The sequence below is a fragment of the Larkinella insperata genome (genome assembly GCF_026248825.1).
In the GTDB taxonomy this organism is placed as follows: Bacteria; Bacteroidota; Bacteroidia; order Cytophagales; family Spirosomataceae; genus Larkinella; species Larkinella insperata.
Map to the genome: position 1 here is coordinate 1,902,815 of NZ_CP110973.1, position 115,343 is coordinate 2,018,157.

At 52.1% G+C, this 115,343-nt stretch carries 84 protein-coding genes and 1 tRNA gene (1 of these 85 cut by a window edge); 35 read left to right on the forward strand and 50 right to left on the reverse strand.

Annotated elements, in window-relative coordinates; genetic code table 11:
• Positions 1–240 precede the first annotated feature (240 nt).
• Together OQ371_RS07785 and OQ371_RS07790 are read left to right on the forward strand one after the other, a co-directional pair.
• Positions 241–828 carry a hypothetical protein gene (locus OQ371_RS07785; protein ID WP_265993224.1) on the forward strand — a complete coding sequence of 196 codons (588 nt, stop codon included), beginning with the start codon at positions 241–243 and terminating at the stop codon, positions 826–828.
• A 364-nt stretch (positions 829–1,192) separates the two neighbouring features.
• Positions 1,193–2,830 carry a CehA/McbA family metallohydrolase gene (locus OQ371_RS07790; protein WP_265993225.1) on the forward strand — a complete coding sequence of 546 codons (1,638 nt, stop codon included), beginning with the start codon at positions 1,193–1,195 and terminating at the stop codon, positions 2,828–2,830.
• Positions 2,831–2,902: 72 nt separating this feature from the next.
• Here the strand turns inward: OQ371_RS07790 and OQ371_RS07795 are convergent, their stop codons facing one another.
• The 6 genes from OQ371_RS07795 to lipB all read right to left on the reverse strand — a co-directional run bounded on the left by OQ371_RS07795 (position 2,903) and on the right by lipB (position 8,458).
• Positions 2,903–3,472: an NADPH-dependent FMN reductase gene (locus tag OQ371_RS07795; RefSeq protein WP_265993226.1), complete on the reverse strand. Its 570-nt coding sequence runs from the start codon at positions 3,470–3,472 to the stop codon at positions 2,903–2,905.
• A 31-nt stretch (positions 3,473–3,503) separates the two neighbouring features.
• Positions 3,504–3,941, reverse strand: a complete 438-nt coding sequence (locus tag OQ371_RS07800) for a nucleoside deaminase (protein ID WP_265993227.1) — start codon at positions 3,939–3,941, stop codon at positions 3,504–3,506.
• 61 nt (positions 3,942–4,002) lie between these two features.
• Entirely contained in the window at positions 4,003–6,363 is a 2,361-nt protein-coding gene (gene rnr, locus OQ371_RS07805) for a ribonuclease R (RefSeq protein WP_265993228.1), read from the reverse strand.
• 103 nt (positions 6,364–6,466) lie between these two features.
• On the reverse strand, positions 6,467–7,198 hold the full coding sequence (locus OQ371_RS07810) for a ribonuclease H-like domain-containing protein (protein ID WP_265993229.1): 732 nt from the start codon (positions 7,196–7,198) through the stop codon (positions 6,467–6,469).
• Positions 7,199–7,214: 16 nt separating this feature from the next.
• A complete protein-coding gene (locus OQ371_RS07815; RefSeq protein ID WP_265993230.1) occupies positions 7,215–7,628 on the reverse strand; it encodes a hypothetical protein in 414 nt (137 codons plus the stop codon).
• A 68-nt stretch (positions 7,629–7,696) separates the two neighbouring features.
• On the reverse strand, positions 7,697–8,458 hold the full coding sequence (lipB, locus tag OQ371_RS07820; RefSeq protein ID WP_265993231.1) for a lipoyl(octanoyl) transferase LipB: 762 nt from the start codon (positions 8,456–8,458) through the stop codon (positions 7,697–7,699).
• Between the two features lie 92 nt (positions 8,459–8,550).
• Between lipB and OQ371_RS07825 the strand changes: the two genes are divergently transcribed.
• Positions 8,551–8,904 carry a YraN family protein gene (locus OQ371_RS07825; RefSeq protein WP_265993232.1) on the forward strand — a complete coding sequence of 118 codons (354 nt, stop codon included), beginning with the start codon at positions 8,551–8,553 and terminating at the stop codon, positions 8,902–8,904.
• Between the two features lie 68 nt (positions 8,905–8,972).
• Positions 8,973–10,499: a S41 family peptidase gene (locus OQ371_RS07830; protein ID WP_265993233.1), complete on the forward strand. Its 1,527-nt coding sequence runs from the start codon at positions 8,973–8,975 to the stop codon at positions 10,497–10,499.
• A 74-nt stretch (positions 10,500–10,573) separates the two neighbouring features.
• Here the strand turns inward: OQ371_RS07830 and gcvP are convergent, their stop codons facing one another.
• On the reverse strand, positions 10,574–13,471 hold the full coding sequence (gene gcvP / locus OQ371_RS07835) for an aminomethyl-transferring glycine dehydrogenase (protein WP_265993234.1): 2,898 nt from the start codon (positions 13,469–13,471) through the stop codon (positions 10,574–10,576).
• Positions 13,472–13,662: 191 nt separating this feature from the next.
• On the opposite strand from gcvP, the gene OQ371_RS07840 reads away from it, so the two are divergent.
• From OQ371_RS07840 to OQ371_RS07850, 3 genes are read left to right on the forward strand one after another with little or no spacing between them, the layout of a single operon-like run.
• Positions 13,663–14,490 carry a glycosyltransferase family 2 protein gene (locus OQ371_RS07840; RefSeq protein ID WP_265993235.1) on the forward strand — a complete coding sequence of 276 codons (828 nt, stop codon included), beginning with the start codon at positions 13,663–13,665 and terminating at the stop codon, positions 14,488–14,490.
• 21 nt (positions 14,491–14,511) lie between these two features.
• The gene (locus tag OQ371_RS07845) at positions 14,512–15,267 is read left to right on the forward strand and encodes a methyltransferase domain-containing protein (RefSeq protein WP_265993236.1); all 756 of its coding nucleotides are present in this window, start codon (positions 14,512–14,514) and stop codon (positions 15,265–15,267) included.
• Complete coding sequence (locus OQ371_RS07850; RefSeq protein WP_265993237.1) at positions 15,264–15,968, forward strand: class I SAM-dependent methyltransferase; 705 nt, start codon at positions 15,264–15,266, stop codon at positions 15,966–15,968. The genes OQ371_RS07845 and OQ371_RS07850 overlap by 4 nt, the downstream gene beginning before the upstream one ends.
• Before the next feature lie 4 nt (positions 15,969–15,972).
• On the opposite strand, the gene OQ371_RS07855 is transcribed toward OQ371_RS07850, so the two are convergent.
• The 4 genes from OQ371_RS07855 to OQ371_RS07870 are packed head-to-tail and all read right to left on the reverse strand — an operon-like array spanning position 15,973 to position 20,289.
• Positions 15,973–17,031, reverse strand: coding sequence for a glycosyltransferase family 2 protein (locus tag OQ371_RS07855; RefSeq protein ID WP_265993238.1), 1,059 nt, complete (start codon positions 17,029–17,031; stop codon positions 15,973–15,975).
• Positions 17,024–19,102, reverse strand: coding sequence for a DUF7657 domain-containing protein (locus tag OQ371_RS07860; protein WP_265993239.1), 2,079 nt, complete (start codon positions 19,100–19,102; stop codon positions 17,024–17,026). The genes OQ371_RS07855 and OQ371_RS07860 overlap by 8 nt, the downstream gene beginning before the upstream one ends.
• A 54-nt stretch (positions 19,103–19,156) precedes the next feature.
• Entirely contained in the window at positions 19,157–19,561 is a 405-nt protein-coding gene (locus tag OQ371_RS07865) for a DUF2304 domain-containing protein (RefSeq protein WP_265993240.1), read from the reverse strand.
• Between the two features lie 2 nt (positions 19,562–19,563).
• Entirely contained in the window at positions 19,564–20,289 is a 726-nt protein-coding gene (locus tag OQ371_RS07870) for a glycosyltransferase family 2 protein (protein ID WP_265993241.1), read from the reverse strand.
• A gap of 132 nt (positions 20,290–20,421) precedes the next feature.
• Here OQ371_RS07870 and OQ371_RS07875 point away from each other — a divergent pair, with 132 nt between their 5' ends.
• Together OQ371_RS07875 and OQ371_RS07880 are read left to right on the forward strand one after the other, a co-directional pair.
• Positions 20,422–21,402, forward strand: coding sequence for a lysylphosphatidylglycerol synthase transmembrane domain-containing protein (locus OQ371_RS07875; RefSeq protein WP_265993242.1), 981 nt, complete (start codon positions 20,422–20,424; stop codon positions 21,400–21,402).
• A gap of 138 nt (positions 21,403–21,540) precedes the next feature.
• A complete protein-coding gene (locus OQ371_RS07880) occupies positions 21,541–23,136 on the forward strand; it encodes a M28 family peptidase (protein ID WP_265993243.1) in 1,596 nt (531 codons plus the stop codon).
• Between the two features lie 90 nt (positions 23,137–23,226).
• Here OQ371_RS07880 and OQ371_RS07885 read toward each other — a convergent pair whose 3' ends face one another.
• Complete coding sequence (locus OQ371_RS07885) at positions 23,227–24,852, reverse strand: amidohydrolase family protein (protein WP_265993244.1); 1,626 nt, start codon at positions 24,850–24,852, stop codon at positions 23,227–23,229.
• A 257-nt stretch (positions 24,853–25,109) separates the two neighbouring features.
• Here OQ371_RS07885 and OQ371_RS07890 point away from each other — a divergent pair, with 257 nt between their 5' ends.
• Positions 25,110–25,886 (forward strand): hypothetical protein, encoded by a 777-nt coding sequence (locus OQ371_RS07890; protein ID WP_265993245.1) that lies wholly within the window; start codon positions 25,110–25,112, stop codon positions 25,884–25,886.
• An 11-nt stretch (positions 25,887–25,897) separates the two neighbouring features.
• On the opposite strand, the gene OQ371_RS07895 is transcribed toward OQ371_RS07890, so the two are convergent.
• From OQ371_RS07895 to OQ371_RS07920, 6 genes are all read right to left on the reverse strand, one after another.
• Entirely contained in the window at positions 25,898–26,467 is a 570-nt protein-coding gene (locus OQ371_RS07895) for a chemotaxis protein CheB (RefSeq protein ID WP_310586623.1), read from the reverse strand.
• Positions 26,468–26,469: 2 nt separating this feature from the next.
• On the reverse strand, positions 26,470–27,279 hold the full coding sequence (locus OQ371_RS07900) for a CheR family methyltransferase (RefSeq protein ID WP_265994281.1): 810 nt from the start codon (positions 27,277–27,279) through the stop codon (positions 26,470–26,472).
• 9 nt (positions 27,280–27,288) lie between these two features.
• Positions 27,289–27,654, reverse strand: coding sequence for a response regulator (locus OQ371_RS07905; RefSeq protein ID WP_265993247.1), 366 nt, complete (start codon positions 27,652–27,654; stop codon positions 27,289–27,291).
• Between the two features lie 48 nt (positions 27,655–27,702).
• Entirely contained in the window at positions 27,703–31,308 is a 3,606-nt protein-coding gene (locus OQ371_RS07910) for a response regulator (RefSeq protein WP_265993248.1), read from the reverse strand.
• A 33-nt stretch (positions 31,309–31,341) separates the two neighbouring features.
• On the reverse strand, positions 31,342–32,919 hold the full coding sequence (locus OQ371_RS07915) for a hybrid sensor histidine kinase/response regulator (RefSeq protein ID WP_265993249.1): 1,578 nt from the start codon (positions 32,917–32,919) through the stop codon (positions 31,342–31,344).
• Positions 32,920–33,124: 205 nt separating this feature from the next.
• Positions 33,125–33,197 (reverse strand) — tRNA-Met (locus OQ371_RS07920).
• Positions 33,198–33,326: 129 nt separating this feature from the next.
• On the opposite strand from OQ371_RS07920, the gene era reads away from it, so the two are divergent.
• From era to OQ371_RS07940, 4 genes are all read left to right on the forward strand, one after another.
• Positions 33,327–34,244, forward strand: coding sequence for a GTPase Era (gene era, locus OQ371_RS07925; protein WP_265993250.1), 918 nt, complete (start codon positions 33,327–33,329; stop codon positions 34,242–34,244).
• A gap of 116 nt (positions 34,245–34,360) precedes the next feature.
• The gene (gene der, locus OQ371_RS07930; RefSeq protein ID WP_265993251.1) at positions 34,361–35,668 is read left to right on the forward strand and encodes a ribosome biogenesis GTPase Der; all 1,308 of its coding nucleotides are present in this window, start codon (positions 34,361–34,363) and stop codon (positions 35,666–35,668) included.
• Positions 35,668–36,594 carry a DMT family transporter gene (locus OQ371_RS07935; RefSeq protein ID WP_265993252.1) on the forward strand — a complete coding sequence of 309 codons (927 nt, stop codon included), beginning with the start codon at positions 35,668–35,670 and terminating at the stop codon, positions 36,592–36,594. The genes der and OQ371_RS07935 overlap by 1 nt, the downstream gene beginning before the upstream one ends.
• A gap of 173 nt (positions 36,595–36,767) precedes the next feature.
• Complete coding sequence (locus OQ371_RS07940; protein ID WP_265993253.1) at positions 36,768–37,076, forward strand: ArsR/SmtB family transcription factor; 309 nt, start codon at positions 36,768–36,770, stop codon at positions 37,074–37,076.
• 38 nt (positions 37,077–37,114) lie between these two features.
• Here the strand turns inward: OQ371_RS07940 and ruvB are convergent, their stop codons facing one another.
• The gene (ruvB, locus tag OQ371_RS07945; RefSeq protein WP_265993254.1) at positions 37,115–38,143 is read right to left on the reverse strand and encodes a Holliday junction branch migration DNA helicase RuvB; all 1,029 of its coding nucleotides are present in this window, start codon (positions 38,141–38,143) and stop codon (positions 37,115–37,117) included.
• A 112-nt stretch (positions 38,144–38,255) separates the two neighbouring features.
• Positions 38,256–42,353, reverse strand: a complete 4,098-nt coding sequence (locus OQ371_RS07950; protein WP_265993255.1) for a T9SS type B sorting domain-containing protein — start codon at positions 42,351–42,353, stop codon at positions 38,256–38,258.
• Between the two features lie 245 nt (positions 42,354–42,598).
• Here OQ371_RS07950 and OQ371_RS07955 point away from each other — a divergent pair, with 245 nt between their 5' ends.
• Positions 42,599–43,633 carry a PorP/SprF family type IX secretion system membrane protein gene (locus OQ371_RS07955; RefSeq protein WP_265993256.1) on the forward strand — a complete coding sequence of 345 codons (1,035 nt, stop codon included), beginning with the start codon at positions 42,599–42,601 and terminating at the stop codon, positions 43,631–43,633.
• A 24-nt stretch (positions 43,634–43,657) separates the two neighbouring features.
• Here the strand turns inward: OQ371_RS07955 and OQ371_RS07960 are convergent, their stop codons facing one another.
• From OQ371_RS07960 to OQ371_RS08010, 11 genes are all read right to left on the reverse strand, one after another.
• Positions 43,658–44,938 (reverse strand): aspartate kinase, encoded by a 1,281-nt coding sequence (locus tag OQ371_RS07960; protein WP_265993257.1) that lies wholly within the window; start codon positions 44,936–44,938, stop codon positions 43,658–43,660.
• Between the two features lie 79 nt (positions 44,939–45,017).
• Positions 45,018–46,952 (reverse strand): 1-deoxy-D-xylulose-5-phosphate synthase, encoded by a 1,935-nt coding sequence (gene dxs, locus OQ371_RS07965; protein ID WP_265993258.1) that lies wholly within the window; start codon positions 46,950–46,952, stop codon positions 45,018–45,020.
• Positions 46,953–47,235: 283 nt separating this feature from the next.
• Positions 47,236–48,153, reverse strand: a complete 918-nt coding sequence (locus OQ371_RS07970) for a rhomboid family intramembrane serine protease (protein ID WP_265993259.1) — start codon at positions 48,151–48,153, stop codon at positions 47,236–47,238.
• Between the two features lie 3 nt (positions 48,154–48,156).
• A complete protein-coding gene (locus OQ371_RS07975) occupies positions 48,157–48,930 on the reverse strand; it encodes a rhomboid family intramembrane serine protease (protein ID WP_265994282.1) in 774 nt (257 codons plus the stop codon).
• 36 nt (positions 48,931–48,966) lie between these two features.
• Positions 48,967–50,910 (reverse strand): DNA mismatch repair endonuclease MutL, encoded by a 1,944-nt coding sequence (gene mutL, locus OQ371_RS07980; RefSeq protein WP_265993260.1) that lies wholly within the window; start codon positions 50,908–50,910, stop codon positions 48,967–48,969.
• A 534-nt stretch (positions 50,911–51,444) separates the two neighbouring features.
• Complete coding sequence (locus OQ371_RS07985) at positions 51,445–52,170, reverse strand: RluA family pseudouridine synthase (RefSeq protein ID WP_265993261.1); 726 nt, start codon at positions 52,168–52,170, stop codon at positions 51,445–51,447.
• A gap of 59 nt (positions 52,171–52,229) precedes the next feature.
• On the reverse strand, positions 52,230–53,048 hold the full coding sequence (gene panB, locus OQ371_RS07990) for a 3-methyl-2-oxobutanoate hydroxymethyltransferase (protein WP_265993262.1): 819 nt from the start codon (positions 53,046–53,048) through the stop codon (positions 52,230–52,232).
• A gap of 126 nt (positions 53,049–53,174) precedes the next feature.
• On the reverse strand, positions 53,175–54,590 hold the full coding sequence (locus tag OQ371_RS07995; RefSeq protein ID WP_310586624.1) for a murein hydrolase activator EnvC family protein: 1,416 nt from the start codon (positions 54,588–54,590) through the stop codon (positions 53,175–53,177).
• Positions 54,591–54,614: 24 nt separating this feature from the next.
• Positions 54,615–55,460, reverse strand: coding sequence for a lipoprotein insertase outer membrane protein LolB1 (gene lolB1 / locus OQ371_RS08000; RefSeq protein ID WP_265993264.1), 846 nt, complete (start codon positions 55,458–55,460; stop codon positions 54,615–54,617).
• Complete coding sequence (locus tag OQ371_RS08005; protein ID WP_265993265.1) at positions 55,453–57,204, reverse strand: tetratricopeptide repeat protein; 1,752 nt, start codon at positions 57,202–57,204, stop codon at positions 55,453–55,455. Before OQ371_RS08005 ends, lolB1 begins: the two co-directional genes overlap by 8 nt.
• A gap of 259 nt (positions 57,205–57,463) precedes the next feature.
• Positions 57,464–58,108, reverse strand: coding sequence for an AlbA family DNA-binding domain-containing protein (locus tag OQ371_RS08010; protein WP_265993266.1), 645 nt, complete (start codon positions 58,106–58,108; stop codon positions 57,464–57,466).
• Between the two features lie 205 nt (positions 58,109–58,313).
• Here OQ371_RS08010 and OQ371_RS08015 point away from each other — a divergent pair, with 205 nt between their 5' ends.
• Positions 58,314–58,754: a sterol desaturase family protein gene (locus OQ371_RS08015; RefSeq protein WP_265993267.1), complete on the forward strand. Its 441-nt coding sequence runs from the start codon at positions 58,314–58,316 to the stop codon at positions 58,752–58,754.
• Positions 58,755–58,843: 89 nt separating this feature from the next.
• On the opposite strand, the gene OQ371_RS08020 is transcribed toward OQ371_RS08015, so the two are convergent.
• The gene (locus OQ371_RS08020; protein WP_009284883.1) at positions 58,844–59,065 is read right to left on the reverse strand and encodes a DUF2795 domain-containing protein; all 222 of its coding nucleotides are present in this window, start codon (positions 59,063–59,065) and stop codon (positions 58,844–58,846) included.
• A gap of 200 nt (positions 59,066–59,265) precedes the next feature.
• Here OQ371_RS08020 and OQ371_RS08025 point away from each other — a divergent pair, with 200 nt between their 5' ends.
• Positions 59,266–59,994, forward strand: a complete 729-nt coding sequence (locus OQ371_RS08025; RefSeq protein WP_265993268.1) for a copper homeostasis protein CutC — start codon at positions 59,266–59,268, stop codon at positions 59,992–59,994.
• 78 nt (positions 59,995–60,072) lie between these two features.
• Here OQ371_RS08025 and OQ371_RS08030 read toward each other — a convergent pair whose 3' ends face one another.
• The 4 genes from OQ371_RS08030 to purU all read right to left on the reverse strand — a co-directional run bounded on the left by OQ371_RS08030 (position 60,073) and on the right by purU (position 66,716).
• A complete protein-coding gene (locus OQ371_RS08030; protein ID WP_265993269.1) occupies positions 60,073–61,737 on the reverse strand; it encodes a sodium/sugar symporter in 1,665 nt (554 codons plus the stop codon).
• 146 nt (positions 61,738–61,883) lie between these two features.
• A complete protein-coding gene (locus OQ371_RS08035) occupies positions 61,884–62,969 on the reverse strand; it encodes a DUF4421 domain-containing protein (RefSeq protein ID WP_265993270.1) in 1,086 nt (361 codons plus the stop codon).
• Positions 62,966–65,800: an AsmA-like C-terminal region-containing protein gene (locus tag OQ371_RS08040; protein ID WP_265993271.1), complete on the reverse strand. Its 2,835-nt coding sequence runs from the start codon at positions 65,798–65,800 to the stop codon at positions 62,966–62,968. Before OQ371_RS08040 ends, OQ371_RS08035 begins: the two co-directional genes overlap by 4 nt.
• A gap of 76 nt (positions 65,801–65,876) precedes the next feature.
• Positions 65,877–66,716: a formyltetrahydrofolate deformylase gene (gene purU / locus OQ371_RS08045; protein WP_265993272.1), complete on the reverse strand. Its 840-nt coding sequence runs from the start codon at positions 66,714–66,716 to the stop codon at positions 65,877–65,879.
• 184 nt (positions 66,717–66,900) lie between these two features.
• Here purU and OQ371_RS08050 point away from each other — a divergent pair, with 184 nt between their 5' ends.
• Positions 66,901–68,715 carry a glycosyltransferase gene (locus OQ371_RS08050; RefSeq protein WP_265993273.1) on the forward strand — a complete coding sequence of 605 codons (1,815 nt, stop codon included), beginning with the start codon at positions 66,901–66,903 and terminating at the stop codon, positions 68,713–68,715.
• A 93-nt stretch (positions 68,716–68,808) separates the two neighbouring features.
• Here the strand turns inward: OQ371_RS08050 and OQ371_RS08055 are convergent, their stop codons facing one another.
• Positions 68,809–70,179, reverse strand: coding sequence for a DUF349 domain-containing protein (locus tag OQ371_RS08055; RefSeq protein WP_265993274.1), 1,371 nt, complete (start codon positions 70,177–70,179; stop codon positions 68,809–68,811).
• Between the two features lie 71 nt (positions 70,180–70,250).
• Here OQ371_RS08055 and ettA point away from each other — a divergent pair, with 71 nt between their 5' ends.
• The 3 genes from ettA (at position 70,251) to OQ371_RS08070 (ending at position 74,630) form a co-directional block, all read left to right on the forward strand.
• Positions 70,251–71,918 (forward strand): energy-dependent translational throttle protein EttA, encoded by a 1,668-nt coding sequence (gene ettA, locus OQ371_RS08060; protein ID WP_265993275.1) that lies wholly within the window; start codon positions 70,251–70,253, stop codon positions 71,916–71,918.
• A 112-nt stretch (positions 71,919–72,030) separates the two neighbouring features.
• Positions 72,031–72,849: an aminotransferase class IV gene (locus tag OQ371_RS08065; protein WP_265993276.1), complete on the forward strand. Its 819-nt coding sequence runs from the start codon at positions 72,031–72,033 to the stop codon at positions 72,847–72,849.
• 62 nt (positions 72,850–72,911) lie between these two features.
• Positions 72,912–74,630, forward strand: coding sequence for a GMC oxidoreductase (locus OQ371_RS08070; RefSeq protein ID WP_265993277.1), 1,719 nt, complete (start codon positions 72,912–72,914; stop codon positions 74,628–74,630).
• A gap of 64 nt (positions 74,631–74,694) precedes the next feature.
• On the opposite strand, the gene OQ371_RS08075 is transcribed toward OQ371_RS08070, so the two are convergent.
• The gene (locus tag OQ371_RS08075) at positions 74,695–75,441 is read right to left on the reverse strand and encodes a GLPGLI family protein (RefSeq protein ID WP_265993278.1); all 747 of its coding nucleotides are present in this window, start codon (positions 75,439–75,441) and stop codon (positions 74,695–74,697) included.
• A 20-nt stretch (positions 75,442–75,461) separates the two neighbouring features.
• A complete protein-coding gene (locus OQ371_RS08080) occupies positions 75,462–78,272 on the reverse strand; it encodes an outer membrane beta-barrel protein (RefSeq protein ID WP_265993279.1) in 2,811 nt (936 codons plus the stop codon).
• A gap of 441 nt (positions 78,273–78,713) precedes the next feature.
• On the opposite strand from OQ371_RS08080, the gene OQ371_RS08085 reads away from it, so the two are divergent.
• Together OQ371_RS08085 and OQ371_RS08090 are read left to right on the forward strand one after the other, a co-directional pair.
• Positions 78,714–79,010: a hypothetical protein gene (locus OQ371_RS08085; RefSeq protein WP_265993280.1), complete on the forward strand. Its 297-nt coding sequence runs from the start codon at positions 78,714–78,716 to the stop codon at positions 79,008–79,010.
• A 443-nt stretch (positions 79,011–79,453) separates the two neighbouring features.
• Entirely contained in the window at positions 79,454–81,193 is a 1,740-nt protein-coding gene (locus OQ371_RS08090) for a sensor histidine kinase (RefSeq protein WP_265993281.1), read from the forward strand.
• Positions 81,194–81,238: 45 nt separating this feature from the next.
• Here the strand turns inward: OQ371_RS08090 and OQ371_RS08095 are convergent, their stop codons facing one another.
• From OQ371_RS08095 to OQ371_RS08105, 3 genes are all read right to left on the reverse strand, one after another.
• The gene (locus tag OQ371_RS08095; protein ID WP_265993282.1) at positions 81,239–83,176 is read right to left on the reverse strand and encodes a glycoside hydrolase family 9 protein; all 1,938 of its coding nucleotides are present in this window, start codon (positions 83,174–83,176) and stop codon (positions 81,239–81,241) included.
• A 137-nt stretch (positions 83,177–83,313) separates the two neighbouring features.
• Positions 83,314–83,514, reverse strand: a complete 201-nt coding sequence (locus OQ371_RS08100; RefSeq protein ID WP_265993283.1) for a hypothetical protein — start codon at positions 83,512–83,514, stop codon at positions 83,314–83,316.
• A 212-nt stretch (positions 83,515–83,726) separates the two neighbouring features.
• On the reverse strand, positions 83,727–89,186 hold the full coding sequence (locus OQ371_RS08105) for an alpha-2-macroglobulin family protein (protein WP_265993284.1): 5,460 nt from the start codon (positions 89,184–89,186) through the stop codon (positions 83,727–83,729).
• Between the two features lie 204 nt (positions 89,187–89,390).
• On the opposite strand from OQ371_RS08105, the gene OQ371_RS08110 reads away from it, so the two are divergent.
• Positions 89,391–89,915 (forward strand): pyridoxamine 5'-phosphate oxidase family protein, encoded by a 525-nt coding sequence (locus OQ371_RS08110; RefSeq protein ID WP_265993285.1) that lies wholly within the window; start codon positions 89,391–89,393, stop codon positions 89,913–89,915.
• Between the two features lie 113 nt (positions 89,916–90,028).
• On the opposite strand, the gene OQ371_RS08115 is transcribed toward OQ371_RS08110, so the two are convergent.
• Positions 90,029–91,852, reverse strand: coding sequence for an acyl-CoA dehydrogenase FadE (locus OQ371_RS08115; protein ID WP_265993286.1), 1,824 nt, complete (start codon positions 91,850–91,852; stop codon positions 90,029–90,031).
• Positions 91,853–92,147: 295 nt separating this feature from the next.
• On the opposite strand from OQ371_RS08115, the gene OQ371_RS08120 reads away from it, so the two are divergent.
• Complete coding sequence (locus tag OQ371_RS08120) at positions 92,148–94,253, forward strand: LysM peptidoglycan-binding domain-containing protein (RefSeq protein WP_265993287.1); 2,106 nt, start codon at positions 92,148–92,150, stop codon at positions 94,251–94,253.
• Positions 94,254–94,282: 29 nt separating this feature from the next.
• Here the strand turns inward: OQ371_RS08120 and OQ371_RS08125 are convergent, their stop codons facing one another.
• The 6 genes from OQ371_RS08125 to OQ371_RS08150 form a co-directional block, all read right to left on the reverse strand.
• Complete coding sequence (locus tag OQ371_RS08125; protein WP_265993288.1) at positions 94,283–95,458, reverse strand: acetyl-CoA C-acyltransferase; 1,176 nt, start codon at positions 95,456–95,458, stop codon at positions 94,283–94,285.
• Between the two features lie 34 nt (positions 95,459–95,492).
• Positions 95,493–95,888: a type II toxin-antitoxin system VapC family toxin gene (locus OQ371_RS08130; protein WP_265993289.1), complete on the reverse strand. Its 396-nt coding sequence runs from the start codon at positions 95,886–95,888 to the stop codon at positions 95,493–95,495.
• 6 nt (positions 95,889–95,894) lie between these two features.
• Complete coding sequence (locus tag OQ371_RS08135; RefSeq protein ID WP_265993290.1) at positions 95,895–96,074, reverse strand: hypothetical protein; 180 nt, start codon at positions 96,072–96,074, stop codon at positions 95,895–95,897.
• A 117-nt stretch (positions 96,075–96,191) separates the two neighbouring features.
• A complete protein-coding gene (locus tag OQ371_RS08140; RefSeq protein WP_265993291.1) occupies positions 96,192–98,645 on the reverse strand; it encodes a 3-hydroxyacyl-CoA dehydrogenase/enoyl-CoA hydratase family protein in 2,454 nt (817 codons plus the stop codon).
• Between the two features lie 151 nt (positions 98,646–98,796).
• Positions 98,797–99,267, reverse strand: a complete 471-nt coding sequence (locus OQ371_RS08145) for a MarR family winged helix-turn-helix transcriptional regulator (RefSeq protein WP_265993292.1) — start codon at positions 99,265–99,267, stop codon at positions 98,797–98,799.
• 146 nt (positions 99,268–99,413) lie between these two features.
• On the reverse strand, positions 99,414–100,445 hold the full coding sequence (locus OQ371_RS08150; protein WP_265993293.1) for a WD40/YVTN/BNR-like repeat-containing protein: 1,032 nt from the start codon (positions 100,443–100,445) through the stop codon (positions 99,414–99,416).
• 172 nt (positions 100,446–100,617) lie between these two features.
• Between OQ371_RS08150 and OQ371_RS08155 the strand changes: the two genes are divergently transcribed.
• From OQ371_RS08155 to OQ371_RS08170, 4 genes are all read left to right on the forward strand, one after another.
• Positions 100,618–101,286 carry a hypothetical protein gene (locus tag OQ371_RS08155; RefSeq protein WP_265993294.1) on the forward strand — a complete coding sequence of 223 codons (669 nt, stop codon included), beginning with the start codon at positions 100,618–100,620 and terminating at the stop codon, positions 101,284–101,286.
• Between the two features lie 211 nt (positions 101,287–101,497).
• Positions 101,498–102,787, forward strand: coding sequence for a Gfo/Idh/MocA family protein (locus OQ371_RS08160; RefSeq protein ID WP_265993295.1), 1,290 nt, complete (start codon positions 101,498–101,500; stop codon positions 102,785–102,787).
• A 5-nt stretch (positions 102,788–102,792) separates the two neighbouring features.
• Positions 102,793–103,719: a sugar phosphate isomerase/epimerase family protein gene (locus tag OQ371_RS08165; protein ID WP_265993296.1), complete on the forward strand. Its 927-nt coding sequence runs from the start codon at positions 102,793–102,795 to the stop codon at positions 103,717–103,719.
• Between the two features lie 132 nt (positions 103,720–103,851).
• Entirely contained in the window at positions 103,852–105,282 is a 1,431-nt protein-coding gene (locus OQ371_RS08170; RefSeq protein ID WP_265993297.1) for a S41 family peptidase, read from the forward strand.
• Positions 105,283–105,345: 63 nt separating this feature from the next.
• Here the strand turns inward: OQ371_RS08170 and OQ371_RS08175 are convergent, their stop codons facing one another.
• Entirely contained in the window at positions 105,346–105,735 is a 390-nt protein-coding gene (locus tag OQ371_RS08175; RefSeq protein ID WP_265993298.1) for a gamma-glutamylcyclotransferase family protein, read from the reverse strand.
• Positions 105,736–105,820: 85 nt separating this feature from the next.
• Between OQ371_RS08175 and OQ371_RS08180 the strand changes: the two genes are divergently transcribed.
• The 6 genes from OQ371_RS08180 to OQ371_RS08205 all read left to right on the forward strand — a co-directional run.
• Entirely contained in the window at positions 105,821–107,290 is a 1,470-nt protein-coding gene (locus tag OQ371_RS08180) for a TonB-dependent receptor (RefSeq protein WP_265993299.1), read from the forward strand.
• Between the two features lie 256 nt (positions 107,291–107,546).
• A complete protein-coding gene (locus OQ371_RS08185; protein ID WP_265993300.1) occupies positions 107,547–109,184 on the forward strand; it encodes a sodium/sugar symporter in 1,638 nt (545 codons plus the stop codon).
• Between the two features lie 138 nt (positions 109,185–109,322).
• A complete protein-coding gene (locus tag OQ371_RS08190) occupies positions 109,323–109,931 on the forward strand; it encodes a hypothetical protein (protein ID WP_265993301.1) in 609 nt (202 codons plus the stop codon).
• A gap of 111 nt (positions 109,932–110,042) precedes the next feature.
• A complete protein-coding gene (locus OQ371_RS08195; RefSeq protein ID WP_265993302.1) occupies positions 110,043–111,035 on the forward strand; it encodes an aspartate-semialdehyde dehydrogenase in 993 nt (330 codons plus the stop codon).
• A 236-nt stretch (positions 111,036–111,271) separates the two neighbouring features.
• Positions 111,272–113,968: a TonB-dependent receptor gene (locus tag OQ371_RS08200; RefSeq protein WP_265993303.1), complete on the forward strand. Its 2,697-nt coding sequence runs from the start codon at positions 111,272–111,274 to the stop codon at positions 113,966–113,968.
• 102 nt (positions 113,969–114,070) lie between these two features.
• On the forward strand, positions 114,071–115,343 hold the 5' portion of the coding sequence (locus tag OQ371_RS08205) for a M28 family metallopeptidase (RefSeq protein WP_265993304.1). 359 nt of this gene lie beyond the right edge of the window; the window shows 1,273 of its 1,632 coding nt (coding positions 1–1,273); it begins with the start codon at positions 114,071–114,073; its stop codon lies beyond the right edge, outside the window.

Sequence of the window (115,343 nt, forward strand, 5' to 3'; positions counted from 1 at the left end):
TTACGGCCAACAACAGTCTGCACCAGTGATCTGGAGAGCGGCATCGGCGGGACCGTTTTAACCGGATCAAACCCGCTAGTAGGTTTGAAAAAGAACTGGGGGTGTTTAACGCATCGGGCGGGTTAGGCGCGCCCAAACTCCAACTACTAACTTTTCATATGTCACCGGTTCTACGTACGAAAAGAGATGCAACGGAATTCGTAACATTGTGGAGTCTTAAAAAGTACCTGCCGAAAATTCATGAAGCTTTTTACTTTACCGGATTGTTTCACGCTCCGCTTTTTCAAATCTCTTCTAACCAGTCTGCCCCTGCTTCTCTTTCTGATTTCCTGTTCGAAGGACAATGGAGCGCCAGGCGATGACGATTTGAAACCAATCATCGATGTTACCACAATTTGGGCAACCAGTCCATTTGGAGTTCCTATGAACGATTATGTCGGCAAGCAGTGGGAAAGCAAACCATTTTCTATTGAAGAAATGCAGCTATTTGCCAGTTTGGATACGACCAATCTTTCTGGTACAATCAAACCTACCGAGGTGACAAAGCCCCGTGTTGTTTACCCAAATCCGTTTAGCAACACCTTTTCTTTTCCGTTTTCCTTCAATAAGGATTTTTCGGGTAATGTTATCCTCAGGCTGGTTATCGTCGATCAATCATTAAAGCCTGTTCTCAAAAATGCAGTCCGCTTGTCCGTCGACTCCGGTTACGCAGCGATTGCTTTACGGCCTGACCTTGCGCCCGGGAACTACCGGCTGTATTACACCTTGAGCGCTCAGTCAAGCCCGCATTTTTTTAAGAGCTGGGGAAATATTCAGTATACACCGTAGTCCACAATTATCTGAAGAAGTCAGGCGAATTCGCTGATGTTCTTCCGCTCCGACCAGTCGATTTTTTCGGAACCGGTATTTTCCAGCAGGTGGTTGATGAAAGTGGTAATCCGGTTGGGAGCCTAACCAGTCGCCGTGTTGGCGATGAGCGAACTTTTTCGCTTCCAAACCGTCCAACGGGGGATTTTCCAGCCCGTTTAAACAGGAAGTTGGTTTTGGTGATGCTGTTGTTGAAGAAATACGGTTGTTGCCGGTGATGCACTTGATCAGGTACTTGCGCAAAAGAAATCGGGAATGAAGCGTATTATCAAAAAATTAATGAGCTTTAAGTCCTAAAGAATTTTCAGATCACCGCAGTTACAAAATGGGCATCTTACCGGTACTGAACCGAAACCGTGGGCGCTGGCGACTTTTCCTGACGGTTTGGGCCGTTTTGTCCGGCTACGGGCTGACGCTGGCCCAGAGCCGTTTGAACGGCCACCTGGAGGTGGAAGTAACAACCGCGGGTTCCTCCCGGCCGACGCCCGTGCGGGTGCGGCTGACGCGGGCGGGCCAGACGGTGAAGCAACTGCCGCAACAGGCCATCGGCGTCATGTACGGGTTGTGGGACCATGCCGACGGGTTTGGCTTTCAGCCAGACAGTTCTTTTTACATCAACGGTCGGTTTCGGATCGCTCTACCGCCCGGTACCTATCAGCTTTCCCTTTCCAAAGGCCCGGAATTTCTCGATCAGCAGCATGCAATCGTGGTGCAGGCCGGAAAAACACAGAAAAAAACGTACCGCCTGACGCGCTGGATCGACATGGCGGCCCGGGGCTGGTACTCGACCGACGGCCATATTCACATTCGGCGCTCCCCGCGCGAAGACCCGCTGTTGATGAGCTGGTTGCAGGCCGAGGACGTTCGGGTCGGCGTGCTGCTGCGTATGGGCGATTTCTGGGAAACGTATTATCAGCAATATGCTTTCGGTGAACAGGGCGTTTACCGCCGGGATAATTACCTGCTCGTTTCGGGCCAGGAAGACCCCCGAACGCCCGAACTCGGCCACGCCCTGGGCTACGGAGCCGCCGACAAGGTGCGGTATTCAAACGAATACTACCACTACGACAAAGTTTTCGACAAGCTCCACGAACTGGGCGGTATGACGGGGTACGCTCACCACGCCGAGACGTTCCACGGCTACCGGGGCCTGACGCTCGACGGGTTACGCGGGAAAGTGGACGTATTGGAAATTTTGCAGTATTGCGTGGATGAGACGCCCCTGCGCACCGACCATTATTACCATCTGCTGGATCTGGGCTTTCCGGTGACGGCCACGGCGGGGTCCGATTTTCCGTGGTGCGGACAGGATCACGGCCACGGTCCGCCGGAACGGTCGGCCCGGATTGGCAACGCCCGGTTTTACGTTTACACCGATGGCCCGCTGACCAATCAATCGTGGAAAGCTGGACTCAAAGCCGGGCATACCGTTGCCACCAGCGGCCCCATGCTGGATTTTCGCGTGAACAACGCCCGGCCCGGTGATCGGCTAGACCTGAAAAAAGGCGACCAACTAACGGTTTCCGTTCAGGCTTTCGGCCACGCCAGTCAGGTGCCGCTGGATAAGGTTGAACTCATCGGCCACGGGAAAGTGCTCGCCAGTGTTTCGAAAACCGATGCGGGGCAATCGGCCCGCCAACTGACCCTGAAGCTGGAGCTGGATACGCTGACGCGGGGTATCTGGCTGGCGGCCCGGTGTTTCGCCGGTCCTAAACAAGTGGCTCATACCACGCCCATTTACGTGACCGTCGATGGGGGCGGTTTTCACAACCCCGAAACTGCCGAACAATACCTGCAACGGAGCGAAAGTTACCTGCGGGAAATTGAGCAGGAACTGGAAAAAGAAAGACACAACCCCGAATTGCGGCTGTGGCATTACAAAAAAGGCTTGAAAACCCGCATCGCCGAAACGCGGGAGGTGATAGCAGGATTACGGCAAAAGTGGAAGATAGCCAAGAGGTGATACACAGAAGAATAAAGATCAACTAGGTGGTGGTCAACCCTTTGTCCTCCTGCCTAACCTCTTGTTTCTTCCTTATTTATTTTCCCGAATTACCACCATTCCCCTGGTCCAGCGCACCAGTTCGTTCAGCATGAGCTGGGCGGCCCGCTGGCTCGATTCGTTGGGCACAAACTCAGCTTCCTCGTTGATAAACTGATCGAAGAACGGAATATTGACGGCTTCGAATAATGGGACGATTTTCAGGGCAATCAGGTCGGCTTTCAGGCTGCTGGTGGCCCGGGTTCCGGCCGAAATACCGCCGTAACTGACAATACCGGCGGCTTTGTAGCCCCACTCCTGCACCAGGTATTCCAGCGCGTTCTTCAGCGGGGCCGGGTAACTATGGTCGTATTCAGCCGTAACAAAAATAAACGCATCGGCTTCGTCAATTTTGGCGCTCCACTGTTTGGTGTGCTCGTGTTCGTACTGCTTCAGGCGCGGGTGGGCGGGTTCGTTCATCAGCGGCAGGTTGATTTCCGCCAAATCCAGCACTTCTACGTTGAATTCACCGTGCTGGTGGGCCACTTCTGCAATCCACTCGGTAATGATTGGTCCTTTCCGGCTGGGCCGTACTGTCGAATTGATAATTTTCAGGTTGTACATTATTCGTTCAATTGATTAACTCGCTGGAGGACTACAGCTCTCCAATATCTTCATTCCAGACCTCTGGTTTCTGCGCGATAAACTGGTTCATCATATCAACGCATTCGGGCAGGTCCAGATCGATCACTTCCACCCCGTGTTGTTCCATGAACTCCCGTGCCCCGGCAAACGTTCGCGACTCACCGACGATCACTTTCGGAATTTTGAACTGCACGATAGTTCCGGCGCACATGTAACACGGCATGAGCGTGGAGTAAATGACGGTATTGCGGAAAGAACCCACCCGGCCGGCGTTGTTGAGGCAATCCATTTCGCCGTGCAGAATCGGGTTGTCTTCCTGCACCCGCTTGTTATGCCCCGACGCCACCAGCTGGCCGTCTTTTACCAGCGCCGAGCCAATGGGAATGCCGCCTTCCGATAAGCTCTTGCGAGCTTGCCGAATGGCTTCCTGCATGAATTCATCGTTCATAGAAGAAACTGAATCTTAGATTGGGTGGCCCACGGCGGTAACCGCGGGCCAGTAAGTTACATCAACGCCGTTTCCGATCACTCTTGGCTTTTACGGGTTTTTCCCGTTTACTGCCTCCTGTTCCACCGGAACGGCTTTTCGAGCGGCCTTCACCGGCTTTGCTCTCCCGGCGGGTCAGACGGCTTTTGAGCGAACCGCTGGGGGTGCTTTTGCCATCCACCAGCCACAAATCCAGGCTTCGACGGGCCAGGTTGGCTTCTTTTACGCGTACCTTCACCGTATCGCCAAACGCAAAAATCCGCTTGGTCCGCTTGCCGATCAGCCGGTAATTATCCTTGTCAAATTCGTAGAAATCATCTTCCAGATCCGTCATCCGGACCAGTCCTTCGGCGCTGGTTTCGGTAATTTCGACAAACATCCCGAAATCCGTTACGCCCGTAATCACGCCCGCAAACTCCTGGTCGCGGTCCATCCGGCTCATAAATTCCACCTGCTTGTACTTGATGGATGCTCGTTCGGCATCGACGGCCACGCGCTCACGGTCGGACGATTGTTTACAACGGGCTTCGTACTCTTCCCGATCCACCGATTTGCCGCCGTCCAGGTAATGCTGCAACAGCCGGTGCGCCATCATATCCGGGTAGCGACGAATGGGCGAGGTGAAGTGCGAATACCGCCGGAAAGCCAGCCCGAAGTGCCCGATGTCCTCGGTGCTGTAGCGAGCCTTGGCCATCGTCCGGATGGCGAGTTGTTGCAGTGCGTTCTGCTCCGGCTGGCCTTCCAGATCATCCATCATCGTGTTGAACGATTTGGACAGTTCTTTTTCGTTATCAACTTTAAGCTTGTAGCCAAACCGTCCGGCGAAGGTGGCAAACGTCCGCAGTTTCTCGAAATCCGGCGAATCGTGCACCCGGTACACCATCACGTTCGGGTGTTCTCCGCGCGACAGGTTGTGCACAAACTCGGCCACCCGCTTGTTGGCGAGCAGCATAAATTCCTCGATCAGCTTGTGCGCGTCTTTCCGGACTTTCGGGTAGACCGACAGCGGCACCCCGTTCTCATCGAGTTTGAACCGAACTTCAACCGTTTCAAAATTGATGGCACCGTGACGAAACCGTTCGTCACGTAGTTTAAACGCTATCTCATTCAGCAGCCGCAGCTCTTCCAGGTAATCACCCTGCCCCGTGTCCACCACGTTCTGGGCTTCTTCGTAGGCAAACCGGCGGTCGGAATGAATCACCGTGCGGCCAAACCATTCTTTCTTGACTTTGGCATCGGGTGTCATTTCAAAAACCGCCGAGAAGGTCAGTTTATCCTCGTTCGGTCGCAGCGAACACAGGTTGTTCGACAGTTTTTCGGGCAGCATCGGCACCACACGGTCCACCAGGTAAACGGACGTTCCGCGTTTAAAGGCTTCATCTTCCAGCGCCGTTCCCATCCGGATGTAGTGCGTCACATCGGCGATGTGCACGCCGATCTCGTAGTTACCGTTTTCCAGCATCAGAACCGACAGCGCATCGTCAAAGTCTTTGGCGTCTTCGGGGTCAATGGTAAACGTGGTTACCCCGCGCATATCCCGCCGTTTGGCAATTTCCTCTTCCGGAATTTGCTCCGAGATTCGTTCCGATTCCTGTTCGACGGCATCCGGAAAATGAACCGGCAACCCGAATTCGGCCAGGATGGCGTGCATTTCGGTGTTGTGCTCACCCGCTTGCCCCAGGACAGAAATGACCTCTCCCTCGGGCCGGTGCCGACCGTCGGGAAAGCGCGTCATCCGGATAATGACCTTATCGCCGTCTTTGGCTTCGCCCAGCTTGTCTTTCGGAATGTAGATTTCCTCGTAAATCTTCTTGCTGTCGGGGATCACCTGCCCGTAGTTGGGCCAGGTTTCAATCCGACCGACCAGCTCCGAGCGTCCGCGTTCTACAACCTCTGTCACCCGGCCTTCAACCCGGCGGCTCCGGCCCTGCGAACGGCTTCCGTACGAGGAACCACTCAATCGCTTCACTTTTACGGTATCACCGTCAATGGCGCCGTTCAGGTCTTCGGTACTGACGTAAATGTCGTCGTCGCGGTCGCCCGAACCGGTACCAACGAAGGCAAACCGGGGGTTGACGTGATCGACAACGCCCTCAACGGTCTGGTCGCTTTCGTTGAACTGGTAGGTTCCGTCGGGGTGGCGGGTCAATAGCCCCTCGTCGGTCAACTCGCCAATCAGACCATTGGTCAGGAGCTTCATTTTCCGTTCGTTGACATCGAAGTTTTCGAGCACAGCGGCCTGCGAAAACGATTCTCCACTATTTATTTCAAAAAAAGCCGCAATGTCGTTTTTCATTTCATCAAGAAATGAATTAGCCGACGGAACCGGTCGGTTCTGCGCGCTTCGGCGGTTTTCTCTTGGTTTATTTCTATTATTTCTCATGGTTTTTGGAAAAGGGCTGTTACCCAAGCTCATCAGAGGATTTTCGAGTGATTCTCTGATTAACTCTAATTTTCTCTGATTAGCTTATTGTAACAACAAAAAATTACTCCAGGCGCGTAATGCGCTGTTCTTCCACCAGTGGCGCTCCCAGCAAGCGGAGATACACCTGCACCAGCGTCACGATGGACGCCCGGGCGTATTCCCGCACTTTACTCAGGCCCATTTTCTGATAATACACCAGACTGGTTTGGTCGCCGGTCAGTTCGAGCGGTTGGGTGGGCAGGTTCAGAACGGCCGCCAGCAGGTCGAGCGGCACAAAGTGGCGACTGTCTCCGAAACGCCACATTTCCAGTACATCCTGATGGGGAATATCCCAGGGCTTACGACCCGACAGGCGCAGAGCCGCTGGCAGCTGGTGGCCGTGAACCAGCATCCGGCGACACAAATACGGGTAGTCAAATTCCTTCCCGTTGTGCGCGCAGAGGATCAGTTCGTTAGAGGGGTATTTTTCAATGATGTTAATAAATTCGCCCAGCAACGCTTCTTCGTCGTCGTTGGCGAGCGTTTTCACTTTCAGGAACACATTGTTGTCATCGTCCCAGTACAACCCACCGATTCCGATACAGACAATTTTACCGTATTCGGCGTAATAGGAAGCCCGGGTATCGTACCATTTGGCCGCCGACCAGTTCTCGTCGTTTTGGAAGTAACTGGTTTTCTGCCCCCACTGCTGCTGTATTCGCTCATCCAGGTCGTTGTACGATGGCGCTCCGGCAACGGTTTTAATATCAATGAATAAAAGGTTTTTGAGTCGTTTTTTCCAAGATACGGGCATAAGCGTGACAAAAAGATCAGGCGTGTAGGATTCCTTCCAGCCCCAACTCCTGAATTGGAATCAGGTTCTGTTCGGTAATGCTGTCAGGCACGAAGATAAACTTTTTGTCAAAAATCTGGTCGCCGATGTAATAGCTAACCCAATATTGATTATTCAAATGAAAAACATCGGGCATAATGGTTTCTACCACAACGTGTTCGCCGGGTTGCAATCCCTCAAAATAATGCCGCAGCGTGGACGTCGTCTGTGATTGCTGCTGCGTCTCATCGGCAAAGCCGTAGCCCTTCGAAGTCACAAAGACGTTTCGGATGGCAACGTCATTTTGATTGATTAAGTACACCTGCCAATCATACTCATTAAGCTCCGTCAGTTTTCGCGCAATCACGACCTGAACTCCTTCTACCGGCAAAAACGAAATATCTCTCTTCATCTAATCTATCGTCACAGACCTGGCCACGCAGGCTTTCGTCCGTGCTTTCATTCTTTTTTATTGGTTCATCATACTTCCAACGGGCGAAAGCCCGACGGTTCATGCATCAACTCCATTCCGAACAAATCGGCCAGGTGGTGCGTCACACGTTCGGCCACTTCTGCAACCGGAACTTCCCGCCCCAACTCGGCCTGCATCGACGTAACGGCTTTGTCGGAAATGCCGCACGGCACGATGTGATTAAAGTACCCCAAATCCGTGTTCACGTTCAGCGCAAAGCCGTGCATCGTTACCCAACGGCTCGCTTTAACGCCCATTGCGCAGATTTTTCGCGGACCGTTGGATTGTTTTTCTTCCGTTTCGTAATCCAGCCAGACGCCCGTCAACCCATCAATCCGCCCTGCATCCAGACCGTAATCCGCCAGCGTCCGGATGATGGCTTCTTCCAGTAAACGCATGTACCGGTGGATATCGGTAAAAAAGTTATCCAGATCCAGAATCGGGTACCCCACCAACTGCCCCGGACCATGATAGGTTATGTCACCACCGCGGTTGATTTTGTAATACGTCGCCCCAATCTTCTGCAAAAACGCATCGTTCGCCAGCAAATGGTCCTGCTTTCCGCTTTTCCCGAGCGTGTAAACATGCGGGTGCTGACAGAATAAAAGGTAATTGGGCGTCAGCGTATGTCCGTCGGCAGGCCGATTCCGATTATCGATTTTAGCCGCAACGATGTCCGCCAGCAACCGTTCCTGATAGTCCCAACCCGACTGATAATCAATAAGTCCCAGATCTTGAACCTGGACTCGTTTGTTACAAATGGTGTTCATGACAGTCTTGTCCTTAGAGAAAAAACACCAAAACCGGGCCTTTTCGTTCGTATCCGTTCCGATCGTTTTACGTCTAAACCGAAAACCGTTTTATGGCGCAGCACAATGACACCGGCAAACAGGGGGAAGACGAGGCCGTCCGTTACCTCGAACAGAAAGGTTACCACGTTCTGGAACGCAACTACCGCCACCAGCACGCGGAAATTGATTTAGTGGCCCGCAAAGGCAGGCTACTTATTTTTGTTGAGGTCAAAACCCGCAGCAACACCCGCTTCGGTCACCCGGAAGAGTTTGTTACCTACACCAAAGCCCGGCTGGTTATGAAAGCCGCTGAACACTACATCTTCACGAAAGACTGGCAACACGATGTACGTTTTGACGTTGTTGCGGTAACGGTGTTCCCGGAAGAAGTGACCATCAGGCATTTAGAGGATGCTTTTCACTGATTTTGTTTCCCGTAAAAAAAACGGTAGATTCGGCAACAGAAACGGATCGATTCATTTAGTAAAACAGTATGCGGTTCCTCGTGTTGCTAATGGCGCTGAGCCTCGGCACGGCTTATTGTTTTCCGGCACCCCCGAAAAAAACGGCTTATCGCCCCCGGGTGTATAGTGTCGAACAGCTTCGAAGCGACTTTGCCGTGCTTCGGAAGACGCTGGAAGAGCGCCATCCGAGCCTGTACCGGTATGTCCCGCGCGAGAAAATGAATCAGCAATTTGATTCGGTGTTCCGGCAGCTTTACCGCCCGATGACGGAGGTTGAATTCCGCGATTTGCTTCGCCCCCTGATCGTGCAGATCCGCTGCGGGCACACCGATGTGCAGGAATCCCTCTACACCAGCCGCTCAACCCGAAAACCGCAGCCGGAATGGTTGCCGTTTGACATTATTCTGCAAAACGACCGGCTGTTTATCGGTCGCAACCGCAGCACGGATTCCTCGCTGATCTGCGGTACGGAAGTGCTGAAATTAGGAAACTATCCGGTTAAGGACATCATCCAGGCCGCCCGCGACCGCTGGCCGTCGGACGGCTACAACCAGACCTTCAAAAACTATTTTCTCGAATTATATCACTTGGAGGACACCTACTGGCGGCATTTCAGCGGGCGCTCGCCCTGGACACTGACCGTTCGGGATACCACTGGCACGGAGCGCCTGACCACCGTTCGCCGTCGTCCGGTTGCTTCGGGTGACCTGCAAACCAGCCCGGCTCCCGCGACGGTCAAGCGCAGCAAAAAAAGCCGCCACCGAACGGAAGCGTCGTATGATGAAGACGATGCCAAGCTGCAATTGATGCGCTCCCTGCATTTCATCAACAGCGACTCAACGGCGGCCATGCTGATTATCAATAGCTTCGGCTACGAGCGTTACCAGTCATTTCACCGGGAAGTTTTTGAAACGCTGGAAAAACAGAAGGTTCAGGACCTGGTGATCGACCTGCGGCAGAATACCGGGGGCAACGCCGAAATCGGGTCGGATCTGATGTCGTACCTCATGAAATCCGATTTCCGGCAGGTCGACCGGGCGGAGTGCCGCGTGCGTCGGCCCAACGCCTGCTCGTATTTCGACCGGAAAGAAAAACGGGTTTTGCGCCAGAACTTCCGATTTATGCGAGCCGAAGGTGGCCGCTATCACTTCGGCAAATCCAACGTTGGCTGGAACAAACCCGCATCCGAACACCGCTTTACCGGCCGGGTTTATATTTTGACCAGTGGCCGGACCTTCTCGGCCGCATCCATTTTTACGGCCAGCCTCAAAGCCCAGCGGACGGTGACGATCATCGGTCAGGAAACCGGCGGGGGCGAAGCAGGCTGCAACGGCGGCATCATCCAGACGCTGACCTTACCTGAAACGCGGCTCCGCGTGCGGTTTCCGGTCTTCTGGATTGCCACGGCCAGCCGGAACCCGGATCAGGGCCGGGGCGTGATGCCCGATTATTCGATTGAATACACCGTCCGGGACCGCATCAAGCAGCGTGATCGGGATCTGGAGAAAGCCCTCGAACTAATTCAGTCCGGGAAGCGCAAAATGACATTACGCTGATTTTTTCAGTACACAAAAAAGCCGCTTCTGATAACCAGAAGCGGCTTTTTTGTGTACTTATAATTGAAGTTGACTTACAAATTCTGTTCAGCCGTTGCCGGCTCTGCAGTTTCGCCAGCGTATTCCTCCGTCGGCAGACACGCGCAAACCAGGTTCCGGTCCCCGTAGGCGTTGTCGATCCGGCTGACACTCGGCCAGAACTTCCGCGCTTTCACATACGGCAGCGGAAAAGCGGCTTTCTCACGGCTGTACGGACGATCCCACTGGTCGGCGATGAACACGCCAACGGTGTGGGGCGCGTGTTTCAGCACGTTACTGGCTTTGTCGGCTTTGCCTTCTTCTACCTCACGGATTTCGGCCCGGATGCTGATCAGAGCGTCGCAGAACCGGTCGAGTTCGTCTTTTGATTCGGATTCGGTCGGCTCGATCATCATCGTGCCCGGCACCGGGAACGAAACCGTCGGCGCATGGAAACCGTAGTCCATCAGGCGCTTCGCAATATCTTCCACTTCGACACCAGCGGCTTTGAACGGCCGGCAATCGACAATCATTTCGTGGGCACAACGACCGTTTTTGCCCGTATACAAAATCGGATAATGCTCTTCCAGACGCGCTTTCAGGTAGTTGGCGTTTAGAATGGCCGTTTTGGTCGCATTCGTCAAGCCTTCCCCGCCCATCATCGCAATGTAAGCGTATGAAATCGTCAGGATGCTGGCCGATCCGTAAGGGGCCGCCGAGATGGCGTGAATGGCCTGTTTACCGCCCGTTTCGACCATCGGGTTACCCGGCAGGAACGGCGCCAGATGCTCGACCACACCGATCGGCCCCATACCCGGCCCACCGCCACCGTGCGGAATGCAGAAGGTTTTGTGCAGGTTCAGGTGGCAGACGTCAGCCCCAATGGTGGCCGGACTCGTCAGCCCAACCTGAGCATTCATGTTGGCCCCGTCCATGTACACCTGTCCGCCGTGTTCGTGGATAATCTCGCAGATTTCCTTGATGGTTTCTTCAAACACCCCGTGCGTTGAGGGGTACGTTACCATCAGACACGACAGATCGTTGCTGTATTGTTCGGCTTTCGCCCGCAGGTCAGCCACGTCAATATTACCGCGTTCGTCGCACTTCACGATCACGACTTTCATTCCGGCCATAACGGCGCTGGCGGGGTTGGTTCCGTGCGCCGACGACGGAATCAGCGACACGTTGCGGTGTCCTTCGTTCCGGCTTTCGTGGTACGCCCGGATCACCATCAGACCGGCGTATTCGCCCTGCGCACCGGAGTTGGGTTGCAGCGACATAGCCGCAAAACCGGTGATTTCACAAAGCCAGCGGCTCAGGTCGTCTACAAGCTTCTGGTAGCCCGCAGCCTGGTCTTTCGGCGCAAACGGGTGAATGTTACCGAACTCCGGCCAGGTCACCGGGATCATCTCGGCGGTTGCGTTCAGCTTCATGGTGCAGCTACCGAGCGAAATCATCGAGTGCACCAGCGAGAGGTCTTTCTCTTCCAGCGACTTTAGATACCGTAGCATCTGGTGCTCGGTATGATGCGTATTGAAAACCGGGTGGGTCAGGTAGTCCGACTGGCGAACCAGCCGGTCGGGCCAGTTAAACGACAGCGTTGCGGTAGCGGCATCCAGATCGCCGGAAACCCCGAAAACGTCCAGCAACTGAATCACGTCATCCACCGTTTTGGCTTCGTCGAAAGAAACGCTCACCCGCTCATCGTCCAGGTACCGCAGATTCACGCCCGCCGTCCGCGCCGATTTCCGCAGCGATTCCACATCGTCAACCACCACCGTGACGGTATCGAAGTAATTCTGCGTCAGAATTTTATAATCGTTCCAGCGCAAAACCGTTGCGAAAAGCCTGGTCAGGCCGTGCACTCGTTCGGCAATGGCTTTGAGCCGCTGCGGACCGTGATAAACGGCGTAGCTACCCGCCATGACGGCCAGCAGTACCTGCGCCGTACAAATGTTGGAAGTGGCTTTTTCCCGGCGAATGTGCTGTTCGCGAGTTTGCAGGGCCATCCGCAGAGCTGGATTGCCCTGGGCGTCGACCGAAACCCCGATGATCCGGCCCGGAATCTGCCGCTTGAACGCTTCACGGGTAGCGAAATAAGCTGCGTGCGGACCGCCGTAGCCCATCGGCACGCCAAACCGTTGCGACGAACCCACCACAATATCGGCTCCCATTTCACCCGGAGGGGTCAGCAACGTCAGGCTCAGCAGATCGGCAGCCACGGCCACGAAAACGTTGTGTTCATGAGCAGCCGCGATCAGATCGGTGTAATCAAACACCTCGCCGTCGGAAGCCGGGTATTGCAGCAGCATCCCGAACAGATCATCCTGCGTGACGTTTACCTGCTGGTGATCGCCCACCAGAACTTGGATGCCCAGGGGCGTAGCCCGTGTTTTGACCACGTCGATGGTCTGCGGGTGGCAACGTTCGGACACAAAAAACGTCGCGGCCGATTTCTTGGCCGCCGGGCGCTGGGCGTACAGCACGTGCATGGCTTCGGCAGCCGCCGTTGCTTCATCCAGCAGCGAGGCATTGGCGATTTCCATGCCGGTCAGGTCAATGACCACGGTTTGGAAATTAAGCAGAGCTTCCAGCCGTCCCTGAGCAATTTCCGCCTGATAGGGCGTATAAGCGGTGTACCAGGCCGGATTTTCCAGTATATTGCGCAGAATCACATTCGGCGTGATGGTATCGTAGTATCCCGCGCCGATGAACGATTTATAAATCTTGTTCTGTTGAGCGAGCTTTTTAAAGTCGGCCAGAAACTGGTGCTCGGATTTGGCCTGCGGCAAATCGAGTGGTTTTTCAAGCCGAATGAGCGCCGGAACGGTCTGGTCGATGAGTTCGTCCACCGAAGCAACGCCGATGGTTTTCAGAATGGCATTGGTTTGAGAAACATCCGAACCGTTGTGACGGTCTTCGAAACGTTCCTGATAGTGTAGGTTGATCTTCATTACCCGTGAAGAGTGATTTAGCTGCGAAAGAAGTGACTTTCTTTATATATTACGTACTCGTATTTTTAGAATTTACTTACAAAAATACAAATAATAAATAAACCTGTTTGGTTCCGTTTCATGAATCCGGTTACGATTTGGTTTTATCCCGTTATTATTAAATTAAAGCCGGCTTTTTGCGCGTCCTAAAAATGTCTGTACATCCAACCATCTCTGTCATCATGCCCGTCCACAACGGCGAACGCTTTCTGGCGGAAGCGATTGAAAGCCTGCTGGGACAGACATTGACAGACTTTGAGCTTATCATCATCAACGATGGCTCAACCGATCAATCCGGCCATATTTGCAAAAAGTACCTGGCCATCGACAGCCGAATTCGGCTTCTGACCAATGCCAAACCGCTGGGCAAAGCAGGCGATCTGGCCAAAGAAATGGGGATGCAGCACGCCAGAGGCCGGTTTATTGCCATCATGGATGCCGACGACGTGGCCAAACCGCACCGGCTGGAACGGCAAACGGCTTTTCTGGAAACCCACCCGGACGTATTTCTCTGCGGATCGTGGGCTGAATACATCGATCCCACCGGCCGGGTCTTCCGGGATTGGAAACCCGATACGGAATCCAGCCGGATTGTGCGGAACCTGTACTGGAAAAATTCGATCATGCACCCCACCTTTTTTTTCCGGAACGACCCGTCGGCTTTTCCGTTTTACGAAACAAAATATACGTGGTATAATGATTATTACACGCAGTTGAAACTGATCAAGCAGGGTCGAAAACTGGCCAATGTGCCGGAAATTCTGCTGTCGTACCGGGTTTCGGGGCAAAGCTCAACGCAGACAGGCATCAAAAAGAAAGTCCTGGAATATTTTCAGATTCGGGACGAAATTGCCCGCTACCCGGCTACCCGGCCCGATTTCCGCAGCCGGATGATTGTGCTGGCGCAGCAGTTGGCGGTGGCCTGTCTGCCCGAAAAATGGTTGCTGCGGTTTCATCCGGTTTTCCGGAAAACGATCTGATGACTAAGCTCTTTCACTTCTATGTCCGACTACAACGAAGCGTATCACAACGAAATTGAAGCCAACGCCCGGCGGTCGGCCGAAACTGTCATCGGCTTTCTGATCCGGCTTTTCCACCCTCAATCGGTCATCGATATAGGCTGCGGACGCGGCACCTGGCTGGCTGAGTGGCAGCGGCAGGGCATCACCGATTTTCGGGGTGTCGACGGGGGGGGACAGGACCAAAACCGGCTGCTGATTCCGCCCGATCGGTTTCTGGAATACAACTTGAATCAGCCCTTTACGGCTGCCAAACGCTACGATCTGGTCACCTGTCTGGAGGTAGTCGAACACCTGAAACCGGCCTCGGCCGATACGATTGTGCAAACGCTCACGGGGCTATCGGATGTGGTGGTTTTCAGCGCAGCCGTGCCGCGGCAGGGCGGTTTTCAGCACATCAACGAGCAGTGGCCCGCCTACTGGGCCGAAAAGTTTGAAGCCGCCGGGTACGTGTTCACGGATGGCATTCGCTGGCAACTGATGCCGCACGCGGAAGTGGCCTGGTGGTATCGACAGAATTTGTTTCTAGCCATCCGGAAAGAGCTTTACGAAGCCCGGTACGGCTTTCTGCCCCGTTTTTCGCCCGACTATTACGTAATGCATAAGCTGGTGTACAAGACGTACGCCAGTTGGTCATACCGGCTTTATTTTACGATTGAACAGTTTATTTACAACCATTTTCACTCGTTGTACCACGCCATTTACCCAACGATCAAGAAAATTTTAGCGAAGTCATGAATCCCATTGTCCGGCTGGTCTTTTTCAATCCCATTATGAATTACGCCGTCTGGTCGATTCGCCGGTACGTTCGTCGGATCGCCAACCTGGTACCGGCGGGGGCCACGTTGCTGGATGTCGGCGCGGGCGAATGCCAGTACAAACCGTTCTTTGCGCATACCCGCTACCGAAGCACGGACTGGTGCGGCACCACCGACCACCACCGGTATTCGGCGGGCATCGACTACATCTGCCCGGCGGATGATTTGCCGCTGGAAAACGCTGACGTAGATTATGTCCTATGCACGCAGGTTCTGGAGCACGTCCGCTATCCCGAGAAGGTCATTCAGGAACTGGCGCGGGTCCTGAAACCGGGTGGATTGCTGTTTCTGACGGTGCCCCAGAGCTGGCAGGAACACGAGCAGCCGTACGATTACCACCGCTTTACGCGTTTTGCGCTGCAAGCCTACGCCGACGATCACGGTTTTGACGTGGTGGAAATCCGGCCGCAGGGTGGGCGTTTTCTGGTGATCGGTTTTTTTCTGGCCTGGAGCTTACCAACCCTCTTCAAGAATGCGTTCGGGCAGGCTGGTTTTCTGTTTGCCGTTGTCGTCTTTTATCCGCTCAATTTCCTGCTTGCGTTGTTGTTCTTCCTGCTTGATCCGCTCGACCGCAAACGCGAATTTACGATGAACTACGAGTGCATTTTCCGCCGGAAATAAGGGCTTAGAGCAGTCGGCGGGCCAAGGCAAAGTAAGCTCTTAGGATTGGATTGACAAGCCAGGTAATCAGGGGATTGCGAATTTCGGAGAAAACAAGTTCGCTTGAAAACTGCGGCAGAAAAACCTTATCCGGAACCGTTCGCTGGCGTTGAATCTGACGGCGCACGGTCTGGATGCGTTTACGATGCCGGATCAGGAAGCCGTAGCCTTTCAATTTCTCCCCGAAAAAGCCGCCAACGATCGAATACACCAGAATCAGCAGTTCGACGGCAAACAGGGCGGGCGCTACAAGCAGCAGCGTTTGCCGCTGGTAGTTCTGCAACACCACCATCAACCGGTTTTTCTCCACATGGTACCACTTGGCGGTACTTTTGGAAAAATGGTAATCGTGATAAATCACCGCCGACCCACAGCAGAAATGCCGATACCCCCGAAGCAGACCCCGCCAGCTCAAGTCCTGGTCTTCAGAGTAGGCAAAGAAGACTGGATTGAACCCACCCACCCGCTGGTAATACGGCTTCGGAATGTATAAACAGGCCCCGCTCACGCTGATGATTTCCCGGTCCTGATTGCCCGTGGGCCGGGGATAGCCGTTGTCTTTGCACCAGCCAAAACCAAGGTAGTGAATGGCGTTGCCCGCCGTATTAAGCCACTCGCGCCGTTGCTGGTGCAGAATAACGGGCTGCAGTAAACCGACGTTGACGCCTTTCCGAAGCTGGTACTGGTAACTTATTTCCAGCTGCGCCAAAAAATCCGGCGTCACCTCCGTATCCGGATTGAGCAAAACGCAAACGTCGGCACCCGCGGCAAACGCCCGCGCCATCCCCAGGTTATTGGCTTCGCAAAAGCCGGTATTTTCCGGCTGGTAGATCACCTTGATCGGCAGTGGCTGACTCCGTAAAAATTCGCGGGTGCCATCGGTAGACCGGTTGTCAATGACCAGAACGTGGTAATTCGGGTGCGTCAGGTGCGCCAGCGATCCAAAAAGGGTCGCCAGGTACTTCTGGTGGTTGTACGTAACGACGATAATCCAGGTGTTCAGCGGAGCAAGGGGCTCAGTCATTGGTCCGGTAAATCTCGATACTGCCCAGCTTTTTCACCTGCCGCAGACAGCGGGTTTCGGCCGGTTGCGGCTGACGGTCAAAGACAAAATACTTCACGTTCAATTGCTTAAGTTTGGGTGAGCAGGGATCAACGCCCACGGCATAACCGTCTTCGAACGTATTGTTGATGATTGTTGTATCGCGGCCGTCGATGTACGTGTAGTAAATCGTGTGGGCGTACCGGTTGTAGGCAGAATCGCGTTTGGCCGCGGGGTCCAACACCCGCATGGTTTTGAAATCCGGCAGGTTTTTCACCCCGCTCAACTGATTGACGCCCGTAGCCGCTACCATGTAGGTAATATACTGACTGCCAATAACGACCCAGCGGGCTTTGGGTTCCTGCTCGTTCAGTTCCCGAACGTTTTTATACAGCGTGTTATCGGTGATCGGGGCCAACCCTTTGGAAAGCGGGTTGGCTTTCATGTTCGGCACCACAAACAGAAAAATCGCCAGACCGAAAACGGCCGTTTGGTACGGAAACCGGACAAAAGGCAGCAACGAAATCGCCAGGGCCGTGAAAAACAGCGTGGGCAGGAAAACTTGGTGCGCCTTGAAAAAACCGTTGGAATCGTTCAGGTTCAGAATGGCCGCGTAAATCATCAACCCGATAACGCCCGCGATGGCCAGCACCGAAACCGTGCCGCTCACCTTGATGGGACGTTTACGAACATAATCCACATACAGCAGCGTCAGAAACACGTTACCCACCCCAAACGGAACCTGCGCCCGGCGCGTGGGGCTCATGTTGAGCAGGGTGATTTTGGCCAGCCAATCCGGGAAGCCCACCTCGATCCAGGCCCAGAAAATGAGCACAAACAGCGAAACCGCCAGCAGCAGCGGATCGGCCTTTCGCGTGTAGACGAACAGCAGAACCAGCGACAGGAAAATAACCGGGGCAAACGTGATGAAGTGCGACAATTCGCAGATATTCAGCCACTCTTTCGGAAAGTGAACGTCGTCGACCAGCCAGCCGTAGTATTCGGAGAACCAGTTGGCGATAAAGCCTGTTCCGCCCGTTTCGCTCCGCTGGCCGGGGTAAACCGTGTGGCTCATCACGTCGATGGAGGCTTTGGCATCACTGTAATACGCGTAAAAAATAGCGCCCAAAGCCGCGAACGCCAGCCCGAACGTCAGCAGTTTAAGCGTTAATTTATCAAACAGCCAGTCCCGGTGAAACTCCCGTCCTACAAAACCCACCAGCAAAAAAATCAGTAAATACCCCAGCGGAATCTGGTAGGGCGGATACAGCGCCAGCGCAAACGTGGCAAACGCCCAGACGAACAGCAGACCATTGACCAGCAGCGTTTTCAGGGAGCGGCCGTAAAAAAGATAGATGGAAGCCACCAGCAACAGGGCACCCGGCATCAAATTTGGAAGCAGGTAAAACGACCACCGGGCCACCCCGCTGGAAAAAACCAGCCAGAACGCCCCAAAGATCGATAGCCAGAAGTTATTGCGGGTGAGCAACATCAGCAGCAGCGTCAACGCTACCAATGAACCAATCACTTTAAATTGCCACCACCAGGCATAGCCCTGTTCGGGACTGAGCAGGAAAAAGCCCCAGTAGTCCGGGCGAAAAAAGCTTACCAGGTGCTTGACCGGATAATAACCAACCAGCGCCGGACGCTCGCCACCGAGGGCCGGGTTTTCCAGCGGAAAATCATTTTGCACCTGCGACAGAATGAAAGGCGTTGATACCCCCCACTCGTCAATCCGGATCGGCAACGGTTTACCCGACAGTAATCCCCGCTTTGGATCCGACCCGTCCGGAATGACCTGGTTCCAGTACGGAATGGACGAATAGTGAATCTTGGCCAGCGTCAGTAACACGAACAGACCGAAACATACCCCCAGAAACCATTTTAGGCGCTTGTCAAACCGAATCAGTTCAAAGCCCTGTGGAGTAACCTCAGCCGGTTGTTCGACTGCTACAGCGGGTCGGCCGGTTAGGACATCGGGTTTTGACGGTTGGGCCGTTGTTCGGAGAAGGGTGGATGGTGGGGTTACCGGGACTTTTTTCTTTTTTGACATAATCGGGCGTTCTGTTTTAAATCGCTGGCGAGCGTTGGGCAGAAGTGACTGTTTTTATTCGGGTACGTTCGATTGCTTTTCGTTTTCCAGCACCAAATTACCGGTGTTCTGCAAATCCGTCATTTCTTTTTTCAGAATGGCCACTTCGTGCGTCAGTTCCTTGATGGAATGCTGCAACCGGGAGTTGACAACCGACAGGTGCACCAGAAAGCAGATGATGGCGAAAATGGCAAACAGGAAGATGAGCGAGGGCGGATAGAAAACGCCCAGAAACAGGGAAATCTGCGTCAGCCCGTCGCGCCAGATTGAAAAGACAATTAAAATGATTGCACAAGCAATCCAGACGAAGGAATATTCTTCCCGTAGCTTTCCCCGCACAATCAATCGGGTGATGAACCCCATGAAGATCAGTGTGCCGATCAGGCTGAAAACCTGGATGGTAATGGGTAAGGATTGCATGGCTATAAGCTTTGTTTTCGTAAACGCACATAAACAAACAAGGTCCCCAGCGTTACTTTGAACAGGTAATAAATCGACCGAATAAACGTGATGGACGACGTACCGCCCTGCCGTTCTTCCATCACAATGGGTACTTCCAGCAGCCGTAGCCTGTGCAACCCGAATTGCACGATTGCTTCCGGTTCGGGATACTCGTCGGGGTAATACCGGTTGACGATCTCCAGCGTTTTCCGGTTAAACGCCCGGAACCCCGACGTACTGTCGTGCACGGTTTTGCCAATCAGTAGCTGATTGAGCCACCGAAAATAGCGAATTCCGATTCTCCGTGCAAACGAAGACTGAAAGCCCTTGCGCTCCAGAAAGCGCGAACCGATTACCACGTCGGCCCGGTCTTCAAAAAGTGGCTCCAGGAGCTTCGGCAGACCGTCGGCGGGGTGCTGGCCGTCGCCGTCAATCTGCACGGCGATGTCGTAGCCTTTCCGAAAGGCGTATTTGTAACCCGCCTGCATACAGCCGCCGATGCCCAGGTTTACGGGTAGATCCAGATGCAGACAATCCAGCGTCCGAACGACGGCCAGCGTGTTATCCGTTGAGCAATCATTGACGACCAGCGTATCAATCGGCAACCCCGTACGGATTTTAACCCGACGGATGTTCTCCACCACGGCCGCCACCGAACTCTGCTCGTTGTAGCAGGGCACCACCACCAGTATCCGAAGTGACTTCATTTTTCGTTTGCGTATGGTAAAGTTGGACAGAAAGCTTGCTACTCAAAGGTAGCAGACCATCCCTTGCGGGTCAAATTACATGCCATAAATTCTCCGCGGTTTGGCTATCTTACAGCCGATTAGTCTGAACCGATGATGCGCTTTCTCCGTAGAATTCTTCCTTTCTGCCTGGCCGTTGCCCTGCTGGCCTATGCCTTGAAAGATATTTCGTTCGACGACCTCGGGCGGCAGTTTCAGCGGGCTCATTACGGCTGGATTGCGCTGGTGGGTCTGATTACGGTTCTTACGTACCTGGTTCGCGGGAAGCGCTGGCAGCAGCCGTTGATGGCGCTGGGCCATCATCCGACGGTTTTTCGGGCCACGGTTGCCATGCTGGCAGGCGTCATTGCCAGCCTAGTGGTGCCGGGCTCGGGTGAGCTAACCCGCTGTGCAACGCTTCAACGGACCGATGGCGTACCGTTCTCGCAGGGTATTGGCTCAGTCGTTGCCGAGCGGGTGATTGATCTGCTGATGCTGGGGACCGTCCTGCTGCTTACGCTGCTGGTGGAACTCAACAGAATGCAAACGTACCTGGCTGGCTTGGCTCTCAATGTCCCTAACGTTTCCGGCTGGGAGGTAGCTGGCGGTATTGTGGCCGTTGGGCTGTTGGGCTGGCTCAGCTGGCGATGGTTACTGAAATTAGCTCTTCAGCAACATTCTCTGGCTCTGCGGTTTACTAACACTGTTAAGGGCCTTTGGACGGGTTTTAGCGCCATTCGGCGCCTGCCTCAACCATATTTGTTTGTACTTCTAACAGTGTTAACTTATTTTTTTTTCTGGCTAAGCACCCATTGGCTGCTGTTGTCGCTGGACCGCACACACGCACTCCCGCCCTCGGCCGCCCTGACGATTCTGGCCGTCAGCTCGCTGGGTGGTCTGGCGGTGCCGACGCAGGGTGGTATCGGCACCTATCATTTTTTCGTTAGCCGGGTGCTGGTCCTGTACGGTTTCTCGCCCGCCGAAGGAGCCCTCGTGGCCACTTTTCTGCACGCTGTCGGCTTTGGCATCAACTTAATTCTGAGCAGTCTGAGTTTGGTTCTGGTGCCGTTTATTCTGACTAAAAAACCGAATTAGCGCACCGCTAATTTATTGACTATGAGCGGGGTAATATTCCAGGTGGGCTTTCAATAAATTACCCGTATTTTCGTTTTATATTTGCACAAGCAGGGTCGGTCCCTGCTTTTTTAGTTTGTTTTTCTTCACAACACTCTCATGAAGTATTTGCGTTACAGCGTCGGCTTTCTGCTGCTGAGTCAGTTGGCAATGGCACAAACCGCCACCGACTATGCCAACACCATTCAGGCTGCCGACCTGGAAAAACACCTGCGCGTGCTGGCCGCCGACGATATGGAGGGCCGTGAAACCGGTACAGCCGGTCAGCGAAAAGCCGCCGATTACATTGCCAAACAGTTTGCCGATGAAAAACTGCAACCCATCGTCAAAAGTGAAGATGGCAAAACGAGCTACTTCCAGCCGTTTAAACTGTATCAGAAGACCTGGGGTGATTTTTACGTCAAAGCCGGTGGCAAAACCTACAATTATCCGAAAGATTTCATTGTCAATGGTTTATTTGCCGTGATGCAGGAAACCCCGGTTGAAACGGTTTTTGCGGGCTACGGTATTTTCGCGGATCAATACAACGACTACGCCAAGCTGGATGTTAAGGGGAAAGCCGTGGTGATTCTGGAAGGAGAACCCAAAAAAGCCAACGGAAATTACGTCATCTCCAACTCGGCAAAACCGTCGGACTGGAGCAACGAAGAAAGCGTGCGCAAGAAAGCCCTCATTGCCAAAGATAAGGGAGCCGAGCAGGTATTTATTGTTTCGGCCGAATCGCCGGAAGCCTACCGCCGGCTGGTTGCCCAGCGCACGGCCCTGATGGGTCGTTTCAACCGCATGAGCTTACAGCCGTCGATGGAAAAAATCGGGGCCGTCGGAACGTTTCTAATTACCCAGGAAATGGCCGTCAACCTGCTGAACACAACCTCCGCCAAATTGCAGGCTGCAACGGCGAAGATTAATAAAACCGGTAAGCCTAACTCGGGCGTTCTGAAGGGCAAAATCAGCCTGAAAGCCGAGCGAAAAGACGAAACTCTGGAAAGTAGCAACGTACTGGGCTTTCTGGAAGGAACCGATAAAAAGGATGAAATCGTAGTCGTTTCAGCACACTACGACCACATTGGCGTGAGCGCAGACGGTCAGGTGAACAACGGGGCCAACGACGATGGTTCCGGTACGGTTTCGGTCATTGAAATTGCGCAGGCTTTCGCCAAAGCCAAAGCCGAAGGGCACGGACCGCGCCGGAGTATGCTGTTCCTGACGGTTTCGGGCGAGGAAAAGGGCCTGCTGGGTTCGGAATATTACACCGACATGAACCCGGTGCTGCCGCTGACCAATACCGTCTGCGACCTGAACATCGACATGGTGGGCCGCGTGGACGACCTGCACGAAGGAAAATCCGACAACTACATTTACGTCATCGGCTCCGATAAGCTGTCGTCGGAACTGCACCAGATCAGCGAGGAAGCCAACCGGAAGTACACCATGATGGACCTGGATTACAAATACAACGAACCCAGCGATCCGCAGCGGATTTACTACCGTTCCGACCACTATAACTTTGCCAAGCACAAAATCCCCATTATCTTCTACTTCAACGGTCTTCACGCCGATTACCACCGCCCCGGCGATGATGTCGAGAAGATTGATTTCAAACTGGCGGAGAAATCAGCCCGGCTGGTGTTCTACACGGCCTGGGAGATTGTGAACCGGGAGAATAAGCTGGTGGTGGACAGCAATAAGCCGTAAGCTGAAATCGAAATTACGCGCCTTCACAAATTAACCGGGATTCCCGCTGCAAACCGTCATGCAGCGGGAATTTCCGTTTTTAGCGAGGAGTCAGTTTCCCGTCGACATTTTAGCGGGCTTAGGAGCCATACCCGGCTGCGTAATCTCGAAATTTTCCTTCTGCTTGGCTTCGGCGACAATCTTGCGGACATCGGCCAGCAGCTGCTTGGCATCGTAGACAATACCGTCTTTTACGGTGTATTTTACCCCACCAATCCGCGTCACTTCATTTTTTTCGGTCAGGTGAATGGCGCCTGTGCCGTACAGGACCTTCAGGTTTGCCAGCGGATTTTCCTCCGTAATTACAAAATCGGCCAACTTCCCGACTTCCACCGAACCAATCTGATCGGCCATACCGAGGGCTTCGGCTCCTTTCAGCGTAGCGGCCCGGATTACCTCCAGCGGATGAAAACCGGCTTCGCGCAGGAGCTCCAGTTCGCGGATGTAGGCAAAACCGTACAATTGGTAGATATAACCCGAATCGGAACCCGTCGTGACGCGCCCTCCCCGGTTTTTGTACTCGTTGATAAACGCCATCCAAAGCTGGTAATTGCGCTTCCAGGTTACTTCCTGTTCGGTTCCCCAGTTGTGCCAGTACGAACCGTGCGAAATCCGGCTGGGACCGTAAAACCGCCAGAGGGCCGGAAGCGTGTACTCGTCGTGCCACTCGGCCCGGCGGGTCAGCATCAGTTCGCGGTTGGCTTCGTAAATATTGAACGTTGGGTCGATGGTGAAGTCCAGCGCGATCAGCTCGTCCATCACCTTGTTCCATTTTTCGGTACCCGGTTTAGCGGCCTGCTGCCAGAGCTTACCAGCCTCTTCAAAACGGTTCTGCTCGTTGTTGTAATTGTAGTCGGCGGGATACGACTGAATGGTTTTGTCTTCAAACAACGCTTCGGGCAGACCATACCAGTGTTCCATCGTTGTCAGACCAGCCTTCGCCGTTGCCAGCGCGTTCATCCGGGCCACTTCCAGCTGGGCGTGGTGGCAGGCCGAGCGCAGGCCCAGCTTTTTGTTTTCGTCCAGAGCCGCCCGGAAAACATCCGGTTCGGCCCCGAAAAACTTGATGCCGTCGGCGCCTTTTTTGGCATTTTCACGCACCCAGGCCCGGGCCTGTTCGGGCGTCGAAATGGGGTCTTTGGCGCCCATGCCAAAAGCCGTATAGGCTTTGATGCGCGGGGCCGTGATCTCGTTTCGCTCGCTTTTGGCCCGGTGTTGCAGCACCCAATCCAGGCCGTTGCCCGCCGATGGATCGCGAATAGTTGTGATGCCGTGCCCCAGCCAGAGCTTAAACACATACTCCGAGGGAGTCCCCTGCGCTTTGCCGCCGATGTGGCCGTGCATATCCACAAACCCCGGCATCAGGTACATGCCTTCGCAGTTCAGTTCTTTGTCGCCCGGCATGGCCTGCGGTCGTCGCTTTTCGTCGATTGGAACGCCGGGGTAACCAACCTGCCGGATTTGGGCAATGCGGTTTTTCTCCACCACAATGTCAATCGGCCCGACCGGGGGCGCGCCGGTGCTGTTGATGAGCGTCACTCCCCGGATGATGAGCCGTTTGTGGGGGCCGTCGCCTTCCTTGCGGGCGGGGGCATCCGTAATTTGAGCCAATAAACGGGATGAAGAGGCCAACAGAAGAAACGAAAAGATCAATCGACGCGTAAAAATCGAATTCATATCGTGAGTGAAGGTTTGTTGATCAGCCGATTAAGCAAGATACAGAGTTTGTTGTACATTTGATTTTTCCCAAACCCGGTTTTGCGTATACTCCCCGAAAAGCCAGGATTCGGATAAGTATTGACTCGGAAAGTGCAAATTATTCCGAATTGAGACCAGTGACCAAAAACAACTTACGGCAAGCAACGTTTTTACAAAAACCGTTACGCCAACAATTCGACGGGTTGGCAACGGAATCTGAGGATTATCAAGCCTTTATGAAAACGATATTTTTGAATTTCCTTTTCCTGCTCACCCTGGCGGGCTGTTCCTCCGACAGCGGAAAAGAAACCGACGCCAGTGCTCCAAAAGCGGGCCCTGTCTACACGCTCATTTTTCTGGATAAATCGGTTAGTGTCAATCCAAATCAGGCCTTTGTTGCTCAGAAATACCAGGGAGCCATTAACGAAATCGTTGAACAGAACATTAAGAATAAAGGGGATAAACTGGATGTTTATTTCATCCACGAAAATACGTCGAAAGCCCGCGCGCTGTCGGTAACGGCGCGTTCCGAAATGGAAGACGTCAGCAGCGCCAACGCCACCGACCGCGAAGCCGCCCAGACCAGTTTCGATGTGTCGCTGAGCCGCGAAAAAGCCGCCATCCGCCAGCGTGTGTTGCAGCAGCTGGCTGCGCCAAATTCTTCCTCGTCGCGCCGGGAAACGGACATCTGGGCCAGTCTGCCGGTCATTGCCAAAGCCAACGAAAGTGGGGCTGCCGTAAAAGTATATTACCTCAGCGACATGGTGGAGAGCGTTTACAGCGCCGGTCGACGGGATTTTCACAAGACTCCACCCAAGGACAATGCCCAGGCTGACACGTGGGCCAAAGCCGACGCCGAGCAATTGAAACGCTACGCCATTGGCAGTCCGGATATTGAAATGGTTTTGCCGTTTGCGCCAGATGCGTCGGTTAAAGTGAATAATCCGGCCGTGACGCAGTACTGGACTACCCTGTTTCAGGAATTGGGTGCCGGGAATGTGGAAGAGCAGTAACGTCGGCGCCGTTACGAAGCTGTATTCAGTGAACGGATAAATTCAATCATTTCCTCAACGTCCAGAATAAAATCAACGGGGGCGTTGAGAATGGCCTGCTGCGGCATAAAGCTAGACATGGCAGTTTCTGGTTTTTGGGCCACGATGACACCTCCGGCGTTCTTGACGGCATTCAACCCCGCCGTACCATCGGCATTCGCTCCCGACAGCAGAATACCAACCAGCGCCGGACCGTACACATCCGCAGCCGACTCGAAGGTAACATCCAGCGACGGGCGGCTGTAGTTGATTTTTTCGGAGTTATCGAGCGAAAAAACCTGCTGTTTCTCGATCAGCAGGTGATAATCCGCCGGAGCAAGGTACATGCTTCCCGGCAGAACGGCGTCTTTATCTTCCACCTCCTGAATGGGGACCGCCGTTTTAAGAGAAAGCAGATTGGCCAGCGACGAATCAGACGAGTTTTTCCGGTGTACAACGATAATAACACTGAATGAAAAAACGGAAGGCAGAGCTGGAAGTAATTTTAATAATACTTCAATGCTGCCCGCAGACCCGCCAATAACGACGGCTTTGCAAGGCATTTTCAGCTTATTTTCCGCCATATTTTTTCTTTATTCAGTTGTTTATACTTCGGCTTAATTGTTGAAAAATTCAGGGTTTCTTTTGACCCTAAGGCCAGATAACCCAGTTTACCAATACTTTCATCGAACAAGTTCAGCGTTCTATCCTGCAAATCCTTATCGAAGTAGATCAGAACGTTTCGGCACAAAACCAGATCGAACTCATTAAAAGACCGGTCAGAAACCAGATTATGCGTCGAAAAAATCATTTTATCCGCTAGCTTTTCATCGAACTTAGCCTGCCCATACTGAGCGGTGTAGTAGGATGAAAAATCCAGTTTCCCCCCGGACTCAATGTAATTTTCGGAATAAAGCTTCAGCTGCGCCAGCGGAAAAATACCTTTGCGAGCTTTTTCGAGTGCTTCGGGGTTTAAATCGGTGGCATACAGCAACGACTTATGGAGCAGATTGGCTTCTTTTAGCAAGATAGCCATCGAATATACTTCCTCGCCCGTTGAGCACCCCGCGTGCCAGATCCGAATGAACGGTTTGGCGGAAAGCGTGGGGACAACTTCTGTTCGCAAGGATTTATAAAATAAGGGGTCGCGGAACATTTCAGTAACCGTTACCGTGAGCCCTTCGATCATGTGCTTCAGGTAATTCGCATCGGCTTTAATTCGGTACCGAAATTCGGCAAAACTTGGAAACCGATCCAGCGTAAATAGCCGGTTTATCCGCCGTTTTAACGACGCCCGGGCATAATTCGTAAAATCGTAACCGTAGATTTCAAACAGGTCATTCAGCACCAAATCCACTTCCTCGTCTTCAAGCATCATAAATTGTCAAACCTGCGATAACACTTGCAATAACCGATCAACATCGACCGGCTTTGAAATATAATCTGTTGCCCCGGCTTGCAGGCACTTTTCCCGGTCACCGACCATGGCCTGAGCCGTCACCGCAATAATGGGCATTCTGGCCCGTTTCTCAATATTTTTAATCCTCGGAATCGCTTCGTACCCATCCATTTCGGGCATCATCATATCGATCAAAACGGCATCCACGACTTCGTCAGTTTTCAATAAGTCCAGGGCGTCCTGCGCATTTGAACACGAAATACAATCGAAGGATTTAGCCCGTAAGGTAGCACTTAAGGCAAAAATATTCCGTGAGTCATCGTCAATTATTAAGATTCGTTTTTTGCGCATAGAAACCGTATTTAATATATACGTAAATGAGCTATTATCAGATTTTTTTCAGGACCGTTCATAAAGCCAAACCCGTAATAAGGAAATAAGTTGATCAATATCAACTGGCTTGGTAATATAATCCGAAGCACCAGCCTGAATGCATTTTTCGCGGTCGCCGGTCATGGCTTTTGCAGTTACGGCAATAACGGGCAAATTCTTCCATTGGTAATTTTCCCGGATTTTTCTAGCCGTTTCATACCCGTCCATTTGTGGCATCATCATATCCAGCAAAACCACATCGATATTCGGGTTTTCCTGGAGCTTCTGATAGGCTTCTTTGCCATCCAATGCCGTCACAACGTTCATTTTATAATTCTCCAGCGCTTTTGAAAGCGAGAAGATATTGCGCACGTCATCATCGGCAACCAGTACGGTTTTATTGGCCAACACTTGTCCCAGCGCACCCAGCTTTTTGTAATCTTCGTTGATCTTTCCGGACTTCTTGTTTTCATCCACTAAATGGAGGAAGAGGGAAACTTCATCCAGCATCCGCTGGTATGAATGAGCCGTTTTTACAATGATGGAATCGGCGTATTTCTTGATTTTTAATTCTTCCGCCAAAGAAAGACTTTTTCCGGTAAAAATAATGATGGGTAAGCTCTCCAAACCGGGGTTTTTCTTGGCTTCTTCCAGCGTTTCGTACGCTTTTGCATCCGGAATTCCCATGTCCAGAATCACGCAGTCAATCTCTTCTTTTTGCAGCGCATCAACCCCCTCCGATATGTTGCTCTTGAGCTCCGAATTGATGTTGAATGTTTCCAGAAAATAGGCCAGCGCTTTGGCGTGTTTCGGGTTATCTTCGATGATTAAAACTTTCTTGCTCGTACGGTTCAGGACGTATTCAATCTTTTCGAACACCTCCTGCATTTGCTCAAAGGCCACCGGTTTATCCACAAAGTCAATCGCCCCTTTGATCAGGCTTTCGTTTTTCAACTTATGCGACGACATGATGTGCACCGGAATGTGACGGGTTTGCGGATCGGCTTTCAACGCATCCATCACCTGCCAACCGCTCATAATTGGCAACTGAATATCCAGTAAAATACCAATTGGTTTGTAAATACCGGCCAATTTCAGCCCTTCATCCCCCCGCACGGCCACCACCCCCTTATAGCCCTTATTGCGGGAATAATCCAGCAACGCTTTGGCAAAATTCGTGTCGTCCTCAACAATCAGAATCACCTTGTCCTGCTCGGTAATGCTGCTGCGGTCGTCCGGAATACTCTGTGGAATAGTTGTACTGATGTATTTACCCGTAGCCTCCTGCTCGCTCTCGGGTTTCGGTTCAACATTACGGCTGACGTATTGGGTGGCTTTAACTGGGAGCTGCTCCTGCGGCTCATTTTTAACGGGCAGATGGACGGTAAACTCACTGCCTACGTTTACTTTGCTGGAGAGTACAATTTCACCACCGAGCAATTTCGCCAGTTCGCGGCTGATGGACAGGCCCAAACCCGTACCGCCGTACTTGCGTTTGGTGGAGCCGTCGGCCTGTTGGAAGGCTTCGAAAATGAGTTGCTGTTTTTCCGGCGGTATTCCGATTCCGGTGTCTTTTACAATAAAGCTCAGTGTCGAGTCGGTCTGCGGAGTTCGCTTAACCGTCAGGGTAATGCTGCCCTGGGCCGTAAATTTGAGCGCGTTGGAAATCAGGTTCTTCAGAATCTGGCCCAGGCGCATCTTATCGGTTTCGATCACCGTGGGTACGTTCTCTTCAACGGTGACGGCAAAGTCCAGGCCTTTTTCTTTGGCCAGCGGAGCAAACAGCGCCTGGAGTTCGTCGGTTATGTCGGCCAGCGAAACATCCATGTACTCCAGTTTCATTTGACCGGCTTCAATCTTGGAAAGGTCCAAAATTTCGTCGATCAGCCCGAGCAACCCGTTTCCGGACGACTGGATTACCTTGGCGTAATCGATCTGGTCGCTCGTCAGGTTTTCGTCGTTGTTTTCGGCCAGCAAGCGGCTGAGCAGCAGAATGGAATTGAGCGGGGTCCGGAGTTCGTGGGACATATTGGCCAGGAACTCCGATTTGTACCGGGTGCTGAGCTCCAATTCTTCGGCCTTACGCTGGATTTCGTTGTTTTTCTCTTCCAGTAAAAAGCTACGTTCTTCGAGCTCGGTGTTGGTTTGCTGGAGTTCTTCCTGCTGCACGCGCAGTTCTTCTTCGGACGCCTGAAGCTTCAGCGACTGGGCTTCCAGCTCAGCGTTGACGTTTTCCAGCTCGTTGTGCTGGGCCTGCAACTCCTCCGACTGGGCCTGGGTTTCCTCCAGATAGTTTTGCAGTTTTACATAATCCAGCGCCGAGTTAACACCAATGGCGATGTCTTCCAGGTTTGCTTCCAGAAATTCCATTTCCAGCGGTTCGGGTTTTCGAAGCAAGCCGATCTCGATTACGCCAATGCACTGGCGGGCGTACACCAACGGCAGAATCGCCAGCGCCGTCGGTTTGGCGGATCCCAGTGAAGAACTGACACGGATATAATCAGCGGGCAGATCGTGAAGGACAATCGGCTTTTTGCTTTTGAGCACTTCGCCCGCCAATCCTTCACCAATCAGCACCGTTTCCGGAGCGTGGTTTGCGGCATAGCTTCCTACCAGTTTGAAGCGCGAATCCGTATCAATGATGTAGAGCGTACCCAATGGTGCATTCAGGTAACTGGTAATCGTTGCAATGAGGCTGTCGGCCAGTTTCTTTAAATCCCGTTCGCCCCGCATGGCGTCACCGACCTGCACCGTGCCGGTTTGCAACCAGTTTCGATTATTTAAATCGGTAAAGGTAGTTTCAAGCGACTCGGCCATGGTATTGAGCGCCCGGGCTATCCGGCCCAGTTCATCATCTCGGTCGTCCTCGCTCCGAATGCTATAGTTTCCTTCGGCAATGTCGGAGGTAATATCCTCCATAACCGAAATCCGGTGGGCCGTTTCCCGGTATTTCGCTTCGGCTTCAATCTGTTTGGCAATTCGATCGTCCAGATCTTTTTTGATCCGGATGTAGGCACTACCGGTAATGACAATGGAGATGATGGCAGCCGCCAGCAGCAAGAACGGTGTGTACGTAATGTAAATCTGCTGTTGACCAAGCCGGGCATTCAGTAAATTATTCTCATCCGTTTTAATCTGATTAATTGTGGCTCGCAAATCATCCATGATCTGTCGGCCCTTTGTCATTTCTGCGTGCCGGGCAATGGTATCCCGGGTGAAGGACTTTCTCCGTGTTGTTAGGGTTATTATTTGCTGCATCTGAGCAAACTTTGCCTCGTATAAAACCTTAACCTTTTCCAGATTTTTTCGCTGCGCGGGATTGTCAGCAACTAACTCGCGAACCTGGTTGTAGCTGTTCGTCACCTTCTCATAACTGCCGTTGTAAGGTTGCAGGAAAAGCGGATCGAGGGTTACCAAATAACCGCGCTGGCCCGTTTCAGCGTCTTTGGTATAGGAAATAATGTTTTCTGCCTCGATTAAGGTCTGATTGGTATGATTAACCAGCTTTGAATTGTCGATCAGCTTTTGGGTGCTGTAAAACGACGCAATAAGGCTGACCAGCAACAATAAAACAGAAAACGAAAAGACAATTTGCAGTTGTCGTATGACGGAGTTGGAAATCGTTTGCGGCATGATGAATGCGCTTAAATAGCAGGTAGCGTTGTTTTATTCGGCTTCATTACTCTGGTGAACCGGCAGAATCAGAATGAATTGACTTCCTTCCTCAACCTGGCTCCTGGCGGAAATAATCCCATTGTGTTTGTCAATGTTTTTCTTGGCAATGGCCAATCCAATACCCGTACCTTCGTAGCTGGTTCGGTTGGTTAACCGCTGAAAAATCACAAAAATACGATCTATAAACCGTTCATCGAAACCAATTCCGTTATCACGCACGACGATCCGGTAAAAATCGCCATCACTGGCGGGTTCACTGTCAATTTGTTTCTCTTTAATACGCTCCGACGTGATGGAAATCACCGGCGGCACCTCCTTTTTCGAAAACTTCAGGGCATTGCTGATCAGGTTCTGAAAAACCTGCCGAATCCGACCCGGCGTAGCGTCTATGGTCGGTAACGGGCTCACCGTAATGACGGCGTTTCTTTTTTTGATCAGTTCATCGAAATCCACTAAAATTTCTTTGACAACCCCGTTCAGATCCGTTGATTGAAAGGCCGCCGGAGTCGACAACTGGGAGTACGCCAGCAAATCGTTGATCAGGCTGGACATGCGGGCCGATGAATGAATGGACCGGTCGAGGTAGGAAACGGCTTCCGGGACATCGGCCAGAAAACGCTCCTTGACCAGATCGTTCAGGATCTGAATTTTCCGGAGCGGCTCTTTTAAATCGTGGGACACCACCCAGGTAAACTGTTGTAATTCGTGGTTGCTTCGTTCCAGTTCCAGGTTTTTAATCAGCAGTTCCTTAGTTCGCAATTCCACTTCCTGCTCCAGCAGCTCAGCCGCCTGTTTTTGCGGATGAATATCCGTAAACGTGCCGACCCACCGCACCAGAACGCCCTGCTGTTTGACGGGTAAGATGCGCAGTAGATGGTAGCGGTAGTTTCCCGTCTCGAGTTCTTTCAAGCGAACTTCCCGCGTGAATTCGATGCCGCGATTTAAGTAGACCGGCCATTCGTCGCACACTTCATCGTCCGCGTGGAACTGAGGAAACGCCGTTGGGTCGGTCGAGTACCGAAACCAATGTTCGTTGACGTACTCAATCTGCCCGTCGGGGGCAATCGTGAAGGCTATCTGGGGCAGTGAGGACAAAACCAGCCAGAGTTCCTGCATCCGGCCGGCGATTTCCTCCTGCGCCTGCTTTCGTACTTCTACCTCTTTTTGCAGGGATAGCTGGGCTTCCCGCAACTCCTGCTGCTGCCGGTAGAGTCGGTACAAGGTTTTAACTTTCAGCACCAGAATATCCGGATCAACGGGTTTAGTCAGGTAATCGACCCCGCCCGACGTATACCCCCGGGTAATGAATTTCTTTTCGGTATTGACAGCTGAGAGAAAAATGATTGACGTGTCCTTGGATTTGCTAAAGCCCGCGATGGCGTTGGCCACTTCGAAGCCGTCCATGCCGGGCATCTGTACATCCAGAATAATAACTGCGTAGTTGGTTTTCAGAACTTTCTTCAGGGCCTCTTCGCCCGATTCGGCCGTATCGACCAAAAAGTTATGCAACTCAAGTATTTTCTTTAAAGGGAGGATATTTTCCGGCCTGTCATCAACAATCAAAATCATACGCATTCCGGGTGTTTAGGGCTACGAAAAAGGCCGCTTTACGTGTTTCCGACAATTCTAAAAGGAAAATGTGAAGATAGGACGCTGAGGGGGGTGCTTCCAAATCTGGAAGTGTTCGCTAAATAAATTAATTGGCGGTATGCTGCGCTTCCCGGTAACTTCTTAAAAAAGCAAACCCTTGCAGAGTTTCTGCAAGGGTCCTTTGTAGCGGGAGCTGGACTCGAACCAGCGACCTTTGGGTTATGAGCCCAACGAGCTACCAACTGCTCCATCCCGCGATGTTTGAGAATGCAAAGGTACAGCATTTTTCATAAAAAACAATTATCTTTGTAAAAAATTTAACCCCCTCCCACTAATTTTTTAGTCCGGAGGGGAGTTTTTTTCTGTAGGTGTTGGTTATCAAGTCCATGAATACTCCCATTGAAACAGTTGCCCCGGATCATAAAGCCGGTTTTGTCAGCATCGTTGGTAAACCCAACGTCGGTAAATCAACCCTGATGAACCAATTGGTGGGCGAACGGCTTTCCATTATCACGTCGAAAGCCCAGACGACCCGCCACCGCATCATGGGTATCCTCAACGGCGTACACAACGGGCAGGAGTTTCAGTTGGTTTATTCCGATACCCCGGGCATTATTAAACCGCAATACCGCCTGCACGAATCAATGATGAGTTTTGTGCGCGGTTCGCTGGAAGATGCCGATGTGATTCTGTTCGTGACCGACATTTTTGAGAAACACGACGAAAATGACGTGATCGAACGGCTCCAGAAAGCGCAAACGCCGGTTTTGTTGTTGATCAATAAAATTGACCTGGCCACCGCGGAACAGATTGATGAGAAAATTCAATACTGGCAGGAAAACTTTAAGGCCGAAGCAATTATTCCTATCTCGGCACTTAACGCCCAGAATATGGAGCGCCTGTTTGAAGCCATCATCGACCGCCTGCCGGTGCACCCGCCTTTTTTCCCGAAAGACGAGCTGACCGACCGGCCCGAGCGCTTTTTTGCCTCGGAGATTATCCGCGAGAAGATCTTTCTGAATTACAAGAAAGAAGTTCCGTACAGTTGCGAAGTCGTTATTACGGGTTTTAAGGAGAAAGACGACATCATCGTTGTTCAGTCGGAAATACTCGTTGAACGGGCTACGCAACGGGCGATTCTGCTGGGCGAAGGGGGTAAAATGATTAAAAAAACGGGTATTATGGCCCGTGAGGAACTGGAACGCTTCTTTGGCAAGAAGGTGTTCCTTGAACAGTACGTAAAAGTTGAACCCGATTGGCGCAGCAAAGAACGGTCGCTGAAACGGTTTGGATACGAAGAATAACCGGAAAAAGAGCGTGGGAAGACCAGAAACGGGAGGAAAGCAAAGGTTGCTAAACTTCTCCTCCCGGCGCTGCTTCTTCCCATTTCCTTTTCCTCCTTTCCTCATTTAACTAAATTATGGCAAATATTGTAGCAATTGTTGGCCGCCCGAATGTCGGGAAATCGACGCTGTTTAACCGACTGGTGGAGCAGCGACAGGCCATTATGGATAATCAGCCAGGCGTTACGCGTGACCGGCATTACGGCTATGCCGACTGGACTGATAAGTATTTTACGGTGATCGATACCGGTGGGTACGTAGTCGGCTCGGATGATGTGTTTGAAGAATCAATTCGCGAGCAGGTTCAGATTGCCATCGACGAAGCGTCGGTGGTCCTGTTCATGGTGGATGCCATGTCGGGCCTGACCGATCTGGACAAAGACTTCGCAAACGTGCTTCGCCGGTCGAAAAAGCCGGTTTTTGTTGTCGCCAATAAATCGGAAACGGTGATGCGCCAGAACTCCGTTGGTGAATTTTACGCCCTGGGCCTGGGTGATCCCTATCCGATCTCGTCGCTGACGGGCACCGGAACGGGCGATTTACTGGATGAAGTTGTCAAGCATTTCCCAACGCCGGGCGTGGAAGATCCGAACGCCGGTATTCCCCGCATCGCCATTTTGGGTCGTCCGAACGTCGGGAAATCGTCGTTTTTGAACGTTCTCATCGGTGAAGAGCGTAGCATTGTGACCGACATTGCCGGTACCACGCGCGATTCCATCGACACCCGGTATAAGGCATTCGGTAAAGACTTTATTCTAACCGATACTGCCGGTATCCGGCGCAAGGCCAAAGTGAAGGACAACATTGAATTCTACTCGGTTATGCGCTCGCTGAAGGCGCTGGAAGAGTCGGATGTGGTGCTTGTGATGCTGGATGCCACCCGGGGCCTGGAAGCGCAGGACATGAACATCATCGGGCAGGCGGTTCGGGCCAAGAAGGGTGTGGTCCTGATGGTCAACAAGTGGGATGCAATTGAAAAAGATTCCAAAACCGCCGATCAGTGGAAAAAAGAAATCGTGCAGCGCATGGCGCCCATCGACTACCTGCCGATCGTTTTTGCTTCCGTTCTGGAAAAGCAACGAATTTTTCAGGTCATGGAGAAGGTGATGGAGGTCTACGAAAACAAGAGCAAGAAAATTCCGACTTCGAAGCTAAACGACGCCATGCAGCCGGAGATCAACGCGTATCCGCCCCCGGCTACGAAGGGCAAGATGATCCGAATCAAATACATGATTCAACTACCGACGCCGTCGCCCACGTTCGTGTTTTTCTGTAACCTGCCGCAGTACATCAAAGAACCGTACAGCCGGTACCTGGAAAACAAACTCCGTGAGCACTTCGGCTTTGACGGGGTGCCGATTACGCTATTTTTCCGCCAAAAATAATGGGTACATCCCCACTAACAGCCACCCGGATACGGTATTGGATTGGAGCGCTGCTGGTTTTTCTGGCAGCGTTTTGTTTTGCCCTGAAAGGTATTCTGATTAAGCTGACCTACCAATACCCGATCGATGCGATTTCATTGCTAACCCTCCGGATGGTTTTCGCGTTACCGTTTTATATCGGGATTGCCATTTGGTTGTCTTACCGGCTTCCTCCGGTGCGGCTATCCGCCCAAAACTGGTTGAAGCTGAGCCTGCTTGGCATTACGGGATATTACATTGCCAGCTACCTGAACTTCCTGGGACTGGTATACATCACAGCCAGCCTGGAGCGGATTCTCCTGTTTGTTTATCCAACCTTTGTGCTGTTACTCGGTACGGTTTTCCTGCATCGAAACGTGAATCGGTTGCAGGTACTGGCTTTAGGACTTACCTACGCTGGCATTATGCTGGCGTTTGTTCCGAACATCAGTTCCGGGCAGCAGAAAGATGTGTTTTTGGGAGCGTTCTGGGTTGTTCTGAGCGGATTGGTTTATGCAGTTTATCTCGTCGGCAGTGATACCATGATTGCCCAGATCGGGTCGCAACGGTATACCTGTTACGCCATGATAGCGGCCACGGTGGTGACGGTTTTGCAATGCGCGGCTGCAAACGGCCTGGATTTGTTCCGGTTTCCGGCGCGGGTGTATCAGATGGCTCTGGTGATGGCGATTTTGGTGACGGTTATTCCAACGTTTCTAATGGCGGAGGGGATCAAACGAATTGGATCAGGCAATACATCCATTGTGGCTAGCATTGGCCCTATTTTTACCATTATATTGGCCACCACCTTTTTGAACGAAACTATTTCTTTGTCTCAGCTTTTGGGTACGTTGCTGGTGCTGCTGGGGGTATTCCTCATCGGCTGGAAAGGCCGACGTAACACCTGAAACAGGGCAACTATGTAACCAAAAAGGTCTTAAGTTATGGTAGAAATTTACCGTTGGATTTAAATAAATTAACATATCAACTTTACACGCTATATTTTTTTGGAGAATATGGATAAATGACTAAATTTCAACCACTTTACCATCTCTATTATCTTTAAAAAGCACAAGGAATCATGACCAACGACACGCTGACCAACGAAGACAAAAAGATTGAACGAGCTGCTTACGTGCTGAAAGCGGTTGCCCATCCCCTGCGCATCAAAATTATTCAGATGCTGAACGAGCAAAAGGAATTGAACGTATCAACGATCTACAAGAATCTCAATGCCGAGCAATCACTGATCTCGCACCACCTGATCAACATGCGCGATAAGGGAATTCTGGAAATTCGTCGGAGCGGCAAGAACATCTATTACTTTCTAGTCGATGGCTCTATTGCCGAAATTATTGACTGCATCTACCGAAGTAAAATTATGGCGTAACAAAAAAGGGAAGCCGTTCCGGCTTCCCTTTTTTGTTTTTAGGAGAATAACTCACCATCCCGGTAGACGGGCACAACGCCCAGGTGCCGGTAAGCTTTTTCGGTGGCTTCCCTGCCGCGCGACGTACGCTTCAGGTACCCTTCCTGAATCAAAAAAGGCTCGTACACTTCCTCAATGGTTTCGGCTTCGTCACCGCAGGCGGTAGCGATGGTCGATAAACCAACTGGTCCACCCTTAAACTTGTCGATGATGGTCATCAGAATCCGGTTGTCCATTTCGTCCAGACCGTTCTGGTCTACATCGAGCGCCCGCAGGGCAATCTCGGCAATCTCGGCAGTGATGATACCTTTGCCTTTTACCTGCGCAAAGTCGCGGGTTCGGCGCAGCAGGTTGTTGGCAATCCGCGGAGTTCCGCGACTCCGGCGGGCAATTTCGTAAGCTCCGTCTTCCTCAATGGGCGTTGCCAGGATGGCCGATGAGCGCTTGACAATCGAGGTCAGCAGGGCGGCATCGTAGTACTCCAGCCGGGCGTTAATTCCAAACCGGGCCCGCAACGGTGAGGTCAGCAGACCGGCCCGGGTAGTGGCTCCAATCAGGGTAAACGGATTGAGTTTGATCTGCACCGTCCGGGCGTTGGGTCCCGAATCAAGCATGATGTCAATTTTGTAATCTTCCATCGCCGAATACAGGTACTCTTCCACCACGGGGTTAAGCCGGTGAATCTCGTCGATGAAAAGCACGTCATTCGCCTGCAGGTTGGTGAGCAACCCGGCCAGATCGCTCGGCTTGTCGAGCACGGGGCCGGACGTCATCTTGATGCCCGCGTTTAACTCATTGGCGATGATGTGCGAGAGGGTGGTTTTACCCAAACCCGGAGGGCCGTGAAGCAGGACGTGGTCGAGAGCCTCCCCGCGCTGCGTAGCCGCTAGCACGAAAACTTTCAGGTTTTCAAGCACTTTGGCCTGCCCCGTAAAGTCTTCGAATGAGAGCGGTCGCAGGGCGCGTTCAATCTCTTTCTCCGTTGTCGTCATCCCCTCACCGGTACCTTTCAGAATGTCTTTCCGCATGGTTCTCTGAATGAAAGCATTTGTTGTTTAAACCCTAAAGGAAGCTTGATTTTCAACCATTTAGGCAAGTGCTGATTTCATTCAAATATACGAATTTATGCGCACAAAACCGCTATCGAACCAGCATAATTGACCCCCGTTTTACAACTTTCGGCCGGTCTGGATAATACAAACTTTTGTAGTTTACGACGTAGGCATACACCATTGACGGATACGCTTGGCCCCGGTATTTTCCATCCCATTTCTGCTCCGGATTGTTCGAAACAAAGATCACCTCGCCCCATCGGTTGAAGATTCGAAGCTCGAAGTCGGTGATGTAGGAGGTAAACACATCCAGCAGGTCGTTGTTGCCGTCGCCGTTGGGCGTGAAGGCGTCAGGAATAACCACCCGGGGTTCGCAGCGGTCGACCACCACGGCGGTATCAATTCGGAAACACCCATTGGTTCCCGTTACCCGGACGGGGTACTCCCCAATCTCCAGTACAATCGTGCGGGGATTGGTATCGCCCGAGCGCAACCACAAGTAAGTCAGATCGCTACCGCCCGTTACTTGGAGAGTCGCCCGGCCACCGTCGCTCACACAGAAAGGAACTTCCTTGGTCAGACTGAAATTGGGCAACGGTAAAAAGGTCAGCTGTACTTCGTCGGATACCGTACAGACGCCGTCTTTGGCCACAATTGAGTAGGTTCCTGACGTTGTGGGCTGGATAAACGAGGTTGTCGCCCCCGTTGACCACTGGTACGTAGCCCCCGGTGAACCCGTTGCTTCCAGCCGCAGATCCGGCGTCGGACACAGGGTTCTGTCGGGCCCTAAACTAACCGTGGGCGGAGCCTGTACGAATACAATCTTCCGGCCGGAAGCTGCGCAGCCCTGCTGCGATACCGTATAGGTCAGGACAACGGGATTCGGCCCCGCCAGACTATCGGCTGGCGTAAACCGTCCAGTGCTATCCACGCCCGGCCCCGTCCAGAAACCGCCGACCGGCGTTGCCCCACTAAGCTGTACGACGGGTGAATTGGCGCAGACTTCCAGTATTGTTCCGGCTTCTACGGTCGGTTTAGGATTGAAGTTAACCACCACTTCGTCCGAACCCTGGCAACCGGTCAGCGGATTGCGAACCGTCAGGCGATAGGGCCCGGCTGTCGATACGGTGATTGAAGGGGTATTCGCTCCAGTATTCCATTGGTAAACATCTCCCGGCGCCTGCACCAGTGAGGCCAGTTGAACGGTATCGCCAACGCATTTGCCGCGGTCTGGCCCCAGCGATACGTAGCCCGTCGTGTCAACCGGAATTCGAATGTTGTTCAATGTATCGAGACATCCCCCGGTATCCCGTGCTTCGAGGCTGTAAACCCCGCCGTTGACGCCCGTCAGACCCGAACCGTTGCCGACGACCGCGCCATTGGCATCCCGCCAGATGAATTCTGTGGGCCGCCCTCGAACAATCGTTAGCTGAATTGAGCCGCTTTGTGGCACCGAGCACAGGGCGGTTCTTGGATTGGCCTGCACTTCAATGCCATTATTGGAACGCAGCGTTAGGGTTGTATCCAGCGTACAGGCGTCGTCACTGATGATCCGGACGGTGTAATCGCCATCCCGAATGCCCTGCAACAAGGCCGTAGTGTCCGGGAGTGGCTGTCCGCCGAAACTCCATTCAAACCGCCGGACGGTGGCCGACCCGACGTTGACCCGAATGCTGCCATCGGCCGTTGTACAGCCGGTAGGTGGCGTCATGACGGCCGTTACAACCGGCTTGGGTAACGCAATGACGGCAATGGTGTCCGTATTTTCGCATCCATTAATATCCCGAACAATCACTGAATAATCGCCCGGCTGCGCAACCGTCGTTTCCCGTTCGGTCGAACCGTTGCTCCACTGGAAACTGTTCCAGGCATTGCCGCGGGCGGTTAGGGTAATGGCACCGTTCAGACAAACCGTCGTGTCAGGGCCGAGTGTAAAAGCAGGTGGCGTTCGCAACGAAACAATGATGGTATCGCTTTGAAAACATCCGCCATTAGCCGCAATAACCACGAACGTTCCTGGCGTAATGCCGTTGTACCCCGACCTGCCCGGGGTCGTTACGGTCAATGTTCGTTCATTTTGCCCTCGCAGGACTCGCCCGTTTCGAATCCAGATGTACACACTGGCTTCTACTTTGGCATCCAGCGTATGCGTGTTTTTACAGCTATCAATATTCGGTCCCAGTTCGATGGGGTCAGGCGTTCGAATGATTGTAACATCTTGAGGAATCAGAGTATCTTTACAAATTTCACCGTCCGAACGAACAGTTGTAATACGCAATACAACAGAGTATGTACCCGGTTCATTATACGTGTGAGTAGCTTGGGTAGCCGTTGTACTAAGAGGAGCGCTTCCATCCCCCCAATTCCATACATAACTTTCTTTTAGAGGTGGACACATCGGCGTTACTGTAAACTGAGTCGGCGAACCGGCGCAGGTGTCCGCGTAGGAGAAGCCGGGTGAACTGGACGGTTCGTTGAAGTTGGCCACCATATTAGGCAGACCCAACTGGCTGGTCGGTCCGTTCAGGTTCAGGCCGTTCGGGTCGAAGGTAGCGGGAGCCAGAAGTTCATCATTCGGGTTTTCGATGACACCCAGGCTTTTACCGTCTTTGATGGCCACGTAAATCTTCCCGTCGGAACCAATCTGAAGCGCCCCGTATTGCCTGCTTCGGGTACTATCCAGCACCGCCTTGGAGGCTTCGATGGCCGCAGGGTCCGGGTTGGTCAGGTCGTAAATCAGAAGCTGGGACGCACTGGCCGAATCACCCTGTAACGAAACGTAGAGCTTGGAACCGTCCGGCGAAAACTCCACCCCGTAGGCTTTGGGTGGTGCCGGGCCGAGGTTGATTCGCGGCCCGCCGGTCATGACTCCGGTTGAATCGTTGAACGTAAAAACTTCGACGTAGTTGGTCGGCGGGCCGGGGACCACCACCGCAATCGGGCGGTTTCCGTTGCCGGTTGTATCCGCCGGACCAATCTTCATGTATCCCTCTCCTTTGGTCGTGGTGTCGTGGTCCATCCCGAGCGCGTATTCCTGTGGCCCTTCGATGCCCGCCCGCGTGACGTGGTAAATCTGAAATTTATTGTTGCCGTAATCGTGCGAAATAACCCAGTACGTGGTATCCCGGTCGTTGCGGACGGACGCCAGCCGTTCGGTCGTCAGGGTATCTACCACAACGTTTTTCTCGATGATGGCGCCGGTTCCCTGGTTATAGCGCATATCGACCGTGCTGACGGTCATGGTTTTCTTGCCACTGATTTCGGAGGTTGTGTATACCCGGTAGAGGTATTCGCAGCCCCGGCAGGTCGGTTGCGGAACAATCAGCGCCGACTGCGTGGAGTTCTGGCTACCCTGCAACTGGGCCGTATCCGCCGGGTTGAGCGGCTTCATCGGATTACCGTTCTTATCATAAATGGTAATGCCGCCCGTGTAGAAAAGCAGTTGGCCCTTCGTGTTGGAAATCGACGAGGTTCCTTCAATGGTGTTCAGTTTGCCATCGTCCAGCGGGCTCGGGCTACCACCCGAAAAATCAATACCGGCGTTGTTCCCGAAATACCACTTGGCGCCTTGTTGCTGGGGCCGCTGCCCGCAGACCTGCACGTTTATCCGGTTTTCGATGGTACAGACTTGCTGCTTGTTGGCCTGCGTACCGATCCAGACCTCCACTGAGTAACACCCCGCACTATCCACCTGAATGGTCCGGGTTGTATCGCCTTTCGGATACCAGAGGTAGCTGGCACCGGCGGGCGCTCCGTTTGGGTACGGGTCAAGCGTAATTTTCTGGCCGTTACACAGCATCGTATCCGTCCGCCAGTTCTGAAACTCCGCGGGCGGTACGCCGATGGTAACCGTTGTATCGGTGGTTTCACTCGAACCATTCTGCAACCGTCGGGTTAACGTAATGGTATAGGTGCCCGGGTTTTGATAAGAATATTTGGGATTAATTGCCGAAGAAGTATCCGTACTGGAAGCGGAATCACCAAAATTCCAGGTGCGGGAGCGGACGTTCGACCGGGTGTCCTGGAACATCACACCGGCCTGGCAGGTCGAATCGGCGGCACAAAGCTTACCGCTTATTTTAATATCTTTTGACGGCGAGGTCTGCGCATAGGCTATACCGGCGAACAGCCCCCAACACAGAAGCATCCACCCCAACCGTCGTACCATTCCTGTATAGGTTGTCATTCGCTGCTAATAGATCAAGTAAGTTACTAGCCCTGGTGTTCTTGTGTATATTTTGTGTATAGGACACTTAAAGTGGGCAGTACGTTGTAAACGAAATGGCAGCTATAAAAATTTTATAGGCATTTCCATCAATTGCTACTACCTTTATCTTACCCGTCGAGTGCAATTTTACGCCAAAAAATCGTTTATGTTTTAGTATTTTATCGGAACACAATTGGCAGGTGGTTTGCCCTACAGATACCGTTATGTTAAAACGTTACATTTTTCTCTTTGTTGGCTTGCTGACTGCTGGAATGGCCCAGGCGCAGGACCCGCAATTTTCGCAGTTTTACGCGGCTCCCCTGTATCTGAACCCGGCTTTTGCAGGGTCGGCACTGGCGCCCAGGGTTTCGGTTAATTACCGCAACCAGTGGCCCGCCGTAACCAATTACGTCACCTCGATGGTTAGTGTCGACCACTTCTTCGAACGTTATAACAGTGGGGTGGGCTTAATGTTACAAAACGACAACCAGGGCCAGGGCCGCATCCGGTCCACAGACATCGGCTTGCAGTATTCCTACCAGCTCCAGGTAGCCGAGCAGACGTTTGTTCGATTGGGGCTGCAGGCGTCCTACGTGAACCGGTCGATCAACTGGTTTGGCCTGACGTTCGGTGATCAATACAACAACGGGGGCTTTACGGGTAACCCGACAACGGACCCTGTGGTTTCCAACGGTTCGCCGAAAGTGGCCTACCTCGATTTCTCCACGGGTGGACTGCTTTATTCCGACTGGTACTGGATTGGCGTAGCGGCCCATCACCTGAGCCGTCCCAACCAGGGCGTTTTCGTGCTGAGCGACGATAGCCGGTTGCCCCTCAAAGGTAGCGTTCACGCTGGTTTGCGGATTCCGTTTGCCGGTTTTACGGGACTGGGCGACGAGTGGGACCGCGAGAAAACCATCTCTCCCGCCATCAATTACCGGTTTCAGGGCAAGTACGACCAGCTGGACCTGGGCGTTTACATGACCTACTCCCCGGTCGTTTTTGGGCTTTGGTACCGGGGCCTGCCGTTGAAAAAATACGCAGCCAACATCACCAACCGTGAATCACTGATTGCGCTGGTCGGTTTCCGACAGGACGCCTTCTCCATTGGCTATAGCTACGACGCTACCATTTCTTCGCTCGGACCGGGTAGTGGGGGCGCTCACGAAATTTCGTTGTCGTACACTTTCGAGAACTGGCCGCCGGGTAAACCCAAAAACCGTAAGTCCCGCAAACAGCTCTCTTGTCCGAAGTTTTAAATTCGCCAGACCGGTACTCATGGGTCAAAGTCCGTGAGTACCGAGATCCTTGACAACCAGTTGTACGGTATAACGGCTTTTTTGCTCAACCAGCAACTTTTTGTTCACCAAAACCCGCTCAATGGTTCTATCGTCGTAATGGCGGATGGTGATCAGTTCCAGCCCTTCGTTGTAGCTAATCCGGAATTCTTCCTGTAATCCTGCTAAGAGACGGGCCAATCGGTCCGGACGGTTATCAACGGCCACGGAGAAGCTGATGGCGGTATTCTGCATCAGATTAATTTTTACCCCATATTCCGCAAACTGACCAAAAATCTTGCTCAGGTTTTCTTCCGCGATGAAGGAGAAGTCTTTGGGGTGGAAGGAAATCAGCGTCTGATTCATCTTGAAAATAAAAGATGAAATGGGCAGCCGCTGCTCAAAGTTTCCGATGACAGTTCCGTAGTCCTGCGGTTGCAGGAACGACCGGACGTACAGCGGAATGTGTTTGTTCTGTAACGGTTTGATGGTTTTCGGGTGGATCACCGTGGCCCCATAATAGGCCAGCTCAATGGCATCCTGGTAGGTAAGCTGGTCGATTTTGACGGTTTCGTCGAACCACTTGGGGTCGGCGTTCAGAACACCGGGCACATCTTTCCAGATTGTTACGTTACTGGCTTCCAGGCAGTACGCGAAAATAGCGGCCGTATAATCCGAGCCATCCCGGCCCAGGGTGGTGGTATAACCCTCCCGGGTGCTTCCAATAAATCCCTGAGTGATGACAACGCTTGAGTTCAGCAACTCAGCCAGGGAATCCGTAATGTATTCGCAGGTTTGCTTCCAGTCGACTTTGCCTTCCCGGAAACTATCGTCGGTCCGAATCAGCCGCCGGGCGTCAACCCAGTAAGAATCCAGACCCATCTGGTTCAGGTAGGCATTAACAATGCGGGTCGATAGCAACTCGCCGTACGATACCAACTGATCGTAAACCTGATCGGGTCTTGTATAAGGATCAGGCTCTCGTTGCAGCAGGGATTCTACTTCCGCGAATAAATCATACACCTGACTAAAGGCCGAGGTATCCCCGTCCGCCAGTTCCTGAATAACCTGTTCGTGATTGGCCCGAATCCGTTGCCAGAAGGTATCGGTGTCGGCCTGCCGACGCAAATAAGCCCAGGTGAGTTGCTCCAGGGCGTTAGTCGTTTCGCCCATGGCCGAGATCACGACCAGTAATTGACTCGAATTTTGCTGCTGGATAATGCCAGCCACATTACGAACGCCGTGAGCGTTTTTAACCGACGCTCCGCCGAATTTGAATACCTGCATTTTTTACCAATCTGTCATGGCAGGATCGCGGCCGGGTCGTCGGTAGAGATGGAATAAAACCGCGCTTCCTGTAAAGTTATTAAACCGTCACAGTCCGTCCGGTATAAATCAGCTCCCGAACGGAATCGGCAATACCCTGTGGGTCAAAGCCACATTCCCGGTGAAGGTCAATCTGTTCGCCGTGCTCAATGATCGCATCCGGAATGCCCAGCCGCTTCACGCGGGCCATGTAACCGTGATCGGTCATGAATTCAATGACCGCGCTACCAAAGCCGCCCATCAAACAACCGTCCTCAACGGTCAGTACACTGTCATACCGCTGAAAAATTTCGTGCAGCATGGCCTCATCGAGCGGCTTCACAAAGCGCATGTCGTAGTGAGCGGGCTGAATGTTTTCTTTTTCGAGCAGTTCGCAGGCTTTAACGGCATAGTTTCCGATGTGGCCAATCGTTAGGATGGCAACTCCTTTTCCATCCCGGATTTTGCGTCCTTTACCCACTTCAATGGCTTCCAGTGGCGTTTTCCAGTTCGGCATCATGCCTTCCCCCCGCGGATACCGGATGGTAAAAGCCTGCTTTCCGTTCTGAATTGTATCCGACTGAGCCGTAAACATCATGTTGCGGAGTTCCTGCTCGTTCATCGGGCTGGCCACAATCATGTTCGGCACACAGCGCATAAAAGCCAGATCGTAAGCCCCGTGGTGCGTGGGTCCGTCGGCCCCGGCAAAACCGGCCCGGTCCAGGCAGAAAATAACCGGCAGCTCCTGGATGCAGACGTCGTGGATGACCTGATCATAAGCCCGCTGCATGAAAGTGGAGTAGATGTTGCAGAAAACCACCTGTCCCTGCGTTGCCATACCCGCCGAAAAAGTCACGGCATGTTGTTCGGCGATGCCCACGTCAAACGCACGATCCGGAATGGCCTTCATCATGATGTTCATCGACGAACCCGACGGCATAGCCGGTGTGACGCCCACAATTTTTTCGTTTACCTCCGCCAGTTCAACCAGCGTATGGCCGAAAACATCCTGGTATTTGGGCGGTTGCGGAGTGGCGTATACTTTCTTTTTAATTTCTCCCGTTACCTTGTCAAACAGGCCCGGCGCGTGCCATTTGGTCTGGTCTTTTTCGGCGGGGCCGTATCCTTTGCCTTTTACCGTGAGGCAGTGCAGCAGTTTGGGGCCGGGAATATCTTTCAGGTCGTTCATGACACTGACCAGATGATCAATGTCGTGGCCGTCAATCGGGCCAAAATAACGCAGGTGCAGCGACTCAAACAGGTTACTTTGCTTCAGCAGCGACGCCTTCAGGCCCGTCTCAAGCTTTGAGACGATCTCCTGTGCACTCTTGCCGAAGTTGCTCATCTTGCCTAGCAAGTTCCAGACTTCGTCTTTTACCTTGTTGTAGGTCGGAGAGGTCGTAATATCCGTCAGGTACTCCCGCAGCGCGCCCACATTCGGGTCGATCGACATGCAGTTATCGTTCAGAATAATGAGCAGGTCGGCTTCGGTGGCTCCGGCGTGGTTCATGCCCTCAAACGCCAGGCCGGCCGTCATGGCTCCATCGCCGATCACGGCGATGTGATGCCGCTTCGGATTGTTCTGGAGCTGCGACGCAACTGCCATTCCGAGCGCTGCCGAAATCGACGTTGACGAGTGCCCGACGCCGAACGAATCGTAGGGACTTTCCTTGCGTTTTGGAAAGCCGGATAAGCCTTTGTAAAACCGGTTGGTATGAAATACATCCCGACGCCCGGTCAGAATTTTATGGCCGTAAGCCTGGTGGCCCACATCCCAGATCAGTTGATCATCCGGTGTATTAAAAACATAGTGAAGGGCGACTGTCAATTCAACAACGCCCAAACTCGCTCCAAAATGACCGCCATAGACCGAGACGTTATCAATAATAAATTGCCGGAGTTCAGCGCAGACCTGCGGAAGTGCAGCTTGATCCAGATTACGAAGGTCGTCAGGAGTGTCAATCTTGGCGAGTAGTGTGCCGGGGGTGATCAACATAATATGTAGAATGGTGTAAATTGTTTTTCATAAACTACGCGTGCTAACAAACTGTTTCACAACGAAGATGTATGAAAGAAATACCGCGCAAAAGTACAAAAAAAACCAAACTTTTGCAGTTAAGATTCAGATTCAGCGGAAATGATTTGAACAGAACCCCAGAAGAAGAAAAAGCGCGCTGAAAAGATGTTTCAGCGCGCTTTTTTAAAAGTTATCAAACAAAAACTGTTTTATTCCGGGGAAACTTTTAAAAGTGCATGACGAGAAAAATACAATTCAGTACTTATCCCCGCTGACTTGCCCGGAACAACTTCTGTTTTTCCTCCCGGGTCAGGCTTTCGTAACCGGAACGAGAGATTTTATCCAGAATGGCGTCGATTTCGTCCTGATCCGGCATGGCAACCCCCGAAGACGAAGATGAAGCCACGTACGATCCGGTGCTCACGCTGGTACTCCGCTGGCGGTACGAAACTTTAACCGGTGGTTTTTTCCGGAACAGGCTCTGCCAGCCGTCCATAATCCAGTAGATCGGTTGGCCCAGATCCGTACCGTTCTGAAGCATTTTGATAAACAGAAAGCCAACCAGAGCGCCCCCCAGGTGGGAAAGCTCGCCCCCGGCATTGGGACCGATTGAGCGGGCCAATGACAGTACAATGTAAAAGAACGCTATGTATTTGATCCGCACGGGTCCAAAAAACAGCAAATGAAACGTATAATTCGGCAGCAGCGTAGAAGCCCCAACCGCCACTGCGAAAGCAGCCGCCGAAGCGCCCAGCATTTCTGCACTGGCTACCTGCCCGTGAAAATACGGCAGCAGGTTATAAATCGCAATGTAGGCTAAGCCACCCGTAATACCGCCCAGCATGTACAGCGCCACAAGCCGCCGGTTGCCCAGATACTCGTCGACCAGTCGCCCGAACCAGTACAGAAACAGCATGTTGAACAGAATATGAAATACGTCTTCGTGCGTAAAGAAGTACGTAATTAACGTCCACGGCTTTGTAATAAAAGCACCAAGTGACGCCGGTATCCGCAGTTGGGTAATTACAGCTTCATACACTCCTGGAATAACTGCCAGCATCACAACGACTTTCAGAATCAGAAGCAGCAGAAAAACAATGGTATTAATCAGAATCAACTGCACCAACGTATTGTTGGGCTTGTTGAATTCATTCCGGAAGTCATCTAACAGTCCACTCATTACTCAATAAAAATTATTTCGTTGCTTCCCCCAATATTTTACCAATATAAATGCAAAGAGCATACCGCCAATATGGGCGAAATGCGCTACATTGTCGGACTGTGCCCGATGAATGCCGGAATATAATTCATACGCGCCGTAAAACGTCACCAAGTACTTGGCCTTGATGGGTATTGGCGGAAATAATAGGAAAAGTTCGGTATTTGGAAATAATAATCCAAATGCCATCAAAATTCCAAAGATTGCTCCTGAAGCTCCGACCATGGGAACGGCCAATTGCCGCTCGTAATAGGCATTGACCAGCTGGATGGCTCCCCGTATATACGCAGGATCCGACGGGCTTTCTTCATATACCTTCAAAAAGTTATCAAACTGCGATACTAACCCGTGATCGGACAGAAAAAACTCCAGTGATTCCGGAGATGGGTTACTTTGAAAGGCAACCACTGCATCTCGTAACTGGCTGGCTTCAAAATAGTTTATACCGGAGAATAATAATCCGGCTCCAACACCGGTTACTAAATAAAAAATCGTAAACCGCTTGTTTCCCCAAACCCGTTCAAGCATTGGGCCAAAGAAAAACAAGCCCAGCATGTTGCTGAAAATATGCGCAAAACCCGCATGCAAAAACATGTGGGTCAGTAACTGATGGGGCGCAAAGGCCGGTGAAAGAAACGAATACAACCCAAATCTACCGATTAGATCGATTCCGGAAGCTGTTATAAGATATAGACCAATGTTGAGTAGCAGGATCGTCCTGACAACCGGCGTAAGCATCATAAAGTTGTAACGTTTTCTTCCATAAAAACCATATTAGGACCGAAATAATCCCGCTAATTTATCCAACGTCAAGACTGTCGTGATCGGTTCACCGCTGGGCGTATAAGATGGATTTGATGATGCCATCAACTGTTCGACCAGCGCCCGCTGCTCCGTCTCGGCCAGTTGCTTCTGGTGCCGTGATGCCGATCGCCGGGCTAATGAACGGGCCAGTATTTCGGCACGCTCCAGCCGGAGCCTTCCGGTATCTTCGCGGAGCTGCGCCAGCAGATTCGCAAAAAGCTCTTCTTCGTTCTCCCCAACCGAGAGCGCCGGTACACCCCGGATCAGGAACGCATTCTGCCCAATTTCGTCAAACTGAAAGCCCAGGCTCGTTAAGTCTTCGCGGAGTTCGAGCGCTAAATTATAATCAACAGGCATTACCGACACGGTTTTCGGAAACAACAATTGCTGCGAAACACCGTTGCGCTTGGTCAAAGCAGTCTGATACTGATCAAACAGAACCCGCTCGTAGGCTTTGCGCTGATCGACCAACAGAAGGCCTTCAGCAATAGCTAGCAGTAAATAACGGTTGTGTATCTGAAAAACGGACCCAATCTCTTCCAGAGCAACTAGCGGAGATTTTATTTTGTTTACCCGACTTTCCACCGTTACCTGCTCTGGCTCGGCTGGTTGCTCCACAGGTGCCGGTTTTTCGAATAAATCGGCCGGTTCGGGGGGGGCTGTTTCCTGCGGATTTACGCCTTCAAACAAGGCCTGCCAGTTGGCGGCCGACTTCCGGGGGAAATCCAAACCACCGGCTGGCTTCTTCTCCGATGCTTCCGTTGACCAGGCCGGGCTCATGGGCCGTAGCGACGAACGGCCTGGAGCTTCCGACTTTACGCTTTCCACAGTTCCTTCTGACGCACGACGGGGGGGCGGGGTCACCGGCAGAAAATTAACGTTCGAATCAAAGTCGAGCGAAGGGGTCAGATTATAAACTCCGACGGCTTTCCGGACGGCGGCCATTACGATGGCATACACCGAACGCTCGTCGTCAAACTTGATTTCTGTTTTGGTAGGGTGAATATTGATATCAATGTGTGACGGGTCAATGTCGATGAACAGCACGTAAAAGGGGTGGCTGCCATCCTGAATCATTCCTTCGTAAGCTCCGACCACGGCGTGGTGCAGGTAGTTGTGCTTAACAAACCGGGAGTTGACAAAGAAAAACTGTTCGCCCCGCGTCTTACGGGCGAATTCGGGCTTGCCGATGTAGCCCCGCACGTTTACATAGGGGGTTTCCTCCTCACAGTACGCCAGTTGCTCACGGTATTGTTTTCCGAATAGATCCACAATTCGCCGACTCAGCTTCCCAGCCTGCAGGTTGTAGATTTCCGAATCGTTATGGTACAGCGAGAAGCCTACTTCCGGATGCGCCAGGGCAATACGCTGGAATTCGTCCAGAATATGCCGCATTTCGACCGAATTCGTTTTCAAAAAATTACGCCGGGCCGGTACGTTGAAAAACAAATTTTTTACCAGTATATTCGTTCCTGGCAAGCACGAAACGGATTCCTGAGTTTTGATTTCCGAGCCTTCGATGCGAATTAACGTGCCTAGTTCGTCGGCCGTGCGTGATGCGTCGGACCGGCGCGTGCGAAGTTCAACCTGAGCCACGGCCGCAATTGATGCCAGGGCTTCCCCCCGGAATCCCATCGTTCGAATGCGGAACAGATCATCCGACGAACGGATTTTGGAGGTCGCGTGCCGTTCAAAACTCATTCGGGCATCCGTTTCGGACATACCATTGCCATCGTCAATAATCTGGATCAGCGTTTTACCCGCTTCCCGAATAATGACCTGAATAGTTTTTGCTTGAGCATCAACTGAGTTTTCCAGCAATTCTTTGACCACCGATGCCGGCCGTTGCACCACCTCCCCTGCCGCAATCTGGTTGGCAATCGAATCCGGTAACAGTTGAATAATATTCAACATTTTGTATTAATCTAATAATCTGAATTCTCAATAGAAGAACAAATTACTATTTTTCTACGACATAAGAAAAAGCATTTAGTGGACCGATGCTCATTTTAGCAATCTTTTTCTCTAAATCTTTGTTATAGAAATAATTCAAGACTAACTTTGAATATAAGGGGATATATACGCTGATTTAGGCTATCAAAATGCCGGATGTAATTAGCTGTATTTCCAAAACTTTTGTTAAAAGCGGCACACTTTTATCCTAACACTGAGATGAAGAAGGTCAAATGGAACATGATTTTGCACTGGGTAGTTTTCTTTCCAATTATCCTGCCACTGTGCATGCTATTTGGGGCCGTACAGGGAGCACTCCAAATGGCAGAACGTGTTATTAATCAGTTTTTATCCGACGTTGCCCCTTCGGTTAAATAACTTGGCTAAAATTGGGCTTTTCACGTTGACGACCCTCTTCCATCGTCCCAGTTTCTGCGCGTCTTTACTGATTTCCTAAGGAACAGCCGATGACCCATTGTGCATCACCGGCTTCGTTCAGTAAATGAAATCTAGATTTTTGTCTTTGTAATCTTCCGGGTCAAGCGTCAGGAATTCCTCCCAGAACGAATTGTTGGGTACGCCGGCCTTACAGATTACGGGCTCTTTTTTAACGGGATGAATAAAATAGAGTCGCCGGGCGTGCAAATTGATGCTACTGTCCTGATTAGGCCGCGGAAAACCGTATTTGATATCCCCTCGGATTGGGCATCCCATGCTCGCCAGTTGCACCCGGATTTGATGGGGACGGCCCGTAATCGGATTTACTTCCAGCAGATAATGATCGTTCACCTTCCCCAGCAGCCGGTACGTCAACTCCGCTTTCTGCGATCCGGGAACCTCGTAATCGTACGCTTTCACGGTATTCGTTGCTTCATCCTTGAGCAGGAAATGCGTCAATCGTCCTTTTTCCTCCCGCGGTTTACGCCCAACCACAGCCCAGTACGTTTTCTGAACCTGCCGCTTCCGGAAAACTTCGTTCATCCGCTCCAGCGCCTTTGAGGTTCGGGCAAATACCACTAACCCGCTGACGGGCCGGTCCAGCCGATGCACCGTGCCCAGAAACACGTCTCCGGGTTTATCGTATTTCTTCTTGATGTAATTCTTAACCAGCTCCAACAGGGGGACGTCCCCGGTTTTATCGCCCTGCACCAGCACACCCGGTTCCTTGTTGACAACAATCAGGTGGTTATCTTCGTAAACAACAACATATTTCTGTTTCATGGTAATCGAACGGTTTTTGCCCGCTTCCAGCCCTGCAGTCTGGTCAGAATGCCGTTTGGCTAGTAAGCTTCCTCTTTGCTCGGAAATTCGCGCTCCTTCACATCATCAACATACTGACCGATGGCTCCGGTAATAACGCCGTGCAGATCGGCATAACGGCGCAGGAAGCGCGGTTTAAATTCTTTGTTAATGCCCAGCAGGTCATGCAGCACCAGAATCTGTCCATCAGCATCCGGACCCGCCCCAATCCCGACAGTGGGAATGGTCAGACTTTCGGATACCTGTTTGGTCAATGCAGCCGGGATTTTTTCCAAAACCACCGAAAAACAGCCGATCTCTTCGAGCATTTTGGCGTCTTCCAGTAGCTTCTGTGCCTCGGTTTCCTCCTTTGCCCGAACGGCGTACCCACCGAATTTGTAAATCGATTGGGGCGTTAAACCGAGGTGGCCCATCACGGGAACGCCCGCGCTTAACACGCGAATGATTGATTCTTTCACTTCCAATCCGCCTTCCATCTTCACAGCGTGTGCGCCCGATTCTTTCATGATCCGAATGGCCGACCGCAGGGCTTCCGAAGAATTTCCCTGGTAGGAACCAAAAGGCAGGTCGACGACCACCAGCGCCCTTCTTACGGCCCGAACAACCGAGGCTGCGTGGTAAATCATCTGATCGAGCGTAATGGGCAGGGTTGTCTCGTGACCCGCCATCACGTTGGAGGCCGAGTCGCCCACCAGAATTAATTCCACACCGGCGGCATCAACCAGACGGGCCATCGAATAATCGTAGGCGGTTAGTGCCGAAATTTTCTCGCCCTTGGTTTTCAGTTCCTGAATAACGCGGGTAGTGATCCGTTTAATATCGGGGTTGTGAACAGACATTCTCTTGAGTAAACCGTTTAGCAATCGTGAGCAGAATTGGCAGGCAATCTACGGCGATCTTGTAAGCTATAAAACCCGGATAGGAGCAAAATGATTCTGAAAACCGGTATTTACTCGTTATTGAAATCAACGATCGATCAACCAGGATTCGGGGTTCATTCGACTGGTGCTCTTCCAAACCTGAAACTGAACCTCCGCCACACCGTCTTTGTCCGTAGCAACCACCCCAATGACTTCGCGGGCTTTAACGCGCTGACCCACCTGCACCGATACGCTTTTTAGCTTGGCGTAAACCGTATAGTAGTCACCGTGCTGAATGGCGACAATGTTATACATCCCGGTCACGTACGTGGTATACTGAACCACGCCGTCGTAAACCGCCCGAACCACTTCGCCGGGATTGGTTTGGATATCAATTCCCGGGTTATCCTGCATTACCCCTTTCAGGACCGGGTGGGGCCTGACCCCGTAGTGGTCCGAAATAAAACCGCGGGTTACCGGCCAGGGCAATCGGTTACGGGATGCGGCAAACGAAGAAGCCAGGGCCGCTTCTTCTTCGTTCAGCAAGTTATTCCGGCGCTCATCGGGTTTGCGGGCGGCCCGTTCAACCGCTTCCGGTGCGGCTTCCGCAGGTTTGGCTTCGGCAGTTTCGGTTTTACCCGCTTCCGGTTCGTTGGTGCTGGCGGCTTTGGCGGCCGCAGCTGCTGCGGCTTTTTCACGGGCAATACGTTCACGCTCGGCTTTTAATCGGGCAAGCCGGGCCAGTCGCTCGCGTTCCTGCCGCTCCCGAATTTCCCGGCGAATCATTTCCGTAATCGCTGCCTCCAGTCGGTTGACGGCCTTACGGCTTTCGGCCAGTTCGGTGCGCAGATCCTGCTCTTTTTCGCTCAGCTCTTCGGCGACGCGGTTTTTCTCATCTTTTAGTCCTTCCAGCCGCTTCGATTCATTTACCTGTACCACCAGGGTTCCCTGCTGCTGTTTCTTTTTGCGCTCCACATCCTGCTGCTTCGCCAACATTTCCTGCCGTACCTTCTCCATCTGCCGCACCTGCCCCTTCCGCGCTTCGGAGTACTGCTGGAGGTACTTATACCGTGCTACGAGCTGATTAAAGCTTTCAGCGGAGAATAAGAAGCCCAGCGGGTTGACCTGCTGCCGTCGTTTGTCGGCCGCATAAAGCATGTCTCCGTATTCTTTCTTGAGTTTTTCCAGGTCTTTCTGCAACCGGTTAGAACTTCGGCGTAGCTCCTGAATTTCGGAGTTCATTAACTTGACGTCTTCCGTCAACAGATTGATTTGCTTGGATTGGGCGGCAATTTCCTGGTTCAGGGCTTTTAACTGACCCAGCGTGGCCTGCTTCTGCGAGGAAGTTTTGCGCAGGATCGCGCGAATCTGCGACACTTTCTCCACGTTCTGCTTTTTCTCCTTTTCCAACTGCTGCCGGTTGCGCTGCTGGGCCATTACACGCCCAACGGTCAGCCAGCACAGGCCAAACGCGAGAATAAACACTTTCCAACCTATAGCCCAAACCACTCTGTACTTCATACGCATTGTGCAATACCGGATTCGTTACGGTCTCCGTTGAAATTTCGACGGAACCGTGAACGGAAAACCCGGATTTTTGTCGGTAAGCTCTACTTTATTATGCCGTATCCGCAGCACGGTCTGATAAGGTTGTCCGTCGCTCTTGGATTTGTAGTCAACGGTAACCAGACTGGTATACGGAAACAGAAAATTGTTCAACGCCGTAAAGTCTTCGTAATCCAGCGTCAGCGAGTTCTTGGTGGGCTGCTCAACCACCAGGAGTTTTTTCAACTTCCGGTTTTCTTCACCGATGTAATTATCGATCAGCACCTTGCCTTCAAGTTGCCGCAGCAGCAAAAAATCTTTCTCGTTTTTTACCCGTTGGGCGGGTTCTTTGGGCAGCGGCAAATTCCCGATCAAAAGGGATTGAATAAGCCCAAAATCGAGATTAAAGTTAAAACGCTGGCTCAACGACGGGTAATCGAAAACGGAATATTCCCGGTGAATGCGATCCATAATAACAACTGAGTCTTGGGTAATCAGCGCCCGGGCCACTTCAACACCGACGCCCGATACGGACAACCAGATCAGGCTGTCTTTGGCAATTCGCAAACTAACATTAGCGTTGTTGATATCCTGCTCCTTACTTTTAAAGGAAACCTTTGATTTAGCTGTTAAATAGTGGAAATCAACCTGCTCGACAGTGGAATTGGGATCAATGGAAGGAAGCGGTGATGCGGTCGCAGTGCTGTCAACCCGGCTTTTGGGCGCTACCGAAACGGTATCCGCTGAAGGGGAAGGGGGTGCGTTGCGGAATAATTTCTGACGACGACACCCGCCTGATGTTATCAGCATCACAGCGCACAAAAATCCAACAAGGTATTTACTCATAAATCTTTCCGGTGGCAATTTTTTTATCCAACCGATCGGTCGTTTCGCCTTTTAATTTTGCTTTTTTCCACTGTTCAACGGCTTTATCGTGCTCACCAAGCTGGTATAGCACATCGCCGTAATGTTCGAGAATGGTACCGCTAACGTTTTTGTCCGACTGAATGGCTTTTTCGAGGTAAACGCGGGCTTTGGCGTAGTCTTTCATGACGTACAAAACCCAGGCATGGGTATCCAGATACGTAGCGTTATCCTGATTTTTTTCGACCAGCCGCTCCGACATTTGCCGCGCCAGAGGCAGCTTCTCTTTTCGCAGGGATAAAAAGTAGCTGTAGTTGTTCAGCACGTGGTCGTTGTCGGGGTCCTGTCTCAGGACTTCCTCATAGGCTTCATCCGATTTCTGGTGGTCTCCCATGCTGTTGTATACATCGCCCAGGCCGGCCGTTATGCTCTTCATCAGTTCAGCATTGCTGGCCGACAGCCGACGGCATTCTTCGTAGGCTTCAACGGCTTCTTTATACCGTTTTTTGAAGTGATTGGCCGACCCGTTATACGCCCAAAGCACGCCCTGATTCGGAAACAATTCCAGCGCCTGTTCAGAATGCACCAATAGGCTGTCCATCTGGTTGAGTTCACTGTCAAGTTGCAGAATGGCGCCCCACATTTCATAGGTGGCTTTGTCCAGACGGGCGGCTTTAACGAAGTAATCGCGGGCTTCGGTTTTTTTTCCCTGCTGCGCCAGTAACTGGGCATAAATGGCCTGCGAGCGGGCATCCCGTGGGTGGGCCGTAGCGAGTTCCCGGGCGAGTTTTACAGCACTTTGGTTGGCTTTTTCATCAGTACCAACCATGCCGATGTAACTCGACAAAATCCGTGCTTTGATGCTGGCTTCGAGATTCGGATTAGAAAAGACTTTATCTAGCTCCTGACTGCATTTCTCCAGATTGCCCTGCTTGCGGTAGAGGTCGGCCAGCATGACGTGGGCCTGCGGCAGATCGGAGTTAACTTTCAGGGCCCGCTGCAACCAGTCGACAGCTTGCTCGTTGCGGTCGTTGGCGATCAGCAACTCGGCCCCTTCCAGCAGGTAATCGGTTTCGCCCGGTTCGGAGGCAGCCAGTTTTTCGGCTTCCAGAATGGCCTTTTCGACTTTATTCTGTTTCAGGTAAATCCGTTGTTTCTGCCGGACGATTTCCTCGTTCATACCGGTGGCTTTTTCCACCTGTTCGTAAACAGCCAGGGCCTTGTCCGGTTTTTCGTCGAACAGGTAGATAGCCGCCAGTTCAACGCCGTATTCGATATTCTCGGGACTTTTCCGGATCAGATCTTCATACAGGTTCTCCGCATCGGCGTAGCGCTTCTGTTTCACGAAAAGTTCGGCCAGTTGGAGTACGTAATATTTATTGCTTCCCTTGTCGAGCTGAACGGCTTTCTGCGCCAGCGGCAGGGCGTCCTCGGTTTTTCCCTGTTTCAGCAAGGCCGAGGCCGCAGCGTAGTGGGCTGCCGGGTTTTCGGGATGAAGCTGGATGACTTTCTGGAATTGGGCAACGGCTTTCGCGGGTTCGTCCATCATCATGAACTTCATGCCCTCCGTAAACAACGATTCTTCAACGCCCCGGGCGCCTTCCTCTTTGGGCTTTTGCTCCCTGGCTTTCCGTTGAGCCTGAGCGGGTGTGATCACGCACATAATCAGGCAACCGATACCGGCAACCAGCCACGTCCGCCAATTGGATTTTACCAGATAGTGCATGGATATACCAACTTAAATAAATCGAATGAATAGGAACGCCCACCGGGCTCTTCAGTTCAAACGTGTTTGACCTATTCTCTATTGCAACAGCACGTTACCGTTGATCACAATACACAAAGGTAGTGGAAAAGCTTCATAACCACTGAACCAGAATCGATTGATTCGCTGGAAAATAAAAATGATAAACGCAAAAGTACCCAACGGGGTTTGCTTTCACATTTATCATTTTTCATTCGGTATACTTCATTCCCTCTACGCCTTACCCCGTACGGCTCGTAAACTGGTCGACCACCTCATTGGGGTGGATTTCCAGCACATTGGCCAGCACCAGCAGCACCAGCGTCCGGGAAGCCATTTTCCGCGGAATATTCGCAATCCGGGCAAACAAATCGACGGTAATGCTCTGGTTATGGTCCAGATGCTGCATCAATGCCTGCTCTTTATCGCCGTACGTAAACCGTACGTTACGGTCGGCAGTCTCGCCTTTCATGATTTCGCGTACCTCTTTGCTGGCCTGCACGGCTTTGTCATCAACCCGCACGTAAGCCCGCCTAAAATCGTTGAGCGGATCATCCACGAAGTGCGGCTTCCGGTCGCTTTCCGGAACGGTGATTACCAGCACGTCCCGTTCATTGGTTAGCGCCACACGTTCCATGTGGTACTCAATTTTCGGGGTGCAATACCGTTCGATGGCGCGCTCCAGCAGGTATTCATCTTCATCGACGTGTTTGAGACCCTGGATGCTTTTATCGTCGCCAATTCCAATCAGCAGTTTCCCGCCTTCCGTATTAGCAAACGCCACAATTTCGCGGATAATCCGTTCGGGGTGATTGGACTTCAACTTGAATTCGAGATGCGTTCCCTCACCCTGTCTAACCAGTTCCTTGAGCGCCCTGTAGTCCATCCGTCTGTCGGCTGTGTAGATATCAAGAAGGTTGCCAGCCCTCCCTTGCTTTTAAATATAACCCTTTTAATGAATACAAACCAAAGGTTTACTCAACTATTTTACCCGTAAATCGGCTAACTTCGCTGATTCTTAACGGGATCAACTATTTATGTTAGTTAGTGGTTTACGCTTTGGTTGTATCTAACTTAGTAACACAAAAACAATGCTAAACGTTGTAATTATTCTGGTTACGTTTGTAGGAATGGAGGGAGCCGCCTGGTGGACGCACAAGTACATCATGCACGGATTTATGTGGCGTTGGCATCATTCGCACCACAACCACCATTCGGGTTTTCTGGAACGTAACGATTTATTCAGTGTAGTATTCAGCTTGGTGGCCGTTGGATTGGTGGTTTTGGGGTTTGAGGTGGAACCACTCTGGTTTCTGGCCCCTATCGGCATTGGCGTGACTTTATACGGTATTTTTTATTTTATTTTTCACGACATCATCGTGCACCGGCGGATCAAATTCCGGTTTAAACCCCGCAATCCGTATTTGAAACGAATCATGCGGGCGCATTACGTCCACCACAAAGTTCACAAACGGGATGGGGCCGAAGCCTTCGGCTTTTTGTACGCTCCTAAAAAATACGAATCTCGTTAAAAGAGATTCAGGGGGCACAAATGGCAAAACCCATAAAGTCCAACCGCAAGGGTGTTACTTTATGGGCGAATGCAGAGGGCAAACCCGCTCTAATACTCGTCTTCGTTGAAAAAGAAGTCGTCTTTTGTGGGGTAATCAGGCCATATTTCCTCGATACTCTCGTAGGGCTGACCGTCGTCCTCCAACTCCTGCAGGTTTTCGACTACTTCTAAGGGAGCGCCTGAGCGAATCGAGTAATCGATCAACTCATCTTTGGTAGCCGGCCAGGGGGCATCTTCCAGATACGATGCCAATTCGAGTGTCCAATACATACGCGTTGCTGCTAAAAAATATGACGACTGACTGTCGTGAAATTGTGCAAAAGTAAAAAAATATGAATATCCTAGACATGTCCCTGAAAAATCTTTCAGAAACGGTTAGAATGCTGTTTAGGCCAATTAACCTGCTCGCGAATAAAATTGTTTGCCATCAACTATCCAAACTTTCTGTTTTTCTAACAACCTATTAATCAATGAAGATTGAAATTTGCTGTTTTTCACTGGAATCCTGCCTCATTGCCGAAGCCAACGGCGCTTCCCGAATCGAATTATGCGGGGGAGCCGCCGAAGGTGGAACGACACCCAGCTACGGGCTAATCACCCTGGCGCGGCAACAAGTTAAAATTCCTATCTATGTGATGATTCGGCCCCGGGGCGGTGATTTTCTATACAATGAAACAGAGTTGGCCGTGATGCGTCGGGACATTGAAGCGGCCAAAGAAGCCGGGGCGGATGGCATCGTGCTGGGGCTGTTAAAACCCGACGGGACCGTGGATGAGGAACAAACAGCGGAGCTGATTCAACGAGCACACCCCCTGCCGGCTACGTTTCACCGCGCGTTTGATGTAGCGCGTGACCCGCTGGAAGCGCTAGAGGCCGTTATTCGCACGGGAGCCGAACGCATTCTGACTTCGGGACAGCAAGCCAGTGCCGAAGCGGGTGTTCCACTGTTAAAACAATTGGCCCAGCAGGCCGGTGACCGGATCGAGATTATGGCTGGAGCGGGTGTAACCCCGGCTAATGCCGTCCGACTGGCCGAAACGGGCATACATGCGCTGCATTTGACTGCCAAGCAGGTCATGGACAGCGGGATGGTATACCGTAATCCAAACGTGCCGATGGCGTCGGTAGCCATGAGTGAATTTGAGTGGTTAAGTACCAGCGGTGCAGTGGTGCAGGCAATGGTGAAAACTGTGAAATAAAAAGTTCGCAGCGAGTAGCGAAGGAAAAGAGTCCATCAGGGGCTCCGCTACACGCTGCGAACGAACGTCTAAACCCGCTTACCAGAAGTAAGCGTACAGAAACGTAATCACCGCGATTACCACGGCCGCGCCAATGGCAAAGCTCGATGAGGTCTTGAACATGCTGGCGTCGATTTCCAGACCTTTGCTGCTGGGTTTCTGCAACCCGAGGACGATCATCACCGCCACACAAATTAAAAAGACAAAGCCCATCGTGTCCAAGAACGGGATGGTATAAACTCCGTCGGCGCCCAATACCGCAAAACCAGACGGCGCCAGAAACTCCAGATTAACCATCCCGGGCAGAACGTATTTGAAGAACAGCGACAGCAGAAAACCGCCCACAATGGCGAACAGCGCTCCGCTCGAGTTCGTCTTCTTCCAGAAAAAGCCCATGATAAAAGCCGCAAAGACGCCCGGCGAAACCAGCCCCGTCATTTCCTGAATAAACTGGAAGCCCCCTTTCTTATCGATTCCCATGAACGGCGAGATAAAAATTGCCATCAGCATGGAGACCCAGATCGCCACCCGGCCCACGCGCACCAGCTTCTGCTCGCTAGCGTTCGGGGCAATGTACTTCTTGTAAATATCAAGGGTAAAAATGGTTGAAATCGAGTTGGCTTTACCGGCCAGCGACGCCACCACGGCCGCGGTCAAAGCGGCAAATGAAAGTCCTTTCAAACCCGCAGGCAGCAGGTTTAGCAGGACCGGATAAGCGTGGTCCTTGTTGATTTCGCCCGTGGCATCCAGCATTTCCTGCTGAAACAAACCATTCTGGTACAGGGTGTAAGCCGCAATACCGGGCAGCACCACGATGATCGGCATCAGGAGTTTGAGGAAAGCCGCAAAGAGAATTCCCTCGCGGGCCGTTTTCAGATCCGCCCCCAGTGCCCGCTGTGTGATATACTGGTTACATCCCCAGTAATTCAGGTTGACAATCCACATCCCGCCAATCAGAACCGTCAGGCCGGGCAGCGAAGCGTAATGCGGATGGCCTTTCGGGAAAATCATGTGGAAATGGTCTTCCGACTGCGTTAGCATCTGGTTAAACCCGTTTACAATGCCATCGGTACCATTCTCCGTCGAAACCAGATTGATGGCCAGATACGTAGTTGCCAGCCCGCCCAGAATCAGGAAAAATACCTGAATAACGTCAGTAAAACCAATAACCTTCATCCCGCCCAAGGTAATGATGACCGCAAATACCGCCAGACCAATCATACAGGCCGTAAAATTGAGGCCCGAAATAGTGGAAACGGCCAGCGCACCCAGAAATAGAATTGATGTCAGGTTGACCAGGATATAAAGAAACAGCCAGAAAATGGCCATGATCATCGAGACGGTATTGTTGTATCGCTGCGTTAGGAACTGCGGCATCGTGAAGATCCGGTTCTTGAGGTAGATCGGCATGAAGAAAACCGCCACCACAATCAGCGTTGCGGCCGCCATCCACTCGTAGGTGGCAATGGCCAGCCCCATGGCAAAGCCGTCGCCGGATGCTCCGATGAATTGTTCCGCCGAAATATTGGAAGCAATCAGGGATGCGCCGATGGCCCACCAAGTCAGCGACCCTTCTGCCAGAAAGAAGTCAGTAGATGAAGTCTCCTTTGTCTTCTTTTTATTGTAAATCCAGTAGCCGTAGGAGGCAACAATGATGAAATAAATAAAGAAAACAATGTAATCGAGGATTTGTAATTTTTGCATGTTGGCAACCTAAAAACAGGGAAGAAATGAGCGTAGGATTATTTCGACTCGAAAGATAATAATTTAGAGAACATATTTTTGCCTATTTTAACCTTCTGCCGCGATAAATCCGACAGATAATTTCGGGAACGGCCCTCCCCCGCAAATTACAGAACTTTGATGGTTTCCGGCACTAGTTTCTTCAGACGCGAATGGGCGATAAAACGCCGGGCGACCGTAAAGCGATAGTTACCTGTGTGCAACGTATATTGATAGAGCGGGTTGCGCACCATTACCGAACCATTGATCCAGCCCAGCGTTACGCACCACCGGTTGCTGTTGTAACCGCCCACCACCTGAAAGTGCAGATCGGGCCGCACGTTGCTCCGGATTTGATCCCGGTTTTCGAATAATTCCTTGCTAAAAGTTGCGTTCAGATTGCCCATCAGCGCGGCCGTGGCAAACCAGTGTTGCCGGTAGACGAACGTGTACGCGTAGCCCGCACTGGGTCCAAGTTTCAAAAACCGCATCCGGCGCACGGCTTCGTCCGGGAAAGTGGGCCGGACGCGTTCAGGAACCAGCGCGCTGTCGCCCCGCACAATACCGTAATAGACCTGAAAACCGGCCAGCCAAGTGCCCGCCGACCGCTTCTGCCACTCGTTCTGAACGAAAGAAGCCCGGAACGAAAACCGCCGGAAATTGAATACCCGCCGAATGCCCACCCCCACCAGATTCACCCGCAGGTCGGGGCGGTGGTAATAAAGCTCCGGGCTGGCCGCGGCATTTCCGCGGGGCGTCAGAAAGTAGCCGTTGTAAAACTGGGCTACCCCGTCAAGTACCCACTTTCGCGTATATACGTGCGTTTGAAGGTCGATATTCTTCGTCTCTCCCTTGCCGTTGTTTTTGTTCAGAAACGACAAACCATACGCCATGTTTACCGTCAGGGCGTTGAACGTTGCTCCGATGCCCAGATTCAGCGGGGCATTGGGCAGAAACCGCAGCACCGGAGCATCCGTGGTTGGCGTCGATAGATTGAAGGAGGTGTATTTCTGGGAAATGTACGCCCGGCCGGTCAGCTTGCCGGGAAAAGTACGAACATAGGCCGAATCAATGTCGGGTCGAAAGCGATCCTGGGCCGGAGCCGCTGAAGCCAGAAGCAGCAGCAGGATCGTACCGAGGCTGAGCCGCCAAAATGAAAACGCCGGGTGGCGAAGATCGGCGAGCGCGTGGCCGACCGTTGTGCCTTGCTTCATCGGGCAAAGGTGGTGTCAATTTTATGGCGGCTCAGTTCGGCCTTCCATTCGTAATGTAACGATTTTCGCTGGGCTTCAAAGTCCCGGCGGCCAAACATTTTCATTCGATACTTGCCGAGGTCGCGGTGCAGCAGCAGGTGATTTTTCAAACCGCCGGTCATTCGGGTAGAATCCCCCTCCTGAATCTGGCGAATGCGCCGTTTGTTGTTGCCAAAGAGCAGGTCCGTCAGGCTGATTTCGACCAGAAAAGCCGCTTTTTTGTTGAGCGTGTAATCGCCATCCAGGTGAAGGTACGAAAGATTGCTGGTTAGGTTCAGGTCCGGCATCAGAATCCGGTTCTTGTGCAGCAGAAACTGAGCATCAACGTCTTCAAAATAAATGTGGCTGGTTTTGGCTTTCGGCAAAAACCGCAACGCCTGCTGAATGGGCTGCACTTCAATCAGCTCCATCTGCCGGACCTCGGCTTTTGTGTAGGCCGTTGTTTTGTTCATATCCGGCAGAAAATCTTTGTCCAGCTCGGTCCGCAGCGTCATCGAGCAATCTACGTTGCCGCGGATGTTTTCGCTCTTCAGCACGTCGATCTGCATTTCTTCAGCCGCCCGGAAAAGCTGGTATAAATCCATTTTCTGCAGCGTCACGTTGAGTTTAACCGGAATGCCCTTGACCTCATCCAGCTTCATCAACCCGCGCGCCCCCAGCCGCCCCCCGAAAGCATTCATCGTCAGTCGTTCGAGCTGCGCGGTTTCGTCTTTGATGACCGTCTTCACGCCAAAGTCGTGTCCCCGAAGCGCGTTGTAATCCAGCTTGCGGGCCTTCACCTCAATATCAAACTGGTAATCACTGATCAGAGACTTCCGCTTCTGCGCAGTCGGCCGTTTGTACGTGGCCTGCATACTGTTCAGGCCGGACAGCAGGCTCAGCAGCCGTTGCAGCTTCAGTTGGTCGTACGACAGGCTCAAAGCCGCGTATGGTTCCTGAATACCATCCTGGTTTAGTTGAAAATGCCCCAGCCCCGCGATTTTACCGCCCAGTGTCGTCTGACATAACAACTGCGGAACGCGAACTTCCTCGCCCTTCTTGTTAATCACAAACGACATATCCTTTAAATCTTCACCCGATGGCAGCCGAATGCGATCAATCCGGAAAACGGCCGAATACTCCGTACCGAATAATAGCCCCGCCAGGAGGCTGTCCGTTGCGGTCGGAATTTTCTTCGGGGTTGATGGGCGGGATCTGGCCGGGATAGGTTTCGAGAAATCCAGTTCCTGCCAGTGGGCCGCCAGTTTGGTCCGAACCGGGTGCGTAGCCTGATTGCCGCCTAGGGCAAACCGCAGCAGGTTCGTCACTTCCCCGTTTATTTTAAATGCCCGGCCTTCCATTTTCCCGACGACCTCCTGAATCCGAAGCATGTTGTTTTCCGGAATAAAATGGATATCAGCACGGAGCGCCGTACACCGCCCGGACGGTTTCGGAAACAGCAGACAGCCATCTTTAATGCGAAGCGTTCCCTGCCAGAACGGCTCGACCGGCGACGGGTTGATCACGTTCGAATACAACAACGGACTCCGAACGGCCAGATTGATGGAAGCCGTGCCACGGTATAGCGAGTCGCCGGGCCAATTCATGAGCTGCGCCAGTTGCATGAGCGACAGATTACCGCGCATGGTAGCGTCGACGACGGGCGAAACCAGATTGGTCAGCGTACCCTTCATGGCCAGCGTATCGGCCCCGCACTGCAACTGAAATTGCTGCAGGGTCAGGACGGAAGTTTCGCGAGCGTTGGCGGAGCCGTTGTTCCAGTTACCCCGCAATTGAACGGTTTGGAAAATTACCGGAGTTTTGGGCCATCGGTAATTCCGGGCCAGTAGCCGGAAACTGATTTCGTTGTGCGCCCGTACGGTTGCACTGCTCCGTCCGTGCATCCGAAACTGAAATGCCACATTTCCTTTAAAAGCCGTGTCGCCCGCGTACCGTTTGAGCGAATCGGGCAGCAAAGCCGCCAGAAACTCTTGCGCCGGCTGAACACCCCGCATTCCGATGTCCAAATCAGTACCTTGCTTTTCGGGAAGTTTGCGGTGGCTGCCGGTCAGGACGACGGGAGCACCGTTGACCACGACTTGGCTTTGGCTAAATCGCCCAGTTTTGGTCGCCGGATTATACGCATAGTGAACGCTGGCCTGAAAAGGCTGATTCCGAAACAGGGTCAGCGTCCGGTTTTTAACGTATTCAATGGTGCCACCGAGCGTACCTTTTAGCTGCAATCCTTCTTTAACCAGCTTCCCGCTCAGGTCGGCTTGCTGGATGTGCATGGAAAAGGCGTTCTTTTTGTAGCCATTTACGACGGTTACGGTCGCATCTTCAATGCGTATTTCGGGAATTCCCACCGAATGCCCGTGCTCGCGGTCGGAACGGCTTTCGGTTTTCCAGGTCAGGGCTGATTTCTGCCCGGTCGAGTCGACCCATTGTTTGTACCGGATTCCCTTCAGAACTATTTTCCGCACGGTACGGCTTTCCCGAAATAAATCGGTGGTGCTGATGACCAGATGGGCCTGATCGATCCCGACAATTTCCATCGGCTTTTGCCGGTGGTTATCCGTAATCGAGACGTTGGTCAGTTGAATGGCTAAATGGGGAAAGTGGCTAAGTAATGAAAATTTCACCCCAAAGTCCGCCAGCCGCTGTTCCGAATGGCTGGCAAATTCTTCCCGGACGGCCAGAATAACTCGTTCTTTATAGACGGTTGTCAGCAAGAGCGGAAATAGCAAGCTCACCAGCAAAGAAACCCCTGCCGCGGCCAGTACTACTTTTATCCAGTGCGCAACTCTCGCCATTGCTTTTAAAAACCGTCTTTACAATCGACACAAGTCCGGTTTTACTAAAACAAGTGTTACTGGCACACTGTTCGGCCTACAGGATGATCGTTCGGTTCTGATGGATAAAAACCCGGTCGTTGAAGACCAGTTTCAGCGCCTGTGACAGCACGATTTTCTCGACATCCTTGCCTTCGGTCGCCATGTCGGCCGCCGTATGCCGGTGATCCACTTCCTTAATATTCTGGGCAATAATGGGCCCTTCGTCGAGGTCGTTGTTTACAAAATGGGCCGTCGCCCCAATAATTTTGACGCCCCGGTCGTAGGCCTGCCGGTACGGGCTGGCGCCCATGAACGCGGGCAGAAAAGAATGGTGAATATTGACAATACGGTTGGGAAAATGGCTGACGAACGCGGGTGTCAGCACGCGCATGTATTTGGCCAGCACAATGTATTCCGGCTCATAAATCGACAGCGTCCGCAGCAAGGCTTCCTCGTGTTCTTCCCGGGTACGGTGTTCGTGGGTAACAAAATGAAAGGGAATGCCGAATTTGCTGACCAACGATTGCAGGGAATTGTAATTGCTGACCACGGCCAGAATGTCGGCGTCCAGCTCGTTGAAGGCGTATCGGATGAGCAGTTCCGCCAAACAATGATGTTCTTTTGTAACAAAAACGATAATATTTTTCTTTTTTTTAGGATTAATGCGCAGATTAATCCCAGACGGCAAGGTCTCCCGTAATTTGTCGGACAAAACAACGGAATCGTAGTTACCTTCGAACTCGGTTCGCATGAAGAACTGCCGGTCGGGACTTACGTATTCGTCGTTTCGGATGATGTTCAGATTGTGGTGGGCCAGTACTCCGGTAACGCGGTGAATAAGCCCCGTGCTGTCGGGACCGTCCATTAACAAAATGTGACGAGTTTCGGCGGACATGAACGAATTGATAATTTGAAAGTTATTGTAAAAATAGTAAAATCACCGCGCTAATCGCCTTTGCCAAAGGGAATGTGCCATTTGTGATTGGTAGTAAAAACATAATAATCCGTAAACAGTCTTCTTACTGTTGCTCGGGTAAGTAAAAAAAGGTAGGTTAGCCACCCCTAAAAATTGTATAGCATTGGAATCGTTGCTCTCTGCATCTAAGCGAAAGTTGCTCATTGAAGCCGCCTGGGAAGTGTGTAACCAGGTAGGCGGTATTTATACGGTTATTCGGTCGAAAGTGCCGTCGATGGTTGAAAAGTGGGATAACGACTACATCCTGCTCGGCCCGTATTTTCCCCAGCGGGCGGCTGTTGAATTCGAACCCATCACGCACGACGACGGTACCGAAATCGGTCGGGTGGTGCAGAGTATGCGGTCGCGGGGCCTCGATGTTCAATACGGTTACTGGCTCATTACCGGTAAGCCCCGGGTGGTGCTTTTTGGCATTCAAAGCCTGGGGGCCGGTCTGGATCAGGTTAAATACGGACTCTGGCAACGGCACGGCATCTCCACCCTGGGCGTTGAAGACCTGGTAAATCAGGTGGTCGGGTTCGGGGAGATGATCCGACTATTTCTGACCGAACTGGCCGAAGAAAGCGCCCGCCATGTCGACATTACGGTCCACTTCCACGAGTGGATGGCCAGCAGCGGTTTACCGGATCTACGCCAGGATAACGTCAAAATCGCGACGGTTTTCACGACCCACGCGACGATGCTCGGCCGCTATCTGGCACAGAATGAATCCGGTTTTTACGGAAAACTCCCCTTTTTCGACTGGCAACGCGAAGCCAAGCACTACAACATTGAAGCGCAGGCTACCATTGAACGGCTTTCGGCCCAGCTATGCCATGTTTTCACCACCGTCAGCGACGTAACCGCCCGCGAGTGCGAAGTTTTCCTGGGCCGCATTCCCGACTTGATTCTGCCCAATGGCCTCAACATTGTCCGGTTTACGGCGGTGCACGAATTCCAGAACCTGCACGTCAAGTACAAGGAGCGGATTCACGAGTTTATCATGGGGCACTTCTTCCAGAGTTATTCGTTTGACCTGGAAAAGACGTTGTATTTTTTCACCTCAGGACGGTTTGAATTCAGTAACAAAGGCTACGACCTGACGCTCGAAGCCCTCGCCCGTCTGAATTATAAAATGCAGGAAGCCAACATGGACACCACGGTGGTGATGTTCATGATTACCAAACAGCCGTTCCGGTCCGTCAACCCCGATGTTCTGCACAGCCGCGCCCTGCTGGACGAAATTCAGGAAACCTGCAAAGCCATCGAAAACGAATTGGGAAATAAACTATTCCTGAGTGCGGCTTCGGGCGAAGACATCAACCTGCCGGATTTGAACCAGTTTGTGGATGAATACTGGCGGCTCCGGCTCCGGCGAACCATTCAAAGCTTTAAGACCAAAAACCTGCCCCCGTTTGTAACGCACGATCTGGTTCAGGAAGACGATATGGTGCGGTTTATCCGGCAGATTCAGCTGGTCAACAACGCCCACGACCGGGTGAAAGTCGTTTACCACCCGGACTTTATTTCGTCGACCAACCCGCTCTTCGGGCTGGATTACGGCCAGTTTGTGCGGGGTTGTCACCTGGGCGTTTTCCCAAGCTATTACGAACCCTGGGGCTACACGCCACTGGAATGCGTGGTGCGCGGTATTCCGACCGTCACGAGCGATTTGTCCGGTTTTGGCGACTTTATCATGCAGATCATGCGCGATTACGAAAACCGGGGCATTTACGTTGTCAACCGCAAAACGCAGACGTTCAACGAAGCCGCCGAACAACTGGCCAACATTCTGTTCCGGTTTGTCCGGCTCTCGCAGCGCGACCGCATTACGCAGCGCAACCGCGTGGAGAACATTGCGGAAGTCTTCGACTGGACCAACCTCCGCTCCTACTACGATACCGCCCACGATCTGGCCCTGAAGCGCCGGAAACCGTGAACTCGGTAAGCGAATAAAGACAAAAGACAAGAGAGTAAAGAAAACCGTATTGGAATTCTTTACTCTCTTGTCTTTTGTCTACCTTCTATCTTCTCAGTACTGATTCAACTCTTTATTAAACTCCACCAGTATCTGTTCTTTCATAGCAATTTTGCGCTTTTGGGTATTCACCTTGTTCATCATCATCTTATCAGCCTCCTCATTTCCCGGGCGTCCCATGCTGTCCATGCTGCTCATTGACATGGCCAGATCGCTTTTTTCGCGACGAACCAGATACTCCAGTTCCCGAACTTTCGTCCGCAACTGCTCCGAACGGCTTTTGAGCTCAAAAGCCGGGTATTTGCGGGTGATTACACGTTCGAGATAGTTTAATTCAAAAATCTTATCACAGGCGGAGCGGAACCGATCGGCGACGGTTTTGTCGACCAGTTTAAACGGAATCTTGATTTCCTTCCACTGGTTGAGCAATTGTTTCGCCCGGTCGGCGGCCGCTGGGATGTCAGACTGTTTAGCCAGTTTCTCCACTTCGTCGGCCATTTTCATCTGCTGTTCTACGCGCGGGTCAATCCGGACTTTCGGCTGGATACCCCGCGCCAGGTTGTAGCGATCGAAAACGGTTTTGGTGGCCCGACGGTATTTTTTGAGGATCTTGCCGGATTTTTTGATCGGCACTTCACCCACTTCTTTCCACTCGTTGTTCAGGTTCCGAATCAGGTGGTAAGCTTCCGTCAGCACCTTCATGTACCGTTCTTCGGCAATGTTGGCACGTTCAAGGGCTTCCCCTTCCAGACCGTCGCGTTTGAACGGACGGCTGCGATCGGCTTCGTAGATCGTCCGCACCGCCCGTTCCGCCTGCGCAATCAGGCTATCGTAGCGGTCCATGCGCTCCTGAATCACCTTGTTTTGCTCATTGAAGAACTCGCGCCGACGCTGGAAAAACCCGTCTAACGTTTCGCCGAAACGTGTTTCGATGGTTTCGTCCAGTTCTTTGTCGACCGGGCCAGTTTTGATCCACTTTAACTTAATTTCCTGGAGCTTCTCGGCGGTTTCCTTCCATTCGCTGTTGTCAGCAACGGATTCGGCTTCGGCCAGCAACGCTTGCTTGATTTCAAGGTTTTTGAGCTGGTTCGTCCGAATCAGTTCCACCAGTACTTCTTCCAGCTCATCGAGCCGGTTCAACAACGGAATGAAGTTACCGATGGCATCGAAATTCAGGAGTTTTTTCCGCAACTGAACAAGTTTTGTCAGGTAGGACCCTTTATTCTGGGCCTCCTGAACTTCCTGCTCGAGTTGGTTTACCTTGTTTTCGGCAATTGTAAACCTGTTTTTGAAATAATCGAGCGCTTCCTGTTCTGTGCGTTTCACTTCACCGATTTGCCGGTCCGGATAGCTGAGGTAGCCCGATAAGAATACCTTTCCGTCTTTGACGTAACCGTATTCGTCTACCAATTGAGCCTGTTCCATTATTTTACTCTTTAAGACTGAGCTATGGGTTTAATTGTTGATATTTGCCACCTACAAAAGTAACCAAAACCATGAGTCAGGAAACGATTATATTCTCAATGGCGGGTGTCAGTAAAATTATTCCGCCAAACCGACAAATCCTAAAGAATATCTACCTTTCCTTTTTTTACGGCGCAAAAATCGGTGTTTTAGGCTTGAACGGCTCCGGTAAATCAACACTGCTGCGCATCATCGCCGGTATTGACAAGAACTACCAGGGCGAAGTTGTGTTTTCACCGGGCTACTCCGTGGGCATGCTGGAACAGGAACCGCAGCTCGATCCAGACAAAACCGTGAAGGAAGTCGTGGAGGAAGGTGTACAGGAAACCGTGGATCTGCTGAAGGAATTTGACCAGATCAACGAAGCCTTTGGCGACCCCGACGCTGACTTCGACAAACTCATTGCCAGACAGGGCGAGGTCCAGGAAAAACTGGATCACCTCAACGCCTGGGAACTGGATAACCGGCTTGAGAAAGCCATGGACGCACTTCGGTGTCCGCCCTCGGATGCCAAAGTCGCTAATTTATCAGGCGGTGAAAAGCGCCGGGTAGCGCTTTGCCGCCTGCTGCTCCAGCAACCTGATGTGCTGCTGCTCGACGAACCGACCAACCACCTGGATGCCGAGTCGGTGTTGTGGCTGGAAGAGCATTTGCGCCAGTACGCCGGAACCGTTATTGCCGTAACGCACGACCGTTACTTCCTGGACAACGTAGCGGGCTGGATTCTGGAACTCGACCGGGGCGAAGGCATCCCCTGGAAAGGCAACTATTCATCGTGGCTCGACCAGAAGCAGACGCGTCTGGCAAAAGAAGAGAAACAGGAGTCCAAACGCCAGAAAACCCTGCAACGCGAACTCGAGTGGGTTCGGATGGCCCCCAAGGCCCGCCAGGCCAAGTCGAAGGCGCGATTGGGTGCTTACGAAAAGCTGTTGAGCGAAGAAAACCGTCAGAAGGAGGAAAGACTGGAAATCTTCATTCCGGCGGGTCCGCGTCTGGGTTCGAAGGTGATCGAAGCCCACGGTGTTTCCAAGGCTTTTGGCGACCGGTTGCTGTTCGAAGATCTGAATTTCCAGTTGCCGCAGGGCGGTATCGTGGGCATTATTGGTCCGAACGGTGCAGGTAAAACGACGCTGTTTAAACTCATCACCGGCAAGGAGCAACCCCAAAACGGCACCTTTGATGTCGGTGAAACCGTGAAGTGGGCCTACGTTGATCAGGAACACGACGGTCTGGACCCGGATAAGACGGTTTTTCAAACCATTTCCGAAGGCAGCGAATGGATTATGCTGGGCGGCAAACAAGCTAACGCCCGGGCTTACGTCAGCCGGTTTAACTTCACCGGTTCGGATCAGGAGAAAAAAATCAGCAACCTGTCGGGCGGGGAGCGCAACCGCGTTCACCTGGCGATGATGCTGAAAGAGGGCGCCAACCTGCTCCTGCTCGATGAGCCCACCAACGACCTCGACGTGAATACGCTCCGGGCGCTGGAAGAAGGTCTGGAAAATTTTGCCGGTTGCGCCGTCGTTATTTCCCACGACCGCTGGTTCCTCGACCGCGTGGCCACGCACATTCTGGCGTTTGAAGGCGATTCGCAGGTTTACTGGTTTGAAGGCAACTTCTCGGAATACGAAGAAAACCGCAAAAAACGGCTGGGCAGCGATGCCACGCCGAAGCGGATTAAATATAAAAAACTGGTGTAAACAAGCTGAACGGTCTCGAACGGAGATTGCACGGATTATAGGATGTAGCTGAATCTTTCTCCTGGTTAATTCTTAAATCCGTGTGATCTCCGCTCAGAAATCAGGATAGGGTATGTACGGTTATTTCAACGGCTCCATTCTTCCCGTCGAGCAAATTGCCTTTGGCATTACGGATCTTGGCTTGCTGCGCGGCTTCGGATTATTCGATTATTTCCGCACCTACAACGGTCGGCCCTTTCAGTGGGACTGGTACTGGGAACGGTTTGCCAATTCGGCGGCCAAAATGCACTTGCCCGTACCGATCAACAAAGAAGAAGCTCACCGGGTGGTTCTGGAGCTGATTGATAAATGCAACCTGCCGGACATCGCCGTACGGTTTGTCATGACGGGCGGTTACAGTCCCGACAGCATCAGCGTCGTCAGGCCCAACCTCCTGATGATGGCGGAAGAAATTCACCCCACCCCGCCGAACCAGTACGAAGAAGGCATCAAGGTGATTCTGGACGAATACGTCCGCGAAATGGCCGAAGTAAAAAGTACGGACTACAAACGGGTGATTCTGCTTGCTCAGGCCATCCGGTCGGCGCGGGCGTCGGACGTGTTGTACCACAAAAACGGCGAAATCAGCGAATTGAGCCGGAGTAACTTCTTTCTCTTTAAAGGGGATCGACTGATTACCCCCAACCGCCACATTCTGCACGGCATTACGCGCCGAACTGTCATGCACCTGGCCCAGAACGACTTTCAGGTTGAAGAAGGCCCCGTCACGCTTTCCGACCTCTACGATGCCGACGAAGCGTTTACAACCAGTTCGACGAAGAAAGTCCTTCCGATTGTTCAGATCAGCGACCTCACCATTGGCGACGGAAAACCCGGCCAACGCACGCGGTTTTTGCTCGATGAGTTCAACGAACTGATCAAAAACTGGTAAGCATCAGAACCGGGATTTCCGTATCTTGCCAATTGATCGAGACGACTTCAATTACTATTTCAATGCATTTGAACGGAAAAGCCCGGGAACAGATGAGCTACGATGCCATTGTGATCGGTTCGGGAATCAGCGGAGGCTGGGCGGCCAAGGAACTGTGCGAAAAAGGCCTGAAAACGCTGGTATTGGAACGGGGCCGCCCGGTGAAACACGTGACGGACTACCCCACCGCCATGGCCAATCCGTGGGACCTGCCCCACCGCAACCGAATGCCCGATGCTTTCGAAACCGCCAACCCCGTTGCGACCAAGTGTTATGCCCTGGACGAAGCGACGCAGCAATTTTTCGTCAAAGATGCCGACCACCCTTATATTCAGGAGAAACCGTTCGACTGGATTCGGGGCTATCAGGTGGGCGGCAAATCGCTGATCTGGGCGCGGCAAACCCAGCGGTGGAGCGACTACGAGTTTCAGGCACCCGCCCGCGACGGTTTTGCGGTCGACTGGCCCATCCGTTACGCCGACCTGGCCCCCTGGTACAGCCATGTTGAACGGTTTGTTGGTATCAGCGGCAACAAAGACGGTATCGACAGCCTGCCCGACGGCGAATTTCTGCCGCCGTTTGAACTCAACTGCGTTGAAAAACACATTCAGAAAGCCGTAAGAGACAACTATGCCGATCGGCACGTCATCATCGGTCGCTGCGCCCACCTGACCAAACCCCAGGCCGTTCATTTGCAGCAGGGCCGGGGCCAATGCCAGTCGCGGAGCCTGTGTTATCGGGGGTGCCCGTTTGGCGGTTATTTCAGTTCCAATTCGGCGACCCTTCCTTGGGCGGCCAAAACCGGTAATCTGACCCTGCGACCCGATTCTGTTGTTCATTCAATTATGTATGACGACAAAAAAGGGTCTGGCAGGGCGACCGGCGTGCGGGTGATTGATGCCAACACGAAGCAGATGACGGAGTATTTCGCCAAGATCATTTTCGTCAACGCGGCTGCTCTCAATTCCAACCTGATTTTGCTGAATTCAACGTCCAGCCGTTTTCCAAACGGTTTGGGCAACGACAACGGTTTGCTGGGTCGTTACGTGGCTTTTCACAATTACCGGGGCAGCCTGACGGCAGCGTTCGACGGGTATGAAAATCAGTATTTCTACGGCCGTCGGCCCACCACGGCTTTTATGCCCTCATTCCGGAACGTGAAAAAGCAGGAAACAGATTTTCAGCGGGGGTATATGGTGGCGTTCAGCGCCGGTCGGGCGGGCTGGGGACGCGGCATGGGCCAGGAAGGCTTCGGCGCCGAATTCAAAGAAAGCCTGCTGACACCCGGCAACTGGAGCGTGTACATGATGATGCAGGGCGAAACCGTACCGAAGTACGAAAACCACGTTCGATTGAGCCCAGATCAGAAAGATCCGTTTGGCATTCCGCAACTAATTACTTCGATTGGGTACGATGCGAACGACGAGAAGGTGATCAAAGACTTTTTAGTGCAGGGGGCTGAAATGCTGGAAAAGGCGGGTTGTAAAAAGATCGCGTCGTACGACGACAACCGGAATCCCGGTCTGGATATTCACGAAATGGGGGGCGTTCGGATGGGCCACGACCCCAAAACTTCGTTGCTCAACCAGTGGAACCAGCTTCACACTTGTAAAAACGTGTTTGTTACCGACGGGGCCTGCATGACGTCCGTCGGCAACCAAAACCCGTCCATCACCTTCATGGCCTTGACCGCCCGGGCCGCGAATTATGCGGCAGCGGAATTAAAGAAAGGAAACCTGTAGAGTGAGTTATGAGTGAAGAATGATGAGTGGGTTACTGCATCTAATTCTTCACTCATCATTCTTCTTAATACCGTATCCCCCAATACGGGTTTTCCTGCGCTTTGATGCTGGACTGGATATGGTCTTTGATGATCTTGTCGTAATCGGCCGTTTTAATTTTCTTTCCTTTTATTTTCTTACTGGCGGTAAGCTCTTTCGACACATCCCGAAGGTCGATCTTAGTAGCCGTCACCACGGCATCCCCATCATTTATATCCAACTCCAGAATTAAGCCCGGTAAGCCAGAATATTGTTCCGGCCCTGCCGAAACCGGAATGTCCTGAGCAAACCAGGCGACAATTTTTTGTCCTCTGATGGGATCTTCAGTTTCGGCCTTCATGCAAATGTGTCCGGCAATATCCTTCAACTGGTTCAGAATTTTCCATTGGGGCGTTTTCAGCGAATCTTCAACGAGGTAGGTTTTTCCCAACATTTCGATCACATCCGATTTGGTTTCCTGTTTGAAATCCCGCCGGATAATATAATCGCTGTTCCGGGAGGAATACCGGCCGTCTTCGCTTCGCCAGTATTCGTCTTCGTTCGTATAAAGGCTCTGATCTTCGTTAAAATAGAGAACCAGCTTATGCTTGCTCTCACTAAAATTTTTGTAAGACGCCTTCATTCGTTCTTTCTGGTCCAGACTTAGAAACGGCAGTCGGGCCAGGATTTTAGCAAAATCCTGCGTTCGTTCATAGGTAACCACGCCTTCCAGCTTCTGGGCTATCGTCGGGAACGCCGACAGGAGAAAAATCAGCAACAAAATCCTCTTCATATTATTTATTATTTTGCGTATTACCAGCCATTATTCTGACGCATCTGCGATTTTAAGCCCCGAACGTTATAGGAAACGGAGAGCATAAAATATTGAGCCAGTGTCTGAACCACTTCCCGTTGGACGAAATTCTGATAGGCCTGCTGCGTAATGCCCCGGTTTTTGTTGAAAACATCATACGCCGTCAGTCGTACCTCCGCCTTATTATCCTTCAGGAACTGCTTATATACCGCCAGATTCAGGATGGGTAGCTTCTGTGTAAAGGGAAACCGTTCATTTTTCAGCTTATAAACCTGGTAATTCATTTGTCCATTGAAGAAAATACCGCCGGGGAACTGAATATTCATCGAACCACCATAATTGTGATTATAAATCTTCTGGTTCTGGCTTGAATTGATTGAGTAGCGTGTATCCGTAAAGCCCCAGTTGAAATACGGATAGAGCGTAAACTTATCAAAAAGTGTCAAGTCAAGATTGGCCCGGAAGTTATAATTATCACTTCGGGTATCGTTCAAGACGGTATTGATATAAATGGGGTTCTTGTTAAAGTTCAAGCTACTGCTCAGGTTTAAAGTTGCCTTAGTTTTTTTCAGCGGAAAGCCAAAATTAAGATAAGATCCTACACGGGTACCACCACTAATATTCTCAGGCCGACTGGTTGTTATCAGATTTTCATCTATAGTTTGGTTGTAAACGATCTGGTTGATATTGTACCCGTAGTTAAGATTCACATAGTAGTTGATAAAATTGCCGGGATTGAAGCTACTGAAGGAGCCGTTAAAATTGTGAGTCAGCGAAGGCAATAAACCCGGATTTCCTTCCTGAATGAACCGGGGGTTACTGTTGTCAACCACGCCGGGCTGTAACTGGCTGGTTTGGGGCTGCTGAATGTTTACATTGTAATACAACCCCATGCTCTTGTTTTTGAGCCGGTAATTGCCCGAGAAATTGGGCGCTATGGTAAAATACTGGCGGTTCACATTCGTGAAAGACGTTGCAGTCTGGTCCGGGGCAAACCGGCCCGCCAGCTTGTACCATACACCGGCCAGACCACCTGATATATTAAACCCCTTATCCGAATAGCGAATCACCGTTCCCGCCCGGTTATACGTATAATCATTGGTGTAATACCGGCTCAGGGCATTATTTCGTCTGGAGCCTTCATCGAACACATCCCGATCCACCTTGTCATTGCGCAGGCTAAAATTGTAAAACGTTTCCCAGAACATGGTTTTCGTTAACGGCTCAATGTAGTGCAGGCTGGATTTGAGTTCGGTTCTCAGGCTCGAATTAGTAACATCCTGATTAATCCGTACAATGGTCGGGCCGGCGCCGGTGCTATCCGTAAAGAAGGTGTTTGTTGAGCGTTGTGTGGCCAAACCATCGCTATCATTCAGGTTAAAGGCCACACTAGCCGCGAAGTTGCGCCCTTTCTTCAAAAACTTGTGCCGAAAAATAGCCGTTGTGGCCAATTGAACACCATTAAAATTATTACGGTTATCTAAATTGGTTTGGCTTGTATCCGTTGCCCGGTAAAAGTTCTGGTTACTGAATTGGGCGTTATTGCCGCTGTTCGCGCGCAGGTTGCCAATCAGAACCAAGGTATTGAGCGAATCAAGTTGCTGTTCATACCGTGCACTGCCCCGGTGATTACGGCTGAAGCTCCCCTGGCTATTGCCGCCAGTGGTCACAAAAGTGCCTTCGGGTAAAAAGGTTTGTTTATCAAACGTCGAGTTAAGGGTTTGGCCGGTCTGGTTGTAGAAGTAATTGGAACTGAGCTTGGTCTTCTTCGTGTCGTAATTGTAATTGGCCCCACCGGCATAATTACGGGAGAATCCCCGGTTGCTGCTGTAGCCCCCCGTCACTGGAACGCCCATGCCATCGTCTCCGCCAAAAAAGTACATCCCTCCGCTGTAGAATCCAAAATCACCCTGGTCCTCCCAGTTAAACGACTGACTGCCGCGAAAATCCTGATAATCGTCCCAGGATAAGCCCGTCTGGTTAATGTTGTTACCAAAACCCAGCACCGACATCTGCTCCTTGGTATTGAATCGGTTGTAATTTCCCCGTAATTGAAAACGATCTTTGGTGCCTGCTCCGGCCGTTACTTTTCCAAAACCGCCCCTTTTGTGGCTTTCCTTTAAGGCCAGGTTAACGGCTTTTTCCCGTTTTCCATCATCGATGCCAGTGGTTTTGGCGGCCTCCGTTTTATCGTTGAAAATCTGAATTTTGTCAATAGCTTCGGCCGGCAGGTTTTTGGTCGCCAGTTTTGGATCGGTACCGAAAAAAGTCTTGCCGTCCACCGTCACTTTTTTAACGTCCTCACCCTGGGCCTTAATATTACCGTCCTGATCCACCTGTACACCCGGCAGGCGTTTCAGCAGCTCCTCCACCGTTGATCCGGCCGGTACTTTAAATGAACTGGCGTTGTACTCAATCGTATCCCCCCGAATGGAGAGCGGAGCCCGGGCGGTTTTCACCACCACCTCCAGCAGTTCTTTTTGAATAGGGCGGATTTCCAGTGCGCCCAGATCAGTTAGGTCCCCGCTGCCCGGACTGACTTCTTTCTGGAGGGGCAGAAAGCCGACGTACGATACCTTCAGGATATACGGAGCCCGTTTTACGTTCCGGAACTCAAAGGCTCCTTTGTCGTTCGTTCGTCCAAAATTGACCAGTGCCGAGTCTTTTGGAGTCAGCAGCATGACCGTGGCACCGGGAAGAACAGCTTTATTGGTATCTGTAATGGCCCCCCGAATGGTAAAGCGGGGTGACTGGGCAAAAGCCGTACAATAGCCAGCCAGCAACAGAAGCAGCAAGAGAAGTTTTTTCATGGGATAGGAATTGGTTGTGAATCAGAGCCGGTAAATTCTAAAGAATTATCATTCGTTGCTGAAAGTTAACATTTTTTAGTAGTTACAACTATAATACTAGTTAAAAAATTATTTTTGTAGGTAGTTGAGCGGAAGTGAGAAATGCTGGTATGATCATAAAATTTTTGGAAAGACACTATCAACCAAGAAATGTTGCACCGACTTTCCTTTAAGAATGATATTAAAGAGAAAAAGCCGGGAGTGTGGCCAAAATATTTTGCTTTTTTGGAGAGCGCCGTGCAACGTCAGCAACCCGCACTGCATCTTTTGGACGATTAGCAATCCCATAAACCCTCTGGTAGTACAAAAGCCGGAGCTAAACGATCAGCATAGCGGGGCACCATTACTTTCCAAAAACACCGTATCATGAATTTGATGAACTCTTGGGCTACCCGGACCCCTATGGCCACTCCCCTGACCCATTACACCGTTGAAATGGAACACAGCGGTTTATCCGGCTGGATCAACTACCGCGAATCCATGCTGACGTTACGCTTCTCCTATGAGCGGATGCTGACCTCCCTCTACGTCTTTGTACCGGGCGACGAACAATGGTCCGCCTACTGCCGTAGTTCCGGTGCCCGAACCGCGACCCCCCGCCGAACCGAAATCATCCAGCGGATTGCCGCAGAACTTCGCACGCAACAAGCGTCGTCGATGGTTCAGATTAATGAATACGGAATTGAAGTGGTATTTTAACCCCAAAAGCCCATAACCAGCGCTAACCGATCATTTATTCTAATCGATTAAACGAAGCCTATTACTTACCTCAACTTGAAAAGTTAGCAAGATTCTTATTTAAGGCCCTCTTCTTAAAACTACCTATAATACTACGATTTACCTAGCTTCATTATCAAAAATGATCCTCACACCATTTGATTAGTCTTTTACGTTCGTAATCTGGAAGTTCCATTCCCGGCACATGCTAATTATCAGACATATACTAGATCATAACGCAATTAGTTTAAAGTAATCCGGGACAAAATACATCCTTCTTTCATAAGTATTTATTACCATTTCTTACAGACTTTTATTAGCTTTAAAAGCAATTCCAGTTTGTCTAAGTTATGGTTACTTCTGCTTTTCAATGCAAATTCGTGTTAATCTTCCTGTTTATTACCTATGGGTTGATAAGTACGGGCATGGCTCAGCAACCAGCTCCCCTTAAACTTCAAACCGATAAGCTGCTTTATGCAGACTCGGTCTACCAGGAGGCTATCACAGAAAAGGATTCCCTGAAACTGGCGGAAGCTTATTTTCTGTACGGTAAGACTTACAACTCAGCCGGCGATTATTTGATGTCCCAGCAGTGGTTCCTGCACTCCCTGGCCATTCTTGAACCTCGGGGCGATTCGTATGCTCTCAGTCGCCTTTACAGTGTGCTATCGTACCTGCAGGAGAATTACCAGGAAACTCTCCACTATGCTTTCCTGTCGCTGGCCGTCAGCCGCCGTATAAAATCAGATAAGGCACTGATGCGCGCCTATCTCACGTTGGCCCATATTTATCAGACAGATTGGTCTGGAAAGAACCAGCATGTGTACGGCATCCTGTCGTCCAATGTGTACCGAATGGATTGGTCCAAAGCCGGGAAGAAACCGAACTTGCCCAAACCCAGGGCCGACAGCGCCTTATATTACATTAAAAAGGTGTATGAGCTCTCTTACAAGCTGAATGATCACGTTGCCATGATTGAGTCCAATATTCACCTGGGGCGTTTTCTGTGGAATACGTATCAAAATCCGCGGGCTCTTGACTACTTACAAAAAGGGCTGGCTATAGCAACGGCAGATACCGAAGAGCGGATGCAGATAAGGTTAATGCTGTACATGACTTCTGTTCACATTGCCCGCCGTCAGCCCACCCAGGCGGCCCGTTTACTCACTGAGGCCCAGCAACTGCTTGATCGAAGCGACATCAATGATTATTTCATCAATGCGCAGTTTGAAGGGGCCTATACCGATTACTATTCCTTAATTGGAGATTGGAAACGTGCTTTTGAACATGGTCAGAAACTCCATACGATGGAAATTAACAATTACATCGCCGACCACGATGGGGCCGTAACCCGGCTGAGTATGGAGTATAAATCAGAGCAGAAGGAAGCCAAGCTGCGGGCTCAGAAAAATGAACTGGAGTTGCGTTCGGAAACGTTGCGGGCTCAGCAGCGACTGACGTGGGCCATATCGGCGCTGTTGGGCGTAACGGTGGCGATGGCCATTGTTTTTTTCCGGCTTTACCGCAAAAATCGGCGCATGAGCGAACGGAATGTGGAATTGGTTCGGGAACAGAATCACCGCGTAAAGAACAACCTACAGGTGATTTCGAGCCTGCTGAACCTGCAATTTAACCAGCTTACTGACGAAAACGCCAAACGAATGGTCGAAGAAAGCCAGATGCGGGTGCAGGCGATGTCTATTCTTCACCAACGGCTTTATGCTGGCGATGAGCAGGGTGATCAGCAGGTTGTCGTGGATACCTCCGAATTCATCATTGAACTGGTCGAAGAGGTCTTAAAAGCTTACGGTTATTCGGCCATTCATCCCATCTACGATCTGGACCCTCTGGAGCTATCCGCTGATGAAGCCCTGCCGCTGGGCCTTATCATCAACGAACTGACTACCAATGCCTGTAAATACGCCTTTGCCGACCACCCCTACCCGGCTTTCAGCATTTCAAGTCGACGAAACGGAAACAAATTCACGCTGTCAGTAACCGATAATGGCCCCGGCTTACCCAGCCACGTCAGCATGGACGGTTCTTCAAATCAACGACTTACGTTTGGATTGCGGCTGATCCTAATGGAAGTCCAGCAGTTGCAGGGGACGTGTGAGTTTGAATCAAAAGGGGGGACCCACTTTTCAATGGAATTCAAGGTTTGACACCGTTACAACCAATCTCTTTGCTTGATTCCGCTACGGCTTTCTCTACCGCCGTCTCCTCTTTTTCTTGACTGATGAACGACGCACGGCCGTTTTCTTCCGTCCTGATGACGATTTCCGTTTTACCGACCTCCGAACCGGTGCTTTCTTTTTAACCACCTTCGCCTTGGCCGGAGTAGCTACAGCCGGTGTCTCCGTGGCTTCGGCCTGTTTTGACGCCAGCAAGTAAACCAGGGAAGCGGTTCCATCCATGGTTGGCTCGTTGGTGCTGTAATCCCCGTAATCGTCGTGATAGACCACCAAATCGCTCTGAAAGGCCTCATATTCGTCCGGTTCTTTGAGCTCAATACCGATCAGGTTTTTATAAATCCGTCCGTAAACCGGCCCGTCGACCAATCCACCATCAATCGGGTGCTTGCCTAAGTGGGTAAAAGCCGAATGCGGATCGGCGGGCGTGTCGGCTCCGGCGGGCAACCCATACACAAAGCTAGTCCCCCAGGGATTGCAGCCAAACAGCCAGTCGAAACACGCCTGTTCAAGCTGTGCGTAACGGGTATCGCCGGTCAGTTTACGATACCAAAGGCATTGAATGGCGAAGGATGCAGTCAGGTTATTGCTGCACCAGATGAAAGGAACGCCCCGGTAGAAAGCATTGTTCTGCGCCTTTTGCCAGACTTTTTCAATACCGCTCCGGTAGAAGCCAATGATGTGCTGACGCCGGGAATCAACCACCCGTTTGGCAACTTCATAGTGTCCGATGTTAATAAACGGATACCACTGATAATGCCGGGCCGTATCAGTTCCCAGCCAGGGCGTAACGGGTTCGATCAGGCCGTAGGCGTAAGCACTGTTGAGGTAATCGGCGGCCTTGTAACCCTGTATCCGGGCAGCATTGTAAAGCTCAACAGCCGCCAGTTCCATATCATCAACGTAATTGTCTTCTTCGTAAAAGTAAGGCGACCGGCCCGGGGCCGTCTGGCATACGCCCGGCTTTTGCAACCCCAGCTTATAGGCTGTCTGCGCCCGCTGCCATAACTTTTCGGCGTAATCCTGATCCCGGCGACGCAGTACCTGGAAGCCCAGTGCAAAAGCGCTACTAAATTTACCAGCGGTGGAAGCGATGCCGGTCGACCGGTTCTTGTGTTTGAACAAGCCCTGCGGTTTGCCGGTCGCAAAATAGACCGGCCGTTCGTATCCTTTTCCGTAAGCGCTGTCCTGCTTCGGAATCCGCAGGCCCGAATGGTCCCGGTCGTCAGCCAGTTGGTTGAACATCCAGTCGTCTTTGGGGTGCATTTTCAAAAGCCAGTCGAGGCCCCAGCGGGCTTCATCCAGCACGTCGGCCTGGTTGTTGCCGCCTTCGAGTCCGTTGGCCTGATGACGATCGCTGAATACGCGCGGAAAATCCCGGTAAGCAGCCAGCAAATGGTAAGTTGCGTTGGCGGAGGTTGTTACGTACTGAAGGTAATCCGATGCATCGTGCCACCCACCCGAAACGTCGATGTACGTGCTGTCGGGCATGGGGCCGTACATGGTGTACCCGTCGTGCGTATGGCAGGAATCTTTCAGAAAGGGGTTATAGCCGCTGCGTTGCTGGCGCATGTACCGCAGGCAGAAATCAGCCGTTCCGTTGTAGACTTCGTCCGCGATCGAAAACTCCGGCGACTGGACGGTTCCAACCTTCAGATAATACCGTCCTGGCTTGCGGACAGCGGAGAAATCAAGTCGATAAGTTTGCGTGAAAGGACCGTAGGCACCGAAGTCTCTTCCGACCGTGTTTTCGTAAACTACTTTCCCGGTTTGCACCTCAACTACCTGAAAAGGCTGCGCTACCGGTTCTGTTGTTTTGCCGGCCCAAACGGCCACTTTTGCTCCCGCCGGTCGGTACCCCAGAAAATTGATTCGTATCCAGGCCTGCTCATCAACGGTCGCTCTAAAAGCAGTAATCCAAATAATTATTCCAATCAGCAAAAATAATTTCCTCATCGATAGGCAAGTTACAATTTTTACCGTTCGTGAAGGAAAGTCTTCCTAAATGAAATAAACCCATCCCTTAACATTTTTGAATAAAGTTAGGGGATGGGTCCAGTATGGATATAGTTTCAGAACCTTGAATCGATCAATCAATAACGCCGTTCGAGCATTTCAAGAATACGCAGCCAAGGCATACCACTGCGGATAAACTCATCCAGCGGAATTTCAGAAAGAAGGTTAAAACGCTTTTCCAGGCTCTCTTCGATGGGTTGATTCTTCTTGGAAGAATGTTGACGATAGAGTTCATCGCCCATCATGCTGGATAATAAATAATAACGATTGTACTGCATGAGATTACTTAAACTTTTCGGTGACACAAAAGTAGGCTACAAAAGTTCTTTTTGCAACCCGTTTAAATATATTATTGCAACCAACCTACTCCTAATCAGGGAGAAACAAACTGATTAGCTACCCCAGCGAAAACCTATTTAGTTAAACTACTTGGGGATATATACTTAATAGACGTGGAGTGATTCAAAAAGTCACATTTCAGTTTCTTCTTTTAGTTAACGGTTATGCTGCTGCCACCAGAGTAGCTTCGAAGACTGGCATCGTACATGGCGTCGGCAGATACCGGCCCTAATGTAAACCGTCCTTTGGAAACAACGCGGACCAGATAGTAGAATATTTGCTCCTTACCGCCCGCCGAAGCAAAAAAATGAATCCGGTCATCGCGCACATCGAAATGTTCGGGGGTGGAGGCTCCTTTCAGCCAGGGCATTTCCCGGGGTTCGGTCAGACGCGGGTTTTCGATCTCGAATCCGGCGGGCAACATATCAGTGACAACCACGTTGTTAACCGGAATACCGTTGTCGCTCGTTAAAGAGATCCGTACCACGACCAAATCATTCTGCCGGAACGAAGTCATCGGTGCTCCGTCGCGGTTCAGAAATTCCCGGCGCACCCGCAGCCCCGCGTCCACCTCCTCGTAAGTTCCCGTGGCGCTCAGCCCCTCGGTTTGGGCAAACCAGTATAGATTTCCGCTGCCCTGCGCCGTGAGTTTCAGCTTTTGGTTGGCAATACCGGCCGTCAAGGTGAGCGTTTTACCGGTAAACTGACCCACCGGTTTGCCGTTGGCGGTGAGCGTTGCAGTGGCCGTTGATTGAGCGGCTTTTTTAGCCAGTTTCCCGAGGGCGAGCACCGCAAAAACAGACTCCTGCGTGTTCAGGTACGGACTGGAATTCAGGGCCAGCGACAATTGCCGGGCCAGCGCCGGAATCTGCAGATTATCCGAGTCGGTTTCCAGCAATGTGTTCAAGACCAGCCCCAGGTTTCGGATCGGGGAAGCGTAACTGCCACCCGATTGCCGTCGGTTAGTGGTGTTAATAAACTTTTTCGGTAACAAGACCTCGTAGCTGCGCGTATCACCGGTCAGGTAGAACGCAGCCGCCAGCAGATACCGGCTGTCGGCCGTCAGTTTGGTTTCGCCGGACCGCAACGCCATGGTTTTGTAATAATTCATGGCCGACCGGTTGGGCTGACCGCTCAGCGCCAGCGTGTATAATCCGTACAGGTTCTGCCGACTGATTATTTTACGAACAGCGTTACCCGTCTCCTCAAAAATCACTTCATCCTCCAGCGCGGGGCTACCGGTGCGAACCGTAAGGCGGTCGAGGGCCTTGCTGTAAACCGAGGGATTGATTTCAAAACCGGCCCGCCGGGCTTCGGTTAGAAAATGAACCGCGTAGGCCGAGGCCCAACCGTCTTCCGTGGGCAAACCAGGCCACATGCTGAAACCACCGTCGGCCAGTTGCAGGGATTCTACGCGCCGAACTGCTTCCTGAACCGTGTAAGTCGGATTCTGATCACTTTCGCCGGAACGCACAAAATACGTTCCCGGTTTGCCCATCGTTTTGAGCACATCGGCGAAATACAATTGCGGAAAAGCCTTGGAAATGGTTTGTTCCATGCAGCCGTACGGGTAGCCAAGCAGGTACGACAGTTCCCGGCTTACCTGCACCATTGGCGACCGGCCAACGGTTAGCTGGCTCCGTACCGTACCGGGAATAAATGCGTTGGTAAAATCAATGGTCTGGGACTGATTTGCCCCCACGACGCCCGACTGGGCCGTTTTCAGCAACGATGTAACCGGTCGGACGGTCAGGTCGATGCTTTCGGAGAACGTTTCGTTTATCCCCTTTACCAACACCGTCATGTTTCCCGTTCCAAGGGCGGTTTTCGCCTTGACCGCAAACGTGGTGCGGGTTTCCTGACCCGGCGGAATGGTGAGATGCTGCGTTGTTGACCCACTCGCCAGCAGAGCGCCGGTTAGTCTGAGCGAAGCCGTCACCGAAGCCGGTTTCCGGGTTGTATTGCTGATGGTAACGGGCAGGCTTAGTTCGTCATCCGGGCTCAGGAAGCGGGGTGCGCCGGTGCTGATCACGAGCGGGTCGGCCACTTTCATGTTCTGCGTTGCCGAACCAAATGCTTTGTCTTTGTAGGCGACGGCCATGATCCGTAAATCCCCCGAGAATTGCGGGATTGCTACCTCAAAACTGGCTTCTCCGCTGCCGTTCGCTTTCAGGACTCCGCTCCACAACGCCACCAGTTTTACCCGCCCGTTGCTCAGCGGGTTGATGCGTTTCCCTAATTCATACCCGTCGCCCCCCGACGACGAGCTTCCGGCAATGGTTAATTCCGGGTACAAAAACGAATACAAATCATGGCTACCGACTTCCAAAGCGCGTTTCTGGTAAAAATAACCGTGAATATCCGGCGTCGGATAGTTTTTCAGCTGTAAGATTCCCTCATCGACAACGGCCACGGTCAGCTCGGCATTGGGCCGGGTTTTAATCGAAATGCGCTGGTTAGTTTTGGACCGCGACTGAGCCGCTGCGGAGATCGTTACGGGGAGTTTCGTGTCGGGGTCCTGCACCCGAACCGGCGCAAAACCGTGGGCGACCGTCAGCGGCAAATTGGAGCCGTCGACGGGGCGAATGAGCGTTGCTGTCACGTATACCGTGGGCAGGTGCGTTTCGTTCAAACTAACGGTTAATTCGGCCGACTTCTGGTCTGTTTCCAGCACGTGGGTTTCCAGTACCCGGTTGCGTTCCACTGCCACCAGCAACTTGCCCGCAAATGGCGTTTTAAACAGCACCTTTGCCTTGTCGCCCACCTCGTACTGCTCTTTGTCAAACTCCATCAGCACCTGACCCTCCGTGCTGACCTCAAACGAGGAGCTTTGGGTGGTTCCCAAACCGTAGGCGTAATACGATACGGCGGTGTAGGCCGCAATCCGATCACCGTTTTGGTCCGGTCGCCGGATGCGCACTTCGTACTCCCCGGATACCGTCGGCACGTAGCTGAACCGGGCCCGTCCGTCGGCCAAGGTAAGCTTGTTGGAATAGACAACCTTTTCGCGTTTTTTCGACACATACCGCAATTGTTCGTATTGTTTTTCGATCACGGTCTGGTACTCAAACCGGACGACCTCGGCCAGCGCCGTGGCGCCTTTCTGCAACGCACCGTTCCGGTCGACGGCCACCACATCGACGGGCAGGGGGGTATTGGTGCCTACGTACGAATCCGCCAGCCGGATTCCGTAAAAAGTTGGCTGCGTAAACACTTCAAACCGCTTCAGACGGTTGACAGGTCGGCTGTTTTCGTCAAAAACCGTCACGAACAGATTACCGTCCAGCACTCCGATATTCTGGTAACTCACCGGAACCGGGAACCGCTCGATGGCTTGCCCACGGGCATCCGTGACCCCCTGGCGCAGATTTTTTTCAAACCTTGCCTGACTTTGGATGGCAAACGTATAATCCGGAAATGGCCGGGCCGTAAACGCCCGTTGCTTCAGTTGCAGGTCCATTTCGTAAGTCCGTCCGGCGGCCGGAGGGCCAAACAGGTTTGTCGCCGTAGCGGTCATGGTGATGGTTTCGCCGGGGCGGTAGGCATCGCGTTCCGTGCGGGTTTCCACCCGGATACGGTCCGGAATAAACTCTTCAATACTGATGTTTCGCGACGCCAGCAGCACCTCGTTGGCGTTGTAGACCTCGGTTACGTACGTACCCGTAACCGCGGCCGGGTCGATGGGCACATCGGTAGCAACCGCCCCCTGTTCGTTGGTGGTTTGGCGAAAAACCCGGTATTCCTTTCCGGTGGGTGACAGAATTTTGATTTTCAACGGTATTTCACCAACGCTTTCCCAAACCGGATTGCGAATGACGGTGTTGAAGTGAATCGTTTCGCCGGGGCGGTAAATGTTGCGGTCGCCGTAAACGAAAGCGTCAAAGCCCGTTGGATTGTCGCGCTTGCCTTCTACCTCGAACCGCGACGTTTCGACTTTTGCGTCCTGCAACAGCAGATAGTTGAAGTCATCGTCCGCTTTTGCCGATACCAGCGCCAGTCTGGAGCCGGGGCTTTTCTCCGCAATGTTCTCAAAATGGGCCACGCCCTTCCCGTTGGTTTGTACCGTAGCGATCTCCTGATTGTTGCCACTGACCAGCGTAATGGCTACGTTGGCCAGCGGTTCGGTGGTTTTAATGGAATTGGCAAAAACCCAAACCTCATTGCTTCCCTGTTTGGCAATCAGGCCAATATCCGAAACAGAAACGAGCTTGGTTGCATTGATGTAGGCATTTTCCTTGGAGCTGACCGTCACCAGGTAAATACCGCGCGGTGGATTTTTGCCGGGTGCGGGGAGGTCGGGGAGGGCCAGGTTGAGCGCCGAAACGCCCTTTACTTTAGGCAAATTAACGGTTTCGACGGTTTTGTTGACGATGATGTCGCTGTATTGCTGCGGTTCGTCTTCGTAGTAAACGTGCGTTCCCAGCGGTTGCCACTGCCCGTCAATTTCGCCGTGTTCTTCATACCGACCGGAGCGGAGGTAGTGCAAAATGTTGTTTTCGTAAATCTTGGCAATTTTTACGTCCACCTTCGGCACGTTCACAATGTTGACGCCCACGTTTTTTGCGCCTTTTGAGGAAAGATAAACTGCCCGCTTGTTGGCAAATGAAATACCGGCGGGCATTTTACCAAAGAACAAATCTTTCGTTACGGCTTCCTCCAGGCGGGTACCCAGTGTGCCATTCATTTGGTCGGTCAGCGTCAAAACGTACGTTTCGGTTTCGCTGAAATTGCCCCGGATGATGAAGCCGTTTTCAGTCGGCTCAGTGCGCGTCTCGACCGCCGGCGACAGGGTGTAATACGCGCTTAGGTTGTTGGTTTGGAGTTCCTGCGTGGTAACGACACGGATAACGCCTTCGTTGTTTTCGAAGCCGGTTTTAAGGTCTACTACGTCCAGCCGATACGGTGAGGGTAGGGTGGAGGTTTGTTCAAAGTCTTCCCGGGTGCTGAACGTGGTATTCTGCACTTTCAACCCTTTTCCGATCCGCATTTTTAACGGCGTTTCGTTGCGGGACGATGGGGCATCGGCCAATATCACCGGAATGGTTTCGTTCGGAGCGGATTGCAGGACCTGCGTGGTCAACGGTTTTCGCTCTCCGGCTTCTATTTTCAGCAAACCGGCCAGTTCGGCCCCGCTAACGGGATAGTTGAAATTCAGTCTTGCTTTAGCAACCGGGCGGCCCGTTTCCCCGCGTGTCCACCAGAGTTCCGTATTAATCAGTTGCAGATAAGGCGTGTGAAACGTGATGGTTTCGTTATCAAGCGCAAGTTGTTTCTCATCCTGCTGGCGTACCAGGGCGTTGTTCAGGTGGGCTTTGTAATCCGTGGCCGGTTTGAAAGCCACGGCGGGCGAAAACACCAGCTCGTTGGCGGCTGTCCATTTAAAACTTCCCGCCACAGCCGGTTCAAAGGTTACGTATTGCGTCGAATCCCATTCGTTGAGCCGTCCTTCGGGCACCAGGTTTTTACTGAATGTGAATACCAGGTTCTGGCTTTGGGCCACTTCGTCTTCAAAGTTCTGGTTGATTAGCCGGACGGTATTGGTCAGGTGAGAGCAGGTGGTTAACAGAACTGAGGCAGCAAGAGCCAGCAGCGGACGCAGGAACGCCTTCATGGTTTGGTAGGTTGCAGTGTAGAACGTCGAAAGGTCTTAAAAATAGTTGGTATTTTGCAGGGGGACTTAACGAATGTCAACTTCAACCGCTAATCATCCTGCGCCAGAGGTGTAAAACGTTAGATGAAATCAAATCAGGTAGGCCGCAAAACATTACATCTACACAAGCGGTTCTTAGCACTTAACTCTAACTCAACGTATGTTATGCAGGATTCAAGACACGACGAAGAAGGCCACATTCAGAACCTGGCCGGAACCGAAGCCCTCGAGAAGTTGAAAGACCTCGCCGAAGGTATTTGTATGTTTACCACGTTTACCGACAGCCGGCCGGCTCCGAGCCGACCAATGGCCCTACAGGGCGTGGACGAGGACGGTGCGCTGTATTTTTTTAGCGCAGCGTCCTCCAACAAAAACAAAGAACTGGCGGCTGACCCGGCCGTGCAACTTTTCTTCTGCAAGGAAGGCCCGTCGGAATACCTTAGCCTCTACGGCAGTGTGACCGTTTCGCGCGACCGTGAAAAAATTGAAAAGTATTGGAATACGTTCATCAAAACCTGGTTTCAGGGCGGTAAGGACGACCCGGACCTCACGATTATTCGGGTGCAGCCTGAAAGCATCTATTACTGGGATACCAAAAATAACCGGATGGTGTCCTATCTCAAAATCGCGGCTTCGCTCGTGACGGGTAAGACAATGGATGACGGTGTGGAAGGTGAACTGAAGGTATAGCCCTCACTGCGCTCCCCCATAACAATAAAGCCGACCGCGAATCCGCAGTCGGCTTTACAATTTGGTTTTTAGTTTAGATAGAAGTTGTTCTTTTTGCTTACGGTTTATAAGCATTAATTCCGTTCGAAGCTGTATTTGTTTTCCGCAATCATCGCGTCGGCAATCCGTCGGCGAATTTCCTTCAGGTTGATCGGCTCAATTTTCGTAAACCGTTTCAGGCCCATCAGCATCACGCGCAATTCATCGCCCTCGGCGAAGGACGTAATGGCCGCCCGGCCCGCGTTATTGACTTTTTCCACGGCCCCGTGCATGTACGTCAGCGCAAGGTCTTTCTGCAACGCGACGGCGGATTCGCCCCGGGCACTAATCAATTTTTCCACCCGCAGTAAAACGGATTCGGCTACGTAGGTTTCGATGACCATGTCGGCCAGATTCATCAGAACTTCCTGCTCCTCCGACAGCTTCATCATGAATTTCTGAACGGCGGCACCGGCCACCATCAGCACGGCTTTTTTGAGATTCCGAAGCACTTTTTTCTCGGCCGCGAACAGGACTTCCTCTTCCTCGGCGTTGAAATCCGGAATCGACATAATTTCTTTCGCCACCGCCATAGCCGGTCCCATCAGATCAAGTTCGCCCTTCATGGTCCGCTTCAGGATCATATCAACCGTCAGCATCCGGTTGATTTCGTTGGTCCCTTCAAAAATCCGGTTGATTCGGGCGTCGCGGTAAGCGCGGTCCATTGGGGCATCGGCCGAGTAACCCATCCCGCCGTATACCTGCACCCCTTCATCTACCACGTAGTCGAGCACTTCCGACCCGTGTACTTTCATCATGGCACATTCGATGGCAAACTGCTCCAGCGCCTTCAGTTTGGCGTCGGCGTCGCTCATTCCGCTGGCTTTCAGGCTTTCGATGAGGTCGTCAATGTTCTGTCCGGCGCGGTAACAGGCCGTTTCGCAGGCATACACTTTCACAGCCATCTCAGCCAGTTTGTGTTTGATGGCACCGAAGCTGGAGATGAGCGTTCCAAACTGCCTGCGCTCGTTGGCGTACTGAACCGCGTTGGTAATGACTTTTTTAGCCCCGCCAACAGCCGCTACGCCCAGTTTAACCCGGCCAACGTTCAGGATATTAACGGCGATTTTAAAGCCGTTGCCCCGCGTCGAAAGCAGGTTTTCAACGGGTACTTTGCAATCGTTGAAGAAAAGCTGGCGGGTATCGGAACCTTTGATGCCCATTTTGTGCTCAGGTTCGTTCATGGTAATGCCCCCGAAATCCTTCTCAACCAGAAAGGCGCTGAGGTTCTTGTCGACCTGCCCGGAGCCGTCGTCAATTTTGGCAAAAACAATGAACAGATCGGCAAAGCCGCCGTTGGTAATCCACATTTTCTGCCCGTTGAGCATGTAATGTTTACCGTCTTCCGACAAGCGGGCCCGGGTCTTGGCCGAGTTGGCGTCCGAGCCCGAATCCGGCTCCGTCAAACAGTAGGCCGCTTTCCACTCACCGGAAGCCAGTTTGGGCAAATATTTCGCCTTTTGCTCTTCATTCCCGTAGTAAACGATTGGCAAGGTACCGATGCCCGTGTGGGCCGACAGTGCCACGGAAAACGAATGCCCGGCCCCCGTTACTTCGGTTACGAGCATCGACGTATTGAAGTTCATGCCAAAACCACCGAACTCTTCGGGCACCGAGGTTCCCAGCAAACCAAGTTCACCGGCTTTATCCATCAGGGAAGCGATCAATTCCGGCGATTTCGCGTGGTCGATTTCGTCCAGGCGGGGCCAGATTTCACGTTCCAGAAATTCGCGGCATGTAGCGGCAATCATTTGTTGCTCTTCCGAGAACTCTTCAGGGATAAACACCTGCGATGCGGCCGTTTCCTTGATTAGAAACTCACCACCTTTGATCGTTGCTTTATGTTCCGTAGCAATCATGATGTGTAGGTCGAATTGGGTTTTTCCAGGCTGAAATTGATTCTTTCTCTGTTCAACAAATGTAAAAAATGTGTATATAGTATGCAAGCATACGAAATCAAAAAATTACGTTAACAGGCTGTTCAACGCTTTACATTTTCGTGTTTTAAGGCTCTTTCTGTCTTTGGTTTGTTCCAGCCGTTTCTCCCGTATTTCTCACTGATTCTAGGTAGTACTCAAAATATTTATATATTTGCTTGTACACGTATATTTTAACTGTATATTCGTTTGCATTTGTATACGAACAATTTGGAACATGACCCGGAAAAACACGTTTAAACAAGCGCTGTTTACGCATTTCCTGAATTCTATACCCATAAAATGGGCGTTTTTAGCAAGTTTAATCTTTCTTTTTCATGCCCAGTTCATCCGGGCGCAGGGCGTCCCCCGAATCGGAAATCACCTGGAATTTGCCGGTATAACCATCCATCTAACCGAAACGACCCAGCATCTGGTGCAGCAGGAAGCCGAGCTGCTTTACGTTAACCGCGCGCTGGTTACTTCGCGACTGGAGCGAATGAATCTTTACCTGCCCATTATCAAGCCTTTGCTTGCCCAGCATGGCCTATCCGACGATTTCCTGTTCCTGGCTCTTGATGAGTCAGGCTCGGCAGCAACGCAGGCCCCTCTGCCTTTCTGGGCCTTTAATCAGCTAACTCATCAAAGCCTCCGGGTGGATGCGCACGTTGACGAGCGGCTGCATCCGGTGCGGGCCACGCTGGCGGCCATTACGCGCTTAAAACGGCTTTACGGCCAACAAGCAAACTGGATAGCAGCACTTCATCGGTACGGTCAGATGCCGGGCTCTGACACCACCGGGCTTACCAAAAAGGAACTGATGGATGGCAAAACGTACGCCCTGACCGACTCCCGCGATGCACTTTTGATTCGGCTGCTGGCGTCGAAAATTGTTCTGGAGCGAGCCTTGTCGGTCTACCACCCCCAGAAGCAGATTGCCTTGTTTCCGTATGAGGAAACAAGAGGAAAACGCCTGTCGCAGATTGCCAGCTACTGCCAGGTCAGCGAAGCTGCCGTTTCGGCATACAACTCGTGGCTGAAGGCTACCACCGTGCCCGAAAATGAAGACTACACGGTTTACGTCCCGGTTTCGCTCGAGCAATATGCCGAGTTGAAACAAAAAACGGGGCGCCTGGAAGAAAGTCCGGTGGTTTTGGGGGATGCCGGTTTTCCGGTTTTGCGAAAAGATTCAGCCAATTCCCAGGAGCAGGGCAATCCGTTTTACTGGATCAACGGAAAAAAAGGGATTCAGGCCCGGCTGTTTGACAACCGGATCACGCTAGCTTACCGGGGCAAACTCAAAGTCCGGAAGTTCGAACAGTACAACGACTTGCAGGGGGATCGCCCGGTGGTGCCGGGAGAAATTTATTACCTGCGAAAAAAGAGCAAAAGGGCCGCCGTCCCGTTTCATGTGGTTCGGCGCGGGCAATCGCTCTGGGCCATTGCGCAGCAGTACGGTATTCAGCTCCGGAAACTGGTTAACTATAATGACATCAATCCGGAGCAGCAACCCGCCGTAGCCCGGATTTTATGGTTGCAACGGAAACGCCCAGCTACCGTGCCGATTGAATACTACCGATCGCCCAAACAGCCCGGCGAACCTCAGCCGATCAGCAACACCGAGCCGGTTCTGGCCGTTACGCAGCCGGATTGGAATGCAAACAAGTCGATCGGGGCGGAAGCTGGTCGGCTTGTTAACTCCGGGCAGCCCTTGGTTACACCCAGCAAAACAACCCTGACTTCGTTAGATAGCCTGATTGCTGCGCTCAACAAGCCCGACATTCCTCCATTTCGTTCAGGAGCAACCAAGATGATTCAACCCGCTAGGGCAGCAGAACCCGCCGTTTCGGAGAAAAAAACCGCTGAAACACCGGAAGAAGTAAGTGGGCCGCTGATTATACATACGGTCGAGAGAATGGACACGTACGCCACCGTGGCCCGAAAATACGGTGTGACCGTCCAGGAATTATACGTCTGGAACAATTTATCCGCCGGGAAACCCCTGCGCGTGGGCCAGTCGTTGCTGATTGATCGGGCAATGACGCCCGTTAAAACCGGAATCGTGCCACTCGCGGCCAGACCGGGCACCGTAAAACCACCGATTGCGAAACGAGCAGGAGCCCCTTGGTCGAAATCTACGGCGGTAACATCACCGGTTACCAAACCTGTCGCAGCGCCAACATCCGCTCACTCAGTCACCGAAATCATTCATGTTGTGCAAGCGGGTGAGAACATGTACCGGATTGGCTTACGGTATAAAGTAAAGCCAACCCAAATTCAGCAGTGGAATAATTTACCGGATCTGACGGCGGTTGTTGGTGCGCGGCTGGTCATTCGAAAATAGAGAAGGGAACCGGTGGGGTCCCCTTCTGGTTAAAGCCGTTCGAAAATACCGGCGACGCCCTGCCCACCGCCGACGCAGGCCGACACCAGACCGTATTTCTGATTCTGACGTTCCATTTCGTTCAGGAGCTGCACCGACAAGCGGGCCCCCGTCGAACCCAGCGCGTGGCCTAACGCAATAGCACCACCGTTCGGGTTAATTTTGCTGCGATCCAGACCGAGTTCCTGAATAACGGCCAGTGACTGGGCGGCAAAGGCTTCGTTGAGTTCGATCTGGTCAATATCATCCCGCTTCAACCCGGCTTTTTTCAGTGCCAGCGGAATCGCATTAACCGGTCCGATCCCCATGATGCGCGGTTCCACCCCGGCGGCCGCGTACGACATCATCCGGGCCTTGGGTTTCAGCCCCAATTCGTTCACCAATTGTTCGGACATGACAATCACAAACGCGGCTCCGTCGGAGGTTTGCGAGGAATTTCCGGCCGTCACCGAACCGCCAGCGGCAAACACCGGTTTAAGCTTCGTCAAGGCTTCAACGCTCGTGTCCGCGCGCGGGCCTTCGTCCTGATTGACGGTCCATTCGCGGGTTTTCTTCTTGCCCGCATCCGCGTCGAAATAAGTTTCTTTTACCGTGATTGGCACGATTTCGTCCTTAAATTTTCCGCTTGCCTGAGCCGCCAGTGCTTTTTGGTGCGATTGATACGCGAATTCATCCTGCGCTTCCCGGCTGATCTTAAACTGATCGGCTACCTGCTCGGCGGTCAGTCCCATGCCGATGTAATAATCCGGATGTTTCTGCGCAATTTCAAAGTTGAGGGCGGTTTTCCAGCCCATCACCGGCACCAGCGACATCGACTCGGTTCCTCCGGCAATGATGCAGTCGGCCAGCCCGGCGTGGATTTTAGCCGACGCAATGGCGATGGCTTCCAGGCCCGATCCGCAATACCGGTTGATGGTCATGCCCGGCACACTGTTGGGCAGCGATAGCAGGGCCACGTAACGGGCAATCTGCATGCCCTGCTCGGCTTCGGGCACAGCGTTCCCAACGATCAGGTCGTCCACGCGGGCGGGATCGAAATCCGGTACTTGCGCCAGTAAATGCTTGATGACTTCTGCCGCCATGTCGTCCGGGCGGGTGAGTCGTAATCCTCCGCGGGGTGCCTTCCCGACGGCGGTTCTATATCCAGCTACAATGTATGCGTCCATGTTTGACTCTGTCTTTTATGACGAAAAACAAATTTTACTCCTTGTATAATTCAACAAAACGGTACGTTAGAATCTTTCCGTCAGCGGTTAGCAATGGTAAATTTTTCACGCGTGAAGTAGCAACGATTAGCTGATCCGCCGGATCGTTATGAAACTCCCCGGGTAGATTACAGGCATCCAAAATAATTGAACGTTCCAACGGAATGACGGTAATACCCGAATAGTCAATCGCATTGGTCAGCCAACCGGATACAGATTCTGATAAGTCAATTCTATTTTTCTCTACCAACTTGGCTAATTCCCAACAGGAAATAGCATTAATAAAAATATCCGACGGAGGCAAACCATCGAGGAACTGAAGCGTAGTTGGCTTCAACCGTTCCGGTGCCTGAATCCACCAAATCCAAATATGTGTATCTAACAGAATCATTTACAGTCATTGAGCGGCTTCCCAATCCGATGCATCAGTGGCCTGCCCAAACGGATCGTCATACCGCAGCGGCTTACCCCGAAGTGGAAAGCGGACTTCATTGGTGGGTAGGTCTTCCGACTCATCTTCCAAAATAATTACTTCTACTTTTCTACCTTTTTTTAAAGGCAGATTACGTAAAAGCAATTCATGATTCTGGGTTAACTCCGTTCGAATCCGTATGGCATTCATAGTTTCAACTGTGTTTTCGCTTTGAAAATACCGTTTGATAGAATGATAAAGGAATGTCTCGCGTCTAGGATATCAATTTCTCGGTGGCTTACCTCCCTGCAATAATCCCTGCATCCGTTCCAGCGTCTTTTTCTCGCCGGTTAGCGATAAAAAGGCTTCCCGTTCCAAGTCGATCAGGTATTGTTCGCTAACGGTTTGCGGGGTGCTCAAATCGCCCCCACAAATCACATAAGCCAGTTTTTCGGCAATCTTCTGGTCGTGTTCGGAAATATAACGGCCCATGCGCATGGCCGTAATCCCAGCTTTAAACAACGCAATACCGGTTTTTCCCTGCACCTTGATGTCCTTACGCGGTTTCGGCTGCGTATAGCCGTTTTCGGCCAATTCGATGGCAACCTGCTTGGCTTCGGCGATCAGACGGTTACGGTTCAGCACAATCTGAGCCGTGGGCAGCAGGTAATTCATCTCGCGGGCTTCCTGCGCGGAAGTCGACACCTTGGCCGTGGCAATGTTCATGAACGTGCTTTGCAGAATGTTCAGTTCCGGGTCGCCCGTCTGGTAGAGATCGCTGGCGCGGGCGGCCATCTCCTTTGTTCCGCCCCCCGCCGGAATCAGTCCAACACCCACTTCCACCAGCCCCATGTATAGCTCCGAATGCGCCACCACGCGGTCGCAGTGCAGATTAAGCTCGCAGCCTCCACCGAGTGCCAGCGAATGAGGAGCACCCACCACCGGAATGGCCGAATACCGCGCCCGCAGCATGGTTTGCTGGAACTGCGCAATCATCAGGTTAATCTCATCAAATTCCTGCTCGATGGCAAACATAAACAAAGTCGCCAGGTTGGCACCCGCCGAGAACGCTTCCGCCGATTCATTACCGATGACCAGCCCCCGAAACTCTTTCTCGCCCAGACTGATGGCCTTATTGATGCCTTCAATTACCTCGGCGCCCATCGTGTTCATCTTGCTCCGAAATTCCAGGTTCAGAATACCGTCGCCCAGATCGTAGAGGACCGAACCGGCGTTTTTCCAAACGACATTATCCGAGAAATTCTCCAGCAATATGAACTGCTCCGTGCCCGGAACGGCTTGGTAACTCTTCGTGGGAATATCATAGTATTTCCGAACCCCGCCCTCCACTTTATAGAAGCTCTCAAAACCCGCTTCGAGCATGTCGTACACCCACCGCGCCGGTTTTTGTTCCATCGACTCGATCAGCTCAATGCCTTTGCGGACTCCAATGGCGTCCCAAGTTTCAAACAAGCCCAGTTGCCAGCCAAAACCGGCGGTGATGGCAGCATCGATGCGATACAGTTCATCGGCCACTTCGGGAATGCGGTAGCTGGCGTAGCGGAACTGATCGGCGAACGTCCTGCGGTAAAACTCCCCGGCCTGATCCTGACCCGCCAGCAGGATCGAAAACCGTTTTTTCAGGTTATCAATGCTCTTGGTGCCTTCCAACGTCGCGAATTTGACCTTCTGCGACGGCTTGTACTCGAACGTTTTCAGATCAAGGGCCAGAATGACCGACTGGCCTTTTTCGTCCTTGATTTTCTTATAAAATCCCTGACCGGTCTTGTCGCCCAGCCACTTATTTTCCGTCAACTTCTGAATCACCGGCGGCAGCTGAAAACCGTCTTTCGATTCGTCGTCCTTCAGCGCTTTCAGCAGATTGCTGGCCACGTTGACCGTCGTGTCCAGCCCGACTACATCCGATAGCCGGAACGTTCCCGATTTCGGGCGACCTACCACCGGGCCTGTCAGCTTGTCAACCTCTTCCACCGTCAGCCCCATTTCTTCGGCCACCCGGATGGTTTGAATCATGGCGTAGATACCCAGCCGGTTGGCGATGAACGCGGGCGTGTCCTTGCACAAAACCGTTGTTTTCCCCAGGTATAAATCGCCGTACTTCATCAGGAAATCGATGATGGCTGGGTCGGTATCCGGGCCGGGAATGATTTCGAGCAGCCGCAGGTAACGGGGCGGATTGAAGAAGTGTGTGCCGCAGAAATTCCGCCGAAAATCCTCGCTCCGGCCTTCGGTCAGCAGGTGCATCGGAATGCCGGAGGTATTGGATGTAATCAGCGTACCCGGTTTACGGTATTGCTCCACCCGTTCGTACAGCGACCGTTTGATGTCCAGCCGCTCCACCACCACCTCAATGATCCAGTCGTACTTACCAATATCCTGCAGATTATCGTCGAAACTACCGAGCGTAATCCGGCTGGCAAACTTCGGGCTGTACAGAGCCGCCGGGCTGGCTTTCAGCAGATTCTGAAAAGCATCGTTCACGATTCGATTGCGAACGGCCGGTTTATCGAGCGTCAGCCCTTTGGCTTCCTCGGCGGGTGTCAGGGCATTGGGAACGATGTCCAGCAGCAAGACTTCGACGCCGATGTTGGCGAAATGGGCAGCAATCCGCGAGCCCATAATTCCGGAACCTAAAACGGCTACCCGGCGAATGCTACGGTTTCTGGCGGCCGAAGCCCGGCCTTCTAAGTGTGGTTTTGAAAGGGTTGTTTGCATAGCGTTTGGGAAAATCTAAACGGGTACCGGGCCGACTCCATCGGTCGCCCGCGCCTTTGTGGAATCGGCTTAAGCTGCGGGAAGGCCGTTAACTCCGTCTTATTCGGGACTACTCCCGTTGAAACAGTTATTTGAGTAATCTCAGGCTCGATTACTTCATCAATAATTCATCGATTGCGTTGGCCTTTAGCTTGGCGTTTTCGTCGTCAACCAACCGATTGATTTCTTTCATGACATCGAAGAAAACGACTAGTTTTTCGAGCGGAATATTCTCCCGAATGACGTTGTTAAACTGAATAACGCCTTCACGGGCGATTTCACGCTTTTCCTTGCCGGTGTCCGTTAGCAGAATTCGGACAAACCGTTTGTCATTTTCATCGACGACCCGCCGAATCCAGCCGCGCTCCTCCAGGCTCTTTAGCATCCGGACAAGGCTGCGGGGTTCCATGCCCAGCAACGGGCCGATTTTTGTAGCCGGGGTTCCCTGCTCGAGATCGATATTCAGCAGCACAAAACCAATGGCCATCGTCATATCGTAACGGGCTGCGTAAGCGTTGTACATGCGCGAAATGGCGTGCCAACCCGTTTTAATGTGAAAGTCGACGGTTTTCTCCTTCTTCATTGCCGTATAATTCCTTCTGAAAGAGTAAGGAATGTAAAGCTACACTATTTAGAAGGTATTATGCAAGCATACTGTTAAAGAATAAGCGAAAAAATAGCGTCAAAACAAGTGGATTTGGGACAATTCAAAGAAGATTTTCTTATGGCTTACTCTTCGAGCAGGGCGATCGTCCCTTTAGCTCCGACGGCCCAGCACCGGCCGCTTTCGCAGGAAATGGCGTGAAAAGCGGAGTCGTCAATTTTGGTCCAGGTTTTGCCAAAATCATCGGTGTAGCCGGTTCCCGACGGCCCGACGACGACGATCCGTTTGCTCGTCAACCGCCCGACACCTTCCTTCAGGCCGGGCGGGTTGGTCGGCGTTCCGGCCGTCCAGGTCTTGCCCGCATCGGTTGTGACGGCAACGTTTGACCACTCGGCTTTCTCGTTTTTATAATCCCCACCGACGGCCATGCCATTTTCACCCGTAGCATCAAACCAGAGCCCAAAGATTCCGGCCGTCGGCCCGGCCGGGATGGTTGTTTCTGTGACCTGCCAGTTGGCCTCGACCGACGGAGTTGAATAAATTCGCCCCTTGCCCGTACCGCCCGAAGCGATCCAGGCCCGCTGGTAGTTGTAGGTTCTCCACTTGTAGCCGCGTGTGATCAGGCTCGTTCCGCTGGCGGCAAAAGCGGCTTCACCCGGTTGCAGGAGTGGCAGTTTATCCGGCGAAACCCGCTTCCAGGTTTTGCCGCCGTTTGTGGTAGCCAGAATATACCAGGTGCCTCCGACCGGATCGCTGAATACCAGACCTTCCCACCGGTTCCAGAAATCCATCGAATCGAAAAACACCCCGGCCTGTCCGGTCTGGTAAATCAGTTTCCAAGTTTTACCGCCGTTGCTGGTCCGGTACAGCCGGGCCTGGCCTTTTTCGGCGGGTCCGGCCGCCATCAGAATAGCCTCGGTGGCACTGAATGCCTGAACATCGCGGAAGTCGCAGGTTTCCGCTCCGGGTACGGTTCCGGCCTGCCAGGTTTTACCGCCGTCGGTTGTCCGGACAAACGTACCCTTGCTTCCTCCCACCCAGACCACCTTCCGGCTAACCGCGCTGACGGCCCGGAAGTTAGCGTCGGTTCCGCTGGATTGGGGTTGCCATTGGGCAAATAAAACGGACGGAAACAGGAGAAGCCAAAGCAGTTTCATACGGTAAAAGCGCGGTTTTAACTGGGTAAAATAGCAATACAGAACGATTTCGCAACCCAGACTGTCAAATGCAGCCTACTTTTGTCAACGGCATTTTCGTGAACGGTTAAGTGTTTTCGCACCGCTTCACGTATGTTTGTCCGGATTGTAACAACAACTAATTGAATCACTCATGAAAAAGATTTTCTCCCTTATCCTTGCTCTCGGCTGGAGTGCCTTGACTTACGCACAGACGCCGGAAAATACGGTTTCTGCCAAAATTAACGGGAAAGAATGGCAGGCCAAAGCCCAACGCTTAAATCTGCCGTTTACGGGCGTCAAGTACCTGGCCATTGCCGGGATGAACGTGAATCCGGATGTGCAAACCTGGATTCGCTTCGTGTACGTCGATCAACTGAAACCCGGAACTTACGAGGTCATTTCGGAAAATGACCGTGAAATGGACAAAAAGGCCAAAGAAGCCAACGGCAACGTCATGTGGGCGTTTGTGGATTATACGGAAGAATCAAAAGGGCTGGGCCACGCCTTCCGCGACGGCGAGTCGTGGAAAGGGACGGTAACGATCACCAGCGTCACGGACAACAGCATCGAAGGAACGTTTGAAGCCACCCTGAAAGAAGTGAATTATAAAAAGCGGGCGCTGGCAACGGTTTCCGGCTTCGGGCTGCGGCAAAACCTGGAAGACAAAGCCATTACGGCGGCCGGGGGCGGTATGCTGACCAAGTCGGGGCCGCACGATCACGATAACACCAAACGCGTTGAAGGCAGCGGTGAAATCACCATTACGGACGGTAAATTCAAGGTAAGCTGGGGAAAAGAAACCGCCAAGAAAGGTAAGTAAAGTCTATCTGTCCCATATCATGCCCCCGGATCGTTTTCCTGATCCGGGGACTTTGTGTTTTCAGGAGTTTCAAAACCGGTAAAAAGAGCCTGATACGGATGGGTTGGTAAAGGCCAAGCAACCGCACAATTTTGACTTTTCCGCGGATACTGGCTATATTTCAGGCAGAATCTTTGTGATTTTCTTCAGTAATCCTAACCCTCCATTTCGTATGAGTACTTCCCGTCGAGACGTTCTGAAAATGACTGGCATGGCACTGGCCAGCAGCGTTTTGCCTTCTGTAACGATTTTACACCCCCAGCGTTCATTTGCCGGAGTCAACACCGATACCCTCAAAGTGGGGCTGATCGGCTGCGGGGGCCGGGGGTCGGGTGCGGCCGCCCAGGCGCTGAAAGCCGATCCGAATGTCGTTTTACACGCCGTTGCTGACATCTTCAAGGATAAATTAGAAGACTCGTTAACAAATTTGCGGAAAGTCCACGGTGATAAGGTAAAGGTTGACGAAGAGCACAAGTTCATCGGCTTTGACGCTTACAAAAAAGTACTCGATTCGGGCGTCGACGTTGTCATTCTGGCCACTCCGCCCCATTTCCGTCCCGAGCAGTTGATGGCGACCGTTCAGGCCGGAAAGCACGTCTTCTGCGAAAAGCCGATGGCCGTCGATGCCCCCGGAGTGCGCAAGATTCTGGAAGCGGCCAAAATTGCCAAGGAAAAGAAAATTTCGCTCCTGTCGGGCTTCTGCTGGCGGTTTCACGAGCCAAAGCGGGCCATTTTCGATAAAATTCAGGACGGTGCGATTGGCGATGTCATCACCGTTTATAACACCTACAACACCGGCACGGTCTGGTCGCACCCCCGCAAACCGGAGTGGAGCGATGCGGAATACGTGTTCCGGAACTGGTACTACTACACCTGGCTGTCGGGCGACCACCTGGTGGAGCAGGCCATCCACAGCGTCGACATGATGTCGTGGGCTTTCGGCGACAAACTGCCCCTCTCCGCGGCCGGAACCGGTGGCCGGCAGGTTCGCACCGACCCGAAATACGGTAACATCTACGACCACTTTGCCATCACGTACGAATACGAAGACGGTGCCAAAGGATTTCACTTCAGCCGTCAGCAGGTCAACTGCGAAGGTAGCTACATGTGCGAAGCCTTGGGCTCCAAAGGCCGGGCCGTTGCCAACGTTTCGCGGAACGTTCACGAAATTACCGGGCGGAAAAAATGGAAATACTCGGGAGCCGCCAACGACATGTACCAAACCGAACACGACGAGCTGTTTGCCGCCATTCGGAAAGGAGAGCCGATCAACCAGGGGGAATACATGGCGAACAGCACCTTGCTGGGAATCATGGGACGGATGGCAGCCTATACCGGGCGCCGGATCACGTGGGACGAGGCCATGAACTCCACCGAGAAGCTAGGACCCGACACGTATAGTTTTGAGATGACACCCCCGCTTGCGGAAGTCGCCAGACCCGGTATTACTACTTTTTCCTAAAACCCATGCAACGTAGAGAATTTCTGAAAAACGGCTCGCTGGCCGCTATGGGCGGTTTTGCGGCTATCGAATCGCTGCCCAATACGCCCAAACCATTCGTAAATCCACCGGCAAAATCCGCATTAGCCCAGCCTATGGTTAAAAAAAGCCTGAAGTGGGGGATGGTAAAGGAAGATTTGTCGGTACTCGATAAATTCAAACTGCTGAAAGACCTGGGCTACGACGGGGTGGAACTCGATACGCCCAACGACCTCGATATGAAAGAGGTGCTGGATGCCCGCGACAAGACCGGTCTGGAGCTGCCGGGTACGGTCAACTCGTTTCACTGGAAATCGCCGTTGTCGGACCCGGATCCGAAGGTACGGGCGGCCACGGTGGAAGCGATGAAAAAATCGTTGCAGGACACCAAGCAGTACGGCGGCACGACGGTTTTGCTGGTTCCCGGTGTGGTGAAAGCCGAGATCAGTTACGAAGATGCTTACAAACGCTGCCGGGATGAAATCCGGAAATTGCTGCCGGTGGCCGAAAAAACCGGGGTAAAAATTGCGTTTGAAAATGTCTGGAACAGCTTTCTGATCAGCCCGCTGGAAGCCGCACGGTTTGTCGATGAGTTCAAACACCCAATGGTGGGCTGGTATTTTGACGTGGGCAACATCCTGCGGTACGGCTGGCCCGCCCACTGGATCGAAACCCTGGGCAAACGGATTCTGAAACTGGATGTAAAGGAATACAGCCTTAAGAAACAGCAGGACGAAGGACTCTGGAAAGGGTTTAACGTTGAATTTCTGGAAGGCGACTGCAACTGGCCGGAAGTTAATAACGCACTCCGAAAAATCGGCTATTCCGGTTGGGCTTCAGCGGAGGTGAATGGGGGAGACCGGACCCGTTTACTTACCATTCGGGAAAAAATGGATGCGATCTTTAAAGCGTAGAATTCGCATTAAATTTATATTAAATCAGCTTAAATTGGACAATACCTAGCCTGCGAAGGCTATGAATGTAAACTAAAAGCCCGCAGGATTCGTTAATTATAGGAATCACTAACCTATAATTAACGACTTTCTGTGAACTTACGGTTTTTTGCCTGGATTGTGGCGGTTGGAGTTGTTTTTGGGATGACAGGCTGCACCAAAGACACAACCATTACCCCCGAAGCACCTGTTACAGGTCCCCCCTCGAAGGCCGATCAGCCGGTCAATAACTGGATTCTGGAAAACATGCGGGACGTGTATTACTGGGCGGATAAAATTCCGGCCAACCCGGATTCCACGCTGGACCCCGAATCCTTTTTCTACTCGCTGCTCTACGATTACAACAACAAAGCCAATCCCGAACGCGACCGGTTTTCGTGGATTCAGGAGAACGTTGACGAACTGAAATCATCGCTGAGCGGAGAAGAAAAAACCACCGGGCTGGAAGTAAAATATTACCTTCGGTCGCAGGGTTCTACGGATGTTATTATGCAGGTGTTGTACGTACTGCCCGGTTCTCCGGCGGCTAAAGCCGGTCTGAAACGGGGCGACATCATCACGTCCGTCAACGGTCAGAAATTGACCACCGGCAATTACGCATCCCTGTCTACCGAACCAACGACCTTTAACTACGGTCTGGCAACGGTGGAAAGCGGCAAAATTGTTGACACGCAACTTGTGAAAACAACGACAGCTGCCGTTTTTCAGCAAAATCCGGTGTTGCTGGACTCGATCTATACCATCGGAAGCAAGAAAATTGGCTACCTGGTTTACAACCAGTTCATTCCGGGTCCGAACGGAAGCGCAACTCCCGTTTACGACCAGAAGCTGGAGCAGATTTTCAGCAAATTTAAAGCGCAGGGCGTCAACGAGCTGGTCCTCGACTTGCGGTACAATCCGGGCGGCTACGTGTCTTCATCGGTCAAGCTGGCGAGTATGATCGGCAAGGGAATCAACACCACCAAAACGTACTACCGCATGGAGTACAACAAAAACATCATGGCCGCATTCAACCGGGCGGGCCAATCGGACAGACTGATCACCCGTTTTGATAGCAAACCACAGAGCATTGGTGCTAATCTCTTGCGGCTTTACGTTCTGACTTCGGGGGGGACGGCCTCAGCCAGTGAATTGATCATTAACGGCTTGCGGCCCTTTATGCCGGTGATTACGATTGGCGAAACCACGTACGGCAAAAACGTAGGTTCTGAAACGATTGAGGACGAAACCGGTAAAATCAAATGGGGGATGCAGCCCATTGTTTTCAAGTCGTTCAACGCCCTCAACCAGTCGGATTACTCAACGGGATTCGTTCCAACGATTGAAAAAGCCGAACCGCTGCAAATTAAACCGTTGGGTGATGTGGAAGAAACCTATCTAGCGACGGCGCTGGCCCAGATTACGGGCAACTCGGCGCGTCTTTCGGCGGAACGCGGACCGAAACTGCCGACAATTGGCTCATCGGTGGAACGCCGGGCCGGTGGCAGCAATATGTTCGTTGAACGGAGTAAGATAAACCTCTAAGAACCAGACTGCTCATTCAGAAAACAAAAACCGTCCTTCGCGACGGTTTTTTGTTTTCTGGTACTACCCGAAATACCGGCCTGAAGCGATAACCGGCCAATCTCCCGTCGGCTGCGTGAAGAGGTACGTCCAGCACCCCACAAAACCGTTCTCGGTTTGCACCGGTACAACGGCCCTTGTATATTCGTCGCCTTCGTACGCATCGAGCGCGTTGAACAGTTCGGATGCCGTGGATGCCGAAAAAGTATAGAGTTCACCGTACACAAAACCGTCGGCTTGGCCATCGTAAACAGCGCCGGGATACGCACCAAGATTGTACAACCGACCAGGAAAGCACCCCGTTCCAATCCGCTGGCTGCGCTGGCGGAGATACTGCGCCATTGGCACTTTTGACGCATTTAACAGCGTTCCGTAAACAAAAAGATGGGTAACCGGTGTTGCAGAAGTAGGCATTCGGTAGGCTTTTTTCGGATGATATTTGTAAATTTAAACTTAAAAGTAGTCTGGCCCCACGTCCGACCAGTACACTCATCAACCTATGTACGACAAAACGATTGGAACCAAACAAAAAGCGCTACGGATCAACCTTGACCGGAGGATCTACGGCTCCTTTGCTGAAATTGGGGCCGGGCAGGAAACGGCAGCGATGTTTTTCAAGTCCGGGGGCGCGTCGGGCACCATTGCCAAAACCATATCCGCCTATGATATGACGTTCAGCGATGCGATTTATGGCCACGAAGAAAGTGGCCGGTACGTGGTCGAATCGCGGCTGATTAAAATGCTCAATAAAGAATATAGCCTGATGGAAAAGCGGCTGGCTGAACAACGTGGTGAAACGACCACGTTTTTTGCTTTTGCCAATACCGTCGTGGCCCTCAACTACCAGAAAACCAACGAAGCACACGGCTGGATTGGGCTACGGTTTCAATTGGAGCCGAAAGCGCCCTACAACGACGTAATCATCCACGTCCGGATGCGCGATAACGAAAATATCCTGCAACAACAGGCCCTGGGCATTATTGGTGTCAACCTGATTTACGGCTGTTATTACTACTACAAATCGCCGGAAACACTGCTGCTGTCGCTGATGGATGATCTGTCGCCGGAACGAATTGAAATTGACATGATCCGGTTCGACGGGCCGGATTTTACCGCTGTGGACAACCGGCTGATGAGTCTCTACCTCGTTCGGAACGGTTTTACGAATGCCGCCCTATTCGGGCCGGATGGGAAGGTGCTGCAACCTTCCGAAGCACTTTACAAACGCCACATCCTGCTGTTGCGCGGACGGCTGCGGCCCGTAACGAATGTACATTTGGATATGCTCAGCAACGGCTACAAGCAGTTTCTGGAAGAACCGGACATTGACCCAACCCGGGTCGTGACCGTTGCGGAGCTGACGCTTCACAATCTGGCGGCCAATGTTGACCACGGTATCGACGAAAAAGACTTTCTCGACCGCGTCGACATTCTGTGTTCACTGGGTCAAACCGTAATGATTTCGAGCTTTCTGGAATACTACCGGCTGGTGGCTTACCTGGCGCGACTGACCCGCCTGAAAATCGGTCTGATCCTCGGCATTCCGAATCTGGAATACATTTTTGAAGAACAGCATTACAAAAATCTGCCCGGCGGAATCTTGGAGTCGTTTGCCACCCTGTTCAGCCGGAAAGTAAAGCTTTTCGTTTATCCGACGCTGCTGTCTGACGGTGTGATTTACAAGTGTCAGAATTTTAAATTAGAACACAACCTGCAACCGTTGTACCAATACCTCGTTGCCAACGACAAAATCGAGGACATCACCGACTACAACGAAGAAAACCTGCACATCTCGACCGACCGGGTGCTGCAAATGGTTAAAGCCGGTGAAGATGGCTGGGAAGTCATGGTACCCGAGGGAGTCGCCAAGATCATTAAGGACAATTGTCTGTTCGGTTATCCGTGCGAAGTTAACTACCAGAACATTCCGCGACCGCTGCAAACAGCAACGGAATCACCTTCCTCGTGATACCAGATTGCGGAATTGACGGGGCTTCCCTGTGGATAACTCCGGTAAAAATCGGGGTTATCCACAGTTTCTTCTGGCCGCTGGCTGGCGCTTGAAACCGTTATCCACAAAGCTCCGGATTATCCCCGAAGTTATCCACAATTGGTCTGTTGGGCTAGTACACACGCATGTTTGACGCGAACATTAATGTGGTCATTTGAATCCAAATCAAAATAGTTCTATTTTGCCGCTCTTTTAGCCTAAATCACGCTCCCGAATGAACCACCTTCAACCCGCTGATTACGCGGTGTTCCTGCTTTATTTCCTTGTTGTTTCGGGTTACGGATACTGGATTTACCGTCGCCGGAAATCCACCGAAACCAATACCAAAGACTTTTTCCTGGCCGAAGGGTCGCTGACTTGGTGGGCCATCGGTGCCTCCCTGATTGCGTCGAACATCTCCGCGGAACACTTCATCGGCATGGCCGGATCAGGTTTTGCCATGGGTCTGGCCATTTCCTCCTACGAGTGGGTCGCGGCCGCTACGCTAATCATCGTTGCTGTGTATTTTATCCCGATTTACCTGCGCAACCACATTTACACCATGCCGCAGTTTCTGGCGCAGCGGTACAACGACACCGTCAGTACGATTCTGGCCATTTTCTGGCTGGTGGTTTACGTGCTGGTCAACCTCACGTCGATTCTTTACCTGGGCGCTATTGCCATTGAATCGCTGGCCGGTATCTCGTTCACGACCTGTACCATCGGCCTGGCGCTTTTTGCCATTGTCATTACACTGGGCGGCATGAAAGTTATCGGCTATACAGATGTGATTCAGGTGGTTGTTCTGGTCTGCGGTGGTCTGGTAGTGACCTACCTGGCGCTGCAACTGGTGGCCGACAAACTGGGGTTGGCCGGTGTCTGGAACGGCCTGCTGTCGCTCCGTACCCAGGCCGACTCACATTTTCACATGTATTTTCCCGAAGGTCACCCGCATTATTACACCTTGCCAGGCATGGCGTTGATTACGGGCGGCATGTGGGTCAACAACCTGTCGTATTGGGGTTGTAACCAGTACATTGTGCAGCGGGCGCTGGGCGCTGACCTGAAAACGGCCCGGAGCGGTATTCTCTTTGCGGCTTTTTTGAAGCTGCTGATTCCGCTCATCGTGGTCATACCGGGCATTGCCGCTTACGTCCTCTACCAGAACGGTACGTTTCAGGAAGCGATGACCGGCAGCAACGGCGCAGTTCGGCCCGATAATGCCTACCCGGTTTTGATGAATCTGCTGCCGACGGGCATGAAAGGGCTGGCCTTTGCGGCTTTGACGGCGGCCGTAGTCGCGTCGCTGGCGGGCAAGTGCAACAGCATATCCACGATCTTCACGCTTGACATTTACAAGAAGTTTTTCGACAAGAACGCGTCGGAGCAGAAGCTCGTCCGGGTCGGTCGGTATGCCGTAGTTGTGGCGTTTGCCATCGCCATCGTCATTGCCCCGATGCTGCGGTCGTTCGATCAGGTTTATCAGTACATTCAGGAGTATACCAATTTTGTTTCGCCGGGCGTTTTCGCCATTTTCCTGCTCGGATTTTTCTGGAAACGCACCACCACCCGGGCGGCTCTGGTGGCGGCTATTCTCAGCATTCCGCTGTCGGTATTGCTTAAATTCTGGCCGGAAGTAACGAACGTATTTGGGGTTCAGGCGGCTGAAATACCGTTTCTGCACCGCACGATGCTGGTTTTCTGCCTGGATATTGCCCTCATGGTTGTTGTAACCCTGACCGACCCGGCCAGTCATCAGAACAACAAGGGCCTAGCCATTGACAAGAAGATGTTCCACGTGACACCTTCCTTTATTGCGGGTTCCGTTGTCATCCTGACGGTGCTGGCGGTTCTGTATACAAACTTCTGGTGACGGCCGCTTTCATGGTATAGTCAAAACGGTTCTAATTTAAATCTAATCAACCCTTAATCATATTATCAGAGTTATTTCGTAGATTTCTTAAAAAGATCGACGATGAAAACTCTATACTTTTTATTACTGGCTTGGCCTGTGGGAGTATGGGCACAACAAACGGAATCCTTAAAACCAATTGAAACGGTTACCTACTCTGTACCACTTTACACCCAATATGGCTACCGGCCCCACTATACCTCCAACTATCTGTACGACGGTATTGAAGTCCGCCGACCCACGGACCTAGGAAAATATATCCTGGCGTCTGGCGACCCGGATGCCATTCGTGAATACCGGCAGTTCAAGGGTGGCCGCGAACTGGGCGCTGGTCTGCTGGTGATGGGTAGTGTTACAACTCTTGTTGGGATGGTTATTACGGCGAGTCCAAAAGAAACACCGGCTCAGAACAATGTGCCTAAGCTGACGTATTACAATGGCTTGTGGTACGGAAATGGAATGGCTTATTCGAGCAACCCCTATGCGGATAAGGAGCCGAAAAAAGAGGTTCGCAAAGGCGGAATAATTACTATGACAACCGGTCTCAGCGCAATCCTGATTGGAGCCCTTGTCCGAATGCCGGGCTTCCATTTCCGACGTTCTATTCAGTATTACAACAAGTCGCTGCGAACCAAAGACGTTTCCATTCGGATCGAACCACGGTATGATTACACCAGCGCGGGAGCGGGGCTGGCCGTGCGGTTTTGAAAATGAGTGGATTATCCAGATTTTTTAAGATGGTTTTCCTGATCTATCCGCAATTCTCCCTATTTTTGCACCCAATTTTTAAGAACAGTTTCACTTAATTAGTTGGACAAAATGAAAATTGCAGTAGTAGGAGCAACCGGCCTGGTCGGTGGCGAAATCCTGAAAGTGCTCGAAGAACGTGACTTCCCGGTAACGGAACTGATCCCTGTTGCGTCTGAGCGCTCGGTGGGTAAACAGGTTACGTTTAAGGGTAAACCGGTTACGGTTGTGAGCTTCGAGGATGCCATCGCGGCCAAACCCGCTATTGCGATTTTTTCGGCCGGTGGTAGCACGTCGCTTAAACTGGCTCCGCAGTTCGCCGAAGCCGGTATCACGGTCATCGATAACTCCTCAGCCTGGCGGATGGACCCAACCAAAAAACTGGTGGTTCCGGAAATTAACGCCAATACGCTGACGCGGGAAGACAAAATCATTGCCAACCCCAACTGCTCAACCATTCAGATGGTGGTGGTGCTGAGCCCACTGCACAAAAAATACGGTATCAAACGCGTCGTTGTTTCAACGTACCAGTCCGTAACCGGAACGGGTAAAGCCGCGGTTGATCAGTTGTTTGCCGAGCGTTCGGGCGATCAATCCACCGAAAAGGTGTATCCGCACCCCATCGACCTCAACGTGTTGCCCCACATCGACGTCTTCCTGGACAACGGCTACACAAAAGAGGAGATGAAGATGGTGAACGAAACCAAGAAAATCATGGGCGACGACTCGATTCAGGTAACGGCCACTACCGTCCGGATTCCGACCATTGGCGGACACTCCGAAGCCGTGAACGTGGAGTTCGAAAATGATTATCAGGTAAGCGATGTGTTTAACATTCTGAGCGAAGCCGAAGGCGTTATTGTTCAGGACGACCCAAAAAACTACCTGTACCCGATGCCGCTGACGGCGCACGGAAAAGACGAGGTGTTTGTGGGCCGGATTCGTCGCGATGAGAGCCAGCCGAACGCCCTCAACCTGTGGATCGTTGCCGATAACCTGCGCAAAGGAGCCGCAACCAACGCGGTTCAGATTGCTGAATACTTAGTCAAAAACAATTTGGTCTAACAGCCTGTTATACAACTTGAAGCCTGTCGGTTCAAAACTGACAGGCTTTTTTATTTACGGCCATTTTACTGAAAAAGCCGTCTTCTTAAGGTTTTTACGAGCTCTTATCTTTGAGAAGCAGCATAATTTTTCAACTGATGGCCTTTTAAACGTGATTTTTAAGAGAACTAAAAGTTTTTGAAACTAAAGATTACCCATTCTCCCTACCCGATAAATACAATTTTACATTCCGCACAATGAAGACATATTCGGTTACTTTGTTAACGATTTTGGTGGGTGTGTTTCTGGTTAGTACCGTCTATGCACAGCAGCCGACCCCGGTCTCCAATGCCATGATTGAGGGCATCGGACTGGAAGCCGACACCACCCGGCCAGCAGCAGCACCAACCCGCCCGGACACCACCCAGTATAACGTGGCCGACCGCCCTGATACGGTTCGCTCCCTAAACACCCAGCCCGTTGCCCAACCGGCCAGCACGACGACCGCACCGACCACCAACGCCCCGGCAACTCGCCAGGCTCAGAATACGGCCCCTCCCGTGGTGGGAAGTGGGAAAATCAGTGGAAAACTGGTGACCCCCCAGGCCGGAAAAAACCAGCCCGTCGAATTTGCCAGCATTGGCCTGTTTCGTTCGCGGGATTCAAGCTCCGTGACGGGCGCGCTGACCGACGAAAAAGGATTTTTTCAAATCGCGAATCTCGCACCGGATGCCTATTACATTCTTATTCAAAGTCTGGGGTTTGCGGCCAAACGCATTCCGCGCATTGTACTCAGTGACGACAGGCCCACCGCCGATCTGGGCAATATTCTGCTGACTGAAACGGCCAAACAACTGCAGGAAGTGACCGTTCAGGGCCAGAAACAGGCGTACGAATATTCGCTCGACCGCAAGATTGTTAACGCCGATCAACTGCCTATTGCGCAGGGTGGATCGGCCATTGATATTTTGCAGAACGTTCCGTCGGTAACGGTCGACGTTGACGGCACGCTGAGTTTGCGGGGCAGCAGTAACGTCATTGTGCTGGTCGATGGAAAACCGTCGGGCCTGACGGGGCTGGACCGGCAGGCAATTCTGGACCAGATTCCCGCCAGTAACATCGAGCGCATCGAGATGATTACCAACCCGTCGTCGCGCTTCGATGCCGACGGAGCCGCCGGGATCATTAACATCGTCCTGAAAAAAGAACGCGGACCGGGTTTTAACGGCAATGTGCAGCTCAACGTCGGAACCCGTGACAAATACAACGCGTCGATCAACCTCAACTCACGGTTCAAGAAACTTAACCTCTTTAGCAGCTACAACTTCCGGGCCGACCGGCGGTTTCAATACCGGATTTCGGACCGGCAGAATATCTTCGAGGATTCGGTAAGTTACCTGTCGCAACGCAACGACGCCATCCGTCGGCGCGTCAACAACAACCTCCGTTTCGGCTTCGATTATTCCCTGTCGGCCCGCGACAACATCACGGCTGCTATTCTCTACCGGCCCGAATACAGCCGCGATACGGAAGTCGAAGTGTTCAATACCCAGAACGCCAACCGTGTTTCGCTGGGTCAAACCATCCGGACTACCGAAGAAACCGAACCCGAACGCGGTCTGGATTATTCGTTTGGTTACCGCCGGACCTTCGACAAGCAGGGCCGCGAGCTTTCGTTTGATGCGACCCTGTCCAACAACCGAAGCACCGAGTACCAGAATTTCAACAACACCACCAATTTACCGAAAAACCTGCTGACACCCAGTTTCCTGATCGGACAGCAGCGGGCAGACAACGGCCGTGACAACCGGGTGGCGGTGTTGCAACTGGATTTTGTGGAGCCGATGAAAGACAAAAAGAAGCTGGAAGCCGGTCTGAAGCACACTTACCGCCGACTGGGCTCCAATTATCTGTTTGAAAACCTCGTAAACGGCAGCTGGACCATCAATCCGGATGTTACCAACAACTTTATCTACGACGAACGAACGAGTGCCGCCTACGCCAATTTTGGCAACGAAATCCGGAAGTTCAGCTACCAAGTGGGTCTGCGAACGGAATACACCAGCATCGAAACCGACCAGCGAACCACCAACATTCAGAGCAAGCGCGACTACATTTACCTGTTTCCGAGCGTTTTCCTGAACTACAACGCCAGCGAATCGCAGAAAATGCAGATCAACTACAGCCGGCGCATCAACCGGCCTTCTACCTGGTCGCTGAACCCGTTTATCGACCTCTCGGACCCGCTGAACATTCGGTACGGAAATCCTGGCCTGAACCCGGAACTGATTAATTCTTTCGAAATCAGCCACTTACTGTACGGCAAAAACACAACGCTTACTTCTTCGCTTTTTTACCGCCAGACGAACAACGAAATCACCAGTTACCGCACCCTGCGCCCCGACGGCGTCACGGAGCAAACGTCACTGAACCTGAACCGATCGCAGAACTACGGTCTGGAGATCGTAGTGACCCAGGACCTTCTGCGCTGGTGGAAAGTCAACGGTAACTTCTCGTTTTTTCAGCGGAATATCCAGGCCGGCGCCGACATACCCGGTATTCTGACCCGTAGCAACCGGAGCTGGACCGCCCGCGTAACCTCGAACATGAATCCCAAAAAAGGCACCGACATTCAGGTTGCGCTCAACTACCGTTCACCGTTTATTGTGGCGCAGGGCACGATCAATGGCTTCTTCAACGTCGATCTGGGCGTTAAGCAGAGCGTCCTGAAAGGCCGCGGAACGGTTAGCCTCCGGGTGAGTGATATCTTCAACACGCTGCAATTCCAGAACGAGAGTTTCGGGACCAATTTTGCCGCTACCAGCCGCAGCAAACGCGAAAGCCGCATCGGTTTTATCGGATTCAGTTACCGCCTGAGCAAGCAGGTTGTCCGGGAAAAAGAACGCGACCAGGATCGGGAGCGGGATGACACGCCGGGTGAGAACGATTTTTAAGCGTATATTTACGTACCCACGGACCGAGTCGCGCAGATTCCGGTCCGGGTTTTAACCAGGTGTTAACCAAACTGACACGGACGAACGTCTGTGGGTACGGATATGCTCTATCGTTTACTTGCACTCAGCGGCTTTTTCCTGTTAGCCGAAAATCAGGCTTCCACAGCCGCCGACAGCGTTGCCATCGACGGCAAAGCCTTTGTCAAACACATTCAAGTACTCGCTTCCGACGCATTTGAAGGCCGGAAGCCGGGCACAGCCGGGGAGGAGAAAACCGTTCAGTACCTCCAATCAGAATTTCGGAAAATGGGCCTGCAACCGGGCAACGGCAAAAGCTATTTTCAGGATGTTCCGATGGTGACGATTGCTTCCAAACCGGCGGGGCCGCTGGTTCTGAAAGGCAAAAACGGTACGGTTTCGCTCAATAGTCTGGCAGATTTTGTCGCTACTTCGCCCCACGTTCAGGATCAGGTCAAAATCACGGATTCGGAACTGGTTTTCGTGGGCTACGGTATTGTTGCGCCCGAATACAACTGGAACGATTATGCCGGTCTTGATGTGAAGGGCAAAACCGTGGTGGTCATGGTCAATGACCCGGGCATGGTGGACAGCACGCTGTTCAAAGGCAATACGATGACCTATTACGGCCGCTGGACGTACAAATACGAAGAAGCCGCCCGTCAGGGAGCCGCCGGGGTGTTGATCGTTCACGAATCAAAAGCGGCCAGTTACGGCTGGTCGGTGATCCGCAGCAGCTTCTCGAAATCCAAACTGTATTTACAGACCGCCGACGGGAACCGGTCCAAAGCCGTGGTAGAAGGCTGGCTTACGCTAGACGCGGCCAGGAATCTGTTCAAACTCGCGGGCGTGTCGCCGGAGCTGTTCCGGGAAGCAGGTGCCCGCGGCTTTAAACCCGTCAGGCTGGGCGTGACGACTTCGCTGGTCATCAACAATCAAATCACCAAATCGATCTCGAAAAACGTTCTGGCGTTGCTGCCCGGCACCGGTCGCCGGGACGAATACATCATTTACAGCTCTCATTGGGACCATCTGGGCAAAGGAGAAGCCATCAAGGGTGATTCAATTTATAACGGTGCTTCCGACAATGCATCCGGTACAGCGGCTTTGCTGGAGCTCGCGGAAACGTTTACTAAGCTGAAGAAAAAACCGGCACGTTCCATTCTGTTTCTGGCCGTAACGGCCGAGGAACAGGGATTGCTGGGCTCGGAATATTACGCGACGCACCCGGTTTTTCCGCTGAATAAAACCGTTGCCAACATCAACATGGACGCCTTTCATCCGTTGGGGCGCACCAAAGATGTGGTCATCGTTGGACGGGGGCAATCCGATCTGGAAGATTATGCCGCAGCGGCCG

Excerpts from the sequence above, each read along its gene's own strand:
- OQ371_RS08200 (WP_265993303.1), top strand. The coding sequence starts at position 111,272 with ATGAAGACATATTCGGTTACTTTGTTAACGATTTTGGTGGGTGTGTTT.
- OQ371_RS08195 (WP_265993302.1), top strand. The coding sequence starts at position 110,043 with ATGAAAATTGCAGTAGTAGGAGCAACCGGCCTGGTCGGTGGCGAAATC.
- OQ371_RS08070 (WP_265993277.1), top strand. The coding sequence starts at position 72,912 with ATGCATTTGAACGGAAAAGCCCGGGAACAGATGAGCTACGATGCCATT.
- dxs (WP_265993258.1), bottom strand. The coding sequence starts at position 46,952 with ATGTTGATCACCCCCGGCACACTACTCGCCAAGATTGACACTCCTGAC.
- lipB (WP_265993231.1), bottom strand. The coding sequence starts at position 8,458 with ATGAACACCATTTGTAACAAACGAGTCCAGGTTCAAGATCTGGGACTT.
- OQ371_RS07960 (WP_265993257.1), bottom strand. The coding sequence starts at position 44,938 with ATGCAGGTATTCAAATTCGGCGGAGCGTCGGTTAAAAACGCTCACGGC.
- OQ371_RS07830 (WP_265993233.1), top strand. The coding sequence starts at position 8,973 with ATGCGGTTCCTCGTGTTGCTAATGGCGCTGAGCCTCGGCACGGCTTAT.
- OQ371_RS07975 (WP_265994282.1), bottom strand. The coding sequence starts at position 48,930 with ATGCTTACGCCGGTTGTCAGGACGATCCTGCTACTCAACATTGGTCTA.
- OQ371_RS07905 (WP_265993247.1), bottom strand. The coding sequence starts at position 27,654 with ATGCGCAAAAAACGAATCTTAATAATTGACGATGACTCACGGAATATT.
- OQ371_RS08100 (WP_265993283.1), bottom strand. The coding sequence starts at position 83,514 with ATGCAGTACAATCGTTATTATTTATTATCCAGCATGATGGGCGATGAA.
- OQ371_RS08105 (WP_265993284.1), bottom strand. The coding sequence starts at position 89,186 with ATGAAGGCGTTCCTGCGTCCGCTGCTGGCTCTTGCTGCCTCAGTTCTG.
- OQ371_RS07800 (WP_265993227.1), bottom strand. The coding sequence starts at position 3,941 with ATGAACGATGAATTCATGCAGGAAGCCATTCGGCAAGCTCGCAAGAGC.
- OQ371_RS07860 (WP_265993239.1), bottom strand. The coding sequence starts at position 19,102 with ATGTCAAAAAAGAAAAAAGTCCCGGTAACCCCACCATCCACCCTTCTC.
- OQ371_RS08125 (WP_265993288.1), bottom strand. The coding sequence starts at position 95,458 with ATGGACGCATACATTGTAGCTGGATATAGAACCGCCGTCGGGAAGGCA.
- OQ371_RS08180 (WP_265993299.1), top strand. The coding sequence starts at position 105,821 with ATGTACGACAAAACGATTGGAACCAAACAAAAAGCGCTACGGATCAAC.
- OQ371_RS08090 (WP_265993281.1), top strand. The coding sequence starts at position 79,454 with ATGGCTCAGCAACCAGCTCCCCTTAAACTTCAAACCGATAAGCTGCTT.
- OQ371_RS07810 (WP_265993229.1), bottom strand. The coding sequence starts at position 7,198 with ATGCCCGTATCTTGGAAAAAACGACTCAAAAACCTTTTATTCATTGAT.
- OQ371_RS08020 (WP_009284883.1), bottom strand. The coding sequence starts at position 59,065 with ATGTATTGGACACTCGAATTGGCATCGTATCTGGAAGATGCCCCCTGG.
- OQ371_RS07940 (WP_265993253.1), top strand. The coding sequence starts at position 36,768 with ATGACCAACGACACGCTGACCAACGAAGACAAAAAGATTGAACGAGCT.
- OQ371_RS07785 (WP_265993224.1), top strand. The coding sequence starts at position 241 with ATGAAGCTTTTTACTTTACCGGATTGTTTCACGCTCCGCTTTTTCAAA.
- OQ371_RS07895 (WP_310586623.1), bottom strand. The coding sequence starts at position 26,467 with ATGCCTTGCAAAGCCGTCGTTATTGGCGGGTCTGCGGGCAGCATTGAA.
- OQ371_RS08025 (WP_265993268.1), top strand. The coding sequence starts at position 59,266 with ATGAAGATTGAAATTTGCTGTTTTTCACTGGAATCCTGCCTCATTGCC.
- OQ371_RS07865 (WP_265993240.1), bottom strand. The coding sequence starts at position 19,561 with ATGCAATCCTTACCCATTACCATCCAGGTTTTCAGCCTGATCGGCACA.
- ettA (WP_265993275.1), top strand. The coding sequence starts at position 70,251 with ATGAGTCAGGAAACGATTATATTCTCAATGGCGGGTGTCAGTAAAATT.
- OQ371_RS07985 (WP_265993261.1), bottom strand. The coding sequence starts at position 52,170 with ATGAAACAGAAATATGTTGTTGTTTACGAAGATAACCACCTGATTGTT.
- OQ371_RS08115 (WP_265993286.1), bottom strand. The coding sequence starts at position 91,852 with ATGATTGCTACGGAACATAAAGCAACGATCAAAGGTGGTGAGTTTCTA.
- OQ371_RS07885 (WP_265993244.1), bottom strand. The coding sequence starts at position 24,852 with ATGAATTCGATTTTTACGCGTCGATTGATCTTTTCGTTTCTTCTGTTG.
- OQ371_RS08030 (WP_265993269.1), bottom strand. The coding sequence starts at position 61,737 with ATGCAAAAATTACAAATCCTCGATTACATTGTTTTCTTTATTTATTTC.
- OQ371_RS07875 (WP_265993242.1), top strand. The coding sequence starts at position 20,422 with ATGATGCGCTTTCTCCGTAGAATTCTTCCTTTCTGCCTGGCCGTTGCC.
- rnr (WP_265993228.1), bottom strand. The coding sequence starts at position 6,363 with ATGAGAAATAATAGAAATAAACCAAGAGAAAACCGCCGAAGCGCGCAG.
- OQ371_RS08095 (WP_265993282.1), bottom strand. The coding sequence starts at position 83,176 with ATGAGGAAATTATTTTTGCTGATTGGAATAATTATTTGGATTACTGCT.
- OQ371_RS08075 (WP_265993278.1), bottom strand. The coding sequence starts at position 75,441 with ATGAAGAGGATTTTGTTGCTGATTTTTCTCCTGTCGGCGTTCCCGACG.
- OQ371_RS07855 (WP_265993238.1), bottom strand. The coding sequence starts at position 17,031 with ATGACTGAGCCCCTTGCTCCGCTGAACACCTGGATTATCGTCGTTACG.
- OQ371_RS08175 (WP_265993298.1), bottom strand. The coding sequence starts at position 105,735 with ATGCCTACTTCTGCAACACCGGTTACCCATCTTTTTGTTTACGGAACG.
- OQ371_RS08005 (WP_265993265.1), bottom strand. The coding sequence starts at position 57,204 with ATGCACTATCTGGTAAAATCCAATTGGCGGACGTGGCTGGTTGCCGGT.
- OQ371_RS07825 (WP_265993232.1), top strand. The coding sequence starts at position 8,551 with ATGGCGCAGCACAATGACACCGGCAAACAGGGGGAAGACGAGGCCGTC.
- der (WP_265993251.1), top strand. The coding sequence starts at position 34,361 with ATGGCAAATATTGTAGCAATTGTTGGCCGCCCGAATGTCGGGAAATCG.
- OQ371_RS07995 (WP_310586624.1), bottom strand. The coding sequence starts at position 54,590 with ATGAAGTACAGAGTGGTTTGGGCTATAGGTTGGAAAGTGTTTATTCTC.
- OQ371_RS07850 (WP_265993237.1), top strand. The coding sequence starts at position 15,264 with ATGAATCCCATTGTCCGGCTGGTCTTTTTCAATCCCATTATGAATTAC.
- OQ371_RS07890 (WP_265993245.1), top strand. The coding sequence starts at position 25,110 with ATGAAAACGATATTTTTGAATTTCCTTTTCCTGCTCACCCTGGCGGGC.
- OQ371_RS07900 (WP_265994281.1), bottom strand. The coding sequence starts at position 27,279 with ATGCTTGAAGACGAGGAAGTGGATTTGGTGCTGAATGACCTGTTTGAA.
- OQ371_RS08120 (WP_265993287.1), top strand. The coding sequence starts at position 92,148 with ATGACCCGGAAAAACACGTTTAAACAAGCGCTGTTTACGCATTTCCTG.
- OQ371_RS08145 (WP_265993292.1), bottom strand. The coding sequence starts at position 99,267 with ATGAAGAAGGAGAAAACCGTCGACTTTCACATTAAAACGGGTTGGCAC.
- ruvB (WP_265993254.1), bottom strand. The coding sequence starts at position 38,143 with ATGCGGAAAGACATTCTGAAAGGTACCGGTGAGGGGATGACGACAACG.
- OQ371_RS07790 (WP_265993225.1), top strand. The coding sequence starts at position 1,193 with ATGGGCATCTTACCGGTACTGAACCGAAACCGTGGGCGCTGGCGACTT.
- mutL (WP_265993260.1), bottom strand. The coding sequence starts at position 50,910 with ATGTTGAATATTATTCAACTGTTACCGGATTCGATTGCCAACCAGATT.
- OQ371_RS07870 (WP_265993241.1), bottom strand. The coding sequence starts at position 20,289 with ATGAAGTCACTTCGGATACTGGTGGTGGTGCCCTGCTACAACGAGCAG.
- OQ371_RS08160 (WP_265993295.1), top strand. The coding sequence starts at position 101,498 with ATGAGTACTTCCCGTCGAGACGTTCTGAAAATGACTGGCATGGCACTG.
- OQ371_RS08140 (WP_265993291.1), bottom strand. The coding sequence starts at position 98,645 with ATGCAAACAACCCTTTCAAAACCACACTTAGAAGGCCGGGCTTCGGCC.
- OQ371_RS07910 (WP_265993248.1), bottom strand. The coding sequence starts at position 31,308 with ATGCCGCAAACGATTTCCAACTCCGTCATACGACAACTGCAAATTGTC.
- OQ371_RS08130 (WP_265993289.1), bottom strand. The coding sequence starts at position 95,888 with ATGATTCTGTTAGATACACATATTTGGATTTGGTGGATTCAGGCACCG.
- panB (WP_265993262.1), bottom strand. The coding sequence starts at position 53,048 with ATGTCTGTTCACAACCCCGATATTAAACGGATCACTACCCGCGTTATT.
- OQ371_RS07845 (WP_265993236.1), top strand. The coding sequence starts at position 14,512 with ATGTCCGACTACAACGAAGCGTATCACAACGAAATTGAAGCCAACGCC.
- OQ371_RS07815 (WP_265993230.1), bottom strand. The coding sequence starts at position 7,628 with ATGAAGAGAGATATTTCGTTTTTGCCGGTAGAAGGAGTTCAGGTCGTG.
- OQ371_RS08010 (WP_265993266.1), bottom strand. The coding sequence starts at position 58,108 with ATGGACTACAGGGCGCTCAAGGAACTGGTTAGACAGGGTGAGGGAACG.
- OQ371_RS08065 (WP_265993276.1), top strand. The coding sequence starts at position 72,031 with ATGTACGGTTATTTCAACGGCTCCATTCTTCCCGTCGAGCAAATTGCC.
- OQ371_RS08155 (WP_265993294.1), top strand. The coding sequence starts at position 100,618 with ATGAAAAAGATTTTCTCCCTTATCCTTGCTCTCGGCTGGAGTGCCTTG.
- OQ371_RS08165 (WP_265993296.1), top strand. The coding sequence starts at position 102,793 with ATGCAACGTAGAGAATTTCTGAAAAACGGCTCGCTGGCCGCTATGGGC.
- OQ371_RS08055 (WP_265993274.1), bottom strand. The coding sequence starts at position 70,179 with ATGGAACAGGCTCAATTGGTAGACGAATACGGTTACGTCAAAGACGGA.
- OQ371_RS07955 (WP_265993256.1), top strand. The coding sequence starts at position 42,599 with ATGTTAAAACGTTACATTTTTCTCTTTGTTGGCTTGCTGACTGCTGGA.
- OQ371_RS07915 (WP_265993249.1), bottom strand. The coding sequence starts at position 32,919 with ATGATTTTGATTGTTGATGACAGGCCGGAAAATATCCTCCCTTTAAAG.
- OQ371_RS07880 (WP_265993243.1), top strand. The coding sequence starts at position 21,541 with ATGAAGTATTTGCGTTACAGCGTCGGCTTTCTGCTGCTGAGTCAGTTG.
- OQ371_RS07840 (WP_265993235.1), top strand. The coding sequence starts at position 13,663 with ATGTCTGTACATCCAACCATCTCTGTCATCATGCCCGTCCACAACGGC.
- OQ371_RS08015 (WP_265993267.1), top strand. The coding sequence starts at position 58,314 with ATGCTAAACGTTGTAATTATTCTGGTTACGTTTGTAGGAATGGAGGGA.
- OQ371_RS08085 (WP_265993280.1), top strand. The coding sequence starts at position 78,714 with ATGGCCACTCCCCTGACCCATTACACCGTTGAAATGGAACACAGCGGT.
- OQ371_RS08040 (WP_265993271.1), bottom strand. The coding sequence starts at position 65,800 with ATGGCGAGAGTTGCGCACTGGATAAAAGTAGTACTGGCCGCGGCAGGG.
- OQ371_RS08080 (WP_265993279.1), bottom strand. The coding sequence starts at position 78,272 with ATGAAAAAACTTCTCTTGCTGCTTCTGTTGCTGGCTGGCTATTGTACG.
- gcvP (WP_265993234.1), bottom strand. The coding sequence starts at position 13,471 with ATGAAGATCAACCTACACTATCAGGAACGTTTCGAAGACCGTCACAAC.
- OQ371_RS07935 (WP_265993252.1), top strand. The coding sequence starts at position 35,668 with ATGGGTACATCCCCACTAACAGCCACCCGGATACGGTATTGGATTGGA.
- OQ371_RS08185 (WP_265993300.1), top strand. The coding sequence starts at position 107,547 with ATGAACCACCTTCAACCCGCTGATTACGCGGTGTTCCTGCTTTATTTC.
- lolB1 (WP_265993264.1), bottom strand. The coding sequence starts at position 55,460 with ATGAGTAAATACCTTGTTGGATTTTTGTGCGCTGTGATGCTGATAACA.
- OQ371_RS08035 (WP_265993270.1), bottom strand. The coding sequence starts at position 62,969 with ATGAAGCAAGGCACAACGGTCGGCCACGCGCTCGCCGATCTTCGCCAC.
- era (WP_265993250.1), top strand. The coding sequence starts at position 33,327 with ATGAATACTCCCATTGAAACAGTTGCCCCGGATCATAAAGCCGGTTTT.
- OQ371_RS08150 (WP_265993293.1), bottom strand. The coding sequence starts at position 100,445 with ATGAAACTGCTTTGGCTTCTCCTGTTTCCGTCCGTTTTATTTGCCCAA.
- OQ371_RS07970 (WP_265993259.1), bottom strand. The coding sequence starts at position 48,153 with ATGAGTGGACTGTTAGATGACTTCCGGAATGAATTCAACAAGCCCAAC.
- OQ371_RS07795 (WP_265993226.1), bottom strand. The coding sequence starts at position 3,472 with ATGTACAACCTGAAAATTATCAATTCGACAGTACGGCCCAGCCGGAAA.
- OQ371_RS08110 (WP_265993285.1), top strand. The coding sequence starts at position 89,391 with ATGCAGGATTCAAGACACGACGAAGAAGGCCACATTCAGAACCTGGCC.
- OQ371_RS07950 (WP_265993255.1), bottom strand. The coding sequence starts at position 42,353 with ATGACAACCTATACAGGAATGGTACGACGGTTGGGGTGGATGCTTCTG.
- purU (WP_265993272.1), bottom strand. The coding sequence starts at position 66,716 with ATGTCCGCCGAAACTCGTCACATTTTGTTAATGGACGGTCCCGACAGC.